Below are 111,435 nucleotides of genomic sequence, written 5' to 3'. Positions count from 1 at the left end.
AAGGCGAAGGACGCCGCCGACAAGGCCGGCTGGGCGCAGCCGCGCACCACCGGCTCGGCAGTGGCATCGGATGCCTTTTTCCCCTTTGCCGACGGGCTGATGGCCGCGGTCGAGGCGGGGGCGACGGCGGTGATCCAGCCCGGCGGCTCGATCCGCGACGACGAGGTGATCGCCGCCGCCGACGCGGCCGGGCTGGCGATGATCTTCACCGGGATGCGGCATTTCCGTCACTGACGGGGGGTGTTTTGTGCGCGCCTTGCGGCGCAGGGGCGGGGTTGTTTGTGCCGCGCCTCACGGCACGGGGGCGGCACCGGGGTTTTGTTTGCGGTGCGGCTCACGCCGCACGGGCGGCCCCGGCCCGCTCCCCCACCCGGCCTCCCATAGCGTATCCTGCCGTTGGGAGGCCGGGTGGGGGAGCGGGCCGGGGCCGTTCTTCCCGGTCAACCGCGCTCGAACATCCCGTTCAGCCCTTGGGCAGTCGCCGGGCAAACAGCAGCCGGTCGGCCTCGGTGAAGCCCTTGCGCCAGATCAGCCAGCCATAGCTGACCAAGATGGCGGGCACGCCGACCGCCAGTTCCAGCCATTCGGGCACCTGGGTGGCGACAAAGCCGATCACCGCCGCCGCCGCCACCGCCCAGACCAGCGCCCAGCGCCAGGGCGACACCGGAGCCGCGAGCAGCCGGGCGAGCAGCCGGGCTTTGAGCACCGCGCCGAGCCCGAGTGCGAGCGGCAGCGCCAGCGCCGGGCCGAGCGCCTGCAACGGCGCGGGCAGGCCGGCGGCGCGCGCGCCAAGGATGAAGGCAAAGCTCAGGCCCAGCTGCACGGCGATGGTCGCGACCGAAATCAGCATGTTGCGATGCCGCGCGACATAGACGAGCGCGGATTCGGCCACCACGCCGGTCGCGGCCACCACTTCGGCGATCATCAGGAACACCAGCGCACCGGTGCCGGCGACGAATTGCGGCCCGGCCAGGCCCATCACCGCCTCGCCGGGGATGGTGAGCGCGAGCGCGATTCCCGCCTGCGCGGCGATGATCCAGAAGCCGACCTGACGCACCTGCTGCGCCACCGCCGCGCGGTCGCCCTTTTGCAGATTCTGGGTGATGACCGGTCCCAGGATCGGGTCGAAACTGGTCTTGAGCTTTTGCGGCAGGGTGACGATCTGCTGCGCCACCCAATAGATGCCGACCACCCCCGGCGCAAAGAACAGCCCGAGGATCGCCCGGTCGACATTGCGCGTCGCCCATTCAATGGCATCGGCGGCCGCAAGCGGCGCGTTGCGGCGCGCGAGGCGGAACAGCTCGGCCGGGCGCGGCGACCAGCCGCGCGGCTGGCCATAGCTTTTGAGCATCGGCCACAGCGAGGCGAGCAGCGCGGCGAGCAGCGACAGCACATAGGCGATGATCAGCCCGTCGCGCGTCGAATAGAAATGCAGCGCAAAGGCGGCGATGCTGATCGTCCAGGGCTCGACGATCGCCCGTGCGCGCACCGTCGCGGCGACGTTCAGCTGATAGGCACAGGCAGCGAGCGCGACGTCTGACCAGGCGAGCGCGAAGATGGTGAGCGGCAGCAGCCCGTCCAGCCCGTTGAGCCGGCTGTTGGGAAACATCAGCTCGGGAAAGGCGATCAGCGCCCCCGCCGCCAGCGCCGATGCGCAGCCGGCGACCAGCATCCCGTCCCACACGACATGGGCATGCGGCCGGTCGGTCGCGGCAAGCTGCTGGGCAAGGCCGCGCTTCAGCCCCAGCGTCGCCAGCTGGGCGGCGAACTCGATCACCAGGATCGCATAGGCGAACCGCCCGAGTGCCTCGGGGCCGTAGAGCCGCCCGGCGATGAACAGGAACGGGATGCGCGCCAACAGGCGCAGCACGAAACCGAGCACATTGGTGCGCCCGCCCTTGGCAAGACTGGCCAGATCGCGGTCGGCGGCCGGGGCGGCGCTGTTTTTCATCCCCTCCCCTTATGCGGGCCGCCCGGCTTTTTCCACCGGCACGCAGGATCCGCGCGTGACCGCCAGGGCCGGTCTGCCACCAATCCGCGATCAGCGATGGTATTTCGCGTAGCTCAGATCGAAGCGATCGGCGTTCATCACCTTGATCCAGGCGGCGATGAAGTCGTGGACGAACTTCTCCTCATTGCCCGCCTCGGCATAGACCTCGGCCTGGGCGCGGAGCATCGAGTTTGCGCCGAACACCAGGTCGGTGCGCGTGGCCCGCCATTTTTCCGTGCCGGTCGCGCGGTCACGGCCGATATATTCCTCGTCCCTGCTGTCATCGACCGGCTGCCACACCGTGCCCATGTCGAGCAGATTGCGGAAAAAGTCCGGCGTCAGCACGCCGGCGCGGTCGGTTAGCACGCCGATCGCATTGCCGTGATGCGCATGGCGGCTGACCGCACCCAAAGCGCGCATCCCGCCCACCAGCACCGTCATTTCCGGGATCGACAGGCCAAGCAGATGCGCCCGGTCGATCAGCATCTCCTCGGTGCGGACCTGCGCCTTCGTCTTCAGATAATTGCGGAACCCGTCGGCAAAGGGCTCGAGCGGTTCAAAGCTCGCCGCGTCGGTCTCGGCCTGGGTCGCATCACCGCGCCCGCCCAGGAACGGCACGGTCACGTCATGCCCGGCATCGCGCGCCGCCTGTTCGACCGCGGCCGAACCGGCGAGCACGATCGCATCGGCCATGCTGAGTTCGCCGCGCTCGGCTGCGATGGCCTCAAGCACCGCGGCCAGTTCGTCCGGATCGTTGACCGCCCAGCCGCGCTGCGGTTCCAGACGTACCCGCGCGCCATTGGCGCCGCCGCGATGATCCGAGTTGCGATAGGTCGACGCCGACGCCCAGGCCGCCTTGACGAGCGCACTGACCGGCAGTCCGGATCCCAGGATCGCGGTCTTGAAGCGCGCCACTTCGGCGTCCGACGGCATCGTGCCCGCCGGCACCGGATCCTGCCAGATCAGCGTTTCGGCCGGCACGTCGGGCCCGAGATAGCGGATCTTCGGCCCCATATCGCGGTGGCACAGCTTGAACCATGCCCGCGCGAACGCATCGTCGAGCGCCGCCTGATCGTCCCGGAACCGCTCGGAGATCCGGCGATAGTCGGGGTCGAGCTTCAGCACCATGTCGGCGGTCGTCATCATCGTCGGCACACGCTTGCCCGGATCGCGCGCATCGGGGGCCAGGTCTTCCGGGTCGGGATTGATCGGCGTCCATTGCCACGCCCCCGCCGGCGACTGCACCAGCGCATAATCATATTTGAACAGCAGGCGGAAATAATCGCCGCCCCAGCGAATGGGGTTGTTCGACCAGCTGCCTTCGATGCCCGAGGTGGTGATGTGCCCTGCGGCAATCTCCTGCGCGTCGACCAGCCAGCCAAAGCCCATGCGGTGCAGATCTTCGCTCTCGGGTGCGCCGGCAAAGCTTTCGGCGGGCTTTGCGCCATGGGCCTTGCCAAAGGCATGGCCGCCGGCGGTGAGCGCCACGGTTTCCTCGTCATTCATCGCCATGCGCGCAAAGGTCTCGCGCATGTCGCGCGCCATGCCTTCGGGATCGTGCGGATTGCCCTGCGGCCCCTCCGGATTGACGTAGATGAGGCCCATCTGGATCGCCGCCAGCGGATTTTCGAGCGCGCGGCCCTCGGCAGGCTGGATGCGGGTGGCGACGCCCTCATTCACCCATTGGTCCTCGCTGCCCCAATAGACGCTTTCGGGCTCGAACACGTCCGCGCGGCCGCCGCCAAAGCCGAACACCGGCCCGCCCATGCTCTCGATCGCGACATTGCCGGCCAGGATGAACAGGTCCGCCCAACTGATGTGCCGGCCATATTTCTGCTTGATCGGCCACAACAGCCGGCGGGCCTTGTCGAGATTGCCATTGTCCGGCCAGGAGTTGAGCGGCGCGAAACGCTGCTGCCCCGAATTCGCGCCGCCGCGGCCGTCGCCGGTGCGGTAGGTACCGGCCGCGTGCCAGGCCATGCGGATGAAAAACGGCCCGTAATGGCCGTAATCGGCCGGCCACCACGGCTGGCTGTCGGTCATCAGTGCGACCAGATCGGCCTTGAGCGCGCGATGATCGAGCCGGGTGAAGGCCTCGGCATAATCAAACCCCTCGCCATAGGGGTTGGCGCTCCGGCCCCGCTCGGTCAGGATTTCAAGCTGCAGCGCCTGCGGCCACCAGTCGCGGTTGGTGCGGCCAAGCAGGCTGCGCATCTGGCCACTGCCATGAACCGGACAGCCGCCGCCAATCTCTCCCGTCTTCGCGTCCATGCCGCATCTCCCTCCAAACAGGCAGGCATGGCGAGGTCCGCCAGCGCGGTGCCGAACAGACAATAGCCGATTGCCCGCGCCGTCACCAGCAATGACCCATGGCGTCACCAGAAGATGATCGGGAAACGGCAGGCATTCACGGCACCGGTGCCGGGGCCAGACGCGCTTGTGCGGGACATCACCTACTGACCGGGCGGTATCGGCGCGCAATATCTGCCCGGCCGTCCGGATACAGCCGGCAACCCGGCCCCGGAGAGGATCATGCCCGACCCCAAAGGATACACCATGATGGCGACCGATCTTGTCCCACGCCCGTCATCGCCCGTTCGCGCAGGGCCGATCTGGTGACCGCCCATGCGACCAAAGCGGCGCACACCATGAAAGCCGCCTCCGCGCTGGCCTTTGCGGCGATGATCATCCTGCCCCAGCACGCCGCGGCCGCCGACCGGTCGTTCGGGACGTGGAAAAACCCGCAGAACAGCGTCCATGTGCGCGCGCAGCCCTGCGGCCCGCACATGTGCGGAATCGTGGTCTGGGCAAGCGCCAAGGCAAAGGCGGATGCCCGCAAGGGCGGTACGGATCCGCTGATCGGATCACGCCTGTTCCGGGATTTCGAGCAGGAAAAGCCGGGCATCTGGCGCGGCACGGTGTTCGTGCCCGATATCGGCAGAAGCTTTTCGGGCACGATCAGCGTGATCGACGACAACACCCTGATCGGCAAAGGCTGCCTGGTCGGGCGCGTCGGCTGCCGGTCGCAGCAATGGACACGCTTGCGCGACTGAGGGCGTGTGCGCGGGCGGAAACGCTGGCACCGCCCCGGCGCATCAGGCGATGTCGGGCGCTGGCATCAGCGGCACCGGCAGCACCTCAAAGGCCGGCCGGGCAAAGAAATAGCCCTGGAACAGATCGATCCCCAGATCGGCAAGGCAGCGATACTCGGCCGCGGTCTCGATCCCTTCCGCGATCACGCGCACGCCAAGGCGCTGGCAGACAAGGACGATGCCGCTGACGATCGCCCGGCGTGTCCGGTCATGATCGATGCCGCGGATCAGCCCCATGTCGATCTTGATGAAATCGGGCTGAAAGTCTGCAAGCAGGTTCAGTCCCGCATAGCCCGCACCGAAATCGTCGATCGCGGTCCTGAAGCCCATTTCGCGATAGGCGCGCAGGATCATGCGGATGCGTTCGGGCTCGCGGATCTGCTGATCCTCGGTGAACTCGAAAATGATGTTTTCGGTCGGAAACCGTTCGCGCCGCGCCGTTTCCAGCGTCGTGCGGATGCACAGTTCGGGCCGGTAGATCGCATTGGGCATGAAGTTGATCGACACGAACGCGCCCTGATCGGCGACCCCCAGCCGCGCCGCCAGCTCGATCGCCCGCACGCGGCAACGCTGGTCAAAGGCATAGCGATTGGTCTCGTCGACCACCGCCAGTATCTCGCCCGCACCGGTGCCGACGGGGCCGCGCACCAGCGCCTCATAGGCAAAGACCCGGGCGCCGGCCGGCTCGATGATCGGCTGGAACGCCATGCTGAAATCGACCGGAAAGGACTGGCCGTCGCGGCAGCCGGCGCACCCGGCCGCGCGCGCCGGGGCGGCCGCCCCGCCGCCCTGGCCATCGGGGCCGAGCGCAAATGTGCCTCTGGCGTCCATATGCATCTCCATCCGCGCCCGGGCAGCCAGACGCGCCCTCCGGCTGCCTGCCGCGCTGATGGCTTACGGACGGTAAACGATACGCTCCGGCATCCCCCGTCCGGCAGACGCGCTAATGCGCAGCGCCCCAGCTCGGCCCATGCCCGATCTCGACCGCGAGCGGAACGCTGAGCGGCACCGCCGGTTCGGCGGCGCTTTCCATCACCCGGCGGATGACCGCCGATGCTGCCTCCACATCGCTTTCGGGCACCTCGAACACCAGCTCGTCATGCACCTGCAGCAGCATGCGCACGCCGCTCAGGCCGGCGGCGTCGAGCGCCGGCTGCATCCGCACCATCGCGCGCTTGATGATGTCGGCGCTCGTGCCCTGGATGGGCGCGTTGATCGCCGCGCGCTCCGATCCCTGGCGCTCGGCCTGGTTCTTCGACGACAGGCGCGGGAAATGCGTCTTCCGCCCGAACAGCGTCGTCGTATAGCCGCAGGCGCGCGCGCTGGTCAGCGTGTCGGCGATATAGCGGCTGATGCCGGGAAAACGATCGAAATAACGGTCGATCATCGCCTGCGCCTCGTCGGGCGTCACCCCCAGCCGCCCGGCCAGCCCCCAGCGCGAAATGCCGTAGAGGATGGCAAAGTTGATCGTCTTGGCCCGGCCGCGCGTGTCGCGGTCGACATGACCGAACAGCTCGGTCGCGGTCAGCGCATGAATGTCCTGCCCCTCGGCAAAGGCGGCCTTGAGCGCCGGCACATCGGCCATGTGCGCGGCCAACCGCAGCTCGATCTGGCTGTAATCGGCGGCCAGCAGCACATGACCCGGCTCGGCCACGAACGCCTCGCGGATCTGGCGGCCGACCTCGGTGCGGATCGGGATGTTCTGCAGATTGGGCTCGGTCGAGGACAGCCGCCCGGTCTGCGCCCCGGTCAGCGAATAGGAGGTGTGGACGCGCCCGTCCTCGGGGCTGATCGAGTCCTGCAGCGCATCGGTATAGGTCGATTTGAGCTTGGACAGCTGCCGCCAGTCGAGCACCCGGCGGGCGATTTCGACCCCGTCACCGGCCAGCCGCTCCAGCTCGGTCACATCGGTCGAATAGATGCCGGTCTTGCCGCGCCGCCCGCCCTTCAGGCCCATTTTTTCAAACAGGATCTCGCCCAGCTGCTTGGGGCTGCCGATCGCAAAGCTCTGCCCGGCCAGCGCGAACACATCCGCCTCGATCCCCGCGATCGACTGGGCGAAATCGCGCGACAGCGCGGCAAGGCGCGCACGATCGACCTTGATCCCCGCCCGCTCCATCGCCGCAATCACCGGCACCAACGGCCGGTCGACCATCTGATAGACGCGCGTCGCCGCCTCCGCCGCCAGCCGCGGGCTGAAGCGCCGCCACAGCCTGAGCGTGACATCGGCATCCTCGGCGGCATAGCGGGTCGCCGTCGCCAGATCGACCTGATGGAAGCCGAGCGCCTTTTTGCCGCTGCCGGTCACGTCCTTGAAGCTGATGCAGCGGTGCTGGAGATGCGTCTCGGCCAGCTCGTCCATGCCATGCCCGCCAAGCCCGGCATCGAGATCGAAGCTCATCAGGATGGTGTCGTCAAACGGCCGCACCGCGATCCCGTGGCGGGCGAGCACGACCATGTCGAACTTGAGATTGTGGCCGATCTTCATAACGCTGTCGTCGGCAAGCAGCGGCCGCAGCCGGTCGAGCGCATCGGCAAGCGGGATCTGGGCGGGAAAATCCGCGCCCAGCAGATCGCCGCCGCCATGGCCAAGGGGAATATAGCAGGCGCGGTTGGGGGCGAGCGCAAGGCTGACCCCGACCAGCCGGGCGTGAAACGCATCGCGGCTGTCGGTTTCGGTGTCGATGGCGACATGCCCCTGCGCGCGCGCCTCCGCGATCCAGCGGTCGAGCGCGGCGGGATCGAGCACGGTTTCATAGGCGCCGTGATCGCAGGGCGGATCATCGGGCAGCGCCGGGCTGACCCCGGACGGGGTGACCGCGTCGGTGACGCTTTCCAGCCGCGCCAGCAGCGAGCGAAAACCGTGATGCTCCAGAAACGCACGCAGCGGCCCCTCGGGAATGCCCTTGAGCGCCAGCGCGTCGAGCGGCTGGGCGAGCGCGGCATCGTCCTTCAGCCGCACCAGCTCGCGCGACAGGCGCGCGGCATCGGCATGTTCGATCAGATTGTCGCGCAGCCGCCCAGGCTTCATCCCCGGCGCGGCGGCGAGCACCGCCTCGACATCGCCATGCTCCTGGATCAGCTTGGCGGCGGTCTTGGGGCCGATGCCGGGGACGCCGGGGACATTGTCGACACTGTCGCCCATCAGCGCCAGCACCTCGCCCAGCTGGTGCGGGGGCACGCCGAATTTCTCCACCACATCGGCATCGCCCAGCCGGCGGTTGTTCATCGTGTCGAGCAGGTCGAGACCCGGCTGGATCAGCTGCATCAGATCCTTGTCGGACGACACGATGGTGACCGACCAGCCCTGAGCCAGCGCGGCGCGGGCATAGCTGGCGATCAGATCATCGGCCTCCAGCCCGGTTTCCTCGATACAGGGCAGCGAGAAAGCGCGCGTCGCCTCGCGGATCATCGGAAACTGCGGCACCAGATCCTCTGGCGGCGGCGGCCGGTTGGCCTTGTAGGCATCATACATGCCGTGGCGGAACGATTCGCCGCTCGCGTCGAGGATCACCGCCATGTGCGTCGGGCCGTCGGCCTTGTGGAGCGCGTCGGCGAGCTTCCACAGCATCGTGGTATAGCCATAGACGGCGCCCACCGGCTCGCCATGACGGTTGGTGAGCGGCGGCAGCCGGTGATAGGCGCGGAAGATGTAGCCGGAGCCGTCGACCAGATAGAGATGGGGCATGAAAAGGGGATAGCGCCGGCCGCCGATCCGCGCCAGCATGCGCGGAGCATCCCCGGCAGATGGGCGGGACGGCACGGATGATGGAGCAAGGCACCCAAGAGGCCCGGGCACTGTCGGAAGCTCTGCGCGAAAGCGAGGAGCGGCTGCGGCTGGTGCAGGCCGCCGGCGGGGTGGGCAGTGTCGATCTCGACCTGCGCACCGGCATGGTGTGGCGGTCGGACGAATATATCGCGCTGCACGGCATGCCGCCCGACACACCCCGCCGGCAGCGTTATTCGGCCAGCTGGCTCGACCGCGTGCATCCCGACGACCGCGAACAGGTGCGGGCCTGGCTGGCCGCGGACGCCGCTGCCCCGTGCGAGTTCGAGCATGAATACCGGATCGTTCGCCGCGACACCGGCGAAACGCGCTGGCTGGTCAGCCGGGGGCGGGTGACCGGCGATCCCGAGGGGCGGCCGCTGCGCGTGCTGTCGATGCAGACCGACATCACCGAGCGCAAACGGGCGGAACTCGACATCGCGTTCCGCGCCGATCTGTCGGATGCGCTGCGCCGGATCGGCGATCCGGTCGAGGTGCTGCGCACCGCCGCCGCGCGTATCGGCCGGCATCTGCGCGCCGACTATGCCTGTTTCGGGGAAATCGATCCCACCGCGCAATGGGCCGAGGTGCACGCCGCATGGGCGCGCGAGGAGACGCCGGACATGCTCGGCCGCTTCCCGCTCAGCGATTTCAGCCCGGAAATGGTCGCGCGGCTGACCGCGGGACAGGCGATCATGCTGGACGATATCGGCGACCGCACCGATGTGTCGACGCAGGTGCGCCTGCTTGGCGTGCGCGCGATCCTCGATGTGCCGATCGTCCGCGATGGCCGGCTGGTCGCGGTGCTGGCAATCTATCAGCGCCAGCCGCGCGCCTGGCAGCAGGCCGATGTCGACCTTGCCCTGCTGGTCGCGGAGCGCGCGCGCGAGGCGGTGGAGCGCGCCCAGGCCGAACGCGCGCTCAGCACCAGCGAGGAACGGATGCGGCTGGCGATCGCCGGCACCGGCATCGGCACGTTCGACATGGACCTGGCGACCGGGGCGATCATCTGGTCGGATACCGCGTTCCAGCTGCTCGGGCTGCCGGTCGCCCCGGACGGACGGGCGACGCTCGAGGGCTGGCTGGCGCGGCTGCACCCCGATGACATGATCAGCACGCCGACCCGGCTGGCCGAGGCGGCGATGCATCCCGGCCCGTGGGAAATCACCCACCGCATCGTCCGCGCCGACACGGGCGAGATCCGCTGGATGCAGGCGCTGGGCGTGATCATCGGCCCGGCGGACGGGGCGCGCTCGATCGGCGTCGTCATCGACGTGACCGAGCGCAAGCGCTCCGAACTGCGCCAGGCGTTCCAGCTCGGCCTGGCCGAAAAGCTGCGCACCGCGACCTCGACACGTGCGGCGACCGAGGCGATCGCCGCGATGATCGCCGGCGAGCTGGGCGTGGACAGCGCGGGCTTTCTGGAGATCGACATCGCCAGCCGCACCGCCTGGGTGATTGCCGGTCATGGCCGGGTGGCGGCCCGGCTGGCCCATCAGCCCTGGAGCTTTGCCGGGGCCGACGGCCCGTTGCGCGGCGTCGCGCGCGGCGAGCTGATGACCGGGCGGACCTTCGTGGTCGCCGATCTCGCCACCGATCCGCGCACCGCTGCCATCGCCCAGGGGGCGGAAAAGCTGATGGAGGCACGGGCGATGATCGTGGTGCCGCTGATGCGCGGGGCCTCGTCTCGACGGTCGTCTATGTGCAGTCGGCCCAGCCCCGCGCCTGGACGGCGGAGGAAATCGCGCTGGTCGAAGACGCCGCCGCCCGCACCTGGGAGGCGCTCGAGCGGCTGCGCGCCGAGGATGCCGTGCGCCGGGCGAACAGCGCGCTTGCCGATCAGGTGGCGGCGGCGGTCGCCGAGCGCGAGGCCGCGCTGCAGCAGCTCCACCAGCGCCAGAAGCTGGAGACGATCGGCCAGCTGACCGGGGGCATTGCCCATGATTTCAACAATCTGCTGACCCCGATCACCGGCGCGCTCGACCTGTTGCAGCGGCGGCTTGGCGAGGATCCCCGGCTTGGCCGGCTGATCGCCGGGGCGCTGCAATCGGCCGACCGCGCCCGCACCCTGATCCAGCGGCTGCTGGGCTTTGCCCGGCGCCAGCCGCTCAACCCGGTGCCGCTGGCGATCGGCCCGCTGGTCGAGAATATGCGCGACCTGCTGGCAAGTTCGATCGGCCCGACGATCCGGCTGACGGTCGACATTCCCCCCGATCTGCCGATGGCCCGCGCCGATCCCAACCAGCTTGAGCTGGCGATCCTCAACCTGTGCGTGAACGCCCGCGACGCCATGCCGGATGGCGGGCAGATCGCGATTGCGGCATCGGCTGCAGAGACCGCCGAAGCACCGGCCGAGCTGGGACTGGCACGGGGCCGCTATGTCCGGCTGTCGGTCAGCGACACCGGGATCGGCATGGACGAGGAAACCCGGCGGCGGGCGGTCGAGCCGTTTTTTTCAACCAAGACCAAGGACAAGGGCACGGGCCTGGGCCTGTCGATGGTCCATGGCCTGGCCGCACAGCTGGGCGGCGCGCTCGCCATCGCCAGCCAGCCGGGCGGGGGGACGTCGATCACGCTGTGGCTGCCGCTTGCCGCCGGCACCCGGCGACCGGCGGCGGCAGCCCCGCATGCGCGGCTGCAACCGGGGCGGGCGCTCAATGTGCTGCTGGTCGATGACGAGCCGCTGGTCAGGGCGAGCACCGCCGAGATGCTGGACGAGCTGGGCCACGGCGTTGCCCAGGCAGGCCATGCGCGCGAGGCGCTCGCCCTGATCGAGGAACAGCCGTTCGATCTGCTGATCACCGACTATATGATGCCCGATATCAACGGGTTGCAGCTTGCCGCGACCGCAGGCGCCAGCCGCCCCGACATGCCGGTGCTGATCGTCACCGGCTATATGGGGCTGCACGACCGCGAAGACCGTCCGCCGGTGCTGATCAAGCCCTTTACCCGTGACGAGCTGGAACGGGCGGTCACCCGCGCGGTGGGGCTGCGCGCGCTGACCTGACGGCAACCACCATGCGCCTGCCGCCGCGTCGGGCGGGGCCGGTCAGCCGGCCGCGCGCGCCCGCGCCATGAAATGGCGGCGGCACAGCGCGACATAGCGGTCATTGCCGCCAATCTCGGTCTGCGCACCGTCGATCACCGGCCGCCCGGCCGCGTCGATGCGCATGTTCATCGTCGCCTTGCGCCCGCATTCGCACACCGCCTTCAGCTCGATCAGCTCATCGGCAATGGCGAGCAGATGCGCGCTGCCCTCGAACAGCTCGGCGCGGAAATCGGTGCGCAGCCCATAAGCAAGCACCGGCACCCCCAGCTCATCGGCCACGGCGGCGAGCGCGAACACCTGCGCGCGGGTGAGGAACTGCGCCTCGTCGACCAGCACACAGGCCAGCCGCGCCTCGCCATGCCGCGCGGCGATCGCCGCATAGAGATCGGTGTCCGGCCCGAACACATGCGCTGGCGATTCCAGCCCGATGCGCGAGGTGATGACCCCCGGCCGGTAACGGTCATCGACCGCGGCGGTGAACAGCATCGTGTCCATGCCGCGTTCGCGGTAGTTGAAGCTTGCCTGCAGGAGCGTCGTCGATTTGCCGGCGTTCATCGACGCATAATAGAAATAGAGCTTAGCCAAGCGCCGCCTCCAGCCGCGCCTGCGCCTGTGCCGGGCCGATCAGCGGCAGCAGCGCCGCCATGTCCGGGCCATGATCCTGGCCGGTCAGCGCGCGCCTGAGCGGCAGGAACAGCGCCCGGCCGGTCCGCCCCGTCTCCGCCTTGAGCGCGGCGGTCAGGCCCGCCCAGGGCGCGCCCGCCCAGTCGAGTGCGGGGATCAGCGCCAGGGCGCGGCGCAGATAATCGGCATCGGCGGGATCGGCCGGGCAGGCGACCGGCCCGGTGACCACCGCCCACCAGCTGTCGGCATCGGCAAGCGTGTCGAGATTGGGGCGCACCGCCGCCCAGCCGCGCGCGTCCATGCCCGGGGGCAGCCGGTCCGCCACCTGTTCGAACGGCATCAGATGCAGGCACTGGGCGTTCAGGCGGGCGAGTTCGGTTTCATCGAACCGCGCCGGCGCGCGACCAAAGCCCGCCAGATCGAACCGCGCGATCAGCGGCGCAAGCGTCGCGACCGGCTCGACCGGCAGGCTGGTGCCGATCCGCGCCAGCTTGGCGGCCAGCGCGACCGGTTCGATCCCGGCGGCGCGGAAATGATCGGCATCCGCCGATCCCAGCCGCTTGGACAGCTTGCCCTCGCCGCCCACCAGCAGCGCCTCATGCGCAAAGGCGGGCGGGGCCGCGCCCAGCGCCTCAAACATCTGCACCTGCACGGCGGTGTTCGACACATGGTCTTCGCCGCGCACGACATGGGTGATGCCCAGGTCGATATCGTCGATCACCGAGGGCAGCAGATAGAGCCAGCTGCCATCGGCGCGGCGAATGACCGGATCGCTGATCCGTGCCGGATCGAAACGCTGGGGCCCGCGAATGAGATCGTCCCAGACGATCGGCCGGTCATGATCGAGCCGGAAGCGCCAGTGCGGCCGCACCCCTTGCGCCTCCAGCCCGGCGCGCGCCGCAGCATCAAGCGCGAGCGCCGCCCGGTCATAGACCGGCGGCAGCCCGCGGCCGAGCTGGATCTTGCGCTTTAGCTCAAGCTCCTCGGGCGTCTCGTAACAGGGATAGACGCGCCCCTGTTCGACCAGCGCGGCAAAGCGCGCCTCATAGAGCGCGGTGCGCGCCGACTGGCGCACCTCGCCTTCGCGGTCGAGGCCCAGCCAGTCCAGATCCTGCCGGATCGCGTCGACAAAGGCCTCGGTCGAGCGCGCGGCATCGGTATCATCGATGCGCAGCCAGAACCGCCCGCCATGGCGCCGTGCATAAAGCCAGTTGTGCAGCGCGGTGCGCAGATTGCCGACATGCAGCCGCCCGGTCGGCGACGGCGCGAAACGCGTGACGGTCATCGTTCGCTCCGGAAGCCATGGGTGATCGGATAGCGCCGGTCGCGGCCGAAATTGCGCGTGCCGAGCTTGACCCCCGGCGGGGCCTGGCGGCGCTTGTATTCGGCGACATGGAGCAGCCGTTCGATCCGCGCGACCATCGCCGGATCAAAGCCACGCGCCGCGACCTCGGCGACCGACAGCTCTTCTTCCACCAGAGCGTGCAGCACCTGATCGAGCACGTCATATTCGGGCAGGCTGTCGGCATCCTTCTGGTTGTCGCGCAGCTCGGCCGAGGGCGGCTTGGTGATCACCCGTTCGGGCATCACCGGCCCCGCCGGCCCGAGCGCAAGCGCCGGGCGGTTGGCGTTGCGCCAGCGCGACAGCGCGAACACCGTCGTCTTGTAAGCGTCCTTCAGCACCGAATAGCCGCCGGCCATGTCGCCATAGATGGTCGCATAGCCGACCGACATCTCGCTCTTGTTGCCGGTGGTCAGCAGCATATGGCCATGCTTGTTGCTGAGCGCCATCAGCGTGACGCCGCGCACCCGCGACTGGAGATTTTCCTCGGTCAGATCCGGCCCGCGCCCGGCGAACAGCGGGGCCAGCATCTCCTCGAACGCGGTGACGGCGGGCATGATGCCGACCGTGTCGAGCCGGACGCCCAGCAGCCGCGCGCATTCGGCGGCATCCTCGAGCGATTCGGCGCTGGTGAAGCGCGACGGCAGCATCACGCACCACACCCGCTCCGCCCCCAGCGCATCGACCGCGACCGCCGCCGACAGGGCGCTGTCGATCCCGCCCGACAGGCCAAGCACGACGCCGGGAAAGCGGTTGGCGTTCACATAGTCGCGCAGCGCCACGACCATCGCCTGATAGACATCGGCGGGATAGGGATCGAGCGGCGCGCGCTCACCCGGCGTGCAGCGCCAGCCCGCCTCGCCGCGCGTCCAGCGGGTGACGACCAGCGCCTCGGCAAAGGCCGGCAGCTGATGGGCGAGCGTGCCGTCGCCGTTCATCACGAACGACGCGCCGTCGAACACCAGCTCGTCCTGCCCGCCGATGCGGTTGACGAACATGAGCGGCAGCCCGGTTTCGCCCACGCGCCGTGCCGCCACCTCGCGCACCCGGCGGTCGTCCTTGCCGATTTCATAGGGGCTGCCATGGGGCGACAGGATGATGTCGGCCCCCGCCGCCGCCAGATGCGCGCAGACGCCGGGAAACCAGATATCCTCGCAGATGGCGACGCCCAGCTTCAGCCCGCGAAACGCGATCGGCGTCGGCAGCGGGCCGGGGGAGAACCAGCGTTTTTCATCGAAAGTGCCGTAGTTGGGCAGTTCATGCTTGGCGGTCACCGCCGCCACCCGCCCCTGATCGAGCAGGGCGATGACGTTGAACAGCTGGCCATGCTCCATCCGCACCGATCCGACGAGCATCGCCGGCCCCGGCGTCGCGGTCAGCGCGGCCAGCCGCTGCAGCTCCGCCTCGGCGCGGGCGATGAGCGCCGGCTTCATCACCAGATCCTCGGGCGGATAGCCGATCAGCTGGAGTTCGGGGAAAATGATCAGGTCGGCATCGCCGGCCCGCGCGCGGGCGGCGCGCATCGCTTCGGCATTGGCGGCAAGATCACCCACCTGCTGGCCGGTCTGGCAGATCGCGATGGCAAGGCTGTCGGTCATGCCCCGCGTCTAGGCCGGGCAGCCGCGCGCCGCAACGCAAGGCTGTGGGCACGGCTTGGGGCACGGCTTTGGCAGGCATCGGCCGCGCTGCGGGGCTTTGCGTTCCGGGCCGGGCGGCTCTAAGGGCTCGGCGACAGGTTCATGACAGTGGTTGGGGCGAAGGCGATGAAACTTCTTTCGGGCAATGCGAACCATCCGCTGGCCCAGGCGATCGCGCAATATCTGGAAATGCCGCTGACCGAGGCGAGCGTGCGCCGCTTTGCCGACGAGGAAGTGTTCGTCGAAATCCACGAAAATGTCCGCGGCGAGGATGTGTTCGTGATCCAGCCGACCGGCTTTCCGGCCAATGACAATCTGATGGAGCTGCTGATCTGCATCGACGCGCTGAAGCGCGCCTCGGCCAAGCGGATCACGGCGGTCGTCCCCTATTTCGGCTATGCCCGGCAGGACCGGAAGCCCGGGCCGCGCACGCCGATTTCGGCCAAGCTGGTGGCCAATCTGATCACCGTCGCCGGCGCCAGCCGGGTGCTGTCGGTCGATCTCCATGCCGGGCAGATCCAGGGCTTTTTCGACATCCCGACCGACAATCTCTATGCCGCCCCGGTGATGTCGGCGGACATTCTGGCGCGCTGGCCGGCGGAAAATCTGATGGTCGTGTCGCCCGACGTCGGCGGCGTGGTGCGCGCCCGTGCGCTGGCCAAGCGGCTGAACAATGCGCCGCTCGCCATCGTCGACAAGCGCCGCGAGCGTCCCGGCGAGTCCGAGGTGATGAACATCATCGGTGACGTGACCGGCCGGTTCTGCATCCTGGTCGACGACATTGTCGATTCGGCGGGCACGCTGTGCAACGCCGCCGCCGCGCTGCGTGAAGCCGGCGCGCAGGACGTGGTCGCCTATGTCAGCCACGGCGTGCTGTCGGGCGGCGCGGTGGCGCGCGTCGACGCCTCGGCGCTGACCGAGCTGGTGATCACCGATTCGATCGCCCCGCCCGAAGCCGTGCAGCAGGCAAAGCGCATCCGCACCCTCACCATCGCGCCGCTGCTCGCCGAGGCGATCAAGCGCATCGCCGATGAAAGCTCGGTCTCGTCGCTGTTCGACTGAACGGGGTGTTGGTTGCGCGGCTGATTTGTTGCGCGCCTTCCGGCGCGGGGCGGCGTGTTCGTGCTGCGCCTCACGGCGGAGGGGCGGCACCGGCCCACTCCCCACCCGGCCTCCCAACGGCAGTATCATATGGGTGGCCGGGTGGGGGAGCGGGCCGGTGCCGTTCTTCCCAGCTAACAACACCCGGTGCCGTTCTTCCCAAACAAACAACACCCGGCGCCGCTCTTCCCGTCACCCGGCTCCCGCGATCGCACGCCAGCTGGCGGCGATCTCGCCGATCGCCCCGGCGGTCGCGCGCAGCAGCGCGGCGTCATTGTCGACGCTTGCCTGCATGATCTCCGCCCGCGCGCCGCGATAGAAGCGCGACAGCGTCTGCGCGACCTCGCCGCCGCGGGTGAAATCCAGCCCGGCCTCGAGCGCGAACAGCAGCGCCAGCGCCTTGGTGATGCGCGCGCTCTTGGCGGCATAGTCGCGCATCGCGATCGCCCGTTCGGCGAGCCTCAGGCACATCAGCGCCTCGTCATAGAGCAGGCCGACCAGCTGATGGCGATCCGCCCCGCCGACGCGGCTGGCGAGATCGACCTGGCGATAGGTTTCGATCGGATCGCGCGCGAGGCGCGAGGCATAGCTCATCGATCAGCCGTCCAGCTCTTGATCTGCTGGTCAAGGAAGCTCTGCGTCGCACGGTAGGCGGACACGCGCGCATCCATGCCGGCAAACTGCCGCGTCAGCCGCGTGCGCAGCTGATCGGCCTCGCGCGTCAGCTCGCTCTGTTCCTCGGACAGCTGGCGCGAGAGGCGCTGAAATCCGGCCTCGCTGGCGGCAATGCCGCCGCCACGCCGCGTCAGGTCCGACGAGATCTGGCGCAGTTCACGCCCCAGCCCGACGGTCAGCATGCGCTCCACCGCCGCCGGAGTGTCCGCGAGCACGCGCTGCAGCCGCGCCGGATCGAGCGTCAGCGTGCCGTCGCGGCCGGTGGCGACGCCGAGTTCACCCAGCGTCAGCGGTTCGCCGGGCGCGGCGGCCGGGTTGATCGGCCGGTTGGTCAGCCCGCCCAGCTGCGCCATGAAGGCGCGCCCCCCGGCATCGCCCGACAGCACGCCGGCGACCGGATCGGTATCCGCACGGGCGATGTTGATCAGCTCGTTATAGGTGGCGACGATGTCGGCGACCGCCTGGGCAAGGCCTGCGGTCTGCGGTGCCGTCGTCACCGCGACCGCCCGGCCGGGATCGGCGCGGACGAGATCGAGGCGGATGCCCGGCACCAGATCGGTGATGCTGTTGCCCGGGCGGCGAACGGCGACGCCGTCGACCGCGACCACGCTGTCCGCCGCCTTGCGCGTCACCGCCATCGCGGCAGCGCCCGGGGCAAAGGCAAAGGCGCCCAGCCCCGGCGCAGCCGGATCCTCGGCGGCCGTGATCGTGAACCCCTGTTCGACCCCGGTTGGTCCCTTGATCGACAGGCGCGCGCCATCAGCATCGCTGATCACGCTGGCGGTCAGCCCGGCGCGCGCGGCGTTGATCGCGCTCGCCAGCCCCTGCAAACTGTCATTGCCCTCGCCGATCGTCACCGTGACCGGCGTGCTGCCGGGCCGGGGGGCAAGGCCGTTCGGCACATCGCCCGCCCAGTCGACCGTGCCCAGGCTGATCGTCAGCTGCCCGCGCCCGACCGGAGCCGCGCGGCCGGGCAGCAGCGGCGATGTCACCACCTGCGCGGCGGCCAGCTGGCGCACCTCGACCTCGGCCGACAGGCCGGCGACATTGGCACCCGGCAGGCGGCCGACGCCGAGCACGGCGGGATCGGCGCTGGCCGGCTGGGTCGACAGGCTGCCGCTGTCGACAAGGCTGGTGAGCGCGGTTGAAAAGCCCGACAGGCCGCTGCGCAGCCGGCTGAGCGCGGAGATCTGCGCGGTCAGCTTTTCCTGGCGCGTGCCGATTTCGCGCGTGCGGTTGGCAAACTGGGCATCGACCAGCTGGCCGACCAGCGCCTTGGTGTCGATGCCGGCCCCTTGGCCAAGTGCCTGGGTGATGGAGGTCATGGGTCGCGATCCTTTGCCTTCAAGATCGGCCGTGCGCGGCAAAGCTTAAGCGGGTGGGCGCGTTATCCGCGCCGCTGGGGCACGCCATGTTCGTCGAACAGCGCGGTGTCGGGCACCAGCACCGCCGGCTGGCCGCCGCCCGCGCGCAGATTGACGCCGAACACAAAGGCAAGAACGGTCGCGACCGCGACATACAGATCGTCGCGGATCTGCTGCCCCTCGCGGCTGGTGAAATAGACGGCGCGGGCAAGCGCGGGATATTCGAGCACCGGCTTGTCCAGCTCGCGCGCCAGTTCGCGGATGGCGAGCGCCTTCGCCCCCGGCCCTTGGCGACGACCACCGGCACCTCGTCCTCCCCGCGTTCGTAACGCAGCGCGACCGAGAAATGGGTCGGGTTGGTGAGCACGACATGCGCGCCCGCCACCGCGCCGCGCATCCCGCCCTTCAGGATCTCGCGCTGGCGCTGGCGCAGCGCGGCCTTGAGCTCGGGCGCGCCCTCGCTTTCCTTGTGCTCGTCCTTCACCTCCTGCCGGGTCATGCGCAGCCGGCTGCGCAGCCGGATCGCCTGGATCGGCACGTCGATCGCGGCGATCACCGCCAGCCCCCGGCCATCGCCAGCAACAGGGTGACGAAACTGCCGCCAAGCGCCGCGACCGCCGGGCCGACCGCCGCCGCCGGCAGGCCGAGCGCCAGCCCCTTCATGCCGATGAGCATCCATGCGCCGATCCCGCCCAGCAGCGCGACCTTCATCAGCCCCTTGCCCAGTTCGATCAGACCCTGGGTGCCGAACATCCGCTTGAGGCCCGCCGCCGGATCGATGCGCGACGCCTTGAACCCCATCAGCGCGGGGTTGAAGCGCGCGCCGCCCAGCCCCGCCTGCGCGAGGATCGCCGTCACCATGGTGAGCGCGAACAGCCCGGCGAGCGACGGGGCAAGGATCATCAGCGCCGCGCGCAGCGGCCGCCACGGCGCGAAATCCACGATATCGCCCCGGCCAAAGGCCAGCGAGTCGCGCAGCACCAGCTTCAGCGCCTCGATGAGCGCCGGCCCCGCCAGCGCCAGCCAGGCGACACCGCCCAGCACCACCGCCGCCGTCGCCAGCTCGCGGCTGCGCAGCACCTCGCCCTTGTCGGCGGCGTCGCGCTGTCTTTTGGGGGTTGGGGCTTCGGTCTTTTCGCCCGCCGTCTCCGCGCTCATCGGCCGAGCACCAATGAACTCGCCGCCGCCAGCCCTCGCGGACGATCAGGCCCATCTGCTCGCCCATCGCGGGAAAGGCGATGGCGAGCGCGACCAGCCCGGTCGCCAGGCTCGCCGGCAGGCCGACCGCGAACAGGTTGAGCGCCGGGGCCGAGCGGGACAGCATGCCGACGATGATGTTGAGGCAAAGCAGCGTGAAGCCGACGGGCAGCGCCAGCAGCAGCCCGGCGGCAAAGGCATGGCCGCCGAACAGCGCGATGTCGCGCAGCTGGGCGGGCTTCAGCCACGCATCGCCGGGCGGCAGCACGCCATAGCTGCGCACGACCAGATCGACGAGCAGCAGATGCCCGTCGAGCGCGAGGAACAGGAGCGTCATCACGATGGTCAGGAACTGGCCGAGCGCGGGGCTTGAGGTGCCGGCCTGCGGATCGACCGAGGTCGCAAAGCTGAGGCCCATCGCCCCGCCCAGCGCTTCGCTGGCGACCAGCGGCCCGGCAAAGGCGATCTGGAGCACGAAGCCGAGCGCCAGCCCGACCAGCGCCTCCTGCGCGACCTGAAGCATGGTCAGCGCCGAAAACACCGCCGCAGGTGCCGCAACCGGCGCATGGCCGGTCACCAGCACGGCGATCGCGCCGGCAAGGATGATCCGCACCGGCAGCGGCACCGCGACCGCGCCGAACACCGGCGCGGCGACAAAGGCCGCGCCCACGCGCACCATCACGAACAGCAGCGAAAACAGCGCCGGTTCGACCATCGGCAGGCCGAGGCCCAGCATGTCAGCGCACCAGCTCGGGAATGCGTTCGAAGATCGACACGGTGAAATCGCCGATCAGGCCGAGGATCAGCCCGCCGAAGATCGCGATCGACAGGCCGACGACCACCAGCTTGGGCACGAACGACAATGTCGCCTCGTTGATCGAGGTCGCCGCCTGCACCATGCCGAGCAGCAGCCCGGCGAGCAGCGCGGGGACGAGGATCGGCGCGGCGGCCAGCGCCAGCACCCACATCGCCTCGCGCCCGACCGCGATGAAATAGGACGCGTCCATCAGCCGCCCCCGCTTATCCGACGAAACTGTTGGCAAGCGACCCCATGGTCAGCGCCCAGCCATCGACGAGCACGAACAGCAGCAGCTTGAACGGCAGCGAGATGATCGTCGGCGACAGCATCATCATGCCAAGCGCCATCAGCACGCTGGCGACCACCAGATCGATGATCAGAAACGGCAGGAAAATCAGAAAACCGATCTGGAAGGCGGTCTTCAGCTCCGACGTCACGAACGCCGGCAGCGCGATCGAGAAGGGAATGTCGGTGGGCCGCGCGAACGGACCCTTTTTGGCAAGGGTCGAGAACATCTGCAGGTCCTTGACCCGCGTCTGCTTGATCATGAAGCCGTGCATGACATCGCCCGACCGGCGGATCAGCTCGGATGCCTGGATGCGCCCGGCGGCATAGGGTTCGACCGCCTCGGCATTCACCCGCGACAGCACCGGCGACATGACGAACAGGGTGAGGAACAGCGACAGGCCGATCAGCACCTGATTGGGCGGCGTCTGCTGAAGGCCGAGCGCCTGGCGCAGGATCGACAGCACGATGATGATGCGGGTGAAGCTGGTCATCATCAGCAGCAGCGACGGCAGCACCGTCAGCAGCGACATGATGATCAGGATCTGAAGCGACAGCGACAGCGGCGCTTCGCCGCCCGTGTCCGCCCGGCCCCGGCTGCTGCCGATATCGGCGAGCGCGCGGTCAAGCGCCTCGGGCGCGCCGGGGCGCGCCGAGGCCGCAACGGGCGCGGGAGCCGCAGGCGCAGATGCAGCAGATGGAGCCACCGGCTGGGCGACCGCCGGGGCCGCGACGGTCAGCGCCGGTGCGCCAAGCAGCAGCAGGGCGGCAAACAGCGCCGCCGGACGCCGACGCGCGCCCTCAGCCATGATCGCCCCCCAGCGCCGGCGCGCGACCGGCCCCCTCTGGGCCAGCCACCTTGTTCACCAGGGTGACGCCGCCGCGCCCGACCGACACCAGCAGCCTTTCCCCCTCGAAATCGATGACCGCAAGCCTCAGCCCCGGTGCGATCATCATCGTTTCCCTGACCATGATCATCCGCGTGCCCGGCAGGCCCGGCAGCCGCGTTTCCAGCTTGCGCCAGGCCCACAGGCACAGCACCAGCAGGCCGCAGACCAGAGGCAGCAGCAGCGCCAGCTTGAGCAGATAGGTGCCGATCACAGGGCGGCACCCCCTGCCAGCCCGGCGGCCGCCGGATCGGCAAGTTCGGCGATGCGGATGCCGAACCGGTCGCCGACCGTCACCACCTCGCCCCGGCCGATCAGCGTGCCGTTGACGCGGATGTCGAGCAGCTCATTGGCATGGCGATCAAGCTCGACCACGCTCGCCTCGCCGAGCGCGAGCAGCTCGCGCAGCTTGAGCCTGGCCCCGCCCACCTCGACCGACAGGCGCACATCCACATCCTGCAACAGCCGCAGATTGGCGGCCACGGCACCATCGACCGGCAGGCCCGCACGGTTCATATCGTTCATGGCTGATCCTCATGGGCAAGGTGTTGATCGGCAGGGTCTTGGCAATCGGGGTTTTGCAGGCGGCTGAGGCGGACGGCGGCACGGCCATTGGCCGCGCCCACCGCGCCGCGCGCGAACAGGCTGTCGGCGACCAGCACCGGAATGTCCGGCCCGAAGCTGATCGGGATCACGTCGCCGGGCCTCAGCGTCAGCAGCCGGGACAGCGGCACCACCGGCTCGGCCAGCACGGTGCGCACCGGCAGCGGCACATCCATCACCACGCGCGCCAGCCGGCCCAGCCAGGCCGGATCGGCGGCGGGGCGCGCGCGGCCGCCGCGCGACGACAACAGGCCGGCAACCGGCTTCAGCGCGGCGACCGGATAGATCAGGTCGAGCGCGACCGGCCGGGCCGCGCCGATGGTGAGCACGAAACGGGCAACAAGCACGCGTTCGTCCGGCTCGATCGCGGCGAGAATGGCGGGATTGGCCTCTGGCCGCCCGGCGGTAAAATCGATCGCGGCGATGTCCGCCCAGGCGGTGCGCAGCTGGCCGGCAATATCGCCCGCCAGCCGCGCGGCCATCGCCTCGGCCGCCGGGCTGAACTCTGCCGGGGGCGTGGCGGGCACCGCGCCGGGGCCGCCGAAATACAGATCAACGAGCTGGCTGACAAAGCCGCCCTCCAGCATCAGCACCAGGTCGCCGTCGAGCGGCGGCATCGCAATCGGCACCGCACAGGCCAGCCCGCCGCCGCGCGCGTCGCGATAGGCGTCGAACCGCGCATTCGCGACCGGTTCGGCCTCGATCCGCACGGTGCGGCGCAGCATCGGCTCGAACAGGCCGCGCAGGCCGCGCGCCAGCCGCTGATTGACCCGCGCCAGCGCCGCCAGATCGCCCGGCGGACGCTGCCCGGCCCCGGCCAGCGTTTCGGCATGCGCGGCCCGGGCGCGGGCTTTTTCGGCAAAGGCGGGGTTTTCAACCATCTAGATGGTTACTGAACGATAAAATTAGTAAAATAGACGTTACCAACGCCGCCAAAGCCTTCCTTTTCCTTAAGCGTGGCGTTGATCGCGCGGGCAAGGCGCTGCTGCAGATCCTTCTTGCCGGCGGCGGTGAACACCTGTTCCCCGTCGGTCTCGCCCAGCGTCAGCAGCACGGCCGAGCGCACGGCCATTTCATGGGTCTTCAGATTGTCGATCACCCGCTGGTCGTAATTGGTCGCGACCGCCAGGCCGACCTGGATCAGATGGGCGCTGTCTTTCAGGTTGGAGGTGAACTCGCGCTCCATCTGGAAATAGGTCGATTCATATTTGGGCGCGCCGGGGGCCGGGGCCGTCTCGGCCGGGGTCTCGGCATCGGCGCGCATGCCCTTGGGCACCAGCTGCGGCCCGGCGGGCGCGGCGACATCGCCCGGCTTGCCGCCGACCAGCCCCGAGGTCATCAGAAACACGGTCGCCCCCGCGCCCGTGCCGGCAAGCAGGATCACACCGCCGATCAGCAGCAGCGGCGAACGGCGTTTGGGGGCGGGCGGCGGGGCGGCACTGGCCATGGCGGTTCAGATCCCTTTTTGTCTGCAGAGATGTTCTGGGGAGCGTGGAAATCAGGCGATGCGCTCGGCACGCGCGGCTGCCGGTGCGTGCGCCAGTGCCGATGCGGATTGCCGGTCGGCATCGCCGCGCCGCACGGGCGGCGGTTCCTGCGCGGGCTGGCGCTGGCCTGACTGGCCGGACTGGCCGCCCGACAGCGCGGCATCTATGCTCGCCTGAGCAAGCCTCAGCCCGCGCGCCTCGGCCAGTTCGTGGAGCCGGGGCTGCGCCTCGGCCAGCAGCGCGCGCGCCTGCGGATTGTCCGCCGCCAGTTCGACATGCACGCCGTCGCCGCGCTCGACGATGCGGATATCGACCGCGCCCAGCGCATCGGGCAGCAGCCGGATCCGCGCCGCGCGGGCGCCGCCCTCGGCCTGGGTTTCGGCAATCTGGGCGATCATCGACTGCATCCAGTCATTCCGCGCGGTGTCGACCGGCGGTTCGGGCGGGCGGGCCGGGGACGGGCCTTGCGCGGGCGCAGACGGCGGCAGCGATGGCTGGAGCGGCGCGGCGGATGGCGGCGGTGACGCGGCTGCATCGGCAACCGCCACCACCGCGCCATCGCCCGTCGCGCCCGGCCTGGCGGGATCGGGCAGGACAGCGAGCGGCGCGGCGGCGGCTTGCCCGGCGGCGCGCAGCGCGCGGCCCGACAGCAGCGCGCCGCCCATGCGCTCGGCAGCGGCCGAACCAGGGCGCGCATCCGCCGCCGGGGCGGCAGCCATAGCGGGAGCGGCAGGCGTCACCGCGCCGATCCCGCCCGGCCCCGGAGCCGGCGGCTGAGCGGCGATGACCGGCGCAGCGGCAGCCGGTGCCGACGGGCCGGCCGATACCGGGCCGGGGACGCCAGCATCGCCAGCCAAGGCCAGCGGCGACGGCAAGGCGGCGACAGACGGGGGCGGCAGGGGCGGCACCGGTGGCTGCACGGACGGCAGCTTGATGCCGGGCATCTGCAGCATCAGCGGCAGGGCCAGCGGGTCGAGCGTCATCACCCGTCCGCGCAGGCGCGCCGCCGGGCCGCCCGCCTCTCCCCCTTCGCCGCCCATTTCGCCATCTGCGCCCGGCAACGGGGGAAAAGGCGGCACGAAGGCCGGCAGCACCGGCAGATCACCCAGCGCACAGCCCGGCCCAGCGGCAGTATCCTGCCGCCCACCCAGCCCAGCGGCAGGATCCTGCCGCCCGCCCGGCAAATCCTGGCCGGCCGGTGCCGGCAGCGATGCCAGTTCGATGCCGCCGATCAGCTCCGCAAAGCCCTGCGCGCCGCCTGCCTCCCCAGCCGTCGCCGACGGGGTCGGATTGGGCGGCAGGGCGGGTGCGGACGGCAATGCCGGCGGACCAAGGGAAATGCTGTTCATCGGCGCGTCTGTCCCGGTGGCTCGTGTCAGCCGTTTTTTAGCAAGGTCCGTGCCAGACGCGGGGCATGGGGCAGTTGTTCGAGCGCGCGGGCCGCAGCGGCATCGCGCTCGGCCTGCGCGCGGGCGAGCAGCTTTTCGACCGCCTGACGGTCGCGTGCCGCTGCCTCGGCGGCGGCCCGCGCGGCGTCATGCGCGGCGCGGGTCGCGGCCATGCGCCGGCCGGCCTCGATCCGGCCATCGGCCAGCCGGCCGCGATAGACAGCCGCCGCACCCAGGCCCAGCCCCCGGCCAGGCCGGGCTGCGGCCCGACTTCCCGGTGCAGCGCATCCAGCCGGGCGGCGAGATCGGCGGCGGCGCGTTCCTGATCGGCGGCGCGCAGCTGGTCGGCGCGGGCCAGATCGCGCGCGACCGTGCGGACGCGCAGCATCCGGGCCAGCCGCCGGGGGTCTCGCGCCATCAGGGCGTGCCGAACACGCCGACCAGCTCGGCGACCGCATCGTCAAGGCCGACACGGGCATCGGCATCCTGCGCCAGATAGTCGAGGATCGCCGGGTGATGGGCGAGCGCGGCGTCGATCGCCGGGTCCGCGCCGCTGCGATAGGCACCCATCAGGATCAGCTCGCGATTTTCCTCGTAAGTGGCGAGATGGCGGCGCAGCGCGCGCGCCGCCGCCAGATGGGCAGGTTCGGCAATGTCGGCCATCACCCGGCTGACCGAGGGGCCAAGGTCGATCGCCGGATAGACGCCGCGTTCGGCAAGCGCGCGCGACAGCACGATATGCCCGTCAAGGATCGCGCGCGCGCTGTCGACCACCGGATCCTGCCCGTCATCGCCATCGGCGAGCACCGTGTAGATGGCCGTGATCGCCCCCGGGCCATGGGCATCGGCACCGGCGCGCTCGATCAGGCCCGGCAGCATCGCGATGGCGGACGGCGGATAGCCGCGCGCCGACGCCGGCTCGCCCAGCGCAAGGCCGATTTCGCGCCCGGCATGGGCGACGCGCGTCAGGCTGTCGATGATCAGCAGCACGTTCAGCCCCTCGGCGCGATAGGCTTCGGCAATCGCGGTCGCGCGCATCGCGCCGCGGATGCGCAGCACCGGCGAATGATTGGCGGGCACCGCGACCACCACCGCGCGCGCGCGCGCTGCGCCGGCAAGCTTGGTTTCCAGAAAATCGCTGACCTCGCGGCTGCGCTCGCCGATCAGGCCGACAACGACGACATCGGCCTCGACCGCGCGCACGATCATGCCGAGCAGCACCGATTTGCCGACGCCCGATCCCGCCATGATGCCGACCCGCTGGCCGCGCCCGATGGTCAGCAGGCCGTTGATCGCCCGCACGCCGACATCGAGCGGGCGGGTGACGCGGGCGCGGTCGAGCGGGTTCTGCATCCGCCCGGCAAGCGGCCAGCACGCATCGGAGCGGATCGGGCCAAGCCCGTCGATCGGCTGGCCGGTGCCGTCGATCACCCGGCCGAGCAGCGCGCGGCCGACCTGGGCCGCGCCCGGCGGGCCGAGCGGCCTGACCGGCGCGCCGGGCAGCAATGCCGCCGGGCCGCCAAGGTTCATCAGCAGCAGATGCCCGGCGCGAAAACCGATCACCTCGGCCTCGACCATGCCCGCCCCGTCGCCGATGCGGCAGATGGTGCCGACCGGGAGCGCAAGGCCGCGCGCCTCCATCAGCAACCCGTCATAGGCGACCAGCCGCCCGATCCGGTCGGGCGCGAGCGCGAGATCGAGCCCGAGCGCATCCAGACAGGCATCGGCATGGGCCTGAAGGCTCATGCCGCGCCGCCTGCCGGTGCGGGACCAAGGGGAACGGCATCGAGCGCGGCGTGCAGGCGCGCCAGCCACTGATCCGGCCCGTCCATGATTTCGCCGTCGCGCGTTTCGATGACAAACGCCCCGCGCGCCAGCGCGGCATCGCCGGTCACGGCCAGCCCGTGGGGCAGATGATCGCCGATCGCGACGGCATCTTCGGGGTTGAGGCGCAGCCCTGCCGGGGCCGTGCGGTCGACGATCAGCGCCGCCGCCGCCGCGATCCGTGCCGCCGTCAGTTCGGCGGGCGGCACCGCCTCCCCCACGATCTGGGCGGTGAGATGCAGGACGGTCGCCCGCAGCCGTTCGGCAAGCCGGGCGTGCTGAAGCGTCGCCATCGCGGCCAGCCGGTCAGCAATCGCGGTCAACGCCGCGCCGGTCGCCCCGGCTTCGGCGGCTTCGGCGCGCCCGGCTGCCAGCCCGGCGGCATAGGCCTCGGCCCGGATCGCCTCGTTATCGCACGCGGCGGGCGGCGGGGCCGGTGACGGATCGGCCGGGCGCGGGCCAAACCGGCCATCGCCCATCGGGTCGAACGGGTCCCAGCCGGCGGTCGGCCGCGCGCCGGGCGCTGCCGGGCGGAAATGGCGCGGCGCGGGGGACGGATCGGCGGCGGCGGGCGGCGCGGCCTCGGCGGGCATGCCCAGACCGGCGGCAAAGCCGCCATGCATCGCGGCCATCGCCGCGCCCAGCGCCCCGGCATCGACGGCGCGGGCGCGCGCGAAGCGGTCAGACATAATCGTCGGACTGGTTGCCGAGGCGGATCGTGCCTTCCTTGGCAAGGCGGCGGGCGGTGGCCAGCATCTGGCGCTGCGCGTCGAGCACATCGCTCAGCCGCACCTGGCCGCGCGCGTCGATCTCGTCGCGCACCGTGTCGGCGGCGCGCTGCGACATGGCGGCCAGGAAGATCGCGCGCGCATCCTCGTCCGCGCCGCGCAGCGCGAGCACCAGCACATCGCTGTCGACCGCGCGCATCAGCGTGCCGAGGCTCTTCGGGTCAAGATCGAGCAGATGTTCAAACACGAACATCTCCTCCTCGATCCGCCGCGCGGTCTCGCGGTCGATCTTGGCTATGCGCGGCATCACCCGCTGTTCGACCCCGGCGCGCGCCTTGTTCATGATCGCCGCCGCCTCGCGCGTGCCGCCAAGCGGCAGGCCCGGCGCGCCAAGGCCCGGCCGCCGCGCCAGCAGATCGCGCAGCATGGCAAGCGCATCGGGCGAAATCGGGCCGAGCGTCGCGATCCGGTGCAGCACATCGGGCTGCATCGGATCGGGCAGATGCTCGATCACCTGCGCGGCCACCGCGGGATCGACATTGGCAAGCAGCACGGCTGCCACCTGCGGATGCTCGTCGCGCAGCAGCGCGGCCATGTCCTCCGGCTCCAGCCAGTCGAGCATCTCGATCGCGCAGGCCTCCTCACGCGGGGTGATGCGCGACAGCACGGTATCGGCGCGTTCGGGGCCGAGCGCCTTGGTCATCATCGTTTCGATCTGCGGGCGCGGATCGAAACCGATCGCCGAACAGCTGCGGGCGCGGGCGACGAAATCGTCGAGCACGGCGGCGACCTGGGGTTCGGCGACATCGGCAACGGCGAACATCGCCTTGCCGAGCCGGCGGACCTCGTCGGGATCGAGCTTTTTCAGGATCGCGGCGGCTTCCTCGTCACCGACAAGCATCATCAGCACGGCGGCCTTTTCGACGCCGGAAAAACCGCGCGGTGCGGCGCTGGACAAACTCTGGGTCATGCCTCGGCCTTCTGGTCGGAACGGATCATGTCGCGCACGGCAAGGGCCGCGCGCTGCGGATTTTCGCGGGTGAAGTCGCGCACCAGCCGGACCTTGTCCTCATAGCCGGCGGCATGGTCGATCCGCGCCAGATCGGCCGCCGGATCGGTCGGCACCGGTGCGGGGAGCGCCGCCTCGGGCGCGCGGCGCGGGCGCTGCATCAGCCGGATGAGCGGGCGCACGCCGAGCAGCAGCACCAGCAGCGCGACGATCAGCGCCGTGCCCTGGCGGGCGACGACCGGGAACCAGCCGGCCTCCCAGAACGGCGTGCCCGCCGCATCGGCCGGCCCGGCAAAGCGGCGCGACATGACCGCCACCTGATCGCGGCGGCCGGCATCATAGCCGACGGCGGCACGGACAAGATCGGTCAGCTGGCGCAGCTCCTGCGCGCTGCGCGGACGGCCGCTTTCGGGATCGCGCAGCACGACCGCGACCGACAGCCGGCGGATCGCGCCGGGCGCGGCGCGCGTCACCGACACCTCGCGGTCCAGTTCATAGGAGCGGGCGAACTGATCGGTCTGCTTGACGGCGGGCGCGACGGGCGTAGCAGGCGGCGGGGCCGTGCCGGCGGTCGGCTGGGGCTGGGCCCCGGCACGGACTTCGGATGCCGGCGGCGGCGTGTTCGACAGCGCACCGGGGATGCCGGCGGCGACCGGCGGCTCGGCCTGATTGCCGGTCCACTGCCCCTGTTCGGCGCGCAGCGCGCCTTGCTTGCCATAGGCTTCGCGCGTCGCCTGGGTTTCCGACAGATCGACCTCGGCCTGCACCTCGGCGGTGAAATTGCCCGCGCCGACCAGCGGGGTGAGCAGCTGGGCGATCTGGGCGCGGTATTTGTTCTCGACCTGGCGCTGGAACTCCAGCCGCTCGTCGGTCGCGGCCAGCGCCGCCCCGGCGGGCTTGGACAGCAAGGTCCCCGCGCCATCGACGATGGTCACCGCCTCGGGCTTCATCCCCGGCACGGACGAGGCGACGAGATTGATGATCGAGCGCACCTGCGCATCGGCCAGCGCGCGGCCGGCGGCCAGCCGGACGATCACCGAGGCCGAAGGCTGGGCGCTGTCGCGGACGAACACGCTCGCCTCGGGCATCGCCAGATGGACGCGGGCATCGGTCACGCCCTCGATCTCGCGGATCGAGCGCGCCAGTTCGGTCTCGCGCGCCTGGCGCAGCCTTTCGCCCTCGACCGCGCGGCTGACGCCCATCGGCAGCTGGTCGAGCAGCGCATAGCCGCCCGGATCCGCCTTGGGCAGATTCTGCGCGGCCAGCAGCATCCGCGCCCTGTAATAATCATCCTCGGCCACGGTCAGCGTGCCCGTGGCGGGATCGATGCGGTGGGCGATACCCGATTGTTCGAGCGCCTCGACCGCCGCCGCCTTGTCGGCATCGGCAAGGCCCGAAAACAGCGTCTTTTGCGGCGGCGCGGCCATCAGCGCCCAGGCCAGTGCCGCCGAGCCGATCAGCCCGGCCAGCCCGATGGCGGGCGCGCTGCGGCGGACGGCGGGCTGCGCCCAGAGTTCGCGCAGCGCGGCGACCGGCGGCAGGCGGCGGCCGGAAAGCCGTGCGGTCGTGGACGGCGGCGCGGACGGATCGGCCGGCCCCGGTTCGGGCGGCGACGCGGCGGCAAGAGCGGTCGTGACCATGGCTTAGACCGGCATGCTCATAATGTCCTTGTATGCGGACAGGATCTTGTTGCGGGCCTGGAGCGTCGCCTCGAAGGCGAGCGAGGCTTTCTGGCGGCTGAGCATCACCTGCGCGACGTCGACCGTCTCGCCGCGCTCATAGGCTTCGCTGGCCGCCGACGCCGCCGACTGGGCGCGGTTGACCGACTGGAGCGCGGCCTCGAGCGTGCCGGCAAAGCCCTGAGGCGCGGGGGCGGGCGGCGCGCCGATGCCGCCGGCGACCGGGGCTGCGGCCCCGCCGGTTGCACGTTGCAGCGCGGCGTTGCGTTCAAGGATCTGCGCGCGGATCGCCATCACCCGGTCCGCCCCGCTCAGGCCCGCGACGCTCATGCCCAGGCGCTCCGCCGGGTGGCGACGGCTTCGCCCGCCTCACGCATCCGCGCGAGCCGGTAGCGCAGCGTGCGCTCCGAAATCCCCAGCCGGCGCGCCGTCTCGACCCGGTTGCCGTTGCACTGGGCAAGCGCGTCGCGGATCGCCTGCACCTCGTGCAGCCGCACGATGTTGCCCAGCGTCGGATCGGCGGGGGCGGGCGCGCTGTCCATCACCGCCGCCGGTGCCGGGCGCGCCGACGGATCGAACACGATATCGGCCGCCGCAATCCGGTCGCCCGCCGACAGCAGCAGCGCGCGCTGGACGACATTTTCCAGTTCGCGGACATTGCCCGGCCAGTCATGCCGGGCAAGCGCGGCCAGCGCCGCCGCATCGGGCCAGGGCAAAGCGGGCCGCTGGCCGGCATGGCGCAGGATCATCGTCGCGGTCAGCGCCGCCACGTCCTGCGGCCGCGCGGACAGGGCAAGGGTCGCGAGCGGAAACACGCTCAGCCGGTAATAAAGGTCGGCGCGGAAGCGCCCGGCGGCCACTTCGGCCGGCAGATCGCGGTTCGCACAGGCGATGACGCGGACATCGACCGGCTCGGCCGCGGTCGCGCCCAGCGGCACCACCTCGCGCTCCTGCAGCACGCGCAGCAGCTTGGCCTGCAGGCCGATCGGCATTTCGGCGATCTCGTCGAGCAGCAGCGTGCCGCCATCGGCGGCGCGGAAAAAGCCCTGCGCCGGGGCGCTTGCACCCGTGAACGCGCCCTTCACATGACCGAACAGCAGCGCTTCGAGCATCGCTTCGGGCAGGGCCGCGCAGTTGACGGCGATGAACGGCCCGGCGGCGCGCGGCGAGCTGTTGTGGATGTGGCGGGCGATCACCTCCTTGCCGGTCCCGGTCGGGCCGTTGACCAGCACGGTGATGTCGCTGGCCGCCACCCGTTCGGCGAGCGCGCACAGGGCAAGGCTGCCGGGATCGGCGGCCGCCGGCGCATCGCCCGCCAGCAGCGCGGCGGCGAGATGCCGGGCGAAATCCTGATCCTCCGCGCCATAGCCGAGCCGGGCGGGCGCACCGTCGCGCGCCGGCACCAGCACGCGGTCGGCCCCGTTCATCAGGATCAGCGTCGTGCGCGGGGCGGGCGGTGCCTCACCCTCGGCGATCACGAAGCGGTCGCCGGCGCGCGGCCGGTCGCCCGCATAAGGCCGCACGTCCCGGCCCAGCCCCTTCAGCCAGGACAGGAGCTGCGGGTGCTGCCGCATCGCCTTGTCGGTGTGGAAGATGGTTCCCATCGTCTCGGCCCCCTTGTTCGAGGACCGGTATCCAAAAATGAGGTAAAACAGTCGTTAACGCTGATTTTTGTTCTACGCGCGCGCGTAGAGGCCTTTCGGCGGTGGCGCGCGGGGCGGCGCGAAAAATCCGCTAAAGCCCGGACGACATGAGCCGTTTTCTGGGGTGGCTGCTCTGGCTTCGCTGTCGTTCCTGCGACGAGGAAGCGCGGCCAGACCACAGACGGAGACCGGACATGACTGTGATTTCGACCAACTCGGCGGCGCTCAGGGCGCAGAACGGCTCGCGCACCGCCCAGCTTTCGCTGCAGACCGCGATGGAGCGGCTGTCGACCGGCAAGCGCATCAACAGCGCGCGCGACGACGCCGCCGGCCTCGCCATCGCCAGCTCGATGACCTCGCAGATCCGCGGCATGAGCCAGGCGATCCGCAACGCCAATGACGGCATCTCGCTCGCCCAGACCGCCGAAGGCGCGCTGACCGAGGTGACCAACATGCTGCAGCGCATCCGCGAACTGGCCGTGCAGTCGGCCTCGGGCACCTATAGCGACGCTGACCGCGCGAACCTGCAGACCGAAGTCGCCGAACTGGGCGCGCAGATCGACGACATCATCGAAAACACGACCTTCAACGACGTGACCCTGTTCGGCACCAACGACGTCGAGGTCGATATCCAGACCGGTGCCGATGACGGCCAGACGGTGACGCTCACCATCACCGGGCTTGACCTGTCGGACGCGACCGGCGCCGATATCTCCGACGCCGCCGACGCCTCGACCGCGCTTGGCGACGTCGATGCCGCGCTCGATGCGGTCAACACCACCCGCGCGTCGCTGGGCGCCGGACAGAGCCGCCTGCAGTCGGTGGTCAACAACCTGACCAACAACATCAACAATCTGTCGGATGCGCGCAGCCGCATCGAGGACACCGACTTCTCGGTCGAGACGACGAACCTCGCCAAGGCCCAGATCCTGAGCCAGGCGGCGACCGCGATGCTCGCCCAGGCCAATCAGAGCGCCTCGGGCGTGCTGAACCTGCTGCGTTAAGGCGCAGTCGGGAGTTACGTTTGTGTTCGCGTTTGAGTTCGCGTTCGAGTTTGCGTTCGTAACCGTTGCGTAGCGGACAAAACCCGCCCCCGGCGCCCCCAACGCGCCGGGGGCTTTTGCATGGCCGGCCCGCGCCACCGGCAGCGGCCACCGGATCGGGGCGCGTCGATGATGCAAAAAGATGCGGCCCGCGATCAGGAGACCGGGGCCGCAGGAGATCGAAGGAGACGGCTGCGGCTCAGCCGGTCTGGCGGGCGAGCGCGTGCCTCAGCTTCTGGTGGGCGGCCTTTTTGATCTGGCAGATCCGCGCCGCGCCGACGCCCAGCACCTGGCCGATTTCCTCCAGATTCAGCTCCTCGACATAATAAAGCTGGATCACCTGCGCCTCGCGCTCCGACAGGGTTGCGATCGCGGCGGTCAGCGCGCGGTGCAGATCCTCCTGCTCCAGCGTGGCGAACGGATCGGGCTCGTCGCTCATGAACCACGGGCTGTCATCGGAATAGACGCCGTCGATCGGCTCCATCCGCACCGGCCGCGCGTCGAGATAGTCGGTGCGCAGCCGGTCGCGCGTCACGCCCAGCCGCTCGGCCAGCTCGGCCTCGGTCGCCGGGCGGCCATGCGCGGCGGCAAGCGCCGCCTCCGCCTCGGCCAGCGCCCGCCGCCGGCGCATCGCGCCCCGGGTCAGCGTCGCCTGGCGGCGCAGCGCATCGATCATCGCGCCGCGGATGCGGGTCGCGAGATACTGGGCGAAGGTCACCTGGCCGCGATCCTCGAAGCTCGCGGCGGCCTCGACCAGCGCGACAAGGCCGGTCTGGATCAGATCCTCGACCTCGACCGCATTCGACACCGAACCATGGACATGCCAGGCGATGCGGCGAACCAGCGGCATATGCGCGCGGATCATCGCCTCGCTGCCGGCGGGCTGGCCGGGACGGTCATAGACAAGCGGCATCATGGGGGCAGTGGCCATATCGGATCCTCAGGCCGCGAGTTGCTGGGGGGCGCCGATCACGGCGACGACTTCGACCGGCTTGTCGTCCGGCACTTCGAGAAAACTCATCACCGGCGTGTCCGGCAGGGCGGTCCTGACCAGCTTGCGCAGCGCGATGCGAATGCCCGGCTGCACGATCAGCGCGAACGGCCGCGCCTCGGCGATCAGCGGCTCGGCCGCCTGATGCAGCGAATCGAGGATGCGCCGGCCAAGCTCGGGATCGATCATGTGGCGGCGGGCGGGGTCGGACCGCACTGCCTGCCCCAGGATCGCTTCCAGCCCGGCCTCGAGCGTCATCACGCGCAGCGGCTCGCGCGGGGCGCACAGCTTCTGGATGATCAGCGGGCCGAGATCGGGGCGGATCGCCTCCGCCAGCTCCTCGGCGTCGAGCGTGCGCTGCGCGGCAACCGCAATCGCAGCGCCGATGCGCCGGAACTCGCGGATCGGGATGTTTTCCGCCAGCAGCGCGCGCAGCACCTGGGTCAGCACGGTGAGCGGCACCGGATTGGGCGACAGCGAGGCGACCAGCTGCGCCGCCTGTTCCTTCAGCCGGTCGAGCAGGCTCTGCACCTCGTCGGGGCCGAGCAGATCGGCGGCATGGCTGCCAAGCAGATGGTTGAGATGGGTGGCGATGACCGTGCCGCTGTCGACGACCATATAGCCCTGCGCGGTCGCCGCATCGGCATCGGCCGCCGCGATCCAGGTCGCATCAAGGCCGAAGGTCGGATCGCGCGCCGCCCGCCCGCGCAGGCGGCCGACCGCCTGCCCGGTATCGAGCGCCAGCATCTCGTCGGGCGCGACCTCGTCCTCGCCGACGACGACGCCGTTCACCAGCACGCGGTAGCGATAGGGCGCGAGGCCGATATTGTCGCGCACCCTGACCTGCGGCACGACAAAGCCCAGTTCCTTCGACAGCTGACGCCTGACGCCGGTGATCCGCGCCATCAGCGGCGCGCCCGCGCGTTCATCGACCATCGGCACCAGCCCATAACCGATCTCAAGATTGACCTGCATCGCATCGGCGACTTCGGACCAATCGATGCGGCTGATGTCGCCCGGCTCTTCGGCAAGCGGGGGCGGCGCGGCATCGGCGCGGGCCTGCGCACGGGCGAGCGCCCAGGCGGCAAGCCCGGCAATCGCCGCCGCCGGCAGCAGCAGCAGCCCCGGCATGCCCGGCAGCAGGCCGAGCAGGGCGAGGATCGCCGCCACCGGCGCCCAGGTGCGCGGGCTGGCGAACTGGCTACCGATCTGGCCGGCCAGATCATGGGCAGAGGCGACGCGGGTGACGATCGCCGCCGCCGCGATCGACAGCAGCAGCGCCGGGATCTGCGCGACCAGCGCGTCGCCGACCGCCAGCAGCAGATAGGCCCGCGCCGCAGCACCGATGCCCAGCCCATGGCTTGCGACCCCGATCACCAGCCCGCCCAGCACGTTGACGCCAAGGATCAGCAGCGCGGCGATCGCATCGCCCTTCACGAACTTGGACGAACCGTCCATCGACCCGTAGAAATCGGCCTCGGTCGCCACTTCGGCGCGGCGGGCCTTGGCTTCGTCGGGGGTGATCAGCCCGGCATTGAGATCGGCATCGATCGCCATCTGCTTGCCCGGCAGCGCATCGAGGGTGAAGCGCGCCGACACTTCCGACACGCGCCCGGCCCCTTGGTGATCACCACCATGTTGATGATGACCAGAATGGCGAAGACCAAGAGGCCGACGACATAATCGCCGCCGATCAGGAAGCTGCCAAACGCCTCGATCACATGGCCGGCGGCGGCATTGCCTTCATGGCCATGGACAAGCACGACGCGGGTCGAGGCGACGTTGAGCGCCAGCCGGAACAGGGTGGCGAGCAACAGCACGGTCGGAAAGCTCGAGAAGTCGAGCGGCTTTTCCGCGTTGAGCGCGACCATCAGCACCGCGACCGAAATCATGATGTTGAGGATGAAGAACAGGTCGAGCAGCGCCGCCGGGATCGGCACGACCATCAGCAGGACGAGCAGCAGGATGCCCGCCGGCAGCGCGGCGACCCGGCCGGCGCGACCGGCCATGGCCGGGTTCATCGTCAGGCTGGCCATGATCTCAGCCCCCATGCCGGCAAGCATCAGATAGGCGAGCCGCGCGGTTTCGGGCCGGGGGCGCAGCAGATTGTCCTGCGCTCGCCCGCGCGCCAGCAGATCATCAAGCGTGGTGCGCCCGTCGGTTTCCGCGCCCGGGACGGCAACCGCCTGCGCGAATGCGGGTGCCGCGGGGGCGGCAAGGTCCGGCAACGCTTTGCCGCCCCGGCAAGCCGCGCGCCGCGTTCCAGCCGTTCGGCGAAGCGGCCATGGATTTCGGCCACCGAACGTGCCCGGCCATCGGGCGCGAAGAACACATTGCGATTGGCGGCAGCGGCGGCGGGGAACATCCGCGCTGCCGGCTGGCCGGGATCGCTGTCGAGCGCGGCGATGAAGCGGCGCGCGCCGCCCAGGCCAAGGAAATGGGCCATGTACAGGTCGGCCGACCCCATGTTGCGCCCGAACCGCGCCTCAAGCTCGGCCTTGTTGTCGGCGGCATGTTCGGCGGCCATCAGCGCGGCGGTGCGCGGATCGCGGCGCAGGTCGAGGATCGCGCGGCGCAGCGCGGGATCGGCGACATTGAAGCGGCCGCCCGGCCCCTCGGTGATCGCCGCCGCCGCCCAGCCAAGGCCATGGGCGGCACCGTGGCGATGGACGATGCCCAGCCAGCTCTGGTCGATGAACTGATACAGCCCTCGGCGCTGCTGGTCGCTGCGCGCGCATCGGGACGCATCGCCGATTCGACCTGCGCCTGGCCGAGCAGATAGGAGAAATCCATGCCGGTCCGCGCTGCCGCCACCGCAATGGCGGAATGGACCCCGCCGGGCCGATCCTGAACGCTGAAGCTGGCGATCGTCATGCACGCATCCCGTTGATTCGGGATCGGTTCAGCAAAGATCGTGCCAGAAACCGTCGTGCTGGTCGGGGACGGCGCGGCGGCCCCTCAAGCCCCCGGATCGCCGCACCGCCCCCGTGGCACCGCCCCGGTCGCGCACAGCGGCTGCGCGCCCGGAGCGGCGACCCGTCCTCCTCCCCGCGGGCGACCGGGGGAGGAAGTTCCGCTTACGCTGCTGCGCGCGGCGTGTAGGCAACCGGCGCGGTGCCGGTCAGCGCCTCGAGCCGCTGGCGCACATTGGCGCTCATCAGATTGACATAGACGCGCGCCAGCTCGTTGAGGCGCATCGCCTCTTCGGCCAGCGCCCGCTCCTCGGTCGACAGCGGATTGTCCTGGCCCGAGGCGAGAAGGGCGATCCGCTGTTCCTTGATGTCGGTCGCCTCGGCAAGCGCCACGATGTCGAACGCTTTGAGCGCCGCAAGCTCGGCGTTCAGCGACGTGATGACCTGGCCGAGCGCTTCAATCCTGCTCATCGGGTTTCGCCCAAAGCATCTTTGCCGCGATCAGCCGGTCGGCGATCCTGGCAGGCGTGATCGGAAAGCGGCCCTCTTCGAGCGCGCGGCGAATCTCGGCGACCCGGTCGGCATCGACGGGCGGCCGGGCCGCCATCTCGCGTGCGGCGCGGCGCGTGTCGACCGGCGCATCGGCCCGGCCGGCGGACGCCCGCTCCGCCCGCACCGGAGGTGCCGCCCCCGGATCTGGCTGACCCCCTGAATCTGGCTGACCGGCGCAGGGCCGGACTTGATGCTGATCGGATCCACCACCCCTGCCTCCTTCGCCGCGGTTTTCGGTCCTGAGGCTGAATACGGCCGGATCGGACGGGGCTTTAACGGCGTAACAGAGTTTTCTGGGCAAAGTTTTCTGGCGGGCGGGGCGCTCAGCGCGGCGGCAGCATCGCCCGGCCGGGGGCGACAGCAATGGCCTGAACGGGCGTGCGCGCGCCCTCGACCTTCACCGCAACCCGTGCGCCGGGCGCCGCATCGGCCATGGCAACCGCCTCTGCCGACACCGAAAATCCCGGCTGTTCGCTGGCCAGCGTCACCGGGTCGCCGCGCCGGATCACCGGTTCGGCGACGCGCGGCACCGGCGATGCGGCGGGACCGGCCGCCGTCCCATTCGCTGCCGCCTGCCGGACGGCGACGAAGATCCGCCAGCCGCCGGCTTCCGGGCAGCGGATGACGATCGCATCGTGCGCGGGGGTGCGCCAGGCGAATTCGGGGCTGGACGGGCAGCTTTGCAACCGCAGCCGCCGGTCGATGGGGGCGACCGGCCCGCCCGCCTCGCCCAGCCGGGCACCGGCGAAGATTTCGGCGGCACGGTCGAGCACCGCCAGATCGGTGATGGCCGGCGCGGACGGCGCGGCCAGGACAGTCAGCAGCAGGGACAGCATCGGCAAACTCCTTGATCGCAACGGGCAGCGGCGGCGACGCCGACAGGGCCGGTCATGGGTCGTAGGATATGGCAAGGGCGACATGCCCCGCGCCCGGTTCCACCGTCGCGGCAAGGCGCAGCCGTGCCCGGTCGACCGGCAGTGCGCGGGCAGCGGCTTCGGCACGGGCGGCGGCCAGCGCCAGCCCCTCGGCCGGGGTGGCATGGCCGGTCACGACGATATGGCTGCGCGGGTCGGCGGCGGCCTGCCGCGCCCATTCAGCGAGCGCCGCCGATGCCGCGCGCGGCAGGCGGGCATAACCCGACGCAAAACCGTCGATGCGGTTCGCGGCCACCGCCAGCCGGGGGGCATCGGTGCCGCCAAAGGCATCGCGAATGCCGGCGGCAATGGCGGCACGGCGTGGCGCGGGATCGCGCGCGCTTGCCTGAATGAGCACGAAAAAGCCGAGCAGCAGCAGCGACAGATCGGCAAGCGTGACCAGCCAGAGCGGCCGCGCGCGCGGCGTCCAAAGGGCGTCAGGGGTCATGCGGCCACATCCCGGCGGGTGGATGGCAGCTCGCGCGCGGCAAAGGCGCGCAGCGGCGCGACCAGCTGCGCCCGCCCGGCGGCCTCCGCCTCGGACAGGCGGGCCAGCCGCGCGGCCAGCGGCGCGGCAACCAGATTGGCGATCAGCGCGCCGTAAAGCGTCGCCAGCAGCGCAACCGCCATGGCCGGGCCGATGGCGGCGGGATCGTCCATCCGGCGGAACAGCGCGACCAGGCCGAACAGCGTGCCGATCATCCCCATTGCCGGCGCGGCCTCGGCGGCGGCCAGCCACCAGCCTATCGCGATCCGGTGCCGGGCACGGCGCGCGGCCTGCCGGTCCTCGGCCAGTGCCGCGACCCGATCGGGGGTGGCCCCGGCGGCGATGGCAGCAATGGCGGCGGCGATATCGGGATCGGCAGGCGCGAGCCGGTCGATCGCCAGCACCCCCGGTCGCGCGCCACCCGCTCCGCCTGGGCAAGCTGCGCGCGCACCGCGGCGGCGTCGAACCCCGGCCGCACCAGCCGCCCCAGCGCGGCAAAGGCGCGCAGCGTGTCGCTGAGCGGCCCGCGCAGCAGCGTCGCGATCAGCGTGCCGCCCAGCACAAGGCCCAGCGCAATCGGATCGAACAGGAAGGACATGCCGGTCATGGCCGGCGGCAAAGCAAGCCCCGGGCCAGATCGGCGAACCGGCAGCCGGTGCGCGACAGCCCCCTGCCGGCCAATCGCGCTGCACGCGCGGGCAAGCTGCCCCGAACAGGGCGAACAGGCGCGCGATTGCCGGACGGGCGGCAAGATGCTGCCGCCCGCTTGCCGGAACGGGCGTCCGGCGGTGGAGAAGGTGGGAACGGGGCGGGAGCGCACCCCACCTGTGCCGCTGCCTGAGCCGCTGCCTGTGCCGCCGGCCCCACCCTGCGCCACCTCTCAATATAGGCGATTTGGCACGGCTTTTGCTGACCCACCGCTGAAAATCCGCGTGGCGACGTGCGCCAGGCCGGTTTCGGAGGAGCCATTATGGCAATGGGCAATGATCTGTTCGGCGTGCATGGCACCGCGCTCGCCCTGCGTTCGCAGCGGCTCGGCCTGCTCGCCTCCAACATCGCCAACGCCTCGACCCCTGGTTACAAGGCGAAGGATCTGGATTTCGGCGCGGCGCTTGCCGCCGCAGGCAAGGGCGGCCTCGCCCCGGCCAGGCCGGGGAAGCGGCCACCCGCTACCGCGTGCCGGTGCAGCCCTCGCTCGACGGCAACACCGTTGAGCTGAATACCGAACAGACGCTGTTTGCCGAAAACGCCGTCGCCTATCAGACGACCCTGTCGTTCCTGAACGGGCGCATCCAGACGCTCACCCGCGCGCTCCGGGGCGAATGACGATGACCGGGCCGCGCAGCATCTTCGACGTCGCCGGGCGCGCCATGTCGGCGCAGCTCGTGCGCATGAACACCACCGCGTCGAACCTGGCCAATGCCGGCGGCGTCGCCGGCAGCGAGGCCGGCGCCTACCGGTCGATCAAGCCGGTGTTCCGCACCAGCTATGACCAGGCCAGCGGGCTGGCGACCGTCGACGTCCAGCAGGTCGTCACCGCCGGCCCCGCCCCCACCCGCCGCCACGATCCGAGCCACCCGCTCGCCAATGCCGATGGCGATGTGTTCGACGCCGCCGTCGATGAAACCAGAGAGCTGGTCGACATGATGGAAACCGCCCGCAATTATCAGAACAATGTCGAGGTGCTGCAGACGGCGAAGTCGCTGATCCTCGACACGCTGAAGCTTGGCCGGTGACGGCGATGACCAGCGTGCAGACCTTTGACCAGACGCTCGGCCAGCTCGGCATCCGGCGCAGCGGCATTGCCGGCGCGCCCGAGGTCAGGACCGAGCTTGAGGCGAACAGCCTGGGCCAGGACGCGTTCCTGAAGCTGCTGACCGAACAGCTGCGCAACCAGGATCCGTTCGAACCGGTCAAGAACGAGAACATGGTCGCCCAGATGGCGCAGTTTTCAAGCGTCGCCGGCATTTCGGACATGAACGCGACGCTGCGGGCGATGTCGGGCCGGCTGGAAGCCGCCGGTTCGGCCCAGGCCATCGCCTATGTCGGCAAGACCGTGCTTGTCGAAGGCGACACCGCCTTTGCGCGCACCGACGGCACGCTCGACGCCGTGCTGCCGCTGGCTGAAAGCGCCGAGGATGCGACGGTGATGATCACCGACCAGAACGGCACGCTGTTGAAGACGATCAGCCTTGGCGCGCAGCGGCCCGGCGAGGTCGCGATCGGCTGGGACGGGCGCACCGACAGCGGCGCGCCCGCCGGCCCCGGCCCGTTCCGCATCACCGCCAGCGTCCTGCGCGGCGGGGCGCGCGTGGCGGCCCCGGTCAATGTCTGGGCGCCCGTCACCTCGATCAGCATGACCGGCACCCAGCCCATGCTCAACCTTGCCGGGCTTGGCCAGCGGCCGCTCACCGCCGTCCGCCAGGTCGCCTGACACCCCCGCCTTCCGCGTTTTTCACAGGAGCCACCCATGTCCTTCTACACCTCGCTGTCCGGCCTGCAGGGCGCCCAGACCGAGCTGTCGGCCATCTCGCACAATCTGGCCAATGTCGGCACCAACGGCTTCAAACGCAGCCGGGTCGAGTTTGGCGACGTGATCGCCTCGACCGCGACCAAGAGCCCGACCCAGATGATCGGCTCCGGCTCCTATGTGAAAGGCGTGCGCCAGCAATTCGCGCAGGGCGGGCTGCAGCAGTCCGGCTCCGCGCTCGACCTTGCGGTGTCGGGCGAGGGGTTTTTCGTCGTGAAGCCCAATCCCAACACCAGCGAGGTCGCCTTCACCCGCAACGGCGCGTTTTCGGTGTCGGCCGACCGGTTCGTCGTCGATGCGCAGGGCGCATCGGTGCAGGTCTATCCGGTCGATGGCAGCGGCACCGTGGTGTCGACCGGGCTGGATTCGACCGTGTCGCTGCGCCTGCCGCAGACCAACGGCACGCCGCGCCAGACCACCGAGGCGCGGGTGTCGGTCAACCTGTCGGCCAACTCGCCGGTGCCGTCCGCCGATCCGCGCTGGACGGCGGCCAGCCCCTATGCGTTCAGCCGCTTCGATCCCGACACCTATAACTTCTCCGCATCGACGGTGATCTATGATTCGGTCGGCAATCCGATGACGCTGACCAATTACTATGTCCGCGAAACCTCGCCGGGCGGGGCGGCGCCGACCAGCCAGTGGCGCGTCTACAGCTTTGTTGGCGACCAGCAGCTGTCGGCCGATCCGGCCCAGCCCAGCCCGCCCAGCCGCTGACGCTCAGCTTCGATGCCAATGGCAATCTGCTGACCCCCGCCGGGCCGACCAACTTTGCGACCTTCCAGCCGGTCGGTGCCGCGCCGCAGGACATGGTGATCGATTTTTCGGTCGCGACCACCCAGCGCCCCTCGGCCTCGACGATCGTCGCCCAGACGCAGAATGGCGAACCGATCGGCCAGCTCGAAGGCGTGACCGTGGATGCCAACGGGCTGGTCCGCGCCAGTTTCTCGAACGGCGCGGTCGAACCGCTCGGCAAGATGGTGATGGCGCGCTTCGCCAATCCGCAGGGGCTGCGCCAGCTGGGCAACAGCTATTGGTCGGCCTCGGGCCTGTCGGGGGAGCCGGATGTCGGCGAGGCCGGCCAGGGCGGGTTCGGCAGCCTGCTTGCCGGCGCGATCGAACGGTCGAATGTCGATATCACCGAGGAACTGGTCGGCCTGATCGCCGCCCAGCGCAACTTCCAGGCGAACGCCAAGGCGATCGATACCGCCTCGAACCTCGCCCAGACGATAATCAACATCCGCAACTGACGGGCCTGAGAAAGGACGCGGCCGATGGACCGGCTAGTCTACACCGCCTATTCGGGCCTGCGCGGCCGGATGGCCGCCCAGGCGGCGATCGCCAACAACATGGCGAACGCGACGACGACCGGCTTTCGCGCCGACAAGGTGCAGTTCGAACAGCTGACGCTGGCGGGCGCGGGCCTGGCGTCGCGCGCGCCGACCTCCGAAGAGGTGATCGACGCCGACCGGCGGCCGGGCGCGGTGGTGCAGACCGGGCGCGCGCTCGACATTGCCGTGTCGGGCGAGGCGTGGCTGGCCGTGCAGGCCGCCGATGGCAGCGAGGCCTATAGCCGGCGCGGCGACCTGACGATCGCCCCTCGGGCGCGCTCCAGAATGGCGAGGGCATGGTGGTGATGGGCAGCAACGGCCCGATCACCCTGCCCCCCGCCGCGCGCGTGTCGATCGCGGCCGACGGCACGGTGCTGATCGTGCCGCCCGGCGGCGAGGGCCAGCCGCCCCAGCCGGTCGACCGCCTGAAGCTGGTCGATCCGCGCGGCAGCGAGACGGTCAAGGGGCTGGACAATCTGCTGCACGTCAAGGGCGGCGGCACCCTGCCCCAGGATCTCGACGCGACGCTGATCGCCGGATCGCTTGAACAGTCGAACGTCAACCTGACCGACACGCTCGTGCAGATGATCGAGAACCAGCGCGCCTATGAGGTGCAGGCCAAGCTGCTGTCGAGCGCACGCGACATGGACGAAAGCGGCGCATCGCTGATGCGCCTGCCGCAATAAGGATCCCCCGGCATGACCAGCCCCGCCATGCACATCGCCCGTACGGGCCTCGACGCGCAGAACGAACGGATGCGCGTGATTTCGAACAACCTCGCCAATGTGAACACGACCGGGTTCAAGCGCGACCGCGCCCAGTTCGCCTCGCTTGCCTATCAGGTGGTGACACAGACCGGCGCGCCCTCGACCAGCGAGACCCGCTATGCGGTCGGCCTCAACCTTGGCACCGGCGTGCGCATCCAGGGCACGGCGCGGATCGAGACGCAGGGGGCGCTGGCGACGACCGGCAATGCGCTCGATCTCGCGCTCGACGGCGACGGCTATTTCCAGGTGGCGATGCCCGGCGGACAGATCGCCTATACCCGCGCCGGCAACCTGGCGCGGTCCGCCGAGGGCATATTGGTCACCGCCGAAGGCTATGCGGTGCAGCCGGCGATCACCATTCCCGAAGGGGCGGGATCGATCACCATCGGCGTCGACGGGACCGTATCGGCGCAGCTGCCCGGCCAGACCCAGGTCCAGCAGCTCGGCCAGATCCAGGTCGCGATCTTTCCCAACCCCGCCGGTCTGCAGCCGATGGGCGACAATTACCTGCTCGAAACCGCGGGCAGCGGGGCCGCCAATATCGGCGTCGCCGGGCAGCTTGGCCGCGGCACGATCCGCCAGGGGACGCTTGAGGGATCGAACGTCAATGTCGTCGAGGAGCTGGTCGACATGATCGAGACCCAGCGCGCCTATGAGGTCAACTCCAAGATGATCTCGGCCGCCGACCAGATGCTGCAATATGTCAACCAGAACCTCTGACATGCGCCGCCGCACCCCCCGCGCCGCCGTGCTGGTCACCGGGCTGCACCTGGCCGGGCTGCTGGCCGCGACCGTGCCGGCCCTGCCGGCATCGGCGGGCGGGCTGCCCTTTGGCCTTGGACGCAAGGGGCCGCCGGTCGATTATGCCGCCACGCCGCCCCTGCCCGCCGCACCGCCCGCCAATGGCGCGATCTTCCAGGCCGCCAACGGCTATGCCGGGCTGCACGAAGGCCCGCGCGCCCGCGCGGTCGGCGACATGCTGACCATCCTGCTCGTTGAACGCACGGTCGCGCAAAAGGCGGTCGAATCGCGCAGCGGCCGCGACGGGTCGCTGGGGCTGACCCCGCCGGCCTCCGGCCCGCTCGCGCTGTTCGCACCCGGCGAAGCGCGGGCCAGCGGCACCCAGGCGTTCGAGGGCCAGGGCAGCGCCGGCCAGTCCAACAGCCTGTTCGGCGATGTGAGCGTGACCGTGGCCGAAGTCTATCGCAACGGCACGATGCGCGTGCGCGGGCAGAAGCTGATGACGCTCAACCGCGGCGAGGAATGGGTGCAGATCGAAGGCATTGTCCGCGTGGCCGACATCGATCTCGACAACCGCGTGCTGTCCAGCCGCGTCGCCGATGCGCGCATCACCTATGCCGGGCGCGGCGACCTGCAGCGCCAGAGCCGGCCGGGATGGCTGCAACGTTTCTTCTCGCTGGTGAGCCCGTTCTGATGCGCCTCGTCCATCTCGTCCTGATCGCCATCGCCGCGTTCGCCGGCATCGTGGCGGCACCGCTCCGCGCCGAACGGATCAAGGATCTGGGCGGCTTTCAGGGGGTGCGCCCGAACCAGCTGGTCGGGTACGGCATCGTCGTCGGCCTGGCCGGCACGGGCGACGACAATCTGGAGTTCACCGTCCAGTCGATGAAGGGCGTCGCCGCCCGGTTCGGCCTCAACCTGCCGCCCCAGCTCAACCCCGCGCTCAAAAATGCGGCGGCGGTGATGATCACCGCCGAACTGCCGGCCTTTGCCAAGCCCGGGCAGCGCATCGACGTGACCGTGTCGGCGATCGGGCGTGCGAAATCGCTCCTCGGCGGGTCGCTGCTGATGGCGCCGCTGCTGGGTGCGGACGGGCAGATCTATGCGATGGCGCAGGGGTCGCTCGCGGTCGGCGGGCTGGGCGTGCAGGGCAATGACGGTTCGCGGGTGACAGTCAACGTCCCCTCCTCCGGCCGCATCCCTGACGGGGCGACGGTCGAGCGCGCGGTCGATACCGGCTTTGCGAGCGCCCCCGAGTTGGTGTTCAACCTGACCAAGGCCGATTTCACCACCTCCGAACGGGTGGCGCGGGCGATCAACGACCGGCTGGGCGCGGGCACCGCGCGCACCGTCGATGGCGTGTCGGTCGCGATCCGCGCGCCGCTGGGCGAGGATGTGCGCACCGCGCTGATGAGCGAGGTCGAGAATCTGACCGTGGTCGCCGCCGAACCGCGCGCGCGGGTGATCGTCAATGCGCGCACCGGCACCGTCGTCATCAACGCCGCGGTGCGCGTCGGCCCGGCGGCGGTCACCCATGGCCGGCTGACGGTCCGGATCGACGAAGCGCCGCGCATCGTGCAGCCCGAACCCTTTTCGCAGGGGCAGACCGCGCTTGAACCGTCGAGCAACGTGCAGGTGGCCGAGGACCGCAACCCGATGTTCCTGCTCGATCCCGGCCCCCGGCTGTCGGACATTGTGAAGGCGGTCAACGGCATCGGCGCGTCGCCCGCCGATCTGGTCGCGATCCTTGAAGCGCTGAAGGAAGCCGGCGCGCTCAAGGCGGAACTGATCGTGCTGTGACCGGCCTGGCCCCCCTTCCGTCCCCGCCGATCACGGGCGGCGCGACCCCGGCCGACGGCTCGCGGCTGGCGACGCGCGCCAATCTCGACCAGGCGGCCGCCCGGTTCGAGGCGCTGTTCATCGGCATGATGCTCAAGTCCGCGCGCGCGGCGAGCCTCGGCGACGGGCTGCTCGACAGCGAGGCGATGACTCAATTTCGCGACATGCAGGACGTTCATATGGCCGAGACCATGGCGAACCGCATGCCGATCGGCATCGGCCGCGCGCTCGCCGATTTTCTGGCGCAGCGCCGGCCCGATCTGGCCGAAAATGCCGGCGGTGACGGGGCGGGCGGGAAGGAGACGGGCGGATGAGCGACCTGCTGTCGATCGGCGCAAGCGGCGTGCGCGCCTATCAGGCCGCGCTCGACGTGACGGGTCAGAACATCGCCAATGCGGCGACCCCGGGCTATGCCCGGCGCGGCGTCCGGCTGAACGAAATCGGCGCGGGTCCGGGCCGGCAGCTGCTGTCGACCGCTACCCAGACCGGCAGCGGCGTGATCGTCGGCGGCATCACCCGGTCGGCCGATGCCTATCGGGCCGAGGCGGTGCGGACCGGCAGCAGCGAGGCCCGGCGCACCGATGCCGGCATTGCCTGGCTGGAGCGGATCGAACGGACGCTCAGCAACGCCGATATCGGCGGCGCGCTGACCCGCTTCTTCACCGCCGCCGAGGGCATCGCCGCCGATCCGACCGCGACCGCGCCGCGCACCGCGCTGATCGAGGCGGCGCGCGGCATCGCTTCGGCGATGGGGCTGGCCGAAACCGGGCTGGCCGCCGCCGCCGCCGACCTTGCCGACACCGCGGGGGCCGCGATTGCGGAGCTGGACGGGCTGGCCGCGGGCCTTGCCGGCACCAATGCCGGGCTGGCACGGGTGCGCGCCGGCAGCGCCGAACAGGCGCGGCTGATGGACGAACGCGACCGGCTGCTCGACCGGATGGCCGAACTCGGGTCGCTGCATGTGACGCTCGACGACCGGGGCGCGGCGACCGTGCGGATCAATCACGCGACCGGCCCGGTGCTCGTCACCGGCGCGGCGGCGGCGCGGCTGACCGGCGCGGTCAACGCCTCGGGCGATCTGGCGATCACGCTGCAGGGCAGCGGCGATCCCGAAGCCGTGCAGTTCCGCGCCGGGATGCTCGGCGGGCTGGGCGATGCCGGACTGCGCATCGCCGACCAGCGGGCCGCGATCACCGCGATGGCCGAACGGCTCAAGACCGATGTCAACCGCGTGCAGGCCGAGGGGCTGGGGCTGGACGGCCAGCCGGGGCGGAGCTGTTTTCGATCAGCGCGGGGCTGCTGACCGTCACCGCCATCACCCCGCGCCAGATTGCGGCGGCGCGGCCATGGACGATTGGTGCGGACAGCGGCAATGCCGGCACGGCCAGCCTGTCGGCCAGCGGTGCGGGATCGGGCCCTGCCGTCCACATCCGGATCACCGGCGGCACGCTGACCGCGCTCGACCCGGCAACCGGCACGGCGATGGCCAGCGCGCCTTATGTCGCCGGCCAGCCGGTGAGCCTTGCCGGCCTGTCGCTGACCGTGACCGGCACGCCGCGCGACGGCGACAGCTTTACCGTCACCGCGACGGGGCCGGGCAGCCGCGACAATGGCAATCTGGCCGGCTTTGCCGCGCTGCGCCGCACCGCCGGCCATGAACGCACCGCCGAGGAGATGGTGAGCGCCAATGCCGCCACGCTGGCCGCGCGGCGCGACATGGCGGCGGCGCAGCGCGCGATCCTCGACGGCGCGGTCGCCGCGCGCGACGCGGTGTCGGGCGTCAATCTCGATGCCGAGGCGGTCGAGCTGATCCGCTTCCAGCAAGCCTATCAGGCGTCGAGCCGCATCATCCAGGTCTCGCGCGACATTTTCCAGTCGCTGCTCGAGGCGGTCTGAGGGAGACGAGCATGCAGATCGGCACCGCCCAGCTGTTCGACCGGGGCAGCCGCCAGCTTGCCGCCCTGTCCACGGGCGCGGCGCGGCTGCAGGAGCAGATCGCGACCGGCAAGCGCATCCAGACCCCGTCCGACGACCCGGTGGCCGCCGCGCGGCTCGCCCGGCTGGCGCGCACCGATGCGGACGATGCCCGCTATCTCGACAATGTCAGCCTTGCCGGCAGCCTGCTCGGCCAGGCCGATGCGGCCCTCGCCTCGGTGCAGACCCAGGTTCAGCGCGCGCGCGAACTGGCGACCGGGGCCGCCAACGGCACGCTCTCCGCGCAGGACCGCGCGGCCATCGCCGCCGAACTGCGCGCGATCCGCGACGATCTGTTCCGGCTGGCGAACAGCAGCGACGCGCGCGGCACGCCGCTGTTCGCGGGATCGGCGGGCGGCCCGGCCTTTACCCAAGGTGCAGATGGCCGCATCGCTTATGCCGGCACGGGCGAACCGCCCGCCATTCCCATCGCCCCCGGCCAGACGATCGCGACCGGGGATGCCGGCGACCGGGTGTTCGGCAACATCATGGCGGGCGGGCAGGTGACCGACCTGTTCGCGGTCATCGACGATCTTGCCGCCGCGCTCGCCCCGGCGGGGGCGGCACCGCCGCCGATCTGCGCGCCCGCATCGACGCCGGGCTTGAGGGGCTGGGCGCGGCCGACCGGCAGATTGCCGGCGCGCGCGCATCGGTCGGCGCGCGCGGTGCCCGCGCCGAGCTGGAGCGCGAGCGGCTGACCCGCGCGCGGATCGACACGGACGTGCTGCGCGGGACGCTTGAAGGCGTGGATGTGCAGGCGGCGATCATCGACCTGCAAAAGACGATGGTGACGCTGCAGGCCGCCCAGGCGAGCTTCACCCGGCTCTCCCAGCTCAGCCTGTTCGATCTGCTGCGGTGAGGTGATTTTGTTTGTGGTGCGGCGCGGGGCTTTTTTGGTGCCGCGCCTCCCGGCGCGGGGGCGGCACCGGCCCGCTCCCCCACCCGGCCTCCCATAGCGTAACCTGCCGTTGGGAGGCCGGGTGGGGGAGCGGGCCGGTGCCGTTCTTCCTAATCGACAAACTCCCGGTGCCGCCGTCAGGCGCACCATCCTTCCCCTCCCGCCGCACCATTGCTTTAGGCTCTGATTAACCACCATTTTTCCTCAAGCCCCCGGCCGGTCGGCCGTTTGATCTGCCGGGGTCCGCACGGGGCGGCACCCCAGCGTGTGGAGGCGAAGAACCGATGATCCCGGCAATCGGCCTGGTGGTGCTGCTCGTCATGGTGTTCGGCGGTTTTGCGATCACCGGCGGGGCGCTCGGCCCGGTGCTGCACGCGCTGCCGCACGAAATGCTGATCATCGGCGGGGCCGCGGTGGGCGCGCTGATCATCGGCAATTCGATCAAGGATCTGAAGGCGCTCGGCATCGGCATCGCGCAGGTGTTTCGCGGCCCGACCTATGCCAAGGGCGATTTTCTCGACGTCATCTTCCTTGTCTCGCGGCTGATGCGGCTGCTGCGCACCGAAGGGCCGGTGGCGCTCGAGCCGCATGTCGAGGATCCGAAATCGAGCGCGATCTTCGCCGAATATCCCCGGTTGCTGAAGGACGAGGCGCTCGTCCATCTGATCGCCGACACGTTGCGGCTGGTCGTCGTCTCGTCGGGCACGCTCGACGTCCATGCGGTCGAGGATGTGGTCGACAATGCGATCCGCACCCATCACCATCAGGTCATGCAGCCGGTGACTGCGCTGCAATCGCTGTCCGATGCGCTGCCGGCACTCGGCATCGTCGCGGCGGTGCTGGGCGTGGTCAAGACGATGGGTTCGATCGACCAGCCGCCGGCGATCCTGGGCGGCATGATCGGATCGGCGCTTGTCGGCACCTTTCTGGGCGTGCTGCTCGCCTATGGCATTGTCGGCCCGCTCGCCAACCGGCTGCGCCAGCTGGTCGAGGCCGACACTGCCATCTACCAGACCGTCAAGCAGATCATCATCGCCTCGCTCCACGGCCATCCGCAGCCGCTGGTGATCGAAGCCGCGCGTTCGGGCATCAAGCACGAGCTGCAGCCGAGCTTTGCCGAGGTGTTCGACGGGCTGAGGGGCCGCTGAGGCGATGGCCGCGCGCCGCCTCATCCCCCCGCCCGCCGGCTCGAACGAGCCGCCGCGCATCATCGTCCGCAAGGTGATGGCCGAGGCGCATGACGGCCATCATGGCGGCGCGTGGAAGGTCGCCTATGCCGATTTCGTGACCGCGATGATGGCGTTTTTCCTGCTGCTCTGGCTGCTGGGCGCGACGACCGAAAAGCAGCGCAAGGCGCTTGCCGATTATTTCGCGCCGACTTTGGTCGAGACGCGGCAGAACAGCGCCGGATCGAACGGGCTGCTCGGCGGATCGTCGCTGGTCGACAAGGACAATTATCCGCACCGCGCCGCCCAGACCGGCACGCGCGCGATGACGGTGCCGCTGTCGGCGGCAGGCGGCGACCGCGAAGGGACGGGCGACAAGGGGTCGCTGCGCGCCGATGCGGCCTCGGCGATCCGGGCGGAGGACCAGAAGAACTTCACCCGCCTGCGCGAACAGCTGGCGCTCCGGCTGACCGGCGATCCCCGGTTCGCGCGGGTCAGGCGCAACATCCGCTTCGTGCCGACGCGCGACGGGCTGCGCGTCGACCTGATCGACAATGCCGATTATTCGATGTTCGCGCTCGGCACGACGGCGCTCAACCGCGAGGCGGCCGAACTGGTCGACACGGTCGCCCGCGCGGTCGCCCCGCTTGGCAACCGGATCACCATCCGCGGCCATACCGACAGCCTGGCCTATGGCGATCCGCGGCTGATGAACAACTGGATGCTGTCATCGGGCCGGGCCGAGGCGACCCGCCGCCGGCTGGCGCTGGGCGGCGTCACCGAAACGCGCTTTTCGCGCATCGAGGGGGTGGCGGACCGCGAACCCTATGTCACCGCCCGGCCGGGCGACCCGCGCAACCGGCGCGTGTCGGTGACGTTGCTTTACCGGGGCGGGTGAGGTGTTATCATGTGCTGCGCCTTCCGGCGCTGGGGCGGCACCGGGTTTACTGTGCTGCGCCTCGCGGCGCGGGGGCGGCACCGGCCCGCTCCCCCACCCGGCCTCCCAACGGCAGTATATTGTGGGAGGCCGGGTGGGGGAGCGGGCCGGTGCCGTTCTTCCCAATCAACAGACTCCCGGTCCCGCGCCACCAACCGACATCTCCCACCCGATTCCCCTGCGCGTGAAACCGCTCTAGGGGCGGGACGATGCGCCGCTTCGTCCTGTCGATCCTGCTCATGGCCTTTGGCACCGGCGGCAATAGCGGCGAGGCACCCCGCCCCCTGCTCCACGCGGGCGCGCGGATCACCGCGACGCCGGTGAGGCTCGACCCCGCCGATCCGCGCCGCACCCGGATCGGCCCGCTCACCTTTCTGGGCGGCTGGCAGCTGACCAGCACGGACCGCGCCTTTGGCGGCTGGTCGGCGATGATCGGGCGTGCCGGGCGGCTGCTGCTGGTCAGCGATGGCGGCGGCGTGTTCGGGCTGGCGGCGGCGGGCGGGCGGCTGGCCGATGCGCGGGTCGGCGATCTGCCGGCGGGGCCGGGCAGCGGCTATCTGAAGGCCGAACGCGATTCGGAGGCGATGGCCGTCGATCCCGCCACCGGCACGATCTGGGTGGCGTTCGAGCAGCAGCACGGCATCTGGCGCTATGCCCCCGGCCCCGGCGGCGGGCCGGGGCAGGCGACGGGCATGGTGCCGATCCGGCCGCGCCGGCCCTGGCCGGAAAATGGCGGCGTGGAGGCGATGACGCGGCTCGCCGACGGGCGCTTCCTGCTGTTTGCCGAAGGCGGGCTGACCCAATCGGGCGGGCGCGATGCGCTGCTTTATCCCGGCGATCCGGTGACGGGCGTGCCGCCGCTCGGCTTTTCCTATCGCCCCGCGCCCGGCCACCGGGTGACGGACGTCGCCCAGCTGCCCGATGGCCGCATCCTGATTCTCGAACGGCGGGTGAGCTGGCCGATGACGGCCCTGATCGCCATCGCCGATCCGGCGACGATTCGCGCGGGCGGGACGCTCAGGTCACGGGTAATCGCCCGGCTGGCACCGCCGCTGATCAGCGACAATTACGAGGCGCTCGCCATCACGCGCGAAGGAGATTCGACCATCCTCTGGGTCGCGAGCGACGACAATCATCTGCCCGTCCAGCGCAGCCTGTTGCTGCGCTTCCGCTGGGACGCAGGCGCGCGCTGACACCAGCACAAAACGCCGGCCGGGCGCGTGCCCGGCCGGCGACGTGACAATATTCAGTGCTGCGGCGCAGACGGCGCGGCTCAGGCCGCGGCCTGAACCTTCTTCAGCTCGCGCTTCAGCTTGCGGGCGGTCGGCCCGAGCTTGTCTTCGCTGGTCTTGATCAGCCAGTTGTCGAGACCGCCGACATGCTCGACCGAACGCAGGCCATGCGTCGAGACACGCAGCTTCACGCTGCGGCCAAGGGCGTCGGAGATCAGCGTGACATTCTGCAGATTCGGCAGGAACGTCCGCTTGGTCTTGTTGTTGGCGTGGGAGACATTGTGGCCCACCTGCCGGCCCTTGCCGGTCAGCTCGCAAATGCGCGACATGTGATCTTCATCCTGGAACGGGTTGCCCGGAAAGCGGCGCGCATAAACCCATCCCCGCCCGGCGTCAACCGCGCCACGGCGCAATGCCGGCATGGGGACGGGCACGGGGATCAGCGAAGATCGGCCGGCGGACAGGATTTGACAGCCGCCCGCCGCCCCCGGCATGGCCCGGCCATGGCCTTTCCGATGCCCGAGCCGATGCGCCGTGCGCTTGCCGCCGCGCGTGCCGCGGCCGAGGCGGGCGAGGTGCCGGTGGGCGCCGTGATCACCCGGGCCGGCCAGGTGCTGGCCGAGGCGGGCAACGAAACCCGCCGCCGCGCCGATCCGACCGCTCATGCCGAAATCGTGGCGATTCGCGCGGCGGCGGCGCTGCTGGGGCCGAGCGGCTGGGGGACTGCGATCTGTGGGTGACGCTGGAGCCGTGCGCGATGTGCGCCGGGGCGATCGCCCATGCGCGAATCGCGCGGCTTTATTACGCAGCCGCCGATCCCAAGGGCGGCGGCGTCGATCATGGCGCGCGGGTGTTTGCCCAGCCCACCTGCCATCACCGGCCCGAAATCTATGCCGGAATCGGCGAGGGCGAGGCGGCGATGATGCTGCGCGACTTCTTCGCGCAGCGGCGGTAGTTTTTTTCGGCGTCCCGGCCTAGACCGGCGCGCAAGGAGCAGAACCGATGAACGCCACATCCATCGCCCGGCTGCGCTGGGATGATCCGCTGCTGATCGAGGATCAGCTGACCGAGGAAGAACGCGCGATCCGCGACATGGCCCATGGCTATGCGCAGGACCGGCTGATGCCGCGCGTGGTCGCGGCGTTCCGCGACGAGGCGACCGACCGCGCGATCTTTGCCGAAATGGGCGAGCTGGGCCTGCTCGGCGTCACCCTGCCGGAAGATTATGGCTGCGCGGGCGCATCCTATGTCGCCTATGGCCTGGTCGCGCGCGAGGTGGAGCGGGTCGATTCGGGCTATCGCTCGATGATGAGCGTGCAGAGCTCGCTGGTCATGTATCCGATCCATGCGTTCGGCAGCGAGGAACAGCGCCGCCGCTATCTGCCCCGGCTGGCGCGCGGCGAATATGTCGGCTGTTTCGGCCTGACCGAGCCGGATGCGGGCTCGGATCCCGGCGGCATGCGCACCCGCGCTGAAAAGATCGACGGCGGTTACCGGCTGACCGGGTCCAAGACCTGGATCTCGAACGCTCCCTTTGCCGATGTGTTCGTGATCTGGGCCAAGTCCGACGCCCATGGCGGTGCCATTCGCGGCTTTGTGCTCGAAAAGGGCATGGCCGGGCTGACCGCGCCCAAGATCGAGGGCAAGCTCAGCCTGCGCGCCTCGACCACCGGCATGGTGATGATGGACGGGGTCGAGGTTGGCGAGGATGCGCTGCTGCCCGGCGTCGAAGGGCTGAAGGGCCCGTTCAGCTGCCTCAACCGCGCGCGCTACGGCATTTCCTGGGGCGCGATGGGCGCGGCCGAGGACTGCTGGCACCGCGCCCGCACCTATACGCTGGAGCGCAAGCAATTCGGCCGGCCGCTCGCCGCCACCCAGCTCATCCAGAAAAAGCTTGCCGACATGCAGACCGAAATCGCGCTCGGCCTGCAGGCCAGCCTGCGCGTCGGGCGGCTGTTCGACGAAGGCCGGGTGGCGCCCGAGATGATCAGCCTCGTCAAGCGCAACAATTGCGGCAAGGCGCTCGATGTCGCGCGGATGGCGCGCGACATGCACGGCGGCAACGGCATCGCCGAGGAATATCATGTGATGCGTCACCTGATGAACCTTGAGACGGTCAACACCTATGAGGGCACGCACGACGTCCATGCGCTGATCCTGGGGCGCGCGCAGACGGGGCTGAATGCCTTTTTCTGACGCTGACGAACCGGCCGCCCCCACCGCACCCCGGCCGCTCGCCGGGGTGAAGGTGCTCGAACTGGCGCGCATCCTGGCCGGTCCCTGGGCCGGCCAGATGCTCGCCGATCTGGGCGCAGACGTGATCAAGGTGGAGCGGCGCGGCGCGGGCGACGACACGCGCGGCTGGGGCCCGCCCTTCGTCACCGGCGCGGACGGCGCGCCGCTGTCGGCCGCCTATTTCCATGCCTGCAACCGCGGCAAAAGGTCGATCACCGCCGATTTCGACGACCCCGCCGATCGCGCGCGGCTGGCCGAGCTGGCGGCGGGCGCGGATGTCGTCATCGAGAATTTCAAGACCGGCGGACTGGTCCGCTACGGCCTTGATGCGGCAACGCTGACCGCCGCGCATCCCCGGCTGATCTATTGCTCGATCACCGGCTTCGGCCAGACCGGGCCTTATGCCGCGCGGCCGGGCTATGACTATCTGATCCAGGCGATGGGCGGGCTGATGAGCATCACCGGCGAGCCGGGGCGCGAGCCGCAGCGCGTCGGCGTCGCGGTCGTCGACCTGTTCACCGGCACCTATGCGGCAAGCGCGATCCTGGCCGCGCTCCACCGCCGCCACGACACCGGGCGCGGCGCGGTGATCGACATGGCGCTGTTCGACGTGCAGGCGGCGATGCTCGCCAATCAGGCGATGAACCATCTGGTCGGCGGCGAGGTGCCGGGGCTGATGGGCAATGCCCATCCCAATGTCGCCCCCTATCAGCCCTTTCCGACGCAGGACGGGCATGTGATCGTCGCGGTCGGCAATGACGGGCAATTTGCGCGCTTCGTGCGCGTGATCGGGCTGCCCGAGCTGGCCGATGATCCCGATTTCACCACCAATGCCGGGCGGATCGCCGGGCGCGCGCGGCTGGTGCCGCTGATCGCCGCGGCGACGGCGCGGATGACGCGCGCGGCGCTGCTCGCCGCCATGGCCGAGGCGGGGGTGCCCGGCGGCCCGATCAACGACATCGCCCAGGCGCTCGCCGATCCGCAGGCGGTGGCGCGCGGGCTGGTGCGCCCGCTTGCCGCGCCGCATGTCGCAGGCGGCACCCTGCCCCAGGTGCGCGGACCGATGGTGATCGACGGCGAAGCGATGATGGCCGACGCCGCGCCGCCGATGCTAGGCGCGGACGACGCCGACTGGCGCTGGCGCTAGAACCGGTTCATGCCGGGCGGGGTGGGGTCAGCCCCGCCGCCGCATCAGCCCTTCCTGCGTGACGCTGGCGATCAGCCGCCCGTCGCGCGCGAAGATCTTGCCCCGGTTGAAGCCGCGTCCGCGCCCGCCCCAGGGGCTGTCCATCGCATAGAGCAGCCAGTCATCGACGCGCACATCGTCATGGAACCACAGCGCATGATCGAGGCTGGCCGTCTGCACGCCCGGCTGCACCCAGCTGAGCCCATGCGGGCGCATGCCGGTGCCGAGGAGCATCATGTCGGATGCCCAGGCGAGCATCGCCCGGTGCATGTCCGGCCCGCCCTTGACCGGCGCCTGGGCGCGGAACCAGACATTCTGCACCGGCGGATGCGCCTCGCCCTCCAGCGGGGTCCAGGGGCTGGCATGGCGGATGTCGAACGGCCGCGGCCGGGTGAAGAAATCGCGCAGCCGCTCAGGCACCTGATCGGCGACCTTGAGACGCAGCTCCGCCTCCGGGGTCAGCGTCTCGGGCGGCGGCACGTCGGGCATCGCGTCCTGATGCGACAGCCCCTCCTCGCGCTTCTGGAACGAGGCCGCCATGTTCAGGATCGGCTCGCCCTTCTGGAAAGCGATGATCCGCCGGGTCGAAAAGCTGCCGCCGTCATAGTCGCGGTTGACGCGCAGGATGATCGGCAGTTCCTCGTCGCCGGGCCGCATGAAATAGGCATGCAGCGAATGCGGCACGCGGTCGGGATCGACCGCCTGCACACCGGCCATCAGCGCCTGGGCGATCACCTGACCGCCAAACACCCGGCCGCGCCCTTCGGGCTGGCGCCGGCCGCGATACAGATCGCGGTCCAGCTCCTCGACGGTCAGCAGGTCTTCCAGCTGGGCGATCATGCCGCTGGGATCGGTCGCGCGTTTCTCGTCCATCAATAGCCGCCCATCCGCGCCAGGCTGTCTGCCGCCCAATTGGCGTCGCCAAACGCCTCGGCCAGCACCCGGGCGCGCTTCATGAAAAAGCCGATGTCATATTCATCGGTCATGCCGATGCCGCCATGCATCTGCACGCCTTCCTGCACGGCAAGCGTGGTGGCAAGCCCGGTCATCGCCTTGGCGACCAGCGCCGCGCGCTCGGCCCCGGCATCGCCGGCGTCGAGCAGCTGCTGCGCCTTGAGCACGGCGGCGCGCGCCACCTCCATCTCGCAGTAAAGATGCGCGGCACGGTGCTGCAGCGCCTGGAAGCTGCCGATCGGCACGCCGAACTGCTTGCGGTCTTTCAGATAGGCGGTGGTCATGTCCATCGCGCCGCCGCCGACGCCGAGCAGCTCGGCCGAAGCGGCCGTGCGGGTGGCCGACAGCAGCGCCGACAGCACGGCCCAGCCCTGGCCGACCTCGCCGATCACCTGATCGGCGGTCAGCTCGACCCGGTCGAACTCGAGCGTCGCGGCCAGGCTGGCATCGGCCAGCCGTTCGGGCCGCGCCGACAGGCCGGCAGCCCCCTTATCGAGCGCGAACAGCGTGATGCCGTCGCGCGTGCCCGGCTGCCCTTCGGTACGCGCGGCCACGATGATCAGATCGGCGACATGGCCGTGCGTCACGAACCGCTTGGTGCCCGACAGCGCAAAGCCGTTGCCCGCCCGCACGGCGGTGAGCGCAATCTGTTCGGGCCGGTGCTTGGCCGATTCGTCGATGGCGAGCGCCGCCACCGCCTCACCCTGCGCGATGCGCCCGAACCAGTGCGAGCGCAGCCCCTGACCGGCATGGCGCAGCGCCGTCACCGCGCCCACCGCCGTCGACAGAAAGGGCGACGGCGTCAGGTTGCGGCCAATCTCCTCCAGCACCACGCCCGCCTCGACATGGCCGAGGCCCAGCCCGCCATCGGCTTCCGGGATCAGGATCGCGGCAAAGCCCATTTCGGCAAATTGTTTCCAGAGTGTCGGCGAAAAGCCGACCGGATCGGCGGCATCGCGCAGCCCCCGCAGATGCGCGACCGGCGCGGTGTCGCCCACGAACTGCCGCGCGCTGTCGCGCAGCATCGTCTGTTCTTCGGTCAGGAAAAGCGGCATCGCAGTCAGGCTCCGGGCAGGTTGAGGATGTGCTTGGCGACGATGTTGAGCTGGATCTCGCTCGTCCCGCCTTCGATCGAGTTGGCCTTGGTGCGCAGCCAGGCGCGCGCCTTGGCACCGCCATGGCTGGCCTCGCTCTCCCATTCGAGCGCGTCGGCCCCGCCCGCGGCCATCACCAGTTCGTACCGCGCCTTGTTCAGCTCGGTCCCGTAATATTTCATCATCGAGGGCTGGGCCGGATGGGCGCGGCCATGCTTCAGCTCGTCAATGAAGCGTTCCGACATCGCGCGGAAGGCGCGCTCGCGCACCTCGAACAGCGCGATCTGCGCGCGCAGCAGCGGATCGGCCAGCCGGCCATCGGCCTCGACGCCCGCCGCGCGCTTGGCCTCCTCGGCCAGCGCCGCCGGGCCGCCCGAGCCAAGCCCGCCGCCGCCCAGCCCCATGCCCGAGATCATCTCGCGCTCATGGCCGAGCAGATATTTGGCGACGTCCCAGCCCTTGTTGACCTGATGGACGAGCTGGTCCTTGGGCACCTTCACATTGTCGAAGAACGTTTCGCAGAACGGCGAATAGCCCGAAATCAGCAGGATCGGCTTGGTCGACACGCCCGGGCTGTCCATGTCGAACAGCAGGAAGCTGATGCCGCCCTGCTTGGCCTCGCGGCTGGTGCGCACGAGGCAGAAGATCCAGTCTGCCTTGTCGGCATAGGAGGTCCACACCTTCTGGCCGCTGACGACGAAATGATCGCCCCTGTCCTCGGCCCAGGTCTGCAGCCCGGCCAGATCCGACCCGGCATTGGGTTCCGAATAGCCCTGGCACCAGCGGATCTCGCCACGCGCGATTTCGGGCAGGAAGCGCAGCTTCTGCGCCTCATTGCCATATTTGAGCAGCGCCGGGCCGAGCATCGAGATGCCGAAGCTCTGCAGCGGGCTGCGGCATTTCAGCCGCGCCATTTCCTCGCGCAGGATCTTGGTCTGTTCGGGGCTGAGCCCGCCGCCCCCATAGGCGACCGGCCAGTCCGGCACCGTCCAGCCGCGCGCGGCCATGCGGTCGAGCCACAGCCGCTGGTCGGGCGTCAGCTTCGCCTTGCGCCCGCCCCAGACGACATCGTCTTCGGACGCGATGGGCTGACGCATCGCCGGCGGGCAGTTTTCCTCCAGCCAGGCGCGCGTTTCGGCGCGGAAGGTGTCGAGATCGGTCATGCGGATGCTCCGGATCGGGTGAGGGCGGAATAGATGAGGGCCCTGAGCTCGCGGCGCACGGGCCAGCTGCTCGACGGGCTGAGCTGGGTCATGAAGATGAAGATCAGCCGTTCGACGGGATCGATATGAAAGGCGGTCGAAAACATCCCGCCCCAGTAGAACTCGCCCGCCGAACCGGGCACCAGCGTCGGCGCGGGGTTGATCGTGACCGCAAAGCCGAGGCCGAAACCGACCCCGGCATTGGTCGCTTCGGAAAACAGCGACCGCGACATGCCGGCCAGATCGCCGCCGCCGGGCAGATGGTTCATCGTCATCAGGGCGACGGTCTTGGGCGACAGGATGCGCACGCCGTCAAGCGCGCCGCCATCCAGCAGCATCCGGCAGAACCGGTGATAATCGGCCGCGGTCGACACCAGCCCGCCGCCGCCCGAAAACTGGCGCGGCGCGCGCGCCCAGGCGCTTTCCTCCGCCCGGTCATGCAGCGTGACGCCCTTTTCGGGGTGCAGGGTGTAGCAATCGGCCAGCCGGTCGATCCGGTCGGCCGGCACTTGGAAAAATGTGTCGGCCATGCCCAGCGGGCCGAAGATGCGTTCGGCGAAAAAGGCATCGAGCCGCTGGCCCGACAGCCGTTCGATCACCAGCCCCAGAATGTCGGTCGCGACCGAATAGCACCACGCCTCGCCGGGCGAGAATTCGAGCGGGATGCCGGCAAGCGTCGCGGCCACCCCGTCCAGATCATGCGGCCCCCACCAGCCCTCGATCCGGGTCTGGCGATAGGCGGCGTCGATGTTGCTGCGGTTCTGAAAGCTGTAGGTCAGGCCGGCGGTGTGGCGCAGCAGGTCGATCATCCGCATCGGCGTGGCCGGCGGCCGGGTGACGAAGGGCACGCCCGCGCCACCGCCCTGATAGACGCCCAGATCGCGCCATTCCGGGATCACATTGTGCACCGGATCGTCCAGCATCACCCGGCCTTCCTCGACCAGCATCATGAACGCGACCGAGGTGACAGGCTTGGTCATCGAGGCGATGCGGAACAGCGTATCGGGCTGCATCGGCCGGCCATCGTCGCGCATCGTTCCGGCGCACGAAAAATGGACGGGCACCCCGTCGCGGCTGACCAGCAGCTGCGTGCCCTTGAACCGGCCGGTTTCCAGATAGCGTTCGGCAAGGAACGCATCGATCCGCTTCAGCCGGTCGGGATCGAATCCGTGGGTGCGCGCATCCGCGACCTGCATTGCATACCCTCCGATTTTTTTGCCGGGCTTATCGCCTTGAGCCGGGTCCAAATCAACAATATCCCGCGGAAAAGCGAGGGTTTCAAAGCCCCGGCGACAAAGGAGAGAGTGGGTGAGCGAGGCGAACGCTACGGCATGGCCGGTGATGTCGCTGGACCAGGTGCAGGCGCTGCTGTGCGCCCCCGGCCAGCGATTCGAGATCGAGGAGCGCGTGATTCGCGGCGTGACCACCCGGGTGTGGAAGCATGCGCCCGAAAATCTGCGCCTGCTCGTCCAGTTCGCACGCGGCCATGGCGGGCGGCTGGCGACCATCCACGAGGATGAACGCGTCACCTTCGAGGCGCAGCACCGGGCGATCGCGGCGCTGGCGGCGGCGCTCGCCGCGCGCGGCGTGGGCAAGGGCGACCGGGTGGCGATCTGCATGCGCAACCTGCCCGAATGGGTGGTCGCGTTCTTCGCAGTGGTCAGCCTGGGCGCGATCGCGGTGCCGCTCAACGCCTGGTGGACCGGGGCCGAACTGGCCTATGGGCTGGCGGATTCCGAGGCGCGGCTGCTGGTCGCCGATGCCGAACGCTGGCAGCGGATCGCGCCGCACCGGGCCGAGCTGGCGGGGCTGGAGACGGTGCTGGTCGCGCGTGCCGATGCCGCCCCAGCCGGCACCGAGCGGCTTGAGGATCTGATCGGCACGCCCGGCGACTGGGCGGGGCTGGCCGACACGCCGCTGCCCGACACGCCGGTTGCAGCCGATGACGATGCGACGATCTTCTACACCAGCGGGACGACCGGCCACCCCAAGGGGGCGCTTGGCACCCACCGCAACCTCGTCACCAACATCTTTTCGGGTGCCTATGCGGGCGCGCGCAGTTTCCTGCGCCGGGGCGAGGCGCCACCCGAACCGGCCCCCAAGGTCGGGCTGCTGGTCATTCCGCTGTTCCATGTCACCGCCTGTTCGGCCTCGCTGATGGGGGCGATGGCGGCCGGCAACACGACGATCTTCATGCGCCGCTGGGACGCGCTGGAGGCGATGCGGATCATCGAGCGCGAACGCGTCAATGTGACGGGCGGCGTGCCGACCATCGCCTGGCAGCTGATCGAACATCCGGAGCGCGGGCGGTTCGACCTGTCGAGCCTTGAGGCGATCTCCTATGGCGGCGCGCCGTCCGCGCCCGAGCTGGTGCGGCGCATTTTCGAGGAATTCGGCGCGCTGCCCGGCAATGGCTGGGGAATGACCGAGACGATGGCGACCGTGACCAGCCACATCGCCGAGGATTATCTGCACCGCCCCGACAGCGCCGGGCCGCCGGTGCCGGTCGCCGAGCTGCAGATCCGGGGTGCGGACGGCATCACCGTGCTGCCGCCGGGCGAGATTGGCGAGCTGTGGGCAAAGGGGCCGCAGATCGTCAAAGCCTATTGGCGCAAGCCCGAGGCGACGGCGGAGACCTTTGTCGATGGCTGGGTGCGCACCGGCGACCTTGCCCGGCTGGACGAGGAAGGCTTTCTGTTCATCGTCGACCGCGCCAAGGACATCATCATCCGCGGCGGCGAGAACATCTATTCGATCGAGGTCGAAAACGCCCTCTACGAGCATCCGGCGGTCACCGATGCTGCGCTGGTCGGCATCCCGCACCGCACGCTGGGCGAGGAGCCGGCGGCGGTCGTCCACCTCGCCCCCGGCACCAGCGCCGGCGAGGCCGAGCTGCAGGACTGGGTGCGCGCCCGGCTGGCGCCGTTCAAGGTGCCGGTCAGGATCGTGTTTTCAGGCGAAACGCTGCCGCGCAACGCCAATGGCAAGATCCTGAAACGCCACCTGAAGGCCCTGTTCGCCTGAAAACACGGTGCGCCCGGCCGGCCCGGCCATCCGGGCCGGCGGGCAGATCAGCCCGCCGCGATGCCCTTGCCCGGCCGGTCGAGTGCGCGGCTGCCCCAGATCAGCCAGCGCCCGACCGACAGGCGATAGCAGTCGCTGTCGCCGATCGCGCCGCTCGCGCCATTCGTATCACCGCGCGGATGCCGCACCGCGCCCTGCCCACGTCCGAACATTGCCAGCCCCCGGTCATTTGCCCCGGCCGCGCCATGCCGGCTGGCGATGACAGGGTGATGACGCGGGCCAGGGCCGGGCGGGGCTAAGCGGGAAACGATCAGCGCGGCAGCAGGAACGGCGCGAAGCGGGTGAGAAACGCCAGCCGCTTCGCCGTGCGGCCGACAACGACATGCCGGCGCTTGCCCGTCGCCGCCGCCCACACCGCCTCGGCCACGCGCTCGACGGGGGTGAACTCCAGCCCCATTGCCCTCACCGTTTCCCGACCGCTGCGGTTGGATCCGGCGGCGACCGCATCGAGGAGCGGCGTGTCGATGAAGCTTGGCATCACCGTGCGCACCCTGATGCCGTGCGCCGCCCCCCATTCGGCGTCGAGCGCATCGGTCAGGCCGCGCACCGCGAATTTGGTCGCCGCATAGACGGACATGCGCGGCGCGGCGAACAGCCCGGCTGCCGAACAGGTGTTGATCAGGCACGCGCCGGGCGTCGCCTTCAGATGCGGCAGCCCGGCTTCGGCGCCATAGATGACGCCGCGCAGATTGACGTCGACAACAAGGTCGCGGTCAGCGTCGCTCATCAGTTCGAACGGCCCGCCATTGCCGACCCCGGCATTGTTGAACAGCAGGTCGAGCCGACCGCCGCTGAGCGCAACAAAAGCCTCCAGCGCCGCGCGCCATTGGTCGCGGTCGCGCACGTCGAGCGGATGGGCGCTCATCGCCGCGCCGCCGGCAAGCGCGATGGTTTCGGCCATGCCCGCCGCGTTCACATCGCCCAGCCCGACACGCCAGCCGCGCGCGGCGAACAGCGCCGCCGTCGCCCGGCCGATGCCGGAGCCGCCGCCCGTGATGAAGATCGCCCGCTGCATCCCTTTTTCTCCCCGCCGGCCGCCCTTGGTGGCGGTCCGGTCAGGGTCCGGGCTAGAGCATTTTCAAGCCGGGTGGAATCGCACGGCAGCTCGGAAAATGCGGCAAACCAAAGACCCGGAGCGGGGCTGGGGGGCGGCAGGCAAGCCCGGGCGCGCCCCAGCCCCGCTCCGCTTGCGCCATCAGGCCGGGATCGCGGTGCCGGCTTCGGCCAATTCCCCGTCCGGGCGGCGGCGCACCGCCTTGCCGGTGTGCGGATCGACGACGACCAGATTGACCCAGCCCTTGCCGAACAGCTTTTGCAGGATCGGGTGAGCAGCGATGATCCGTTCGACCCGGTCGACCGGCGCATGCACGACGGTCAGCAGCCGCTGCGGCACATGATAGGGCACGCCGTCATCGCCGAACAGCGACTGGCGGGGCAGGCCGACGCGCAGGTCGCCGCCATTGCCCTGCACGACGCCGATGCCGCCCATGACATTGTGGACCGTCTTGTCGCCCGCCCCCCAGCGTTCATTGTCGAGGGTGGAGAACAGATACTGGCAGTTGATCCACTGCGCGACGACCATCGGCGCGGTCATGATCAGCGCCAGCGCGGACTCGTCGTCGTCGCTGCGCCAGTCATAGCTGTGCAGAAAGGCGCGGCCGCCCAGATCGATCTCGCGGGTCAGCGCGCGCGGGCCGATGATGAAGGCGGCATTGCGCGCCAGCCCCCATTCGGGCCGCACCTCGCCCCAATGGGCGGCGGCGGCGAACAGCGCGTCACCCTGGGTGCCGAGCGCGGGGGCGCGGACGGCGCGGTTGGCAGCCCCCGCCCGCTTCAGCGCGGCGGCAAAGGCCGCCGCCTCCGCCCGGTGGGTTTCGGGCAGCGCATCCAGATCGAACAGCGCGACCTCGTCGGTCGTGGTATTGTGTTCGCCGGCGATGAACAGCGTGTCGTCGGGGATCGCCTCGCCATCGCTGGCAAGGGCGGCGCGGACGTCGGCGTCGTTCAGCACCGCCGCCATCGCCCGCGCATTGACGCCGCCGGCATGGCCGCCACAGGCACCGCAGTCGAGCGCCGCCTTATAGGGGTTGTTGACCGCCTCGCCGCCATGGCCGGCGAGCAGCACCAGCCGCGCGGTGCGGCGGGGCATGCCGGTATAGGCGAAAAAGCCGCGCGCCGCGCCGATCCGCGCCTCGAGCGGCAGGCCCGTGCCCATCGGGTCGGTGGCAAGCACCGGGGCGAGCGCGCCGGCATCCTTGCGGCCAAGCCGCCGGGCGAGGCCGGGGGCAAGCGTGCGCGCCACCGCGATCAGCGCGGCGAACGGCCCCATCGCCTCGGCGGTCGAAAAGCTGGTCGCCGCCCCGGACTTGAGGCTTGAGATCAGCTCGCGGGTCGCGCCGGCGCGCCGCTCGGCCCCGTGCGCCGCCTCGCCTGCCGCCCCGGCAGGGGCAAGGTTCAGGTCATAAGCGGGCTGCAGCAGCACCGGCAGCAGCTTGCGGCGATGGCCGCAGGGCGGGCGCGCGGCGATCGGCAGGCCGAAAAACCCGGCATAGCCATAGGTTTCATAATCGCCCTCGGCCTCGACCGCGCGGCGGAACGGTTCCGACCGCACATCGATGCAGAACACCAGCTGCGCGGCGGGGCGCGTGTCGCCCGTCGGCAGCGTCGCGGCGGCGCGCTCGATCGCCGGCACCAGCCGGGCGCGATAGCCCTGTTCGGCCGCTTCCAGCCAGATCAGCCCCAGCGCTGCGTCGTCCATCGCGGCAATGTCGTGGATCTGGCGCGCGCCGGGCAGCGGCAGGCCGGTCACCTGGTCCGGGGTCAGCGCGAAATGCGCCGCCAGCCCGGCGATGATGCCCGGCACCGGATCCGCGACCGGGGCGCGGCCTTCTTCCGGCCATTCGCGCAGCGCGCAGGCGCGTTCGACCAGCAGCCACAGCGCCAGATAATCGGCCATGCCGGCGGGCGCGCCACGCGCCACATCGGGATCGGCCTGTTCGGTGCGCCAGCGGATATGCCCGGCCCAGCCCGGCAGCCGCGCGATCAGCGTGCGCAGCAGCGCCAGCCGGTTGTCGCCTTCCAGACCGAGCGCGATCAGGCTCTGTTCGATCGCGGCGAGCGGATCGGCGAGCGCCGAATCGATGATCGCCTGCGATTCCGAACCGCCGAAGCGGATGAAATCGGGGTCCTTCGCCACCAGCCGCAGCACGGCGGGATACAGGCCCATCGCCCGGTGCGGCATCGGCAGCGCGGCGACCGACTGGTCGAAGAACGCGCCGCACCATTTGGCGATGAAGGCGCGCGCATAGCCAAGCATCTCGATCCCGATCCGCTCGGTCGGTGCGATGATGTGCGGCCGTTCGGCGGGGCGGGCAAAGGCAGCGAAGCGGCGCGCGACCGCATCGCTGAGCGCGGCATCGGGAACGCGGCTCCCCAGCCCGCGCAGCCGCGCCATCAGCAGGTCAAACCGGCTGACATCGACGCCGACCAGCGCAAACGCCTGATCGAGACCGCCGAGCGCGGCGATCGCGGCATCGCGCAGCGCGGCTTCATCGACCATCTCGCGCGCCAGCAGCGCCCGCCACTGGTCGGCGGCCAGGGTCGGCCGGGCGCCGAACAGCGCCGCGCCCTGTTCGACCGCGCGGGCAAAGGGCAGGTCCTCGAACCCGGCGAGCGGGTTGACGGCGATCGCGCTTTCAAGCGGCCAGACCGGGGGCACGGCGGCCGCCGCCTCGGCAACCAGCCGGGCGATGGCGGCGTGGGCGGTGTCGCTGCGGTCAAGGGTGATGTTGGTGGCCATTGTCTGTCGTCCCTCAGCGGATCAACGCCGGTCCGCCGGTGTTGAGCATGCGGATGTACAAGGTGGTGGGCAGCGGCAGGCGCGCGGCCTGCCACGCCCAGGCGGCAATGAAGGGCAGCATCACGGCCAGCTGCAGACCAAGCGGCGGCAGCGCGCGCGCCGCCGGCAGGCCCGGCAGCGCCTCGACCAGATGGACGCCGCCCAGATAGGCGGCGACCAGCCCGGTCGACACGAGCGCGAGCATCGCCTGCGCGCCGATCCGGCCGGGGGCGCGCAGCAGCCCGGCAAAGCTGGCGAGCGCGGTCAGCAGCGCGAACAGCAGCGGCAGCGGCAGGGTCGCGGTCAGGCCGCGGCCGATCACCACTGCAGCGAGAGCCGCAGCGGCGATGGTGACAATGGCGGTATCGGCAACCGACAGCGGCGCCAGCTGGCTCGGCCGGGCGCGGCCGATGGTCGACCCCGCACCCAGGAACAGCCACGCCTTGAACAGGCCGTGCGCGATCAGATGCCACAGGGCGGCCGCATAGGCGCCGAGCCCGCAGGTCATGATCATGAAGCTCATCTGGGCAAGCGTCGATCCGCCGAGCGCACGCTTGACGTCGGGGCGGACGATCATGACGCCGGTGCCGAACAGCGCGCCGAGCGCCCCGATGGCAATCGCCGCCCATTGCACGACCGGCGCGGCATCAAGCAGCGGCGCGAAGCGGATGAGCAGGAAACCGCCGGCATTGACCAGCCCGGCATGCATCAGCGCGGAAACCGGCGTGGGCGCGGTCATCGACCCCATCAGCCATTTGTGGAACGGCGGCACCGCAGACCGCGCCATCGCCGCGACCAGCAGCAGCGCGGCCAGCGCCGCCTGCACACCTGCGGGCAGGCCGGGCACCGCCGCCAGCGCGCGGTCGAGCGACAGGCCGCCGGCGAACAGGCCGAGGATCGCGAGCGCGACGACCAGCGCGGCATCGCCCCAGGCAAAGGCGATGAGCGCGCGGCGACGCGCGGCCCCGGCCTCGACCCAGCCCGGCACATGGCCGATCAGCGCGGCGAGCAGCCAGCCGCTCGCCAGCCAGGCGAGCGCCAGGCTCAGCAGATCGCGGGCCGAGACGAAGATCAGCACCGAGGCGATCAGCAGGCCGATGCGGAAGACATAGAGATGCAGCCGGGGATCAGCCTTCATGTGCCGGCGCGAAAACCCGATCACGATCGCCCCGACGAACAGGGTGAGCACGGTGATCGCAAAGGCCAGCCAGTCGAGCGCGATCATCCCCGTGCCCGCCGCCAGCCCGAGGCCGGTTGCTGTCGCCATGCCGGCCCACAGCGCCCAGCCCATCACCGTCAGCGCCGGACGCCCCGCCGCCGGGCGCAGCAGCGCGCCCAGACCGGCCAGCAATGGCAGAAGCGAAATGGGAAGCAGCCAATTCATTACCATCTCCAATCTGACACCGGTTGTGCGCTGATGAACGCCATTTTGGAAACGAATAGATATTATCGGATGCATTGACACAGGGAATGTTTATCGGTTAAACGGATTCCATGAGCATTCGCAATCTCGATCTGGACCTGCTCCGGACCTTCGTCACCATCGCCGACACGGGCGGCTTCACCCGCGCCGGCGATCAGCTCGGCCGCACCCAGTCGGCGATCAGCCTGCAGGTGAAGCGGCTGGAGGAAATGCTCGGGCGCGCAGTGCTCGAGCGCTCGTCACGCACGCTCAGGATGACCGTCGACGGGGAAAAGCTGCTCAGCCATGCGCGCCAGCTTCTCCGCCTCAATGACGAGGCGCTCGCCGATCTGCTCGAACCCGATGTCGCGGGGCTGGTCCGGCTGGGCGTGCCGGAGGATTTCGCCACCGTGCATCTGCCGGTGGTCCTTGCCGCCTTCACCGAGGCGCATCCGCTCGTCGAGCTGGAGGTGACCTGCGATCTGACCCTCAATCTGCTCGAGCGGTTCCGCTCCGGCGATTTCGATCTGGTGCTGGTCAAGCGCGAACCGGCGACGCCGCTGCGCGGCGTGCGGGTGTGGCGCGAACCGCTGGTCTGGGTGGGCCGCGAGCGCACGACGCTGACCGACGAGCAGGCGGTGCCGCTGATCGTGTCGCCCCAGCCCTGCGTCTATCGCAAGCGCGCGATCGAGGCGCTGGAGGAAGCCGGTCGGCGCTGGCGCATCGCCTATACCTCGACCAGCCTCACCGGCGCGCAGGCGGCGGTGAAGGCAGGGCTGGGCGTCACCGTGCTGCCGCGCGAAATGGTGCCGACGCCGCTCCATGCACTGGGTCGCGATTCGGGGCTGCCGCCGCTCGACGAAACCGAAATCGCGCTGATCGAGGCGGCGGTGCCGTCGCCGACCGCGCGGCTGTTCGCCGAACATGTGATCCACGCGCTGGAGCGCCAGTCCGGCGAGGGCTGACGGAGGCGCGGCACCGGGGGTGTTGTTTATGGTGCGGCTGGCGCCGCACGGGCGGCACCGGCCCGCACCCCCACCCGGCCTCCCATAGCGTATCCTGCCGTTGGGAGGCCGGGTGGGGGTGCGGACCGGTGCCGCGACCAGACAAAGACGCACCCTTGCACCGCGAGGCGCGCGCGGAACACGCCCCGGCCCCGTCGCTCCCCCACCGGCTCCGGTCTTTCCGGGAGATTCCCCTTCCCCCGAAACCGCTCTATGCGCGTGCTCAAGGGAGGGCGAAGGCCTTGGGCGAAACGCATGATTTCGACGTTGTGATCCTGGGTTCGGGCGCTGCCGGGCTGACCGCGGCGCTCAACCTGGCCGACCGGTTCCGGGTGGTGGTGCTGGCCAAGGCCGGGCTGTCCGAAGGCTCGACCGCCTGGGCGCAAGGCGGCATCGCCGCCGTGCTCGACGAAGGCGACACGTTCGAAAAACATATCGAGGACACGATGATCGCGGGCGCGGGCCTCAATGACCGCGCGACCGTGGAGTTCGTGGTCGAAAACGCACCCGCCGCAATCGCCCGGCTGGCCGCACTCGGCGTGCCGTTCAACGAGGACGGCATGGGCTGGCACCTGACCCGCGAAGGCGGGCACAGCCATCGCCGCATCGTCCATGTCGATGATGCGACCGGCTGGGCCGTGCAGCAGGCGCTCGAACGCGCCGCCCATGCCCATCCCAACATCACGCTGGTGCCCGACCGGGTGTGCATCGATCTGGTCACCAGCCGGCACGGCCAGCGTTATTCGGGCGACGGCCATGTCTGGGGCGTCTATGCGATCAACCGCCAGACCGGGCGGGTCGAGCTGTTCACCGGCCGGGCGACGATCCTCGCCACCGGCGGGGCAGGCCGCACCTATCTCTATTCGACCGCGCCGCGCGGTGCGACCGGTGACGGCATCGCGATGGCGTGGCGCGCGGGCTGCCGCATCTCCAATATGGAGTTCATGCAGTTCCACCCGACCTGCCTCTACAATCTCGACGTCAAAAACTTCCTGATCACCGAGGCGGTGCGCGGCGAAGGCGGCATCCTGAAGCTGCCGACCGACGGCCACCGCTTCATGCCCGATTTCGATCCCCGCGCCGAACTGGCGCCGCGCGACATCGTCGCGCGCGCGATCGACCATGAGATCAAGCGGCTGGGCCTCGATTATGTCCATCTGGACATCAGCCACCAGCCGCCCGCGTTCGTGACCAGCCATTTCCCGACCATCCATGCCAAGCTGCTGGGGCTGGGCATCGACATCACCCGCGCGCCGATCCCGGTCGTGCCCGCGCAGCATTACACCTGTGGCGGGGTGATGGTGGACCGGGACGGGCGCACCGACCTGCCGGGCCTTTATGCGGCGGGCGAGGTCACCCAGTCGGGCCTGCACGGGGCGAACCGGCTGGCGTCGAACTCGCTGCTTGAATGTTTCGTGTTCGGCGCGGCGGCCGCCGCCCATATCGCGGCCCATTGGGACGATCTGCCCGCGCCGCCGCCGATCCGCCCGTGGGACGAAAGCCGCGTGTCGGATTCGGACGAAGAGGTCGTCGTCCAGCATAACTGGCGCGAGATCCGCCGCTTCATGTGGGATTTTGTCGGCATCGTGCGCACCACCAAGCGGCTGGAACGCGCCCAGCACCGGATCGCGCTGCTGCGCCGCGAGGTCGCCGATTATTACGGCAATTTTCGCGTGACCCCGGATCTGGTCGAGCTGCGCAATCTGGTCGAGGTCAGCGACCTGATCGTGCGCTCCGCCCTCGCCCGCAAGGAAAGCCGGGGGCTGCATTACACGCTCGATTATCCCGACACGCTGCCGGTGGCCGCCGACACGATCCTCGCGCCCTGACGCCCCTGTTCAGCGGGCCAGAAAGGCGCGCACCTCGGCGGCGAACCGGGCCGGCTGATCGAGCATCACCATATGCCCGCTCGGCCCGACGGGGATGATCCGGGCACCGGGCGCGGCGCGATAGGCGGTGCGATAGGCCGTCCTGACCGATGCCGCCGCCGCAGCATCGGCGGGCACCGCATGAACGATGGTGAGCGGCGCCGTGATGCGCGGCAAAAGCGGCGTCAGGTCGAGCGCCGCCAGCTCTCCGGTCGCGCGCGCCACGACATCGGGATCGCTGCCGTTCAGCCCCGCCCGTCCGCCGCCCAGATCGGTGACCAGCCCGGCCAGCGCCTGCCGCCCGTCGGGGCTGGCCTGCATCAGCTGCACCAGCCCGCGCGCGACCGGCCCCAGGCCGGGATCGATGCCCAGCGCGCGTGCCGGGGCCGGAACGATATCGACCGCCATCACCCGGCCGACCAGCGCCGGATGGCGGGCCGCCAGCATCAGCGCCAGCAGCCCGCCCATCGAATGGCCGATCACCGCCGGCGCGCGCAGCCGCGCGGCCCGGGCATGGCCGGCAAGTTCGGCCACCAGCCCGTCGAGCACCGGCCCGCGCGCATTGCCGCCCGCCGGCAACCCGGCAAAGCCCGCGACATGGACCAGATGGATGCGGTGGCCGGGCAGGGCGCGCACCAGCCCGGCCCAGACCGCCGGGCCGCTGGTCAGGCCGGGAATCAGGATCAGATCGGGACCGGTGCCGATCGTGCGGACATTGAGGCGCGGCTGGGCGCGGGATGCCGCGCGCGCAGGCACCGCCGGGAGCGGCCCGGCGGCGAGCGCGCCCAGGGCAGCGAATCCGGCATGCAGCAGCTGGCGGCGGTTCATCCCCGGCCGCGTGCCGCCACCGCGCTGAACCCGCGCTGACCGGCCAGCCAGCGCCCGGCCCAGCGCCGCGCCGGCTGCTCGACCAGATGATGGGCGATCGCGGCCACCGCGACGACGGCGGCAAGCATCGCCAGCGTCACCGCATCGGCCGCCCAGCCGGGCAGGACCAGCATCTGCGCGCCGGTGGCATCGGTTGCCGTCCAGCGCCCGCCGCCGATCAGATCCAGCAGGTCGTACACCCGCCCCTGCACCAGCGGATGGACCATGTAGATGCCGTAGGACAGCACACCCAGCCGGACGAAGCCCGGGTGCGTCAGCAGCGCGCTCACCCGGCCCTGCCCGCGCGCAAACACCAGGATCACCGGCACGAACACAAGCGGCGCGGCCAGCGTCAGCGGCCCCGCCCCGGCATGAATGACGAAGGCGGCGGCCAGCATGGTCACCGCAATCTCCGCCCCCGTGCCCCCCAGCCGCCAGCGGCCAAAGCCCATCCGCGCAAGCACCCCCAGCCCGAAGCCCGCCATCCCCCGGAACAGCCCGAAATCATTGCTGCTGTTGAGCCAGTGCGGTGCCGCGCGCGCGACGACCGCCAGCCCCGCCGCCGCCATCGCCGCAAACAGCCAGGGCGTGGCCCGGCCGCCGCGCGCGCAGATCAGCGCGAACAACAGGTAACACCACCATTCGGCTGCGATGCTCCATGACGGCAGGCTCCAGTGATTGGGGGCCGCGCCCGCACTGTGCAGCAGCGCCAGCGCCTCGACAAACTGGCCGGCGCTGCGCGGCGGCGCGAGCGTCTGGCCCGCCGCCAGCATTGCGGCCAGATAGGCGAACAGCACCACGGCATGCAGCGGATAGATGCGCGCCAGCCGCAGGGCGAGAAACCGGCCGATGCTGTCGCCCGCCGCCAGCCGCGCCGCATGGCCATGGGCGAGCACAAAGCCGCTGAGCACGAAGAACAGATCGACGAACAGCCAGCCATTGCGGACGATGGCGAGCGTGCCGAGCAAACCGGGCCCATGAAAATGGAACAGCACCACCAAAAGCGCGCTCAGCCCCCTCAGGCTGTCGAGCGCGGTGAATCTGATCCCGTCCGCACACCCCGTTCTCATGCCGCGCTTTTGCGGCACAATTCCCGGGTCATGCAATGGGATCGGGCAAGCGGATGGATCCGGATCGGTTGTGCCTGTCGTGGTGGGCGCGCCTTTGCCCCCCTTGCCGCGCGCGGGGCGGCGGGCCACAGCTTTCCCCATGAGCAACAGTCCCGTCGCCGCCCCTTCCCACGCCGCCGCCACAGCCGTCACCGACGCTGATCTGCGCCTTGCCCATCTGCTGGCCGATGCCGCGGGCGCGGCGATCCGGCCGCTGTTCCGCACCGCCTGCGCGGCGGAAAGCAAGGCCGATGCCTCGCCCGTCACCCAGGCCGATCGCGCCGCCGAACAGGCGATCCGCGCGCTGCTGGCCACGCATCGCCCCGGTGACGGCGTGGTGGGCGAGGAATATGGCGCCGACCGGCCCGATGCCGCGCGTGTCTGGGTGATCGACCCGATCGACGGCACCCGCGCCTTCATTTCGGGCCGCCCGATCTTTGGCACGCTGATCGCGCTCATCGAACAGGGCCGCCCGGTGCTGGGCGTGATCGACCAGCCGGTGACCGGCGAACGCTGGATCGGCGCGCATGGCCATCCGACGCTGTTCAACGGCCAGCCCGCGCGCACCCGGCCCTGCCCGACGCTTGACCGCGCGCTGTTCGCGACCACCGCCCCCTGGCTGTGCAGCGCGTTCGACCGGGTGCGCGCGGCCAGCGGCGACACGGTGCTGGGCGGGGACTGTTACAATTACGGGCTGGTCGCGTCCGGCCATGTCGATCTGGTGGTCGAGGACGGGCTGAAGCTGCACGATTTTGCCGCACTCGTGCCGGTGATCGAGGGTGCGGGCGGCCGGGTGACCGACTGGGCCGGCCGCCCGCTCGACGGGGCGAGCCGGGGGGATGTGCTGGCGGTCGGCGACGCCGCGCTGCTCGACCAGCTGGTGCCGCTGCTCGAAGCGGTGCAGCCGGGCTGAGCGGGCGGGCGGATGCGCGCCTTTGCCGATCTGCTCGAGCGGCTGGTCTATACCCGCTCGCGCAACGCCAAGCTGCGCATCCTTGGCGACTATCTGCGCACCACGCCCGATCCGGACCGGGGCTGGGCGATGGCGGCGCTGACCGGCGATCTCGACCTGCCGGCGATCAAGCCGGCGATGATCCGCGCGCTGATCATGGAACGGGTCGATCCGGTGCTGTTCGCGCTCAGCCGCGACTATGTCGGCGATACGGCGGAAACCGTCGCCCTGCTCTGGCCGCGCCCGCCGGTCGCGCCCGATTCGGTCGATCTGTCGCTCGGCACCGTCGTCGAACGGCTCGGCAGCGCCAGCCGGGCTGAGGCCCCCGCGCTGCTCGCCGGGCTGCTCGACCGGCTGGAGCCGGGCGAGCGGTTCGCGCTCCTGAAAATGGCGACCGGCGCGCTGCGCATCGGCGTGACCGCGCGGCTCGCCAAAACCGCGCTGGCCGAGGCGTTCGGGCTCGATCTCGACCGGGTCGAGGAGTTGTGGCACGGCCTTGCCCCGCCCTATGCGGCGCTGTTCGCCTGGGGCGAGGGCGCGGCCCCCGCGCCCGCCATGCAGGACATGCCGCTGTTCCGTCCGTTCATGCTCGCCCATCCGCTGGAGGACGGGCGGGTGGACATGGCAGATTACGCCGCCGAATGGAAATGGGACGGCATCCGCGTGCAGATCGTCCATGCCGGGGGCGAGACGCGGCTCTACAGCCGCGCGGGCGACGACATCACCCGCGCCTTTCCCGACATCGCCGCCGCCTTTTCCCAGCCCGGTGCGCTCGACGGCGAGCTGATGATCCGCGGGGCAGGCGGGGCGGAGGCGCTGAACGTGCAGGGCGGGGAGGCGCAGGGCGGCGCGGCGGCAAGCTTCAACGCGCTGCAGCAGCGGCTGAACCGCAAGACGGTCAGCGCCAGAATGCTGAGCGACTATCCGGCCTTTGTCCGGCTGTACGACATCCTGTTCGACGGCGACGAGGATCTGCGGCCGCTGCCCTGGACGGCGCGGCGGGTGCGGCTGGCGCAGCTGGCGGCGCGGCTGCCGGCGACACGCTTCGACCTGTCGGCCCTGATCGAGGCGGATGATTTCACCACGCTCGAGGCGATCCGCGCCGGCGCGCGCGATGCCGCGATCGAAGGGGTGATGCTCAAGCGCCGCGACAGCGCCTATGTCGGCGGCCGCAGGGTCGGGCTGTGGTACAAATGGAAACGCGATCCGCTGACCGCCGATTGCGTGCTGATGTATGCGCAGCGCGGCAGCGGCCGGCGGTCGTCCTTCTATTCCGACTATACGTTCGGCTGCTGGACCGAGGCTGGCGAGCTGGTGCCGGTCGGCAAGGCCTATTCGGGCATCACCGACCAGGAACTGCGCTGGCTCGACCGCTGGGTGCGCGGCCATACGACCGGCCGGTTCGGCCCGGTGCGCGAGGTCGAAAAGACGCTGGTGCTCGAAATCGCATTCGATTCGATCCATGCCTCGACCCGGCACAAATCGGGGCTGGCGATGCGCTTTCCCCGCATCGCCCGCATCCGCCAGGACAAGCCGGCGGCAGAGGCCGACCGGGTCGCAACGCTTGGCCGCCTGATCGCCTAAAGCGGCCGGGGCTTGAAAACGCTCTAACGGCGATCTGGCGGCAGCGTGGTCAGGCCATGGCTGTGAAATGGTCGAGCGCCGGCAAATGCATCCGGATCATCGCTTCCGCCAGGCCGTGCCCGGCCCCATGACCGGCATCACCAGCCGTGTCGGCATGACGCGCAACCGGCGATCCGGACAGGATGTCGTCAAGCGCGGGCAGCACGGCGCCGGGTGTGACGACCACTGCCGCCGCCTTGCCGGTGGTCACGCTGGTGCCGGTGTCGAGCGCCGATGACGTCTGCGCGGGCGACGGGCTTGGAGTCGGCGCGAGGTCGAGCAGATCGGCCTCCTTCACGAACGACAGGCCCCGGATGCGCCCCAAATGCCGCTGGATCGAGTTGCCGAGCTTGCGACCGACGGCCAGCGCCTCGGATGCGCTCGGCGATGGCGATGGCGTGGGTGCCGGCGCAGGCGCAGGCGCAGGAGCAGGAGCCGGCGTCGGGCTCGGCGTCGGATCCGGGGCAGGCGCGGGAGCGGGAGCCGGCGCAGGGGCCGGACTCGGCGTCGGTGCCGGCGTCGGGCTCGGCGTGGGATCCGGGGCAGGCGCCGGGGCCGGGCTCGGCGTCGGCGCAGGAGCGGGAGCCGGCGTCGGATCCGGGGCAGGCGAAGGAGCCGGCGCGGGGGCCGGGCTCGGCGTCGGTGCAGGCGTCGGGCTCGGCGTGGGATCCGGGGCAGGTGCCGGGGATGGCGCGGGGGCCGGAGCCGGAGCCGGAGCCGGAGCCGGAGCCGGAGCCGGAGCCGGGGCCGGGGCCGGGGCCGGGGCCGGGGCCGGGGCCGGGGCCGGGGCCGGGGCCGGGGCCGGGCCGGGGCGGTGACCGGCTGGAAGCCATAGCCGTCAACGACAAAGTCATCGACCAGCGCAACCGCACCGCCGTTCAGATTGCGCATCCGCGACGCCTGCGACGGATCGTCGAGGAAGACGATATTGTCGCGCGTCACGACGTTGGTGACCGAGCCGAGAATGATCTGGTCGGTCACGTTGCGCTCGATCACGACGTCATCGGCGACGTCGACGCGGATCCACAGCCGCTTGGAGTCGGTGGTCGGCGACACGATCGTGTTGTTGGCGATGCGCAGGCCGACAACGCCCTCGACCGAAATGCCTTCCCACTGATCGGCCGAGTAGATCAGGTTGTTTTCGATCGTGATGTTGGTGTGCGGGATGCCGCCGACCTCGTCACGGATGAAAAAGCCCTGGGTGCCCGTGCCCGGTCCCTGCAGCACGATATTGTCGCGGATGACGATGTTGTTCGACCCGCGCGTCTGGCCGTTGGTCCAGAACTGGATCGCATCGGGATGGTCGCCGGGATTGGGCGTGAAATTGGAATAGCGATTGCCCTGAATCAGCACATTGTCGACCGCCGCGAAATCGCCGCCGTCGCTGCGGATGCGGGTGATCTCGTTGAACTTGACCTCGATATCGGATGTGCGTTCAAAGATGAACGCGCGGACAAGCTCTTCGAAGCGCGAGTTCTGGATCTTGACGTTCGACGAGCTGTCGACGAGCAGACCCCACATGTCGTTGAGGGGTTATCATCAAGCGAGCCATGCATGAAGATGTTGTTGAACGTGATGTTCGACGAACCGGTCATGTAGGCAAGCTGAGTCCACTCGGCCTCGGAATCGAGCTTGGCGCGGCCGATCTCGATCCCGTCGAAGGTCAGGTTGCTGACATTGGCAATCGTGAAGCCGGTAAAGTCTGCGCCCCATGCCACGTCGGACTTCAGCGTCACATTCGACGCGAAGTTCCTGTTGGAGATAACGACATTGCCATAGTTTCCGGCAGCAAGAACGATCGTTTCGCCGCCGACTGCATTGGCGAGCGCTGCGGAAAGCTGGGCCGAGTTCGCAACCTGGATAACCGCCATCTGGACCCCCGGGGGTGGCGGAACACGACAATCGTGTCCGCGATCTCGGGGATCACTTTATGTAGGGCGGCTTATGCGGCAGTTTCGGTGGGTGGTTAAGACCCACTCACCCATGATTGTGCGGCGGCCCCCGGCGGACGCCGCCGGCCGGGCCCGCCGACTCAATAGGCGGTGCGCTGGAGCAGCAGCGTCGCGGCCGTGCGGGCCATGATGTAAAGGTCGAGAAACACCGACCAATTCTCGATATAATAGAGGTCGCACTCAAGCCGCTTGAGCAGCTTTTCCTCGGTGTCGGTCTCGCCGCGCCAGCCGAGCACCTGCGCCCAGCCGGTCATGCCGGGCTTGACCTTGTGCCGCGCGGCATAGTGCGAGACCACGTCGGAAAAGACGCGGTCGCCGGCCTTGGTCGACGGCGCATGCGGGCGCGGGCCGACCAGCGACATTTCGCCGCGCAGCACGTTGAACAGCTGCGGCAGCTCGTCGATGCTCGTCCGCCGGATGAAACGGCCGACCCGGGTGATACGGTCGTCCTGCTTGCGCGCCTGGGTGATGCCGTCGGCCTCGCAGCGCTCGGCCCGCATCGACCGGAACTTCCAGATCTTGAACCGGCGGTTGTTGAACCCTTCGCGGTCCTGGAGGAAAAACACCGGGCCGGGGCTGTCGAGCTTGATCGCAAGGATGACGACCAGGAACAGCGGCGACAACAGGATCAGCGCCAGCGTGCCGATCACCAGATCCTCGATGCGCTTGATGACCTGATCGAGGCCCGAGATCGGGCGCTCGAACAGCGTCATCACCGGCAGGTCGCCGAGCAGTACGACCGGGCGCTGCGAAAAGGCGAAGGTGGCCAGATCGGGCGCGAGGCGGATGCGGACCGGGGTGATCGCCAGCTCCGCGACCACTTCCTGCAGCCGCCGTTCCGCCGACCAGGGCAAGGCGACGATCACCTGATCGACCTCGCCGCGCCGGATATGGGCGATCAGATCAGTGAGCGCGCCATGCATCGGCAGGCCGACTTCGCGCGGGGGCAGACGCTCGGGCATGCGATCGTCGAAAAAGCCGACCAGATCGATGGTCAGCTTGTCATTGCCCAGAATATATTTGGCCAGCCGGTCGCCCTGAGACCCGGCGCCGAAAATGGCGACCCGGTGGTTGAGCACCCCGCGCTGTTTCAGCCGGCGCAGCCAGATCGTGCCAAGGCCGCGGGTGACGATCAGCGCGCCGCCGCCGCCCAGAAACCAGGTCAGCGCCCAGCCGCGCGAGAAATCCTCCGACACCTTGAGCATGAAGCCCATGGTCATCAGGAACATGCTGGTCGCGATCCAGGCGGTGACGACCCGGGTCCAGCCCTGGCGGACGGAGAAGCGCGCATCGATGTCATAGGCACCGGCGACTTCCGACAGCCCGGCATAGAGCAGCGCGCCGATGAGCGCGGCATTGCCATAGGAATCGACCATCGACGGCGGCACGAAATCGAGCGCGAGCGCCGTGGCGGCGAAGCAGGCGCAGGCGACGACGACCAGTTCGGCGACACGCAGCAGCAGCGTCACGATGTCGAGCATCACCGGCGAGCGCGTCTGGGTGTCCCCCAGCTCGAAGGGCTGGAGCTGCGGCGGGATCGGCGTCCCGCCAGGCTCAGCCGTGCCAGGCGATAGCGGCTGCAGCATCAGGCCTTCCCTCCGGCGAGTGCCCGCGCCTTGTCGGTGGTGATCAGCGCCGCGCGCGCCGCCGGGGCCATCGCCCCGATCAGATCGGCCGCGAAGCGACGGTTGTTGGCGAAGGCCTGTGTCGGATCGCCGCCCACGGTCGAGATGCGCACGAGAACGCCGTCGGGGATCTTGCCCTGAAAGGCGGTCTGCAGCTTCATCTGCCGCTGTTCGGCGTTGGACGTCGGCAGATATTCGCCGATCCGTGTCCAGTAGCTGACATATTCGTCGCGGCCCGGCGAGTTGGCGATCAGGTTGCGCCCGGGCACGGCGACGCCCGAGCCGATCGGGAAGGATGCGGGCGCATCGCCGCTGATCGCAAAGCCGAAGGCCGGATAGCAGACCTCGGGCCGGTGCAGCTGCAGCGTGTCGCTCTGCGTGTCGCCATAGGCGATCAGCAACATGACGATGCTGTTGTCGGGGCCGATATAGAGACGGCCGACCGACTGGCTGTAGAGCTTCGCCGCGAGGCTGTTCTCGCTGGTCGGCGTCACCAGCCCCTCGGCCTGGCGGTAGCGCCACGGGCCGAAGCTGCGCGGCACCACATCCTCCAGCTTGCGCGGCCCGAGCAGCGACATGCGTTCGCGCGGGCGCATCGCCTCGGCGGCGCCCGCGGCGGCCAGACAGCCCAGCCCGACCAGCAGATCACGGCGGTCGATCATCGTGCGCCTCCCGAAAGCAGCTTGCGCACCGGGCTCATCACGCTGTCGACCAGGAAAATGCCGATCAGGGCGGTGGCGAACATCACCAGCCCCGCCGTCGAATGCAGAAAGCCCTGCGCGGCCGCATTGCCGAAATGATAGGTGATCAGCACCAGAATGATCACCCGCACCAGATTGGCAAGCAGCGCCACCGGCACGATCCACAGCATCAGGAACAGCGCATAACGCCAGGACGCATTGTGCGAGATATAGATGTAGAACAGGCTGATCGCGGTCAGGCTGATCAGCGAGTTCAGCCCGGCGCACGCATCCTCGACCAGCAGCTGATACTGGGCGACATAAAGGGTCACCCCCTCGCGCACGATCGGATAGCCGGCATGGGTCAGCAGCCAGGTGGCGCTGACCGAGACATAGGATTTGAGCGGACCGGTGATCGAATCGATCACCCAGCCCGGGATCGGCACGACGAACAGCAGATAGACGAGCGGGAACCACATCCGCCGCGCCGCCTCCAGCCCGAAAAAGCCGTAGAACAGCCCGAGCAGGACGCCGCCCAGCGCCAGCACCTCGATCGCCAGAAAATCAAACGCCCGGCCAAAGGCATAGACGGCAAGTGCAGGCACGATCAGCGCGGCCATGCCGGCGGCGCTGCCGGGCCGGCGGATCGCGCGCAGCTCGGCCCAGCGGCGGGCGAACAGCCAGATGCCGGTCGCCAGCACGATCGGCCCATGCACGCCGGTCTCGCCGGTCCAGCTGTCGCGCGCCACGGCAACCATCGTCGGCACGAGCAGCGCGAGCACGCCGATCACCAGCGGCCAGTGCTGGCGCAGCAGCGCCGCCAGGCCGGGTGCGGGCCGCAGGGCTTGGGTCGACATGTCCATCAGAAGTCGTTCAGCACCGCGCCCACGACCACCGACTTGTCGGCGCGAAGCTGCTTGGCCAGCGTCTTCATGTCGTTGACATAGGTTTCATGCTTGCGCGCGACCAGCAGGCTGAAGCCCGCCATGGTTGCGACGCGCTGCCCGTCCGAACACAGATTGGCCGGCGCGGTGTCGAAGATCGTCAGTTCATATTCGCGCAGCAGCTGGTCGACCAGCCCGCGAAAGCGTGCGCCCGACAGCAGCTCCTGCGGATTGTCGGCAGGATCACCGGCACCCACAACGGCCAGATCGGGCATCAGCGCGGTGTCGACCACGTCGGGCAGCGCCAGCCGGTCACTGGCAAGGTAATCAGCGAGGCCCGGCATGTCGATCGGCAGGCCGCACAGATCGGCCAGCACCGGATCGCGCAGATTGGCATCGACCAGCACCGTGCGGATGCCCGCCTGGGCAGCGGCGACCGCCAGATTGAGCGCGATATAGCTGCACCCGCTGCCAGCGGCCGGCGAACAGATGGCGAGCGCGCGCCGCCCCTCGCGCAGATGCTGCGCGACCAGCCGGGTGCGCAGGCCGCGGATCGATTCGGCCTCGAGCGACTGGGGATCGGTGATCATCACCGATTCGATCGCCGGCGGCAGATCCGGATCGGGGCGGCCGAGCGTGCGCCCGCCACCGGGCGCGCCCATGTCGTGCAGCGCGAGTTTCATGCTCATGGTCAGCCCTCCGCCAAGGCGCGCCGGCGGTCGGCGCCCTTGCGATCGATGAAGTTGATCAGCCGCGCCGCCAGCCCGTCGGTCGCGCGCCGCGATCCGACAATGGCGAGCACCGGCACACCCGATGCATATTCCAGATCCTCATCGCTGCGCACGCGCCGCGCGAGCAGCTCGACGAGCAGCGCGAGCAGGATGCCGAGGACAAGGCCGAGCGCGACCGACCCGCCCATGATCAGCGGCTTGTTCGGCCAGGCCGGCTTGGCCGGCAGGCTGGTGTTGCCGAGCGGCTCCATGTTGCTGACGCTGAGCTTGGCCTGGCCGGCCAGTTCCTCGGCACGGGCAGCCAGCTTCACATAGGCCTCGCGGCGGACCAGGATGTCCTGCTGCATCTGGTTGAGCTTGTCGATCTTGTCGGCCTGGGCAAGCACGCGGGCCTTTTGCGTCTGATAGCTGGCCTCGATCTCGGCGCGGCTGGTGCCGCCGATCATGCCGCCGCCGCCGCGTGCGGCCTCGGCCTCGAGCGATTCCTTCTGCCGCAGCAGCGCCTGATAGGTCGGATGGTTGGGCCCGAGCGTCTGCTGCGCCTGGGCGATCTGCTGCTTCAGCCCTTCAAGCTGCATGCGTGCCGGCGACGGCGGGGCGGCCATCTGCGCGGCGACCGGCGCGGTGCTCTGCGCCGACAGAGCGGCGAGCTTGGCGCTTTCCAGATCGACATCGCCCGCCTGCAGGACGATGCCGTTTTCCTTGGCATAGGCGGTGCGCGCCTCTTCCGCCTCGCGCAGCTGGGCGAGCGCATTGCGCGCCTGCTCGGCATAGGTGGCGGCGCCGCGCTGGGCGTTGTTCTGGCGCGAATCGCGGTTCTGCTGGAGGAACGCCTCGCGGATCGCCTCGGCAATGCGCTGCGACGACACCGGATCGGCACCGCGGTAGCGGATCTCGATGATGTTCGACGTCTCGGCAAACCGCGCCTCGGTCTGGTCGATAATCTGTTCGGCCAGCCATTCGCGGATGTCGCCGCCCGGCGCGCCGGCGGCGTCGAACCGCGCCTGCACCGCCGGATCGGCGGCCCAGCCGAGCTTGTCGACCACCGGGCCGATGGTCTGGATGTCGGTGATCAGCTTGAGCTGGGTGGCGATGTAATTGCCGACCGCATTGGTCGCCAGCAGCTGGCCGGTCATCGGATCGGGCCGGGTGAGGTCGAACAGCACCCGGTTCTTCGCCTCGAAGCGCGGGGGCAGCAGGAAAGCCGCCGCCGTCGCCGTGAAGAAGCAGGCGATCAGCGTCGCCCAGATGATCGACCGCCGCGCGGCCAGCATGCGCAGGAACTGGATCAGGCTCATCGCCGCCGCTTCCCTTAAAAAGTCCGTTCGCCGACGACGACAACGTCGCCCGCGCGGATCACATCGTCGAGCTTGACCTTCAGCTCCTCGCCGTCGCGGAACAGCTTGATCTTGCCGGTCGAGCCGGACACGCCCAGCCCGCCGCCCCGCGCCAGCGCCTTGCGCACCGTCATCGGGCCGGCGCCCTTGATCGGATAGACGCCCGGCGCGTTGACCTGGCCGTAGATGTAGAACAGCTCGGCCGCCGGCACATAGATCTTGTCGCCCGCGCGCACGACCGGATCATCGTCGAGCGACCCCTTGGCGAGCTTTTCGAACGGCAGCTTCATCTCCTCGCCGGTCGCGCGGCGCAGGATGACGAAATCGGCACCGCTTTCGCGCAGCCCGCCCGCACGGGCGATGACTTCGGACACGCGGTAATCACGGTCGACCGGCTGCAGCCCCGACTGGCCGACCTCGCCGAGCACGACGACATAGCGGCTGGCAAAGGACACGATTTCGATCTGCACGACCGGCTTGGCGTAATAACCGCCGGCGCGCAGCTTGTCGGTGACGAGCGCGCCGAGGCTCAGCCCGGTCTGGCCGGACACGGTGATCTCGCCGATAAAGGGCAGCTGGATCGTGCCGTTGGCGCGCACCCGCGCCCGCGTCGTGAACTCGGGCTGGCCGAGCACCGACACCTCGACGACATCATCGGGGCCGAGCACATAGCCCGCCTGCAGATCCTTTTCGGCCTTTTCCGCGCTGGCGGCGGCCGGCGGCGGGGCGACCCCGGGAGGGATCTGGGCGGCAAGCGGCGCGGCCAGCAGGGCCGCGAACGCCGTCAGGGATGTGTGCACGCTGTTCATATCGCCTCGTTCCGGTGATCGGGTGTCACAGCAACAGGCTGATGCCTGCGGTGACGACACTGCTCTTGAAGTTGAAGATCGGGTTGTTCGAATCGCGCCGTTCCTGGACAAAGCCGGTCGTCAGCGTCAGCCGGCGCGTCAGATCATAGCTCAGCCCGATATTCCCGGTGATGACCTCGTCCTCCGGCAGCAGCAGGAACCCAGGCAGCCCCCCCAGCTGCGGCCCGGCGCGGAAATCGCGCTTCTGGTAGGACGACCCGAAGTTCATCCGCAGGCGCGGATTGAACTGGTATGTGCCAGTCAAACCATAAAGATCGGTTATCGAATAGCTTGCCGCGACGAAGTTCTGCACCTCGACATTGCGCGACGCGGTCAGGTTGACGGTGAAATCGTCATTGGGCCTGAGGTCGATCGCCGCGCGATAGGACACGCCGCGGAAATCGGGGGTGTCATCGAGCCGCGGATTGACCCAGGTATAGCCAAGCGCGATCGTGCCGGTGATGCGGCGGCCGATCTGGCGTTCAAAGCTGATGCCGGCGCTGTAATTCTCGACACCGTCGCGCACCAGGCCGGTCGGCGTCAGGAAACGCCGCTCGGGAAAGGCGCTGGTCGTGTAGGTGCCGTAGATCGACAGCACGCCGAAGGTCGGCCGCTGATAGCCGATCGAGGCGTTGAAGCTGTCGCTGTTGGTGTTGAGCGGACGGAACAGATCCGAGCTGTTGCGGCTCTCGTCATGGCGATAGCCAAAGCTCTGCGTCAGCCCGACCTGGCCGCCGCAGCTGGCCTGAACGTCGATCGAGCGGCGCTCGTCGGTGTTGGGCACGGCGAGCGTGGCAAAGACATCGGTAAAGTCGCTCTGCTGGCGGACATAGCCGCCCGTCACCGTCGCCGAGCAGCGCTGGCCGGCGCGCAGCTGCGCCCCGCCCGACAGCGCGATGCGTTCGCGGTCCAGCCGGCTGTTGCGGCGGTAGAAATCATAGCCGACATTGCCGTTGAGGAACACGGTCTGCCGCCCGACCGGCAGCGCGATGATCGCATCGACGGACGGCGTCACGCGCACATCGTCACGCGCCAGCCCGCCCAGATCAAAGCCCTGGCCGACCCGGTAGACGTTGGTGTCGTAAATGAGCTGCGCGCTCGGCCGGATCTCGACCCGCCGCTCATTCGGCCCGGCCGGTCCCTGGCCGCCCCCCATTCCGCCCCCATTCCGGGCGTCTGCGCAGCCGCGGCGCTGGCGGTGCCGGCAAGCAGCAGGCCGAGGCCATAGGCGATTTTCCCATAGCGAATAGTCAACGTCTCTGCCCCTTTTTGTCGCATCCGGCCCGTCCGGCGGCCAGCCTTGCGGCGGCACACCCCGTGGCGGGCGGCGTTTTCCCTGATGCCATGATTCGACGGCACTGGTTAGCGCATCCTTTACGAACTCTCAGCATTTTACGGCTTCGGCCCCGGCGCCTGTAACGCTTTTACCATCATTCAGGCGATAGGGACGGTTTTGTCTTGGGCGCAGAACAATGGTAGCGGTCCTGGCGCACTGGCGAAAAGGGCAAGCATGCAAACACCTTATGACTGGATCACGGTGGCCATCTTTGCCGGGCTGATCGTGATATTCCTGCAACGTTCGGTCGGGGAAGGCGAACCGCAGGATTCGATCCTCAGCTATCTGCCGCCCTCGGTCGGTTGCGCGGTGGCCAATTATGTCGGCAATGAAGGTTATGACCTGTTCGCGGTGATCGGGATCGTCGCGGTGCTGGCCTATAGCTATTTCGTGCTGAAGCCGTTCCAGCGCCAGGGCTGACCGGCCCCTTGGCGACGGATCATCGATCAAGCGAGGCGCAGGCTCTATGTTGCGTTTTCTGAGCAGGATTTTCTGGCCCTTTGGCCGCCGCACGGCCGCGCCGCCGGCCAATGCGCGGCCGGACCTGGAGGCGCTGCGCGAACGCAGGCGCGCGCGCGCCGAGGCGATGCGGGCGCAGGCCCCGGCAGAGGACAGCTCGGCCGGCGCGGCCGACACGGCGAGCTTTCCCAGCTTCCGGTCCTCGGCGATCGAGCGTGGCGGGCGCGGCGATGCGTCGCGGCTGTCGCGGGCGCGCACGACGCTGCGCGATGTCTTCACCCCGGCCCAGCCGGTCACCGAGCGCAGCCGGTTCGCCGGGCGTCTGGGCGTGCTGGCGCGGCTGATCGAGATTCTCGAGGAACAGCGCAGCCATGTCGTCATTTATGGCGAGCGCGGGATCGGCAAGACCTCGCTGGTCCATATCCTGGCCGAAATCGCGCGGGATTCGCGTTATCTGGTCATCTACGCCTCGTGCGGCGCCTATTCGAGCTTTGAAGACATTTTCCGCGCGGTGCTGCAGGACATCCCCCAGCTTTATCTGCGCGATGTCGATCCGAGCGCGATTTCGGGCATGGGCAATGGCAGCCTGGCGGACCGGCTGCCCGACAGTTTCGACGCGCGGCAGCTGGGCGAGCTGTGCGCCCAGATCACCGGCACGCGGGTGATCATCATCCTCGACGAATATGACCGCGCCGAAAGCGACCAGTTCCGCCTGTCGGTCGCCGAGCTGATCAAGAATCTGTCCGACCGCGCGGCGCGGGTGCAGCTGGTGCTCGCCGGTGTCGCGTCCAACCTGCAGGAACTGGTCGGCTATATCCCCTCCATTCGCCGCAACGTCATCGGCCTGCCGATGCCGCGCCTGTCGTCGGAGGAGGTGCGCGCGCTGCTCAAGATCGGCGAGGATGCCGCCGGCGTCAGCTTTGCCCCCGGCGCTGCCGCGGCGATCGAGGCGCTGTCCAACGGCTCGCCCTATCTGGTGCGGCTGATCAGCCACCATGCCTCGATGCTCGCGCTCGACGGCGACCGGCTGGCGATCGACGAGGCCGATGTCTGGGCCGCGCTCGACAAGATCGTCGATGAAAGCGCCGGGCGCATCGATCCGCGCCTGATCGCGGCGGTCGCGCCCTATCTGGCGGGAGCCGACGCCCCGCTGGTCAGCGCTGCGGCACGGGCGGCGAGCACGCCCGACGGCTGGTTCGCGCCCGAGGATGCGCTGTCGCTGATCACCCCCGAACGCAAGGACGCGCTCGCCGAACTGCTCGGCGCGCTTGCCGCAGCAGGGGTGATCGAACACAGCGCCGAGGCCGGCCGCTACCGCTTCCGCGAGGAACCGCTGCCCACTTATCTGTGGATGCGCACCGCCCGCGATGCGCACCGCGCCGAACGGGTCAGCGCGCCGCTTCCCAGCCGGTCAGCCGCTCTCTGAGATAATCGATCAGCGCTGCGGGATCGGTCGTCGCCATCACCGGCGGCCGGTCGCGCAGCCGGTCGATACAGTCGCCCAGCTCGCCGGCTTCCAGCGCGACCTCGATCATCCCGCGGCCCTTGAAGGCGGCGGTGATTTCTTCCTGATGATCGTCATAATGCTCGCCCAGGCTGAACCGGCGCGGCATCGCGACCGTGCGGCAGCCGGCGCGCAGCGCGGTGATCAGCGACCCCGTGCCGCCATGGCAGACGACGAACGCCGCCTCGGCCAGCAGCTCCTGCACCCGCCCGAACGGCAGGTCGCGGTGCACCTCGATACCCTCGGGCAGCACCGCCGGCATCGGCGTGTCGCCGACCTGCAGCACGACGCGTTCGGGCAGCCGCCCGCTCGCCTTGAGCGCGATCACCGCCTCGACCAGCCGGGGAAACCCCAGCGTCGCGCCGACCGTCGCGAACAGCACCGGCTGCTTGGCCGGCGGCGTGCCGTCGAGCATGCGCAGCGGATCGAACACCCGCGCATCGGGCCACAGCCGGCCGAGCGCGGCCGACTGGACGATCACCTCATTGGCAAAGGGCTTGATGCCGCGCGCGAACTTGGACGGCGCGTCGAACCGGGCGAATGAATCGATCAGCACCAGCCGCGCGCCCGCAAGCCGCGCCATCAGCGCGGTGCCGTACATCGCGCCCGCGCCGGTGGTGATGACGACATCGGGGCGTTCCTCGCGCACGATGCGCGCCGACTGGGCCATGTTGCGCAGCATGCCGCGCAGCATCACGCCCTTGCGGCCGATCCGCGCCTGGCCGAGCGCATAATGGTCGACAAAGCGCACCCGGTGGCTGTCGGCCAGGCTGCGGCCGAGCGCGGTATCCTCGGTCACGAACACATGCGGCCAGTCGCGCCACACCGGTTCGAGGTCGAGCAGCTGGCGGACATGCCCGCCGCCCGAGGCCGCGAGACACAATTTCAGCCTGTTGTCGGTCATGTTCAGCCCCCTTTCGCACCGCCCTTACCGGCCGTTCGCCACTGCCGATAGCCGGCGAGCCTTAACGTTCTTTTCGTTTTGCTCGTTTTAACCCTCACGCCTATATCCGTCTCGGGATGGGACGGATGCGCCGCGCTGAAACGGGGCGTCTCGCAGGGAGGTGATATGAAGAAACTGTATATGGGCGTGCTTCTTGTCGGCACGGCGCTGGTCGCCGGCTGCGGCAAGGGGAATGACGCCCAGCTCGAAAAGGGGCAGGTGGTCGCGACCGTCGGTGGCAAGGACGTGACGATCCACGAACTCAATGCCGAACTGCAGGGCGTGCAGCTGCCGGCCGGGGCCGACCGCAAGCAGACCGAGCAGGCGGTTCTGCAACAGGTCGTCCAGCGCAAGATCCTGGCCGATATCGCGCGCGAGCGCGGGCTGGACAAGACGCCGATGTTCCTGATCCAGCAGAAGCGCGCCGAGGAAACGCTGCTCGCCCAGCTGCTCCAGCGCCAGCTTGCCTCGTCGGTCAAGCAGCCGACCGCGCAGGAGGTGCAGACCTTCATCGCGCAGAACCCCGACCTGTTCGCCGAACGCAAGATCTTCAACATCGACCAGATCCAGTTCGAAACGCCCAAGGATCCGCGCGCCCTTCTCGCCTATCAGCCGTTCAAGACGATGGCCGAGGTCGAGGCGCAGCTGAAGAAGGACGGGCTGCGCTATCGCCGCGCGCCCGCCGTGCTCGACGTCGCGACCGCGAATCCGGAACTGGTGCAGCGGGTGCTGAAGCTGCCGGCCGGCGAAATCTTCATCATCCCGGGCGGCGGCGCGGTGATCGCCAACCAGATCATCGGCCAGCGGGTCGAACCGCTCGCCGGCGATCAGGCGAACCAGCTGGCGACCAGCCTGATCCAGCAGCGCAAATTCGCCGATCTGACGAAGCGCGACCTTGAACCCAAGGTCAAGAAGGCGCGGGACGAGGTGAAGTATCAGGGCGGCTATGCCCCGCCCAAGCCGGCGGGTGCGCCGGCCGCCGCACCGGCTGCCAAATAATCCCGGCCCGGCCGGGCGCGCACATGCGCCCGGCCGGCCGTTCTTGCCCAGCCATGGGCTTTTCGTCGGAGCAACGGGCCGATGGCCGATTTCGTCCATGTGGTCATGACGCGGTTCAACCTGGCAACGCCGGGACGCGAGGCCAGTTTCCGCACCCAGCCCGACTGGCTGGCCACCCGTTTCGACCTGTTCGAGCGCTATTGCCTGCCGGGCATGGCCGCGCAGACCGAACAGGATTTCGCGTGGATGATCTTCTTCGACGATCAGACGCCACAGGCGTTCAAGGACCGGATCGAAGAGCTGCGCCGCATCCGGCCGTTCATCCCCTTCTACACGCCGCTGTTTCCCGGCGATGGCTGGCGCGACGCGGTGTTCGCGCGCATCGAGGCGCGGCCACCCGCGCTGCTGACCACCAATCTCGACAATGACGATTCGCTGGCCGTCGATTTCGTCGCCCGGCTGCAGGCGGCGGCGCGCGCCCATCTGGGCGGCCCGGCCTGTGCGCTCAACTTCACCAACGGGTTCGTGCTGAGCGGGGAGCGGCTTTACGCCCATGCCCACCGGTCGAACGCCTTCACCAACCTGCTGGAACCGTTCGACACCACGGCGCGCACCGCCCCGGCGATCCCGCACATGGAACTGGCGCGGCATCTGCCCGTGCATCAGCTGGACGGGCCGGGGGCCTGGCTGCAGGTCGTGCATGGCGGCAATGTGTCGAACAAGATCCGCGGCCGGCGCATTTCCTGCGCCGAGGCCAATGGCCGGTTCGCGCCCGCCGCCATCGCGCAGATGCGCGATCCGGGGATGGCCGAGACCGTGGCCGAGCGGCTGGTGGGCGAACCGCTGCGCCAGGCGCGCGACGGCGCGATCGCCCTTGCCCGCCGGCTGCGCGGCCGCTGACGGGGATTGCGATGACCGACCATGGCGAGGACGCGCCCGATCTGTCCATATTGATGGTCAGCTGGAACACGCGCGAGATGACGCTGGCGGCGATCCGGTCCGTCTATGCCGAAACGCGCGACACACGCTTTGAGGTGATCCTGGTCGACAATGGCTCGGCCGACGGCACGGTCGATGCGGTGCGCGCGGCGTTTCCGCAGGTGCGGCTGCTGGCCGAGCGCGAGAATCACGGCTTTGCCAAGGGCAACAACATCGCCGCCCGCGCGGCGACCGGACGGCTGCTGCTGCTGCTCAACACCGACACATTGGTGCGCGACCGCGCGATCGACCGGCTGATGGCCTTTGCCGCCGCGCGGCCCGAGGCGCGCATCTGGGGCGGGCGGACGCTGTTTGGCGACGGGCGGCTCAACCCCAGCTCGGCCTGGAACCGCATCACCGCTTGGAGCGCCTTCTGCCTTGCCGTTGGCCTGACGACGCTCAACCCGCGCAGCCCGCGCCTCAACCCCGAACAGGTGGCGCTGTGGGGCGACGGACAGGAGCGCGCGGTCGATATCGTGTCGGGCTGCTTCTTCCTCGTCGAACGGAGCCTGTGGGAGCAGCTGGACGGGTTCGACACGACCTTTTTCATGTATGGCGAGGAAGCCGATTTCTGCGGCCGCGCCCGGCGCGCGGGCGCGCGCCCGCGCGTGACGCCAGAGGCGGAGATCGTGCATTTCGGCGGCGGCAGCGCGGTGCGGCCGACCAACACGCTCGTCTATCTGTTCGGCGCGCGCATCGGGCTGGCGCTGCGCCATCTGCCGCCGGCAAGCGCGCGGATCGCGCGGGCGATGACGATCTTCCAGGCATGGTGGCGGGCGCTACTCTACGGGCTGGCGGCGCGGCTGTCGCCCGGCCGCCGCGACGCGGCAAGCCAGTGGCGCGAAATGTGGCGTCGCCGCGCGGAATGGCGCGACGGCCCGGTGCGCGCGGCGCTCTGACCGCAGCACCGGCTGGCGAAAACTCAGTTGCCGTAAAGCGTGCGGGCGGCGGCGCGCCACATCAGCTTGCCGCGCCCGGCATCGGCGCGCGCCCGCGCTTCGAGCGCGCGCGGCGAGCCGATCGCGCTGAGGCCGAGCGCCAGCGCGCCGAACCCCGCCGCCTGCACCAGCCCGATCCCCATCCAGGGCAAGGCCCGCGCCCAGCCGGCCAGCCCGCCGCCACGATGGTTGAAGATCACCCGCTGCTGGCCATGGGCGAATTTGCGCGCCCGGACATAATCGAGCGTCATCCGCCCCGGCGGCACGATTTCGTCGACCAGCCCCTCGCGGTTCCAGATCAGCCGCACCCCGCGCGCCATCAGCCCGCGAATCATCCAGATGTCCTCGCCACCGCTCTGGTTGAAACGCAGGTCGAACGGCTCGGGGTCGGGAAAGCAGACCGCACGGTCGAACATCGCATTGCCGGTTCCGAGATAGGCCCAGCTGGCGGTGATGTCGGCACCGGTATCCGCATCGATCTCGCGGCTGAACAGCCCGGCCAGCATCCGCTCCAGCCCCGGCGGCGGCGGCGCGACGAAGCGCGGCGTGATGCGCCCGAAACAGGCGGTGGTGCCGGCGCGCGCCAGCGCGGCGAACGCGGCCAGCCAGCCCGGGCTCGGCACCTCGTCATCGTCGATGAACAGCACATGGCCGCCCCGCGCCTCGGCGACGCCGCGGTTGCGGGCATGGACGACGCCCGGCCGCGGTTCATGCACATAGCGCAGCCAGCCGTAACGCGCGGCGGTGTCGGCGGCGCTGCCCGCCGGATCATTGTCGATGACCAGCGCCTCGACCTCGGCCATCATCTGCGGCGCCAGCGCATCGAGCAGGCCGGACAGCATGTCCGCACGCCGATAGGTCGGGATCACGATCGAGATCAGCATAGGCGCTTTCGATTGGCTTAGCCGGCCGTTAAAGGAAGCTGTGCGAGGCGTCGAGCCTTGATCGGGGGTTGAACCATGTGCGGAGTTGCCGGCCTTACCACCAACGCCGGGCGCGACGCGGCCGGGCAGATGATCGACGCGATGACCCGCGCGATCGCCCATCGCGGCCCGGACGGGCGCAGTTTCGAACTGCTGGAGGGCGAGGGCGGTCGCACGGTGGCGCTCGGCCATGTCCGGCTGGCGATCATCGACCTTGCAACCGGGGATCAGCCCTTCCGCTCGGCCTGCGGGCGCTACACTCTGGTGTTCAACGGCGAGATCTATAACTATCTGGAAATCCGCGCCGAGCTTGAGGCTGCCGGCGTCGCCTTCCGCACCCGGTCGGACACCGAAGTGCTGCTGGAGGCATGGATCCGCTGGGGCGCGGCGGCGCTCGACCGCTTCCGGGGCATGTTCGCCTTTGCGATCTGGGATGCCGAGGCGCGCAGCCTGTTCCTCGCCCGCGACCCGTTCGGCAAGAAGCCGCTGCTCTATTTCATCAACGGCGGCGACCTGATCTTCGCCTCGGAGTTTGCAAGCCTTGCCGCGCATCCGGCCTTTGCCGCCGACATCGATGAACAGGCGCTCGCCCGCTACCTGATCTGGAAATATGCGCCGGGCCATGACACGCTGGTCAAGGGTGTGTCGCAGCTGCCGCCCGGCCATTATGCCGTCTGGCAGGGCGGCCAGCTGACCGCCGAGCGTTATTTCAGCCCGCCTCTGCCGCTGCCGGCGGCCGAACGCCGTCCGCTCGATGCGGCGGCGATCCGCGATTTCCGCGCCGAACTGGAAGATGCGGTGCGGCTGCGCATGCGGTCCGACGTGCCGCTGGGCGCGTTCCTGTCGGGCGGGCTCGATTCCTCGGCGATCGTGGCGCTCATGGCGGGCATGTCGCCACATCCGGTCAAGACCTTCTCGATCGGCTTCAAGGCCGACGGCTTTTCCGAACTCTGGGCCGCCCGTCAGGTCGCCGAGCGGTTCGGCACCGAACATCATGAGCTGGAGATCGAGCCCGATCATTTCCTCGACAGCCTGGCCGACGTCACCTGGCACCGGGGCGCGCCGCTGTCGGAAATGGCCGATGTGCCGCTTTATTATCTGAGCCATCTGGCCGCGCGGCATGTGAAGGTGGTGATGTCCGGCGAAGGCTCGGACGAGCTGCTGGCCGGCTATCCCAAGCATTGGGGCGATTTGTACCTCGCCCGCTATCAGGCGGTCGCGCCCGCGGCGCTCGATCCGCTGCTGCTCGACCTGCCCCGGCGGCTGCTGCCCTACAGCAAGCGCCGCGCGGCGATCCTGCTGCGCGCCGGGCGCGAGCGCGATTTCGTCGATCGCCAGGCGGCGTGGTTCGGGCTGATGCCGCATGCCGAGGCGGCGGCGCTCGCCCCGGCGCTGTTCGCCGGCTACCGCCCGTTCGAATGGGCGGAGGATCCGGGCGCGGGCGTCGGCCCGCTGCACCGGGCACTATATTTCGACAAGACGGTGTGGTTGCCGGGCACGTTGCTGGAGCGCGGCGACCGGATGACGATGGCGGCGTCGATCGAGGGGCGGATGCCGTTCATGGATCGCAAGCTCGCCGCCTTTGTCGCCACGCTTGGCGACGATGCGTTCCTGAATGGCCGCAGCGGCAAGACGATCCTGCGGCGCGCGATGCAGGCCGATCTGCCGCCCGACATCCTGTCGCGGCCCAAATCGGGCTTCCGCGTGCCGGTTGCCGAATGGCTGCGCGGGCGGCTGCGCGACTATGCCGAGGACATGCTGCTCAGCCCGCAGTCGCGCTTTGGCGGCTTTGCCGACCGCACCCGGCTGAAGGCGATGCTGGACGAGCATGTGAGCGGCCGGCGCAACCGGGAAAAGGAGCTGTGGTCGATCCTGTCGCTCGAGGTATTCCTGCGCGAACTGGAAAATCGCTCGGGCCGGACGCCGCGCGCGCTCGCTGCCTGACATAGCCCGGACCTGATGGTACCCGGGATCGGACGATCAGGCCGGGGCCGGCGCTGATTCGGCGTCCTGCCTCTTCGCCTTGAACGCGATCGCGCTCGCCAGCCCCAGCATCATGTAGACGAGCGGCGCATTGTCGTCCTGCGCGAACACCAGCCGCACGACCAGATAGGCAACGAGCGCCGCGCAGACCGGCATTGCGATGTCGATCTCCCGCCCGCGCGGCCTGAGCGAAATCCTGAGCATGGTTGCGACCGCCAGCCCGAAAATGCCGAGGAACAGGCAGAATCCGATCACGCCATAATCGAGCAGCAGCGTGACGATATAGGTATCGACGGTCACCTGCCCGCCCGGCGTGCGGAAGCCCAGCACCTCGCCGCTCTGCCCGGTTCCATAGCCGATCGGGTTGCGCAGCACGAGCGGCCAGGTGCCGTCCAGCTGTTCCCAGCGCGCCTGATCGCTGAACCCGGTCGATCCGCCGCCGATGGTGCGGAACCGGATCGCATCGACGGTGAACATCGCCACCCCGAACGCCAGCGCCAGCGCCGGAATGGCAAAGGCAAGCGCGGGGCCGAGCACGTCCGACTTGTCGGACCGCCAGCGGCGATACGCCCAGATGCAGCCCCAGACCATATGCGCCGCGAGCCAGCCGACAATGCCCAGCCGCGACCGGGTGAGGATGATGATGACCAGCAGCAGCACATTGATGCCGGCATAAAGCAACTTCGCGCCCAGCCCCGGGCGTTCGGCGATCTTCTGCAGCACGAACGGCGTCACCAGCGCCAGATATTCGGCCAGCGCGAGCGAGACGGTGTAGGTGCCGGTGACGCGGTAGGCGCCCTCGCGGAAATCGCCCGACAGCGTGCGCTGCACCGATTCGTCGGTCACCGCGAGGAAGGACGGGATGTGGCGCGCCCACAGAATCTGTTCGTTATAGGCCTCGGCCAGCCCCATCGCGCCCAGCACCAGCGCCATGCCGATCAGGTAATTGCCGAACTTCGCCGCCCGCCCGTCGCGCGCGCAGACCCAGGCGGCGGCATAAAAGGCACCGAACCACAGCACGAGATTGTTGAGGAAGATGTTGAGCGACCCGAAGGGCGCGCGGCTGGGCACGATGGTGACGATCTGGACGATGATGAAGGCCGCCATCATCTTCCACAGCCCCGGCATGCCGTTGAGCGCGGCCGCCAGTTCGGCGCGGAACCGGGCCGACACCGACAGGCAGATGAGCAGGATCAGCGCCATCGGGAACGCCGCCAGCCGGCGCAGCGACAGCCAGGGCAGGCCGGGCAGCTGGACAGCCAGATAGATCGGCCACAGCACGATGATGACCATATAGGCGAAGAACAGCCGTTCGAGCAGCCGGTCGGGCGCGCGCCCCTGGTCGGGCAGCGCCCAGATCACCACCAGTGCCAGCATGACGACCGGGATCGCCATATAGACCATGAACGACGGCGGAAACACCGCGAACACAAAGCCATAGACAAAGCCGAGCATCAGGCAGGCGAGGATGAACGCGCCGCGCGCCGCCGCCCGGCGCGCCGGCGCGCGCATCGGCAGGAACGGCGGCAGCACCTGCTGCGGCGGCATGAACCAGCTTTGCACCCGGGACGCGAGCGACATTCAGCGCCCCCCATTGCGCGACCGGCCGCAGGCTCCGCCGCCGGGGCGGGCGGACGATAGCCGCGCCCGGGGATGAGCAGGCGTTCCGCCTCGGGCCGCGCGCCGGGCTTCAGCCCGCCCAGCCGGCGCACCAGCGCCCGATCCTCGATCAGCACGCTGTTGTCGCGCACGACATGCGGCCCGCCGGCGGCCGGACCGACATAGCGCACGGTGACATTGCCGGTGACCGTGGCGCGGCCGACATTTTCAAGCCGGATCCACGCCTGTTTCTGCCGGTCGAGCGGGGACAGCACGCTGTTGCCGCTGACCTCGACATCTGCGGCCCCCTCGACCGAAATGCCTTCCCACTGATCCTCGGTGTAGATCAGATTGTTGCGGATGACGAGGTTGCGATACGGATAGCGCTTCTGCTCGTCGCGGATGAAAATGCCCTGCGGGCCGACGCCATCGCCCTGCATGATGACATTGTCCTCGATCAGAATGTCCGACGATCCGCGCTGCTGGCCATTTGTCCAGAACTGGATGGCGTCGGGGTGATCGTCCGCGCGCGGCATGAAATCGCGGTAGCTGTTGCCGCGCACCACCACCCGGTCGACCGCGGCGAAATCGCCGGCATCGCTGCGGATCAGGCGAAAGCTGTTGCCGATCACCGCAATGTCGCTGCTGCGATCGAAGATATAGGCGCGCATCAGCTCTTCGAAGCGCGAACCGGCAATCTCGATGCCGCTGCTGCCGACGACATACAGGCCCCAGGCGTCATTGGCGGGCGTGCCGTCGCGCGAACCGTGGAAGAAAATCCGGTCGAACCGCACCGCCCGGCTGTCGGTGACGGTGCTCAGCTGGGTGAAATCCGGCTCGCCGGGCGCGAGCGCGCGGCCGATGTCGAGCTGGCGGAACACGAGATTGGCCGAGGCGCTGACCGCGACCCCGTTGAGTCGCGCCGGCCGCGCGGCATCGCGCGACTGAAGCGTGACCGCCGCCGGAAAGACGCGGCCGGCAATCGCAATCTGGCCATAGGCACCCGGGGCAAGCCGCAGCGTCTCACCCCCGCGCGCGGCGGCAAGCGCTGCCACCAGCGCCGCCCGGTCGGCAATGTCGATCACCCGCGCCCCGGCCGCCGGCGCGCCTGCCGATGCGGCTCCGGCCCCGGCCAGCCCCGCCATGGCGGCAAGCGCCAGCATCCCGGCCGCGACGATCCTGCCCTCAAACCCCATTTTTTCGTCCCTGCCCGCCGCTGAGCGGCACCGCGCTATCGCAATGCCGGCAAGAAAGCAGTTTGTTTTTAAGGTTCGGTGAGCAAGGAGACAATCAAGCGCATATTCCGGCTGCCGCACATCCAGGGCGGCGATATGGATGGCGGCGGGACAGACGGGGGCAATATGAGCGGAGCCGACATGACCATGGCCGACGAGACCGTGACCGAGGATCTGACCTATTTTCAGAAGGTGCGGCGCGAGATCGAGCCGCTGCTGCCCGCCGCCCCGGCCCGGATCCTCGAAATCGGCTGCGGCGCGGGGGCGACGCTTGCCTGGCTCAAGCAGCGCTGGCCGCAGGCGGAAACCTTTGGGGTGGAGGGGCATCGCCCGCTCGAACCGCTGCTGCGCACGCGGCTCGACAATGTGCTGATCCATGATCTGGAACAGCCCTTGCCCGATCTGGGGAAGTTCGACCTGATCCTCGCGCTCGACGTGCTCGAACATCTGCGCGATCCCTGGGCAGTGCTGGGCACGCTGCGCCAGACGGTGCTCGCGCCCGGCGGCGTCGTCATCGTGTCGGTGCCCAATGTCGCCCATTACAGCGTCACCGTCCCGCTCGCCTTTGGCGGGCGGTTCACCTATGCCGAGGACGGGCTGCTTGATCGCACCCATCTGCGCTTTTTCGATGAAGACGGCGCGCGGGGCCTGATGGCGGCGGCCGGGCTGACGGTGACCGACGGCGTCGCGACCGGCTTTGCCGGGCTGCGCCAGACGCTCGCGCAGAAACTCAGCTTCGGGCTCCTGCAGCGCTACATCACCATGCAGTTCGTGATGCGCGGCGAGGCCGGGGGCAGCCCGATGCGCCGCTGGCGGATCTTCTGAGGTTTCGCCCCGGGGGGTGTTTATGTGCCGCGCCTTGTGGCGCGGGGGGCGGCACCGGCCCGCTCCCCCACCCGGCCACCCATATGATACTGCCGTTGGGTGGCCGGGTGGGGGAGCGGGCCGGTGCCGTTCTTCCCAATCAACAAACCCCCGGTGCCGCTCTTCCCAGTCTAAAAACTCTCCGCCTCAGATACGGCCAGCCTCTGCCGCATCCAGAAACGCCGCAATATCGCGGTCGAGCATCATCGGCACGGCGCGTGCCACCCGCTCGGCCGGCCAGTCCCACCAGCGGAGCGCGAGCAGCCGGGCGATGGTCGCGTCGTCGAAACGCTTGCGCACCACAACCCCCGGATTGCCGGCGACGATGGCGTAAGGCGGCACGTCGCGCGTGACGAGCGCGCGCGCGCCGACCACCGCGCCGTCGCCGATGGTGACGCCGGACAGGATCATCGCCTCGCGCCCCAGCCACACATCATTGCCGATCACGACATCGCCCTTGGTGCGCGGATGGCCGGGAATGGCGGCAAAGCGCGGATCCTTGGCGGGAAAGGGATAGGTGGTCACCCAGTCCGGCCGGTGTTCGCCGCCCAGCAGCACCTGCACCCCGGCCGCCACCGAGCAATAGGCCCCCATGCGCAGCCGCGCATCGCCCGGATAGGCGGGCAACTGCAGATCGCCATAGCTGAACGGGCCGATCTGCTGATCGGGATAGCGTTCGGCCAGCAGGTCGGGCGGCAGATTGGCACCGACCAGACGGTGCTTGATCGCGCGCAACAGGCGGTAGAGCTTGGTTTCGGGCATGATCTCTCGGGTGCTGGCCGGGCCGTTGGTCCCGCTATAGCGGGATGGCCGGGCGGGGGGAATCGAAACGCGGGCATGGCTGCCACGGGCGCGATCGGTCATCGTCGCGCTAGGCGTTCGGGTGGGCGCGCCAGCTCGATCAGGCCCAGCCGCAGGGCCAGCCGCTCCGGCCCGATCGCGATGGGTTCGGCCATGCAGTCGGTGCCGCCGCGCGCAAGACGCAGCCGGTACTGGCCGAACCGTACCCGCTCGAAGCTGAAAAAGCCGTCAAACTCGGTCCGCAGCCGGTGGACGGCCACGCCGTGCCGGTCGACCAGCTCCACCTCCTCGCCCGCCAGCGGCCGCCCGGCGCGCGCCAGCACGCCGTCGATCGTCGCCGTGCGCACAATGCCCAGCTCGACCGGCGTCACCAGCCCGGCGCGGGGCACGGCGGCGACCCCGGCATCGCCGGGCGCGTCGAACGGATCGGTCAGCCGCGCCGGATCGAGCGCCACCTGCACCGGGACGGCGGGGTCCAGCCCCTCGATCAGCCAGGGGCCGGGCGAATCGGCGCGGCTGGACGCGCCGGCGGGCGCTTCGGCGGGTGCACCATCCACGACAAGGCCGCCCAGCGGCGCGGGCGGCTCGCCGGGCTGGCGCAGGCCATCGCCGTTCAGATCGAAAAAGGCGCTGACCGCCAGCGCGCCGCTGGTCGCGCGGCTGCCCGAGCGGAAGCGGCCGAACCGGCCGGCACCGCCGGGGCCGAAGCTGAACTGCGCGGCCAGGCCGAGCGAAAAGCTGCCCCGGCTGTTGGCCTGGGCGTTGAAGCTGGCGGCGAACAGCCCGAAATCGCGCGTGTAATTCGCCCCCGCAAAGCCCGCGCGCTCGCGCCCGGCATAGCCGGTGGTCAGCTGCAGCTCATCGGCCGGGCCGATGGCCAGATTGGCGGTGGCAAGCGCGCTCACCAGTTCCGGGCGCGGGCGCACCGCCCATTCCATCTCGCCGCGCAGCCGCACCCGGCCCGTCCGGCCATTGACCAGCAGCCCCATCACCGCCTCGTCGCGCGCCGGCCCGCCGCGCGGCGCCGCGCGCCGCCAGCCGAGCGTGGCGCTGGCCGCGATGCGCCCGGCGATCAGCGACACGCGGCCGCGCGCCTCGGTCAGCCGTTCGGCGCGCGACAGGGTGGTGCGCAGATCAAAGCGCAGCGGCAGCACCAGCCCGGCCACCCTGACCGGCCGGTCGATGCCGATCGCGGTCACCGACCGCGCCGATGGATCGAGCCGCTCGCTGGTCAGCCCGCGGTTGCGGATCGCCTCCACTGAAATGTTGGTCCGCGCCAGATCGCCGATCACATTGACGCGCAGCGCCCGGCCGCCGTCGCGCGCGGCGGCCAGATTGACCTCGCCCAGCAGCCGCATGACCCCTGCGCGCAGCCCGGCCTCGACATAGCTCTGGGTGCCGGTCCGGACCGGCGCGCGGTGCACGGCCAGCGCCAGCGCCGTGCCATGGCCCAGCCCCTGTTCGACCGCGATGCCGCCGCGCCAGCCGGGCGGGGCGAGCGCGCGGTCGGGCCGCGCGCGCCAGCCGATCAGGTCGCGCCGGTCCTCGACCAGCACCGCCGACCACCAGCGTTCGCCCGCCCCGGCACCTGCGCGCCGATGTTGAGCGTGCGGCGCTGGCGGCGCACCTGACCCTGGGGGCCATATTGGACCAGTTCGAAATCATTGAGGCCGAGGCGCAGCTCGACATCGCGAAACTCGTAACGCCCGCTGGCTGCGCCGGTTTCGCTGCGCAGCAGCTCGCCATTGCGATAGAGTTCGACATCCCAGCCGACCGGCATGGGGCCGGCGAAATCGATCAGGTCGCGCCGCGCATTGAGGCCGAGTGGCCGGTTCGACAGGGCAATGCCCCGGCCCGGCGTCGCCTGCACGGTCAGCGGCGTCGACGGGCTCACGACATCGCCCAGCTCGATCTGGGTCGCGCGCAGCGGGCCGAGCAGCCGCCCGGCCGGATCGGCGCGGAACAGCCTGAGCCTGAGCGCCTGGGGCATCGCCTTCTGGTCCGAAATCAGCCGCATGTCGGCGGACATGCGCGCCACCTCGCCGGCGGCGAACAGTTCATACCGGCTTTGCCAGCCCATGCGCCCGGGCGCAGGGCGGTCGGCGGTGAAGCTGATATTGGCGTCGATCGCCGGCGTCCGCCACAGCCGGTAAGGCAGGGCGACCTGCCGTGCGGGGACAGCCGGGCCGGACGCGGTGGCGCGCAGCCGCTCCGCCCGCGCGGAGCGCTTGAGCGCCGCCTCGATCGGCAAACGGCCGGTCGTGCGCACGCCGATCACCGCCCCGGGCAGATCGACATCGAAGGCAAGGTCCAGCCAGCGTTCCAGATCGGCGGCGCGCACGCACCAGCCGCCGGGCGCATCCCAGATGGTGCGCGGATCGAGCCGCGCGGTGCCGCCGGCCAGCTGCACCGCGCCGGCCACGCGGTCGATGCGGATGCGGCGGCTTTCCTCGAACGCCCAGCCATCGACACTCTGGCCGTCGGCGGCGAATGTCAGCGCAATCTTCAGCCCGTCGATCAGATCGGGCAGGTTCAGGCACAATCCGGCAGCGGTGTCATATGCGCGCACGCCGCCACCCAGTTGCAGGCCTTGAATGCGCAGGTCGAACAGCAGCGCATCATCGGGGTCGACCGCCTGGGCAGGGGCTGCCGCCCGCACGGGAACCGCCGCGCCCGCAAGCGCGCAGGCGAGCAGGGCCGCGCACAGCCACAGGGCCGCGCGGCGCACCCGCCACAGCGCCGTTCGTGCCATCGGGGGCCTCGCCGCGCGGCCGCCGGATCCGTTACCTGACCGCCACCTCGCTGGTCGCGCCGCGCCCGGCCGGATCGGTTTCGGTGAAACGCACGGTCAGCCCCTGAACACCGGCCACCCGCTCGCGCAGGACCGGGATACGCACCTGGCGCGCGGCGATTTCGGGATAGGCGGACACGCCCTTGATCGTCGCCACCGGTTCCTTGCGGCCCGGTGCCAGCACGTCGAGCGTGCCATAGACCGACCGGTCGCCGCTGCGCGCCAGATCGACGGTGATCGCCGGATCGGCCCCGGGCTGGAGCCGCGCGGAGACCAGCCGCGCCGCACCGTCGACGGTGCCGATGCGCACGATCACCGGAATGGCCACACCGTAGATCGGCGTCAGCCGGATCGCCATGCCGGCATCGCCGCCCGGCGCGGGCGTTTCGGCGGCGGCATCGGGCGCGTCCGGAACCGCGCGGAACAGCAGATGCGCGCGATATTCGCCGGGCGCGAGATCGGGCGGCGGGCGCACGCCGATGCGGATCGTCTGCGACTGTTGCGGGGCGAGCGTGATGCGGCGCGGCGCATGGTTGATCATCTCGACCGCTGCGGTTTCCGCCGGCAGCGCCTGCCCGTCGGGCACCGCATGGATCTGGCCGGATGCGTCCATCCGCTTGACGACCAGCGAGATGCGGTAGGTGGTGGTGGCGGTGCCGGCATTGCTGACGATCACTTCGCCCCCCGACGCGCCCGACAGGACGAGCCGCGTCGGCGCGACGAGCAGATCGCCCTGGGCATTGGCAGGCGCGGACATGACGACAAGGCCGGCCGCGAGCGCAAGCGCCCCGGCCAAAAGGCGGGAAAACATGGGCGAATCCCTTTGGATTTGATCGTGTCGGATTGAGCAGGGTCGGCGTCCGGGCCGGTTGGCCCGGGCGGCGTCATTGATAATTGACGGACACCGAATATTGGCCGGAATAGACGCCGGGGGCTGGTTCGCCCCCACCGTCAGCACGCCGGCGATGCGCAGCTGGCCCTTGCCCTCGGCAAGCACCAGGCTCTGCACCGACGCCTGCAAAGCGACCACCATGGTGTCGGCGCCGTTCGACAGCTGGATGTTCGGGCTGTCGATGGCGACCACCACCGTCTCGCCGGCCGCACCCATGATCGTGAAGCCGCCGGGGCTGACCGCGCCCAGACATTGCAGGCCGCTGCCGCAGGCGCGGCTGCCATCGGCGGCAATGGCGACCGTCCCGGCGCTGCCGCCGGTCACGATCCTGCCGAAATCAAGGTCGCTGGTCTTGGTGACGCTGATCGCCTGCACGATGCGGACGCTCGCCGTCCCGGTCGCGGACTGCGCCCATGCGCCGGTCGCCGGCCACAGGCCGACAAAGGCCGCGGCCATGACGGCCGCGGCACGAGTTGAAACAAGCATGTTTAGACACCCCAACTGCCTAAAGCGGCCATGTTCTGGAGCGACGGGGCCGCGTGACTTGCCCCGTGCTGCGCCGCTGCGTCGGAGATACATCCGATATGGTTAGCATCCCGCTAACCGAAACGGGAGCGTTACAAATAATCGACGGTGATCAGATATTCGCCGCGATAGTCGCCCGGCGCCTGGCGCGCGCCGAGGCTGAGCGTGCCGCCCAGCCCGACACGGTTGCGCCGGTTGCCCGGCTGCAGGGTCAGGGTTTCGGCCGCGAGCACCGGCCGCACGCGGATCGCGTCGCCCTGCGCATTGACGAGCGTGGCAGGCGTCACGGCGATCGAGACCAGATAGGATTCCGCGCCGGTGATGGCGATTTCGCCGGGGCTGGCATTGCCGATGCACCGCATCGCCGGGCAGCTCAGCCCGCCCCTGGCGACAGGGTGACGACCAAAGGCTCGGCGCTGGCGATGATCGCGCCGAAGCTGAGTTCGCGGGCCGGCTCGACCCGGGCGGCGACAAACGCCCCCGGAGCCATCCGGTCGCGCGCGTCGGGCACAGGCTGGGCGGAAAGGGGCGCAGCGCCGCAGGCAAGCGCGGCAATCAGCGCACGGATCGGGATCGGGATCAGGGCAGGCGGGTGGCGCACCCGCACTTTATCGCCGGAAAATGGTGAACGCCGCGCTAAGCACGCGCGGGCGCGCCGGACCGGGCGCTGAAGATCCACCCGGCCTGAAATACGCTTGGGGCCGGGCGCCGCATCCGGCACCCGGCCCCAGCTGCCGCCGTCAGGCGGGGTAATACAAAGGTTCGCTGATGCGAACCCATGCACCTCCCGCCCCGCCTCCCCGCCCGGCCACCAATGATACCATCAGGCTATGGTGGTCGGGCGGGGAGGCGGGGTGGGAGGTCTGCGCCGCGCTTCGCGCGACCCGGGCTTACTGATAGTTGACCGACACCGAATACTGGCCGGTATAGGTGCCCTGCGCCTGGAACGCGCCGACGTTGAGCACGCCCGCAACGCGGAAGCTGCCCGCGCCGCCGGTCAGCGTCAGCGACGAGGCCGAGGCGGTCAGCGCGACGCTCATCGTATCCGACGCGCCATTGGCCAGCGTGATGGTCGGGTTGTCGAGCACGACCGAGACCGATTCGCCGGCCGAGCCGAGCACGTTGAACGCGCCCGCGGTGGTGGTGCCATAGCAGGTCAGGCCGGTGCCGCAGGTGCGGGTGCCGTCCTGCGCGACCGCAACGGTCGAGGCGGTGTTCGAGGCGGTGATCTTGCCGAAGTTGAGATCGGCGGTCTTGGTCACGGAAAGCGCCTGCAGCACGGTCACGGTCGCATCGCCGGTCGCGGACTGGGCAAAGGCGGGCGCGCTCGTCAGCGTGCCGGCAGCGGCGACCCCGGCGAACGCCAGAGCCTTGAGAATCATGGTCTTCATTTGGATGACACCCCCAATGCGTCATGCCGGTCCCCACGACCGGCCATCCCTGGGTAGGATCAAGGTATCGATCTGCGGTTAGCGCGCTTGGTTAAGACAGCCCATACCATGAAAGGGCCGCACGCCCGGTCGGGGCCCGCCAGCCTGCGCGCTTTCAGGCCGGCCCCGCCTGGTCCGGGGACACTTAGTCCGGCGAGGGGCCGGTCATCGCCTCGGGCCGCACCAGCCGGTCGAACGTCGCGGCATCGACCAGCCCGAGCGCCAGGCCCGCATCACGCAGGCTGAGGCCGCTGGCATGGGCATGTTTGGCGATCGCGGCGGCATTGTCATAGCCGATCGCAGGCGCAAGCGCGGTCACCAGCATCAGCGAGCGGTCGACCAGTTCGGCGATCCGCGCCCGCTCCGGCCTCAGCCCGACAAGCGCCCGCCGGGTAAAGCTGTCGACCCCGGTGGCGAGCAGCGTGATCGAGCGCAAGACATTCGCGCCGATCAGCGGCTTGAACACATTCAGTTCAAGATGCCCCTGCAACCCGCCGATCGTGGCCGCAACATGATTGCCCATCACCTGCGCCGCGACCATGGTGAGCATTTCCGCCTGGGTCGGGTTGACCTTGCCGGGCATGATCGAGCTGCCCGGTTCATTGGCCGGCAGCGCCAGTTCGCCCAGCCCGGCGCGCGGCCCCGAGCCGAGCAGACGGATATCGTTGGCGATCTTGGTCAGCGCGACGGCGAGCACGTTGAGCGCCCCCGACAGTTCGACCAAACTGTCGTGCGCGGCCAGTTCGGCGAACAGATTGGGCGCGGCAGCGAACGGCAGGCCGGTGAGCGCCGCCAGCTCGGCCGCCACGGCATCGGCAAAGCCCGGCGGGGCGTTCAGCCCGGTGCCGACCGCCGTGCCGCCCTGCGCGAGCAGATGCAGCCTGGGCCTGACCGATTCGAGGCGCGCGGCCGCCGCCTCGACCTGGGCGCGATAGCCGGAAAACTCCTGCCCCAGCGTCAGCGGCGTCGCATCCTGCAAATGGGTGCGGCCGATTTTGACGATATCGTCCCAGTCACGGGCATGGCCGTCCAGCACGGCTGCCATCCGCGTCAGCGCGGGCAGCAGATCGCCCGCCAGCGCGCGCGCGGCGGCGACATGCATGGCGGCGGGAAAGCTGTCGTTCGAGGACTGGCTGCGGTTGACATGGTCATTGGGGTGAACCGGCACCTTGCCGCCGCGCGTGCCGGCCAGCCGTTCATTGGCGATCCCGGCGATCACCTCGTTCACGTTCATGTTGGTCTGGGTGCCGGACCCGGTCTGCCAGATGACCAGCGGGAACTGGTCGTCGAACCGCCCGGCCGCCACATCGGCCGCCGCGGCCTCGATGGCATCGGCCAGATCCGGCGCAAGCCCGTGGCGGCGATTGACCCGCGCCGCCGCCTGTTTGACCAGCGCGAGCGCGTGAACAATGCCGATGGGCATCCGCTCGGCCGGGCCGAAGGGGAAATTGGCGATGGACCGTGCCGTCTGCGCGCCCCAATAGGCGCTGGCCGGCACCTCGACCGGGCCAAGGCTGTCGGTTTCAATCCGGATGGTCATCGCGCCTCCCGACCTGCGGCCCGCATGGCCGGGTGCCACCTGCCCCGGCTTATTTCTTGCGGCCGAAATCCACGGTCACGACATTCGACCCGTCTTCGGACGTGACGATGCCGGGCACATCATTTTCGGCATCGTCATGCTCGGGCGCGCCGGTGTCGCCCTGGGCCTGGAACTGCAAGGCGAAGTTCACCGCCGGATCGACGAACCCGGTGACCGCGGCGAAGGGAATGACCAGCCGGGCGGGAATCTGGTTGAAGCTCAAACCAACCTCGAACCGTTCCTCGAACACCTTCAGGTCCCAGAATTTGTTCTGAAGGACGATGGTCATCTCGTCCGGAAAGCGCTCGGTCAGGTGCTTGGGCAGATCGACCCCGGGGGCCGAGGTCTTGAACGTGATGTAGAAATGATGGTCGCCGGGCAGCCCGCCCGAGCGTTCCACCTCGCCCAGCACGCGCCCGACGACCGCGCGCAGGGCTTCCTGCACGATTTCGTCATAGGGAATCAGGCTGTCCGGCAAAGCATCGGTCATGCGCCGAATCGTGGACTTTGGCGGGCGGGCGGTCAAGACGCGTTGCATCCGCAACGGCAAGCGCGCATAGGCGCGGGCACGATGAGGCAGGCGACGATCACCCGCAACACCAGCGAAACCCGCATCGCGGTGTCGGTCAATCTGGACGGGACGGGCGAATACCGGGTGGCGACCGGGATCGGCTTTCTCGACCATATGCTCGAACAGCTGGCGCGCCATTCGCTGATCGACCTCGACGTCGCGGTCGAGGGCGATCTGCATATCGACCAGCATCACACGACCGAGGATTGCGCGCTGGCCATCGGCGAGGCGATCAGCCGCGCGCTCGGCGAACGCCGCGGCATCATGCGCTACGGCCATGCCTATGCGCCGATGGACGAGGCGCTGACCCGCGCGGCGATCGACATTTCGGGCCGGCCCTATCTGGTGTGGAAGCTCGATTTCACCCAGACCAAGCTGGGCGAATGGGACACCGAGCTGGTCGAACACTGGTTCCACAGCTTTGCGCAGACCGCGGGGCTGACCCTGCATGTCGAAAACCTTTATGGCCGCAACAACCATCATCTGGTCGAAAGCGCGTTCAAGGCGCTCGCCCGGGCGCTGCGCCAGGCGGTGACCATCGATCCGCGCAAGGCCGGGGACATTCCCTCGACCAAAGGGACGCTCGGTGGCTGAGACGGTCGCGCTGGTCGATTATGGCGCGGGCAACGTCCATTCGGTGCTGAATGCGCTCAGGGCAGCGGGGGCCGGGACGGTCGAACTGACCGCCGATCCGGACCGGCTGCGGCGCGCCGACCGCATCGTGCTGCCCGGCGTCGGCGCATTTGCGGCGGCGATGCGCGCGCTTGCGGCCGCACCCGGGCTGATCGACGCGCTCGACGCGCGGGTGCGCGGCCAGGGCATCCCGTTTCTGGGCATCTGTGTCGGCATGCAGCTGATGGCGACGACCGGCGAGGAACATGGCCGGACGGCGGGGCTGGGCTGGCTGGACGGCGTCGTCCGCGCGGTGCCGGCACAGGGCGTGAAGGTGCCCCATATGGGGTGGAACGATGTGACGCCGACCGCCGCTCACCCGCTGCTGCCCGCCGGCGAGGCCTATTTCCTGCACAGCTTTGCCTATCACGGCGAGGATGTGCTTGCGGTGACCGACCATGGCGGTCCGGTCACCGCCGCAATCGGGCGCGACAACATGGTCGGCGTCCAGTTCCATCCCGAAAAGAGCCAGCGCTACGGCCTGGCGCTGCTCCAGTCCTTTCTTGCGTGGCGTCCATGATCATTTTTCCCGCAATCGACCTCAAAGCCGGCCAGGTCGTCCGCCTTGCCGAAGGCGACATGGCCCGGGCGACCGTCTATTCGGACGATCCCGCCGCCCAGGCGGCGGCCTTTGGCGCGCAGGGGGCCGAATGGCTCCACATCGTCGATCTTGACGGCGCCTTTGCCGGCGAAAGCGTGAACGGCCAGGTGGTGCGGCGGATCGTCACCGGCTTTTCGGGCTGCATCCAGCTGGGCGGCGGCATCCGCACGCGCGCGGCGATCGAACGCTGGTTCGATTATGGCGTGGTGCGCGCGGTGATCGGCACGGCGGCGCTCACCGATCCCGATCTGGTGCGCGGCGCGGCGCGCGATTTTCCCGGCAAGATCGTCGTCGCCGTCGATGCGCGCGACGGCATGGTCGCCACCCAGGGCTGGGCCGATGTGTCGGACGTGCCGGTGATCGATCTGGCGCGGCGGTTCGAGGATGCGGGCGTCGCCGCGCTGCTGTTCACCGATATCGGCCGCGACGGGCTGCTCAAGGGCGTCAATGTCGAGGCGACGGTCGCGCTGGCCGAGGCGGTGTCGCTGCCGGTGATCGCGAGCGGCGGGGTTGCGGGGATCGAGGATGTCCGCGCGCTGCGCGGCAAGCCGGGGATCGAAGGCGTAATCTGCGGCCGGGCGATCTATGACGGCCGGCTGGACCTTGCCGCCGCGCTCACCGAGGCGCGGGCGTGATCATGGCCGGGCGGAAGCCGGGCCGGGACAGGCTGGGCCGGAACAGGTTGGGCCGATGAGCGTCAGGCTGCGCGTCATCCCCTGTCTGGACGTGGCCGGCGGCCGCGTGGTCAAGGGTGTCCAGTTCGTCGATCTGGTCGATGCCGGCGATCCGGTCGAACAGGCGCGCGCCTATGACGCCGCCGGTGCCGACGAGCTGTGTTTCCTCGACATCACCGCCAGCCACGAGGCGCGGGGGACGATGATCGACGTCGTGCGCCGCACGGCGGAGGTGTGTTTCATGCCGCTGACCGTCGGCGGCGGCGTGCGCAGCGTCGAGGATGCGCGCGCGCTGCTGCTCGCCGGGGCGGACAAGGTGGCGGTCAACTCCGCCGCCGTCGCGCGGCCGGAGCTGTGCGCGGAGCTGGCCGACCGGTTCGGCAGCCAGTGCGTCGTCGCCTCGGTCGACGCGCGGCGCGTGGACGGGGGCTGGGAGGTGTTCACCCATGGCGGGCGGCGGCCGACCGGCATCGACGCGATCGAACATGCCCACCGGCTGGCGGCGCTGGGCGCGGGCGAGCTGCTGGTCACGTCGATGGACCGCGACGGGACGCAGGGCGGCTATGATCTGGGCCTGGTGCGCGCCATCGCCGATTCGGTCGATGTGCCGGTGATCGCCAGCGGCGGCGTCGGCACGCTCGACGATCTGGTCGCCGGCGCGCGCGACGGCCATGCGAGCGCGGTGCTTGCCGCCTCGATCTTCCATTTCGGGCGGCACAGCATTGCCGAAGCGCATGCCGCGCTTGCCGCCGCCGGCTTTGCCGTGCGCCGGCACGACAGCGCCGCCTGAGGGTTTCGCCTGCGCGCCTGACGGCGCGGGGGTGGCGTATTTGCGGTGCGGCTTGCGCCGCACGGGGCGGCACCGGCCCGCACCCCCACCCGGCCTCCCATAGCGTAACCTGCCGTTGGGAGGCCGGGTGGGGGTGCGGGCCGGTGCCGTTCTTCCCAAACCAACACCTCCCGCTGCCGCGACGACCACGAACACCCCTGTCGGTCAGGCTGACACAGCGGGGGAGCCTTTCGACAGCGCTAACCTCGGCAGCGCGCCGGAGGCCGGGCTTAACCGAATCTGGCAGGGTTCTTGCGTAACTGTCCTGCCGAGGAGGTTCTGATCATGTCTGGTCTGCGACTGATGGGGAATATGGCGATGGCCGGCGTCATCATTCTGGCCGGGCCGTCGGCTTATGGCGAGCTGGCGCGGATGTTTCCGGCGCTGCGCCGCCTGTCGCTGCCGGCGATGCCCGATCTGGGCGCGCCGCACTGGGTGATGCTCGGCATGGCGGCGATCGGGCTGCTGCTGCTCGTCAAGGGCGGGGGATCGCAGCACCGCGCTTGACCGGGGCGGGCGCGCGCGCGACAGGCGGGTCATGGACCTGACCGCGCTCGAAGCCCTTGTCCGCGCCCGGCGCGATGCCGATCCCGACCAGTCCTATGTCGCGCGGCTGCGCGCGCGCGGCATCAGGCGGATTGCCCAGAAGGTCGGCGAGGAGGCGGTCGAAACCGCGATCGCAGCGGCGAGCGGCGACCGCGACGGCATGGTCGGCGAAGTCGCGGACCTGATTTTCCATCTCGCGGTGCTGCTTGACGCGCACGACCTGTCATTCAGCCAGGTGATGGACGAACTGGCCCGGCGCGAAGGCGTATCTGGGCTGGATGAAAAGGCGGCGCGCCGTTCATGAAGCCGAAAGCGCCGATGGTGCGTTATGCATGCGTAACGCCGCGCCGCACCGGCTGCGGGCTTCAAAATGGCGCGTGATCGGGAGCGACGCATGATCGGCAAGGTGATCGGGGCATTGGTGGGCCGGGAAATCGACCGGCGCGACGGCAAGGGCGGCCTGAAGGGCGCGGTGATCGGCGCGGTCGCGGTCAGCGCGCTGCGCCGCATGGGGCCGCTCGGTCTGGTGCTCGGCGGGGCCTATGTCGCCAAAAAGGCGCTCGACCGGCGGCGCGACACGCCCAAGGCGTGACCAGCGGGCCCGGCTGAGCCGAAGCGGGACGGCGGCACCCGCCGCCTGAGGCCGGGCCGGCATTGACGGCGGCGCATGGCCGCGCCACTAGCAGGGCCGTGTTCCGCCCCGCCCCATCCCCCACGCCCCGCGCCGATGATCCGCACAAATTCAAGCGGCGCGGCCTGTTGCTGATCCTGTCGTCGCCCAGCGGTGCCGGCAAATCGACGATCTCGCGCAAGCTGCTTGCCGCCGACGCCAATCTGGAAATGTCGGTGTCGGTGACGACGCGGCCGATCCGCCCTGGCGAGGTCGACGGGCGCGATTATCATTTCGTCGATCTGGCGCGGTTCAAGGACATGGTCGCGGCCGGCGAGTTCCTCGAATGGGCGCACGTCTTCGGCCAGCGTTACGGCACGCCGCGCGCGCCCGTGGAGGCCATGCTCGCCCAGGGCCGCGACGTGCTGTTCGATATCGACTGGCAGGGCGCGCAGCAGCTTTACCAGCTTGCCGGTGCCGATGTCGTGCGCGTGTTCATCCTGCCGCCGTCGATGGACGAGCTGGAACGCCGGCTGCGCGGGCGCGGCACCGACAGCGACGAGGTGATCGACGCGCGGATGAGCCGCGCCGCCGCCGAAATCGGCCATTGGGACGGCTATGACTATGTGCTCGTCAACGACGATGCCGAGGCCTGTTTCCAGAAGGTGCAGACGATCCTCAACGCCGAACGGCTGAAGCGCAGCCGCCAGGGCGGGCTGATCGGCTTTGTCCGCAACCTGACCCGCGCCAAGGATTGACCCCCGCCCCCGGCGGGCGCAGCCTCCCTGCCCGGAAGACTGGTCCCGGCAACCGGATCGGCGCGCTCAGCGTTGATCGCGCTGCCGGCCAGCGTTGCGGGAGGGGGAAGATGATCAGAATGGTGACGGGCGGTCTGCTGGGCGGACTGGTGCTGTTTGTGATCGGCGGGCTGTTCTGGGGATCGCCGCTGACCGCGCTTGCCTTTTCGCGCGGCGATGAAGCGCGGATGGCAGAGCTGCAGTCGCTGATGGCGGCGACGCTCGGCCCCGGCGGCACCGGCACCTATCTGGTCCCCGATCCGGCGACGCCGCAGGGCACCAGCCTGTATGGGCAAGGCCCGGTGGCGACGGTGATCTTCAACAGCGGCGGCTTTCCGGTGATGGATTCGGCATCGCTGGTTGCCGGGCTGGTGCTGGCGCTCGGCACCGGGCTGATGGTGGCGGTGGCGCTCGCTGCACTGCCGGTCCGGGGCTTTGCCGCGCTGTGGCGCACCGGGCTGGTGGTGACGGCGGCGGTGTGCGCGTGGATCCATCTCGGCCTGCCGGTGTTCATGCACGGGGCCTGGGGCTATGCGATCTATGCGCTGGTCGCGGACCTGGCGGGCTTTGCCGCCGCCACCGCGGTCATCGCCTGGATGCTCAGCCGGTCCGGCGCGTCATCCGCGCAGTAGCGTGAGGAACCGCACCGCCGCATCCCAGTCGGCGCGGCGCGCGGCGCGGGCGGCAAGCGCAAGATCGTCCGCGCCCCATTGTTCTTCCTGCCACAGCTCGTCGAGCATCACCGCATCCCAGAGCGCATCGGCACCGGCCGCGCCCTCGATCAGCGCCAGCGCCGCGATCAGCGACCCGCCGATGGTGACGACCGGGGACAGGCCGGCGAGCATGAACGGATCGAGCGCCGCGACCGCCGCACCCAGCCGGGTGACGCTTGCCTCTGGCTGGGGGCGGTGCATCACGCCTTCGACCAATGTGACCGTGACGTCATAGCGCCGCTCCGCCCAGCCGATCAGCGGATCCCACGCCGCCTGCTGGCGCGCGACCAGCGGCTCCGGATGGCCGGCGCGATAGGCGAGCAGATCGGTTTCGGCATAGCGCGCAAGGCCGGCGGCAAAGCGCGCGGGATCGGGCGTGACGATATCGATCGCCGCATTGGCCAGCCCGGTGAGCGGCATGGCGCGCGGATCGACCATCTCACCCACCGCCTGCCATTCGTCCGCAAGCGCTGCCGCCAGCGCGGGCTGCGGCACGGCCAGCGGCGCGCGACCGGGGGTGCGCACCGGCCGCCCGTCGAGCCGCACCTCGCCCCCACCGCCTCGGCATTGGACCAGAAACGCTTCACGGCTCCCCGCTCCGCCAGCGCCGGGCGAGCAGCCGGGGCAGCAGCGCAAACCCGAACGCGCCCGCCAGCACCAGCACGATGCCGGCCAAACGCGGCACCGC

At 69.9% G+C, this 111,435-nt stretch carries 110 protein-coding genes and 7 pseudogenes (2 of these 117 only partly in view); 48 read left to right on the top strand and 69 right to left on the bottom strand.

Going from position 1 to position 111,435, the window contains the following annotated elements; translation table 11 throughout:
- Positions 1–234 carry the end of a bifunctional phosphoribosylaminoimidazolecarboxamide formyltransferase/IMP cyclohydrolase gene (gene purH, locus GVO57_RS04250; RefSeq protein WP_160592119.1) on the top strand. Its footprint begins 1,338 nt before the window's first position, so the window shows 234 of its 1,572 coding nt (coding positions 1,339–1,572); its start codon lies beyond the left edge, outside the window; the stop codon is at positions 232–234.
- Between the two features lie 229 nt (positions 235–463).
- Here purH and GVO57_RS04245 read toward each other — a convergent pair whose 3' ends face one another.
- Entirely contained in the window at positions 464–1,951 is a 1,488-nt protein-coding gene (locus GVO57_RS04245) for a lipopolysaccharide biosynthesis protein (protein WP_160592118.1), read from the bottom strand.
- A 90-nt stretch (positions 1,952–2,041) separates the two neighbouring features.
- Complete coding sequence (katG, locus tag GVO57_RS04240) at positions 2,042–4,261, bottom strand: catalase/peroxidase HPI (protein ID WP_160592117.1); 2,220 nt, start codon at positions 4,259–4,261, stop codon at positions 2,042–2,044.
- 377 nt (positions 4,262–4,638) lie between these two features.
- Between katG and GVO57_RS04235 the strand changes: the two genes are divergently transcribed.
- The gene (locus GVO57_RS04235; protein WP_160592116.1) at positions 4,639–5,043 is read left to right on the top strand and encodes a DUF2147 domain-containing protein; all 405 of its coding nucleotides are present in this window, start codon (positions 4,639–4,641) and stop codon (positions 5,041–5,043) included.
- Between the two features lie 42 nt (positions 5,044–5,085).
- On the opposite strand, the gene GVO57_RS04230 is transcribed toward GVO57_RS04235, so the two are convergent.
- Both GVO57_RS04230 and polA read right to left on the bottom strand, forming a co-directional pair.
- A complete protein-coding gene (locus GVO57_RS04230; protein WP_160592115.1) occupies positions 5,086–5,913 on the bottom strand; it encodes an EAL domain-containing protein in 828 nt (275 codons plus the stop codon).
- A gap of 112 nt (positions 5,914–6,025) precedes the next feature.
- A complete protein-coding gene (gene polA / locus GVO57_RS04225) occupies positions 6,026–8,770 on the bottom strand; it encodes a DNA polymerase I (protein ID WP_160593815.1) in 2,745 nt (914 codons plus the stop codon).
- Positions 8,771–8,847: 77 nt separating this feature from the next.
- Here polA and GVO57_RS04220 point away from each other — a divergent pair, with 77 nt between their 5' ends.
- Together GVO57_RS04220 and GVO57_RS14820 are read left to right on the top strand one after the other, a co-directional pair.
- A complete protein-coding gene (locus tag GVO57_RS04220) occupies positions 8,848–10,773 on the top strand; it encodes a PAS domain-containing protein (RefSeq protein WP_233281468.1) in 1,926 nt (641 codons plus the stop codon).
- Positions 10,659–11,855 carry an ATP-binding protein gene (locus tag GVO57_RS14820; RefSeq protein ID WP_327785555.1) on the top strand — a complete coding sequence of 399 codons (1,197 nt, stop codon included), beginning with the start codon at positions 10,659–10,661 and terminating at the stop codon, positions 11,853–11,855. Before GVO57_RS04220 ends, GVO57_RS14820 begins: the two co-directional genes overlap by 115 nt.
- A gap of 42 nt (positions 11,856–11,897) precedes the next feature.
- On the opposite strand, the gene GVO57_RS04210 is transcribed toward GVO57_RS14820, so the two are convergent.
- The 3 genes from GVO57_RS04210 to GVO57_RS04200 are packed head-to-tail and all read right to left on the bottom strand — an operon-like array spanning position 11,898 to position 15,461.
- Complete coding sequence (locus tag GVO57_RS04210; protein WP_160592112.1) at positions 11,898–12,482, bottom strand: thymidine kinase; 585 nt, start codon at positions 12,480–12,482, stop codon at positions 11,898–11,900.
- On the bottom strand, positions 12,475–13,806 hold the full coding sequence (gene gltX, locus GVO57_RS04205; protein WP_160592111.1) for a glutamate--tRNA ligase: 1,332 nt from the start codon (positions 13,804–13,806) through the stop codon (positions 12,475–12,477). Before gltX ends, GVO57_RS04210 begins: the two co-directional genes overlap by 8 nt.
- A complete protein-coding gene (locus GVO57_RS04200; RefSeq protein WP_160592110.1) occupies positions 13,803–15,461 on the bottom strand; it encodes an NAD+ synthase in 1,659 nt (552 codons plus the stop codon). The genes gltX and GVO57_RS04200 overlap by 4 nt, the downstream gene beginning before the upstream one ends.
- 165 nt (positions 15,462–15,626) lie before the next feature.
- Here GVO57_RS04200 and GVO57_RS04195 point away from each other — a divergent pair, with 165 nt between their 5' ends.
- Positions 15,627–16,562, top strand: a complete 936-nt coding sequence (locus tag GVO57_RS04195; RefSeq protein WP_160592109.1) for a ribose-phosphate pyrophosphokinase — start codon at positions 15,627–15,629, stop codon at positions 16,560–16,562.
- A gap of 231 nt (positions 16,563–16,793) precedes the next feature.
- On the opposite strand, the gene fliS is transcribed toward GVO57_RS04195, so the two are convergent.
- The 18 genes and pseudogenes from fliS to GVO57_RS04105 form a co-directional block, all read right to left on the bottom strand.
- The gene (fliS, locus tag GVO57_RS04190) at positions 16,794–17,195 is read right to left on the bottom strand and encodes a flagellar export chaperone FliS (protein WP_160592108.1); all 402 of its coding nucleotides are present in this window, start codon (positions 17,193–17,195) and stop codon (positions 16,794–16,796) included.
- Positions 17,192–18,601 carry a flagellar filament capping protein FliD gene (gene fliD, locus GVO57_RS04185; RefSeq protein WP_160592107.1) on the bottom strand — a complete coding sequence of 470 codons (1,410 nt, stop codon included), beginning with the start codon at positions 18,599–18,601 and terminating at the stop codon, positions 17,192–17,194. The genes fliS and fliD overlap by 4 nt, the downstream gene beginning before the upstream one ends.
- Positions 18,602–18,663: 62 nt before the next feature.
- A pseudogene (locus GVO57_RS15570) lies at positions 18,664–19,798 on the bottom strand (EscU/YscU/HrcU family type III secretion system export apparatus switch protein).
- 91 nt (positions 19,799–19,889) lie between these two features.
- Positions 19,890–20,516: pseudogene (gene fliR / locus GVO57_RS04175) on the bottom strand (flagellar biosynthetic protein FliR); the annotation flags it as partial.
- A gap of 58 nt (positions 20,517–20,574) precedes the next feature.
- Positions 20,575–20,844, bottom strand: a complete 270-nt coding sequence (gene fliQ, locus GVO57_RS04170) for a flagellar biosynthesis protein FliQ (RefSeq protein WP_160592106.1) — start codon at positions 20,842–20,844, stop codon at positions 20,575–20,577.
- Positions 20,845–20,857: 13 nt separating this feature from the next.
- On the bottom strand, positions 20,858–21,730 hold the full coding sequence (gene fliP, locus GVO57_RS04165) for a flagellar type III secretion system pore protein FliP (RefSeq protein ID WP_160592105.1): 873 nt from the start codon (positions 21,728–21,730) through the stop codon (positions 20,858–20,860).
- Entirely contained in the window at positions 21,723–22,022 is a 300-nt protein-coding gene (locus GVO57_RS04160) for a flagellar biosynthetic protein FliO (protein WP_160592104.1), read from the bottom strand. Before GVO57_RS04160 ends, fliP begins: the two co-directional genes overlap by 8 nt.
- Positions 22,019–22,333: a flagellar motor switch protein FliN gene (fliN, locus tag GVO57_RS04155; protein ID WP_160592103.1), complete on the bottom strand. Its 315-nt coding sequence runs from the start codon at positions 22,331–22,333 to the stop codon at positions 22,019–22,021. Before fliN ends, GVO57_RS04160 begins: the two co-directional genes overlap by 4 nt.
- The gene (locus tag GVO57_RS04150; protein WP_160592102.1) at positions 22,330–23,292 is read right to left on the bottom strand and encodes a flagellar motor switch protein FliM; all 963 of its coding nucleotides are present in this window, start codon (positions 23,290–23,292) and stop codon (positions 22,330–22,332) included. Before GVO57_RS04150 ends, fliN begins: the two co-directional genes overlap by 4 nt.
- Before the next feature lie 8 nt (positions 23,293–23,300).
- Positions 23,301–23,858 carry a flagellar basal body-associated FliL family protein gene (locus tag GVO57_RS04145; RefSeq protein WP_160592101.1) on the bottom strand — a complete coding sequence of 186 codons (558 nt, stop codon included), beginning with the start codon at positions 23,856–23,858 and terminating at the stop codon, positions 23,301–23,303.
- Positions 23,859–23,909: 51 nt separating this feature from the next.
- Positions 23,910–25,247 carry a flagellar hook-length control protein FliK gene (locus tag GVO57_RS04140; RefSeq protein ID WP_160592100.1) on the bottom strand — a complete coding sequence of 446 codons (1,338 nt, stop codon included), beginning with the start codon at positions 25,245–25,247 and terminating at the stop codon, positions 23,910–23,912.
- A gap of 37 nt (positions 25,248–25,284) precedes the next feature.
- Positions 25,285–25,704 (bottom strand): hypothetical protein, encoded by a 420-nt coding sequence (locus GVO57_RS04135; protein ID WP_160592099.1) that lies wholly within the window; start codon positions 25,702–25,704, stop codon positions 25,285–25,287.
- A complete protein-coding gene (locus GVO57_RS04130) occupies positions 25,704–27,032 on the bottom strand; it encodes a FliI/YscN family ATPase (protein ID WP_160592097.1) in 1,329 nt (442 codons plus the stop codon). The genes GVO57_RS04135 and GVO57_RS04130 overlap by 1 nt, the downstream gene beginning before the upstream one ends.
- A complete protein-coding gene (locus tag GVO57_RS04125) occupies positions 27,029–27,799 on the bottom strand; it encodes a FliH/SctL family protein (RefSeq protein WP_160592095.1) in 771 nt (256 codons plus the stop codon). The genes GVO57_RS04130 and GVO57_RS04125 overlap by 4 nt, the downstream gene beginning before the upstream one ends.
- A complete protein-coding gene (fliG, locus tag GVO57_RS04120; protein ID WP_160592093.1) occupies positions 27,792–28,808 on the bottom strand; it encodes a flagellar motor switch protein FliG in 1,017 nt (338 codons plus the stop codon). The genes GVO57_RS04125 and fliG overlap by 8 nt, the downstream gene beginning before the upstream one ends.
- A complete protein-coding gene (gene fliF / locus GVO57_RS04115) occupies positions 28,805–30,487 on the bottom strand; it encodes a flagellar basal-body MS-ring/collar protein FliF (protein WP_160592091.1) in 1,683 nt (560 codons plus the stop codon). Before fliF ends, fliG begins: the two co-directional genes overlap by 4 nt.
- A gap of 3 nt (positions 30,488–30,490) precedes the next feature.
- Positions 30,491–30,856: a flagellar hook-basal body complex protein FliE gene (gene fliE, locus GVO57_RS04110; protein WP_160592089.1), complete on the bottom strand. Its 366-nt coding sequence runs from the start codon at positions 30,854–30,856 to the stop codon at positions 30,491–30,493.
- Entirely contained in the window at positions 30,853–32,130 is a 1,278-nt protein-coding gene (locus tag GVO57_RS04105; protein ID WP_201752687.1) for a sigma-54 interaction domain-containing protein, read from the bottom strand. The genes fliE and GVO57_RS04105 overlap by 4 nt, the downstream gene beginning before the upstream one ends.
- Before the next feature lie 233 nt (positions 32,131–32,363).
- Between GVO57_RS04105 and GVO57_RS04100 the strand changes: the two genes are divergently transcribed.
- Positions 32,364–33,173 (top strand): flagellin N-terminal helical domain-containing protein, encoded by an 810-nt coding sequence (locus GVO57_RS04100; RefSeq protein WP_160592087.1) that lies wholly within the window; start codon positions 32,364–32,366, stop codon positions 33,171–33,173.
- A 238-nt stretch (positions 33,174–33,411) separates the two neighbouring features.
- Here the strand turns inward: GVO57_RS04100 and GVO57_RS04095 are convergent, their stop codons facing one another.
- From GVO57_RS04095 to GVO57_RS14810, 9 genes and pseudogenes are all read right to left on the bottom strand, one after another.
- Positions 33,412–34,143 (bottom strand): sigma-70 family RNA polymerase sigma factor, encoded by a 732-nt coding sequence (locus GVO57_RS04095; RefSeq protein ID WP_160592084.1) that lies wholly within the window; start codon positions 34,141–34,143, stop codon positions 33,412–33,414.
- Positions 34,144–34,152: 9 nt separating this feature from the next.
- Positions 34,153–36,239: pseudogene (flhA, locus tag GVO57_RS04090) on the bottom strand (flagellar biosynthesis protein FlhA).
- Between the two features lie 26 nt (positions 36,240–36,265).
- Positions 36,266–37,081, bottom strand: a complete 816-nt coding sequence (locus tag GVO57_RS04085; RefSeq protein WP_160592082.1) for a hypothetical protein — start codon at positions 37,079–37,081, stop codon at positions 36,266–36,268.
- Between the two features lie 199 nt (positions 37,082–37,280).
- Entirely contained in the window at positions 37,281–37,586 is a 306-nt protein-coding gene (locus tag GVO57_RS04080) for a flagellar protein FlgN (RefSeq protein ID WP_160592080.1), read from the bottom strand.
- On the bottom strand, positions 37,573–37,791 hold the full coding sequence (flgM, locus tag GVO57_RS04075; protein WP_160592078.1) for a flagellar biosynthesis anti-sigma factor FlgM: 219 nt from the start codon (positions 37,789–37,791) through the stop codon (positions 37,573–37,575). Before flgM ends, GVO57_RS04080 begins: the two co-directional genes overlap by 14 nt.
- A 199-nt stretch (positions 37,792–37,990) precedes the next feature.
- Positions 37,991–38,503 carry a flagella basal body P-ring formation protein FlgA gene (locus GVO57_RS04070; protein WP_160592075.1) on the bottom strand — a complete coding sequence of 171 codons (513 nt, stop codon included), beginning with the start codon at positions 38,501–38,503 and terminating at the stop codon, positions 37,991–37,993.
- 52 nt (positions 38,504–38,555) lie between these two features.
- Positions 38,556–39,029, bottom strand: a complete 474-nt coding sequence (locus tag GVO57_RS04065) for a flagellar motor protein MotB (protein WP_160592074.1) — start codon at positions 39,027–39,029, stop codon at positions 38,556–38,558.
- Positions 39,026–39,376, bottom strand: coding sequence for a MotA/TolQ/ExbB proton channel family protein (locus tag GVO57_RS14815; protein ID WP_233281532.1), 351 nt, complete (start codon positions 39,374–39,376; stop codon positions 39,026–39,028). Before GVO57_RS14815 ends, GVO57_RS04065 begins: the two co-directional genes overlap by 4 nt.
- Positions 39,325–39,675, bottom strand: coding sequence for a MotA/TolQ/ExbB proton channel family protein (locus GVO57_RS14810; protein WP_233281467.1), 351 nt, complete (start codon positions 39,673–39,675; stop codon positions 39,325–39,327). The genes GVO57_RS14815 and GVO57_RS14810 overlap by 52 nt, the downstream gene beginning before the upstream one ends.
- Before the next feature lie 363 nt (positions 39,676–40,038).
- Between GVO57_RS14810 and flgB the strand changes: the two are divergent.
- The 17 genes and pseudogenes from flgB to GVO57_RS03980 all read left to right on the top strand — a co-directional run bounded on the left by flgB (position 40,039) and on the right by GVO57_RS03980 (position 52,441).
- Positions 40,039–40,394, top strand: a pseudogene (gene flgB, locus GVO57_RS04055) (flagellar basal body rod protein FlgB).
- A 2-nt stretch (positions 40,395–40,396) separates the two neighbouring features.
- Positions 40,397–40,804 carry a flagellar basal body rod protein FlgC gene (flgC, locus tag GVO57_RS04050; RefSeq protein ID WP_407695708.1) on the top strand — a complete coding sequence of 136 codons (408 nt, stop codon included), beginning with the start codon at positions 40,397–40,399 and terminating at the stop codon, positions 40,802–40,804.
- Between the two features lie 5 nt (positions 40,805–40,809).
- Positions 40,810–41,502, top strand: coding sequence for a flagellar hook assembly protein FlgD (locus GVO57_RS04045; protein ID WP_160592070.1), 693 nt, complete (start codon positions 40,810–40,812; stop codon positions 41,500–41,502).
- A 36-nt stretch (positions 41,503–41,538) separates the two neighbouring features.
- A pseudogene (locus GVO57_RS14805) lies at positions 41,539–42,725 on the top strand (flagellar hook-basal body complex protein); the annotation flags it as partial.
- Positions 42,711–42,845: a flagellar basal body rod C-terminal domain-containing protein gene (locus GVO57_RS15565; RefSeq protein WP_407695721.1), complete on the top strand. Its 135-nt coding sequence runs from the start codon at positions 42,711–42,713 to the stop codon at positions 42,843–42,845. The pseudogene GVO57_RS14805 and the gene GVO57_RS15565, both read left to right, overlap by 15 nt.
- Before the next feature lie 24 nt (positions 42,846–42,869).
- A pseudogene (locus GVO57_RS04035) lies at positions 42,870–43,612 on the top strand (flagellar basal body rod protein FlgF).
- 12 nt (positions 43,613–43,624) lie between these two features.
- Positions 43,625–44,413: a flagellar basal-body rod protein FlgG gene (flgG, locus tag GVO57_RS04030; RefSeq protein WP_160592068.1), complete on the top strand. Its 789-nt coding sequence runs from the start codon at positions 43,625–43,627 to the stop codon at positions 44,411–44,413.
- Between the two features lies 1 nt (position 44,414).
- Positions 44,415–45,128 carry a flagellar basal body L-ring protein FlgH gene (locus GVO57_RS04025; RefSeq protein WP_201752686.1) on the top strand — a complete coding sequence of 238 codons (714 nt, stop codon included), beginning with the start codon at positions 44,415–44,417 and terminating at the stop codon, positions 45,126–45,128.
- On the top strand, positions 45,128–46,234 hold the full coding sequence (locus GVO57_RS04020) for a flagellar basal body P-ring protein FlgI (protein WP_160592064.1): 1,107 nt from the start codon (positions 45,128–45,130) through the stop codon (positions 46,232–46,234). Before GVO57_RS04025 ends, GVO57_RS04020 begins: the two co-directional genes overlap by 1 nt.
- Entirely contained in the window at positions 46,231–46,587 is a 357-nt protein-coding gene (locus tag GVO57_RS14795; RefSeq protein ID WP_233281464.1) for a rod-binding protein, read from the top strand. Before GVO57_RS04020 ends, GVO57_RS14795 begins: the two co-directional genes overlap by 4 nt.
- Positions 46,584–47,576: a FlgK family flagellar hook-associated protein gene (locus tag GVO57_RS04010; RefSeq protein WP_160592062.1), complete on the top strand. Its 993-nt coding sequence runs from the start codon at positions 46,584–46,586 to the stop codon at positions 47,574–47,576. The genes GVO57_RS14795 and GVO57_RS04010 overlap by 4 nt, the downstream gene beginning before the upstream one ends.
- 179 nt (positions 47,577–47,755) lie before the next feature.
- The gene (locus GVO57_RS04005; protein WP_160592060.1) at positions 47,756–48,169 is read left to right on the top strand and encodes a flagellar basal body rod C-terminal domain-containing protein; all 414 of its coding nucleotides are present in this window, start codon (positions 47,756–47,758) and stop codon (positions 48,167–48,169) included.
- 11 nt (positions 48,170–48,180) lie between these two features.
- Positions 48,181–48,945, top strand: coding sequence for a flagellar hook-associated protein FlgL (gene flgL / locus GVO57_RS04000; protein ID WP_160592058.1), 765 nt, complete (start codon positions 48,181–48,183; stop codon positions 48,943–48,945).
- A gap of 23 nt (positions 48,946–48,968) precedes the next feature.
- Positions 48,969–49,106, top strand: coding sequence for a hypothetical protein (locus GVO57_RS15355; protein ID WP_201752685.1), 138 nt, complete (start codon positions 48,969–48,971; stop codon positions 49,104–49,106).
- Between the two features lie 323 nt (positions 49,107–49,429).
- Positions 49,430–50,293, top strand: a complete 864-nt coding sequence (gene motA, locus GVO57_RS03990; protein WP_160592056.1) for a flagellar motor stator protein MotA — start codon at positions 49,430–49,432, stop codon at positions 50,291–50,293.
- 4 nt (positions 50,294–50,297) lie between these two features.
- Positions 50,298–51,209, top strand: coding sequence for a flagellar motor protein MotB (locus GVO57_RS03985; RefSeq protein ID WP_160592054.1), 912 nt, complete (start codon positions 50,298–50,300; stop codon positions 51,207–51,209).
- Positions 51,210–51,457: 248 nt separating this feature from the next.
- On the top strand, positions 51,458–52,441 hold the full coding sequence (locus GVO57_RS03980) for an esterase-like activity of phytase family protein (RefSeq protein WP_160592052.1): 984 nt from the start codon (positions 51,458–51,460) through the stop codon (positions 52,439–52,441).
- Positions 52,442–52,521: 80 nt separating this feature from the next.
- On the opposite strand, the gene rpmB is transcribed toward GVO57_RS03980, so the two are convergent.
- A complete protein-coding gene (gene rpmB, locus GVO57_RS03975) occupies positions 52,522–52,809 on the bottom strand; it encodes a 50S ribosomal protein L28 (RefSeq protein ID WP_160593811.1) in 288 nt (95 codons plus the stop codon).
- Positions 52,810–53,007: 198 nt separating this feature from the next.
- Here rpmB and GVO57_RS03970 point away from each other — a divergent pair.
- The 3 genes and pseudogenes from GVO57_RS03970 (at position 53,008) to GVO57_RS03960 (ending at position 55,862) form a co-directional block, all read left to right on the top strand.
- Positions 53,008–53,435, top strand: a pseudogene (locus tag GVO57_RS03970) (nucleoside deaminase).
- Positions 53,436–53,482: 47 nt separating this feature from the next.
- Positions 53,483–54,676: an acyl-CoA dehydrogenase gene (locus GVO57_RS03965; RefSeq protein ID WP_160592050.1), complete on the top strand. Its 1,194-nt coding sequence runs from the start codon at positions 53,483–53,485 to the stop codon at positions 54,674–54,676.
- The gene (locus GVO57_RS03960) at positions 54,663–55,862 is read left to right on the top strand and encodes a CaiB/BaiF CoA transferase family protein (protein WP_160592048.1); all 1,200 of its coding nucleotides are present in this window, start codon (positions 54,663–54,665) and stop codon (positions 55,860–55,862) included. The genes GVO57_RS03965 and GVO57_RS03960 overlap by 14 nt, the downstream gene beginning before the upstream one ends.
- A 27-nt stretch (positions 55,863–55,889) precedes the next feature.
- On the opposite strand, the gene GVO57_RS03955 is transcribed toward GVO57_RS03960, so the two are convergent.
- The 4 genes from GVO57_RS03955 to GVO57_RS03940 are packed head-to-tail and all read right to left on the bottom strand — an operon-like array spanning position 55,890 to position 60,347.
- Positions 55,890–56,774 carry an acyl-CoA thioesterase gene (locus tag GVO57_RS03955; protein ID WP_160592046.1) on the bottom strand — a complete coding sequence of 295 codons (885 nt, stop codon included), beginning with the start codon at positions 56,772–56,774 and terminating at the stop codon, positions 55,890–55,892.
- A complete protein-coding gene (locus GVO57_RS03950; RefSeq protein WP_160592044.1) occupies positions 56,774–57,910 on the bottom strand; it encodes an acyl-CoA dehydrogenase family protein in 1,137 nt (378 codons plus the stop codon). The genes GVO57_RS03955 and GVO57_RS03950 overlap by 1 nt, the downstream gene beginning before the upstream one ends.
- Positions 57,911–57,915: 5 nt before the next feature.
- On the bottom strand, positions 57,916–59,112 hold the full coding sequence (locus GVO57_RS03945) for an acyl-CoA dehydrogenase family protein (RefSeq protein WP_160592042.1): 1,197 nt from the start codon (positions 59,110–59,112) through the stop codon (positions 57,916–57,918).
- On the bottom strand, positions 59,109–60,347 hold the full coding sequence (locus tag GVO57_RS03940; protein ID WP_160592040.1) for a serine hydrolase domain-containing protein: 1,239 nt from the start codon (positions 60,345–60,347) through the stop codon (positions 59,109–59,111). Before GVO57_RS03940 ends, GVO57_RS03945 begins: the two co-directional genes overlap by 4 nt.
- Positions 60,348–60,492: 145 nt before the next feature.
- On the opposite strand from GVO57_RS03940, the gene GVO57_RS03935 reads away from it, so the two are divergent.
- Complete coding sequence (locus tag GVO57_RS03935; RefSeq protein WP_160593810.1) at positions 60,493–62,175, top strand: class I adenylate-forming enzyme family protein; 1,683 nt, start codon at positions 60,493–60,495, stop codon at positions 62,173–62,175.
- 47 nt (positions 62,176–62,222) lie between these two features.
- On the opposite strand, the gene GVO57_RS03930 is transcribed toward GVO57_RS03935, so the two are convergent.
- The 4 genes from GVO57_RS03930 to GVO57_RS03915 form a co-directional block, all read right to left on the bottom strand.
- Positions 62,223–62,387 (bottom strand): hypothetical protein, encoded by a 165-nt coding sequence (locus tag GVO57_RS03930; RefSeq protein ID WP_160592038.1) that lies wholly within the window; start codon positions 62,385–62,387, stop codon positions 62,223–62,225.
- A gap of 98 nt (positions 62,388–62,485) precedes the next feature.
- Positions 62,486–63,250, bottom strand: coding sequence for an SDR family oxidoreductase (locus tag GVO57_RS03925; RefSeq protein ID WP_160592036.1), 765 nt, complete (start codon positions 63,248–63,250; stop codon positions 62,486–62,488).
- Between the two features lie 180 nt (positions 63,251–63,430).
- Positions 63,431–66,034, bottom strand: coding sequence for a DUF2309 domain-containing protein (locus GVO57_RS03920; RefSeq protein WP_160592034.1), 2,604 nt, complete (start codon positions 66,032–66,034; stop codon positions 63,431–63,433).
- A 13-nt stretch (positions 66,035–66,047) separates the two neighbouring features.
- Positions 66,048–67,457 (bottom strand): proton-conducting transporter transmembrane domain-containing protein, encoded by a 1,410-nt coding sequence (locus GVO57_RS03915; protein WP_160592032.1) that lies wholly within the window; start codon positions 67,455–67,457, stop codon positions 66,048–66,050.
- Positions 67,458–67,567: 110 nt separating this feature from the next.
- Here GVO57_RS03915 and GVO57_RS03910 point away from each other — a divergent pair, with 110 nt between their 5' ends.
- Together GVO57_RS03910 and nadB are read left to right on the top strand one after the other, a co-directional pair.
- Positions 67,568–68,440, top strand: coding sequence for a LysR substrate-binding domain-containing protein (locus tag GVO57_RS03910; RefSeq protein ID WP_160592030.1), 873 nt, complete (start codon positions 67,568–67,570; stop codon positions 68,438–68,440).
- Between the two features lie 281 nt (positions 68,441–68,721).
- Positions 68,722–70,308 carry an L-aspartate oxidase gene (gene nadB, locus GVO57_RS03905; protein WP_160592028.1) on the top strand — a complete coding sequence of 529 codons (1,587 nt, stop codon included), beginning with the start codon at positions 68,722–68,724 and terminating at the stop codon, positions 70,306–70,308.
- A 9-nt stretch (positions 70,309–70,317) separates the two neighbouring features.
- Here the strand turns inward: nadB and GVO57_RS03900 are convergent, their stop codons facing one another.
- Together GVO57_RS03900 and GVO57_RS03895 are read right to left on the bottom strand one after the other, a co-directional pair.
- Complete coding sequence (locus GVO57_RS03900) at positions 70,318–71,175, bottom strand: alpha/beta fold hydrolase (protein ID WP_160592026.1); 858 nt, start codon at positions 71,173–71,175, stop codon at positions 70,318–70,320.
- On the bottom strand, positions 71,172–72,284 hold the full coding sequence (locus GVO57_RS03895; RefSeq protein ID WP_160592024.1) for an acyltransferase family protein: 1,113 nt from the start codon (positions 72,282–72,284) through the stop codon (positions 71,172–71,174). The genes GVO57_RS03900 and GVO57_RS03895 overlap by 4 nt, the downstream gene beginning before the upstream one ends.
- A gap of 139 nt (positions 72,285–72,423) precedes the next feature.
- On the opposite strand from GVO57_RS03895, the gene hisN reads away from it, so the two are divergent.
- Together hisN and GVO57_RS03885 are read left to right on the top strand one after the other, a co-directional pair.
- Entirely contained in the window at positions 72,424–73,236 is an 813-nt protein-coding gene (hisN, locus tag GVO57_RS03890; protein WP_160592022.1) for a histidinol-phosphatase, read from the top strand.
- A 12-nt stretch (positions 73,237–73,248) separates the two neighbouring features.
- The gene (locus GVO57_RS03885) at positions 73,249–74,859 is read left to right on the top strand and encodes a cisplatin damage response ATP-dependent DNA ligase (protein WP_160592020.1); all 1,611 of its coding nucleotides are present in this window, start codon (positions 73,249–73,251) and stop codon (positions 74,857–74,859) included.
- 49 nt (positions 74,860–74,908) lie between these two features.
- On the opposite strand, the gene GVO57_RS03880 is transcribed toward GVO57_RS03885, so the two are convergent.
- Both GVO57_RS03880 and GVO57_RS03875 read right to left on the bottom strand, forming a co-directional pair.
- The gene (locus tag GVO57_RS03880) at positions 74,909–75,196 is read right to left on the bottom strand and encodes a hypothetical protein (RefSeq protein ID WP_233281463.1); all 288 of its coding nucleotides are present in this window, start codon (positions 75,194–75,196) and stop codon (positions 74,909–74,911) included.
- On the bottom strand, positions 75,193–76,419 hold the full coding sequence (locus tag GVO57_RS03875) for a right-handed parallel beta-helix repeat-containing protein (protein WP_160592016.1): 1,227 nt from the start codon (positions 76,417–76,419) through the stop codon (positions 75,193–75,195). Before GVO57_RS03875 ends, GVO57_RS03880 begins: the two co-directional genes overlap by 4 nt.
- 29 nt (positions 76,420–76,448) lie before the next feature.
- Here GVO57_RS03875 and GVO57_RS03870 point away from each other — a divergent pair, with 29 nt between their 5' ends.
- Positions 76,449–76,868, top strand: a complete 420-nt coding sequence (locus GVO57_RS03870) for a hypothetical protein (RefSeq protein WP_160592014.1) — start codon at positions 76,449–76,451, stop codon at positions 76,866–76,868.
- Positions 76,869–76,930: 62 nt separating this feature from the next.
- On the opposite strand, the gene GVO57_RS03865 is transcribed toward GVO57_RS03870, so the two are convergent.
- From GVO57_RS03865 to GVO57_RS03835, 7 genes are read right to left on the bottom strand one after another with little or no spacing between them, the layout of a single operon-like run.
- Positions 76,931–78,436 (bottom strand): undecaprenyl-phosphate glucose phosphotransferase, encoded by a 1,506-nt coding sequence (locus GVO57_RS03865; protein ID WP_160592012.1) that lies wholly within the window; start codon positions 78,434–78,436, stop codon positions 76,931–76,933.
- Entirely contained in the window at positions 78,436–79,137 is a 702-nt protein-coding gene (epsI, locus tag GVO57_RS03860; RefSeq protein WP_160592010.1) for an exosortase-associated protein EpsI, V-type, read from the bottom strand. Before epsI ends, GVO57_RS03865 begins: the two co-directional genes overlap by 1 nt.
- Positions 79,134–80,012: an exosortase V gene (xrtV, locus tag GVO57_RS03855; RefSeq protein WP_160592008.1), complete on the bottom strand. Its 879-nt coding sequence runs from the start codon at positions 80,010–80,012 to the stop codon at positions 79,134–79,136. Before xrtV ends, epsI begins: the two co-directional genes overlap by 4 nt.
- Before the next feature lie 5 nt (positions 80,013–80,017).
- Entirely contained in the window at positions 80,018–80,728 is a 711-nt protein-coding gene (locus GVO57_RS03850) for a CpsD/CapB family tyrosine-protein kinase (RefSeq protein ID WP_160592006.1), read from the bottom strand.
- A 2-nt stretch (positions 80,729–80,730) separates the two neighbouring features.
- On the bottom strand, positions 80,731–82,068 hold the full coding sequence (locus GVO57_RS03845; protein WP_160592004.1) for a GNVR domain-containing protein: 1,338 nt from the start codon (positions 82,066–82,068) through the stop codon (positions 80,731–80,733).
- Between the two features lie 14 nt (positions 82,069–82,082).
- A complete protein-coding gene (locus tag GVO57_RS03840; RefSeq protein WP_233281462.1) occupies positions 82,083–82,907 on the bottom strand; it encodes a polysaccharide biosynthesis/export family protein in 825 nt (274 codons plus the stop codon).
- Between the two features lie 34 nt (positions 82,908–82,941).
- The gene (locus tag GVO57_RS03835; RefSeq protein WP_160592000.1) at positions 82,942–84,111 is read right to left on the bottom strand and encodes an outer membrane beta-barrel protein; all 1,170 of its coding nucleotides are present in this window, start codon (positions 84,109–84,111) and stop codon (positions 82,942–82,944) included.
- Between the two features lie 354 nt (positions 84,112–84,465).
- Here GVO57_RS03835 and GVO57_RS03830 point away from each other — a divergent pair, with 354 nt between their 5' ends.
- Both GVO57_RS03830 and GVO57_RS03825 read left to right on the top strand, forming a co-directional pair.
- Positions 84,466–84,711 carry an XrtV sorting system accessory protein gene (locus GVO57_RS03830; RefSeq protein WP_160591999.1) on the top strand — a complete coding sequence of 82 codons (246 nt, stop codon included), beginning with the start codon at positions 84,466–84,468 and terminating at the stop codon, positions 84,709–84,711.
- 46 nt (positions 84,712–84,757) lie between these two features.
- Positions 84,758–86,176, top strand: a complete 1,419-nt coding sequence (locus GVO57_RS03825; RefSeq protein ID WP_233281461.1) for an ATP-binding protein — start codon at positions 84,758–84,760, stop codon at positions 86,174–86,176.
- Here the strand turns inward: GVO57_RS03825 and welK are convergent.
- On the bottom strand, positions 86,139–87,158 hold the full coding sequence (gene welK / locus GVO57_RS03820; RefSeq protein WP_160591997.1) for a beta-1,4-glucuronosyltransferase WelK: 1,020 nt from the start codon (positions 87,156–87,158) through the stop codon (positions 86,139–86,141). The genes GVO57_RS03825 and welK overlap by 38 nt on opposite strands.
- A 165-nt stretch (positions 87,159–87,323) precedes the next feature.
- On the opposite strand from welK, the gene GVO57_RS03815 reads away from it, so the two are divergent.
- The 3 genes from GVO57_RS03815 to GVO57_RS03805 all read left to right on the top strand — a co-directional run bounded on the left by GVO57_RS03815 (position 87,324) and on the right by GVO57_RS03805 (position 90,073).
- Positions 87,324–88,196 carry a peptidyl-prolyl cis-trans isomerase, EpsD family gene (locus tag GVO57_RS03815; RefSeq protein WP_160591995.1) on the top strand — a complete coding sequence of 291 codons (873 nt, stop codon included), beginning with the start codon at positions 87,324–87,326 and terminating at the stop codon, positions 88,194–88,196.
- Positions 88,197–88,277: 81 nt separating this feature from the next.
- On the top strand, positions 88,278–89,096 hold the full coding sequence (locus tag GVO57_RS03810) for a glycosyltransferase (RefSeq protein ID WP_160591993.1): 819 nt from the start codon (positions 88,278–88,280) through the stop codon (positions 89,094–89,096).
- 11 nt (positions 89,097–89,107) lie between these two features.
- The gene (locus GVO57_RS03805; RefSeq protein WP_160591991.1) at positions 89,108–90,073 is read left to right on the top strand and encodes a glycosyltransferase family 2 protein; all 966 of its coding nucleotides are present in this window, start codon (positions 89,108–89,110) and stop codon (positions 90,071–90,073) included.
- Positions 90,074–90,096: 23 nt separating this feature from the next.
- Here GVO57_RS03805 and GVO57_RS03800 read toward each other — a convergent pair whose 3' ends face one another.
- Complete coding sequence (locus GVO57_RS03800; protein ID WP_160591989.1) at positions 90,097–90,996, bottom strand: glycosyltransferase; 900 nt, start codon at positions 90,994–90,996, stop codon at positions 90,097–90,099.
- Between the two features lie 129 nt (positions 90,997–91,125).
- On the opposite strand from GVO57_RS03800, the gene asnB reads away from it, so the two are divergent.
- Positions 91,126–92,979: an asparagine synthase (glutamine-hydrolyzing) gene (gene asnB, locus GVO57_RS03795; protein ID WP_233281460.1), complete on the top strand. Its 1,854-nt coding sequence runs from the start codon at positions 91,126–91,128 to the stop codon at positions 92,977–92,979.
- 36 nt (positions 92,980–93,015) lie between these two features.
- Here the strand turns inward: asnB and GVO57_RS14785 are convergent, their stop codons facing one another.
- Complete coding sequence (locus tag GVO57_RS14785; protein WP_233281530.1) at positions 93,016–93,930, bottom strand: O-antigen ligase family protein; 915 nt, start codon at positions 93,928–93,930, stop codon at positions 93,016–93,018.
- A 542-nt stretch (positions 93,931–94,472) separates the two neighbouring features.
- Complete coding sequence (locus tag GVO57_RS14780) at positions 94,473–95,813, bottom strand: right-handed parallel beta-helix repeat-containing protein (protein ID WP_160591983.1); 1,341 nt, start codon at positions 95,811–95,813, stop codon at positions 94,473–94,475.
- 78 nt (positions 95,814–95,891) lie between these two features.
- Here GVO57_RS14780 and GVO57_RS03780 point away from each other — a divergent pair, with 78 nt between their 5' ends.
- Positions 95,892–96,677, top strand: a complete 786-nt coding sequence (locus GVO57_RS03780) for a class I SAM-dependent methyltransferase (RefSeq protein ID WP_201752684.1) — start codon at positions 95,892–95,894, stop codon at positions 96,675–96,677.
- Positions 96,678–96,863: 186 nt separating this feature from the next.
- Here GVO57_RS03780 and GVO57_RS15350 read toward each other — a convergent pair whose 3' ends face one another.
- The 9 genes from GVO57_RS15350 to GVO57_RS03730 all read right to left on the bottom strand — a co-directional run bounded on the left by GVO57_RS15350 (position 96,864) and on the right by GVO57_RS03730 (position 105,224).
- Positions 96,864–97,478 (bottom strand): CatB-related O-acetyltransferase, encoded by a 615-nt coding sequence (locus GVO57_RS15350; RefSeq protein ID WP_160591981.1) that lies wholly within the window; start codon positions 97,476–97,478, stop codon positions 96,864–96,866.
- A 98-nt stretch (positions 97,479–97,576) separates the two neighbouring features.
- A complete protein-coding gene (locus GVO57_RS03770) occupies positions 97,577–99,073 on the bottom strand; it encodes a carboxypeptidase-like regulatory domain-containing protein (RefSeq protein ID WP_160591979.1) in 1,497 nt (498 codons plus the stop codon).
- Entirely contained in the window at positions 99,046–100,269 is a 1,224-nt protein-coding gene (locus GVO57_RS03765; protein ID WP_160591977.1) for a hypothetical protein, read from the bottom strand. Before GVO57_RS03765 ends, GVO57_RS03770 begins: the two co-directional genes overlap by 28 nt.
- A 31-nt stretch (positions 100,270–100,300) precedes the next feature.
- A complete protein-coding gene (locus tag GVO57_RS14770; RefSeq protein ID WP_233281459.1) occupies positions 100,301–101,656 on the bottom strand; it encodes a DUF4402 domain-containing protein in 1,356 nt (451 codons plus the stop codon).
- Between the two features lie 161 nt (positions 101,657–101,817).
- Positions 101,818–102,087: a DUF4402 domain-containing protein gene (locus tag GVO57_RS03750; RefSeq protein ID WP_160591973.1), complete on the bottom strand. Its 270-nt coding sequence runs from the start codon at positions 102,085–102,087 to the stop codon at positions 101,818–101,820.
- A gap of 11 nt (positions 102,088–102,098) precedes the next feature.
- Entirely contained in the window at positions 102,099–102,332 is a 234-nt protein-coding gene (locus GVO57_RS03745) for a hypothetical protein (protein ID WP_160591971.1), read from the bottom strand.
- A gap of 283 nt (positions 102,333–102,615) precedes the next feature.
- Entirely contained in the window at positions 102,616–103,116 is a 501-nt protein-coding gene (locus GVO57_RS03740) for a DUF4402 domain-containing protein (protein WP_160591969.1), read from the bottom strand.
- Between the two features lie 184 nt (positions 103,117–103,300).
- Positions 103,301–104,695, bottom strand: coding sequence for a class II fumarate hydratase (gene fumC, locus GVO57_RS03735; protein WP_160591967.1), 1,395 nt, complete (start codon positions 104,693–104,695; stop codon positions 103,301–103,303).
- Positions 104,696–104,744: 49 nt separating this feature from the next.
- On the bottom strand, positions 104,745–105,224 hold the full coding sequence (locus tag GVO57_RS03730; protein WP_160591965.1) for an SspB family protein: 480 nt from the start codon (positions 105,222–105,224) through the stop codon (positions 104,745–104,747).
- An 81-nt stretch (positions 105,225–105,305) separates the two neighbouring features.
- On the opposite strand from GVO57_RS03730, the gene hisB reads away from it, so the two are divergent.
- The 9 genes from hisB (at position 105,306) to GVO57_RS03685 (ending at position 110,666) form a co-directional block, all read left to right on the top strand.
- The gene (hisB, locus tag GVO57_RS03725) at positions 105,306–105,899 is read left to right on the top strand and encodes an imidazoleglycerol-phosphate dehydratase HisB (RefSeq protein WP_160591963.1); all 594 of its coding nucleotides are present in this window, start codon (positions 105,306–105,308) and stop codon (positions 105,897–105,899) included.
- On the top strand, positions 105,892–106,497 hold the full coding sequence (gene hisH, locus GVO57_RS03720) for an imidazole glycerol phosphate synthase subunit HisH (protein ID WP_160591961.1): 606 nt from the start codon (positions 105,892–105,894) through the stop codon (positions 106,495–106,497). Before hisB ends, hisH begins: the two co-directional genes overlap by 8 nt.
- Complete coding sequence (hisA, locus tag GVO57_RS03715; RefSeq protein ID WP_160591959.1) at positions 106,494–107,213, top strand: 1-(5-phosphoribosyl)-5-[(5-phosphoribosylamino)methylideneamino]imidazole-4-carboxamide isomerase; 720 nt, start codon at positions 106,494–106,496, stop codon at positions 107,211–107,213. The genes hisH and hisA overlap by 4 nt, the downstream gene beginning before the upstream one ends.
- Before the next feature lie 55 nt (positions 107,214–107,268).
- On the top strand, positions 107,269–108,042 hold the full coding sequence (gene hisF, locus GVO57_RS03710) for an imidazole glycerol phosphate synthase subunit HisF (protein WP_160591957.1): 774 nt from the start codon (positions 107,269–107,271) through the stop codon (positions 108,040–108,042).
- Between the two features lie 324 nt (positions 108,043–108,366).
- Complete coding sequence (locus GVO57_RS03705) at positions 108,367–108,588, top strand: hypothetical protein (protein ID WP_160591955.1); 222 nt, start codon at positions 108,367–108,369, stop codon at positions 108,586–108,588.
- Positions 108,589–108,619: 31 nt separating this feature from the next.
- A complete protein-coding gene (locus tag GVO57_RS03700) occupies positions 108,620–108,931 on the top strand; it encodes a phosphoribosyl-ATP diphosphatase (protein WP_160591953.1) in 312 nt (103 codons plus the stop codon).
- A 90-nt stretch (positions 108,932–109,021) separates the two neighbouring features.
- A complete protein-coding gene (locus GVO57_RS03695) occupies positions 109,022–109,219 on the top strand; it encodes a hypothetical protein (RefSeq protein ID WP_160591951.1) in 198 nt (65 codons plus the stop codon).
- A 98-nt stretch (positions 109,220–109,317) separates the two neighbouring features.
- On the top strand, positions 109,318–109,995 hold the full coding sequence (gmk, locus tag GVO57_RS03690; RefSeq protein ID WP_160591949.1) for a guanylate kinase: 678 nt from the start codon (positions 109,318–109,320) through the stop codon (positions 109,993–109,995).
- A gap of 110 nt (positions 109,996–110,105) precedes the next feature.
- The gene (locus GVO57_RS03685; RefSeq protein WP_160591947.1) at positions 110,106–110,666 is read left to right on the top strand and encodes a hypothetical protein; all 561 of its coding nucleotides are present in this window, start codon (positions 110,106–110,108) and stop codon (positions 110,664–110,666) included.
- On the opposite strand, the gene GVO57_RS03680 is transcribed toward GVO57_RS03685, so the two are convergent.
- A complete protein-coding gene (locus GVO57_RS03680; protein ID WP_160591945.1) occupies positions 110,652–111,293 on the bottom strand; it encodes an ATP12 family chaperone protein in 642 nt (213 codons plus the stop codon). The two genes, GVO57_RS03685 and GVO57_RS03680, sit on opposite strands and share 15 nt — an antisense overlap.
- Before the next feature lie 37 nt (positions 111,294–111,330).
- On the bottom strand, positions 111,331–111,435 hold the 3' portion of the coding sequence (locus tag GVO57_RS03675; RefSeq protein WP_160591943.1) for a hypothetical protein. Its footprint extends 75 nt past the window's final position; the window shows 105 of its 180 coding nt (coding positions 76–180); its start codon lies beyond the right edge, outside the window; the stop codon is at positions 111,331–111,333.

The organism is Sphingomonas changnyeongensis (assembly GCF_009913435.1).
Classification (GTDB): domain Bacteria; phylum Pseudomonadota; class Alphaproteobacteria; order Sphingomonadales; family Sphingomonadaceae; genus Sphingomonas_B; species Sphingomonas_B changnyeongensis.
The sequence above is the reverse complement of the archived record's forward strand: the minus strand, read 5'-3'. Positions and strand labels throughout refer to the sequence as shown.

Excerpts from the sequence above, each read along its gene's own strand:
- GVO57_RS15350 (WP_160591981.1), bottom strand. The coding sequence starts at position 97,478 with ATGCCCGAAACCAAGCTCTACCGCCTGTTGCGCGCGATCAAGCACCGT.
- fliN (WP_160592103.1), bottom strand. The coding sequence starts at position 22,333 with ATGAACGATATGAACCGTGCGGGCCTGCCGGTCGATGGTGCCGTGGCC.
- GVO57_RS03935 (WP_160593810.1), top strand. The coding sequence starts at position 60,493 with ATGTCGCTGGACCAGGTGCAGGCGCTGCTGTGCGCCCCCGGCCAGCGA.
- fliP (WP_160592105.1), bottom strand. The coding sequence starts at position 21,730 with ATGGCTGAGGGCGCGCGTCGGCGTCCGGCGGCGCTGTTTGCCGCCCTG.
- flgC (WP_407695708.1), top strand. The coding sequence starts at position 40,397 with ATGACCGGGCCGCGCAGCATCTTCGACGTCGCCGGGCGCGCCATGTCG.
- GVO57_RS03950 (WP_160592044.1), bottom strand. The coding sequence starts at position 57,910 with ATGCCGCTTTTCCTGACCGAAGAACAGACGATGCTGCGCGACAGCGCG.
- epsI (WP_160592010.1), bottom strand. The coding sequence starts at position 79,137 with ATGATCGACCGCCGTGATCTGCTGGTCGGGCTGGGCTGTCTGGCCGCC.
- hisA (WP_160591959.1), top strand. The coding sequence starts at position 106,494 with ATGATCATTTTTCCCGCAATCGACCTCAAAGCCGGCCAGGTCGTCCGC.
- GVO57_RS03965 (WP_160592050.1), top strand. The coding sequence starts at position 53,483 with ATGAACGCCACATCCATCGCCCGGCTGCGCTGGGATGATCCGCTGCTG.
- GVO57_RS03980 (WP_160592052.1), top strand. The coding sequence starts at position 51,458 with ATGCGCCGCTTCGTCCTGTCGATCCTGCTCATGGCCTTTGGCACCGGC.
- GVO57_RS03815 (WP_160591995.1), top strand. The coding sequence starts at position 87,324 with ATGAAGAAACTGTATATGGGCGTGCTTCTTGTCGGCACGGCGCTGGTC.
- fliF (WP_160592091.1), bottom strand. The coding sequence starts at position 30,487 with ATGGTCACGACCGCTCTTGCCGCCGCGTCGCCGCCCGAACCGGGGCCG.
- xrtV (WP_160592008.1), bottom strand. The coding sequence starts at position 80,012 with ATGTCGACCCAAGCCCTGCGGCCCGCACCCGGCCTGGCGGCGCTGCTG.
- GVO57_RS03695 (WP_160591951.1), top strand. The coding sequence starts at position 109,022 with ATGATCGGCAAGGTGATCGGGGCATTGGTGGGCCGGGAAATCGACCGG.
- GVO57_RS03835 (WP_160592000.1), bottom strand. The coding sequence starts at position 84,111 with ATGGGGGGCGGCCAGGGACCGGCCGGGCCGAATGAGCGGCGGGTCGAG.
- GVO57_RS03705 (WP_160591955.1), top strand. The coding sequence starts at position 108,367 with ATGTCTGGTCTGCGACTGATGGGGAATATGGCGATGGCCGGCGTCATC.
- GVO57_RS03740 (WP_160591969.1), bottom strand. The coding sequence starts at position 103,116 with ATGAAGACCATGATTCTCAAGGCTCTGGCGTTCGCCGGGGTCGCCGCT.
- GVO57_RS04045 (WP_160592070.1), top strand. The coding sequence starts at position 40,810 with ATGACCAGCGTGCAGACCTTTGACCAGACGCTCGGCCAGCTCGGCATC.
- GVO57_RS04130 (WP_160592097.1), bottom strand. The coding sequence starts at position 27,032 with ATGAGCCTTCAGGCCCATGCCGATGCCTGTCTGGATGCGCTCGGGCTC.
- GVO57_RS14785 (WP_233281530.1), bottom strand. The coding sequence starts at position 93,930 with ATGGGGCTGGCCGAGGCCTATAACGAACAGATTCTGTGGGCGCGCCAC.
- GVO57_RS14810 (WP_233281467.1), bottom strand. The coding sequence starts at position 39,675 with ATGACCGGCATGTCCTTCCTGTTCGATCCGATTGCGCTGGGCCTTGTG.
- GVO57_RS04005 (WP_160592060.1), top strand. The coding sequence starts at position 47,756 with ATGGCCAGCGCGCCTTATGTCGCCGGCCAGCCGGTGAGCCTTGCCGGC.
- GVO57_RS04245 (WP_160592118.1), bottom strand. The coding sequence starts at position 1,951 with ATGAAAAACAGCGCCGCCCCGGCCGCCGACCGCGATCTGGCCAGTCTT.
- GVO57_RS03845 (WP_160592004.1), bottom strand. The coding sequence starts at position 82,068 with ATGAGCCTGATCCAGTTCCTGCGCATGCTGGCCGCGCGGCGGTCGATC.
- GVO57_RS04145 (WP_160592101.1), bottom strand. The coding sequence starts at position 23,858 with ATGGCCAGTGCCGCCCCGCCGCCCGCCCCCAAACGCCGTTCGCCGCTG.
- GVO57_RS03850 (WP_160592006.1), bottom strand. The coding sequence starts at position 80,728 with ATGAGCATGAAACTCGCGCTGCACGACATGGGCGCGCCCGGTGGCGGG.
- welK (WP_160591997.1), bottom strand. The coding sequence starts at position 87,158 with ATGACCGACAACAGGCTGAAATTGTGTCTCGCGGCCTCGGGCGGCGGG.
- GVO57_RS04100 (WP_160592087.1), top strand. The coding sequence starts at position 32,364 with ATGACTGTGATTTCGACCAACTCGGCGGCGCTCAGGGCGCAGAACGGC.
- GVO57_RS03985 (WP_160592054.1), top strand. The coding sequence starts at position 50,298 with ATGGCCGCGCGCCGCCTCATCCCCCCGCCCGCCGGCTCGAACGAGCCG.
- GVO57_RS03930 (WP_160592038.1), bottom strand. The coding sequence starts at position 62,387 with ATGTTCGGACGTGGGCAGGGCGCGGTGCGGCATCCGCGCGGTGATACG.
- asnB (WP_233281460.1), top strand. The coding sequence starts at position 91,126 with ATGATCGACGCGATGACCCGCGCGATCGCCCATCGCGGCCCGGACGGG.
- GVO57_RS03960 (WP_160592048.1), top strand. The coding sequence starts at position 54,663 with ATGCCTTTTTCTGACGCTGACGAACCGGCCGCCCCCACCGCACCCCGG.
- GVO57_RS03895 (WP_160592024.1), bottom strand. The coding sequence starts at position 72,284 with ATGAGAACGGGGTGTGCGGACGGGATCAGATTCACCGCGCTCGACAGC.
- GVO57_RS04140 (WP_160592100.1), bottom strand. The coding sequence starts at position 25,247 with ATGAACAGCATTTCCCTTGGTCCGCCGGCATTGCCGTCCGCACCCGCC.
- GVO57_RS03885 (WP_160592020.1), top strand. The coding sequence starts at position 73,249 with ATGCGCGCCTTTGCCGATCTGCTCGAGCGGCTGGTCTATACCCGCTCG.
- hisF (WP_160591957.1), top strand. The coding sequence starts at position 107,269 with ATGAGCGTCAGGCTGCGCGTCATCCCCTGTCTGGACGTGGCCGGCGGC.
- fliE (WP_160592089.1), bottom strand. The coding sequence starts at position 30,856 with ATGAGCGTCGCGGGCCTGAGCGGGGCGGACCGGGTGATGGCGATCCGC.
- hisN (WP_160592022.1), top strand. The coding sequence starts at position 72,424 with ATGAGCAACAGTCCCGTCGCCGCCCCTTCCCACGCCGCCGCCACAGCC.
- GVO57_RS03900 (WP_160592026.1), bottom strand. The coding sequence starts at position 71,175 with ATGAACCGCCGCCAGCTGCTGCATGCCGGATTCGCTGCCCTGGGCGCG.
- GVO57_RS03865 (WP_160592012.1), bottom strand. The coding sequence starts at position 78,436 with ATGCTGCAGCCGCTATCGCCTGGCACGGCTGAGCCTGGCGGGACGCCG.
- GVO57_RS04230 (WP_160592115.1), bottom strand. The coding sequence starts at position 5,913 with ATGGACGCCAGAGGCACATTTGCGCTCGGCCCCGATGGCCAGGGCGGC.
- GVO57_RS14770 (WP_233281459.1), bottom strand. The coding sequence starts at position 101,656 with ATGGCCGCGGCCTTTGTCGGCCTGTGGCCGGCGACCGGCGCATGGGCG.
- flgL (WP_160592058.1), top strand. The coding sequence starts at position 48,181 with ATGCAGATCGGCACCGCCCAGCTGTTCGACCGGGGCAGCCGCCAGCTT.
- GVO57_RS03700 (WP_160591953.1), top strand. The coding sequence starts at position 108,620 with ATGGACCTGACCGCGCTCGAAGCCCTTGTCCGCGCCCGGCGCGATGCC.
- GVO57_RS03915 (WP_160592032.1), bottom strand. The coding sequence starts at position 67,457 with ATGAATTGGCTGCTTCCCATTTCGCTTCTGCCATTGCTGGCCGGTCTG.
- katG (WP_160592117.1), bottom strand. The coding sequence starts at position 4,261 with ATGGACGCGAAGACGGGAGAGATTGGCGGCGGCTGTCCGGTTCATGGC.
- GVO57_RS03750 (WP_160591973.1), bottom strand. The coding sequence starts at position 102,087 with ATGCGGTGCATCGGCAATGCCAGCCCCGGCGAAATCGCCATCACCGGC.
- flgG (WP_160592068.1), top strand. The coding sequence starts at position 43,625 with ATGACCAGCCCCGCCATGCACATCGCCCGTACGGGCCTCGACGCGCAG.
- GVO57_RS03805 (WP_160591991.1), top strand. The coding sequence starts at position 89,108 with ATGACCGACCATGGCGAGGACGCGCCCGATCTGTCCATATTGATGGTC.
- GVO57_RS03825 (WP_233281461.1), top strand. The coding sequence starts at position 84,758 with ATGTTGCGTTTTCTGAGCAGGATTTTCTGGCCCTTTGGCCGCCGCACG.
- rpmB (WP_160593811.1), bottom strand. The coding sequence starts at position 52,809 with ATGTCGCGCATTTGCGAGCTGACCGGCAAGGGCCGGCAGGTGGGCCAC.
- GVO57_RS04150 (WP_160592102.1), bottom strand. The coding sequence starts at position 23,292 with ATGGTTGAAAACCCCGCCTTTGCCGAAAAAGCCCGCGCCCGGGCCGCG.
- GVO57_RS03910 (WP_160592030.1), top strand. The coding sequence starts at position 67,568 with ATGAGCATTCGCAATCTCGATCTGGACCTGCTCCGGACCTTCGTCACC.
- GVO57_RS03830 (WP_160591999.1), top strand. The coding sequence starts at position 84,466 with ATGCAAACACCTTATGACTGGATCACGGTGGCCATCTTTGCCGGGCTG.
- GVO57_RS04095 (WP_160592084.1), bottom strand. The coding sequence starts at position 34,143 with ATGGCCACTGCCCCCATGATGCCGCTTGTCTATGACCGTCCCGGCCAG.
- GVO57_RS03875 (WP_160592016.1), bottom strand. The coding sequence starts at position 76,419 with ATGTGGGGTCTGCTCGTCGACAGCTCGTCGAACGTCAAGATCCAGAAC.
- GVO57_RS03920 (WP_160592034.1), bottom strand. The coding sequence starts at position 66,034 with ATGGCCACCAACATCACCCTTGACCGCAGCGACACCGCCCACGCCGCC.
- GVO57_RS04070 (WP_160592075.1), bottom strand. The coding sequence starts at position 38,503 with ATGCTGTCCCTGCTGCTGACTGTCCTGGCCGCGCCGTCCGCGCCGGCC.
- gltX (WP_160592111.1), bottom strand. The coding sequence starts at position 13,806 with ATGACCGTCACGCGTTTCGCGCCGTCGCCGACCGGGCGGCTGCATGTC.
- fliG (WP_160592093.1), bottom strand. The coding sequence starts at position 28,808 with ATGACCCAGAGTTTGTCCAGCGCCGCACCGCGCGGTTTTTCCGGCGTC.
- GVO57_RS04025 (WP_201752686.1), top strand. The coding sequence starts at position 44,415 with ATGCGCCGCCGCACCCCCCGCGCCGCCGTGCTGGTCACCGGGCTGCAC.
- hisB (WP_160591963.1), top strand. The coding sequence starts at position 105,306 with ATGAGGCAGGCGACGATCACCCGCAACACCAGCGAAACCCGCATCGCG.
- motA (WP_160592056.1), top strand. The coding sequence starts at position 49,430 with ATGATCCCGGCAATCGGCCTGGTGGTGCTGCTCGTCATGGTGTTCGGC.
- GVO57_RS03945 (WP_160592042.1), bottom strand. The coding sequence starts at position 59,112 with ATGACCGATCTCGACACCTTCCGCGCCGAAACGCGCGCCTGGCTGGAG.
- GVO57_RS04195 (WP_160592109.1), top strand. The coding sequence starts at position 15,627 with ATGAAACTTCTTTCGGGCAATGCGAACCATCCGCTGGCCCAGGCGATC.
- polA (WP_160593815.1), bottom strand. The coding sequence starts at position 8,770 with ATGCCCCATCTCTATCTGGTCGACGGCTCCGGCTACATCTTCCGCGCC.
- GVO57_RS03810 (WP_160591993.1), top strand. The coding sequence starts at position 88,278 with ATGGCCGATTTCGTCCATGTGGTCATGACGCGGTTCAACCTGGCAACG.
- GVO57_RS03870 (WP_160592014.1), top strand. The coding sequence starts at position 76,449 with ATGCATGAAGATGTTGTTGAACGTGATGTTCGACGAACCGGTCATGTA.
- GVO57_RS03800 (WP_160591989.1), bottom strand. The coding sequence starts at position 90,996 with ATGCTGATCTCGATCGTGATCCCGACCTATCGGCGTGCGGACATGCTG.
- GVO57_RS04010 (WP_160592062.1), top strand. The coding sequence starts at position 46,584 with ATGAGCGACCTGCTGTCGATCGGCGCAAGCGGCGTGCGCGCCTATCAG.
- GVO57_RS03765 (WP_160591977.1), bottom strand. The coding sequence starts at position 100,269 with ATGGCACGAACGGCGCTGTGGCGGGTGCGCCGCGCGGCCCTGTGGCTG.
- GVO57_RS04020 (WP_160592064.1), top strand. The coding sequence starts at position 45,128 with ATGCGCCTCGTCCATCTCGTCCTGATCGCCATCGCCGCGTTCGCCGGC.
- fliD (WP_160592107.1), bottom strand. The coding sequence starts at position 18,601 with ATGACCTCCATCACCCAGGCACTTGGCCAAGGGGCCGGCATCGACACC.
- GVO57_RS04235 (WP_160592116.1), top strand. The coding sequence starts at position 4,639 with ATGAAAGCCGCCTCCGCGCTGGCCTTTGCGGCGATGATCATCCTGCCC.
- fliS (WP_160592108.1), bottom strand. The coding sequence starts at position 17,195 with ATGAGCTATGCCTCGCGCCTCGCGCGCGATCCGATCGAAACCTATCGC.
- GVO57_RS03685 (WP_160591947.1), top strand. The coding sequence starts at position 110,106 with ATGATCAGAATGGTGACGGGCGGTCTGCTGGGCGGACTGGTGCTGTTT.
- fliQ (WP_160592106.1), bottom strand. The coding sequence starts at position 20,844 with ATGGACGCGTCCTATTTCATCGCGGTCGGGCGCGAGGCGATGTGGGTG.
- GVO57_RS03955 (WP_160592046.1), bottom strand. The coding sequence starts at position 56,774 with ATGGACGAGAAACGCGCGACCGATCCCAGCGGCATGATCGCCCAGCTG.
- GVO57_RS04200 (WP_160592110.1), bottom strand. The coding sequence starts at position 15,461 with ATGACCGACAGCCTTGCCATCGCGATCTGCCAGACCGGCCAGCAGGTG.
- GVO57_RS03925 (WP_160592036.1), bottom strand. The coding sequence starts at position 63,250 with ATGCAGCGGGCGATCTTCATCACGGGCGGCGGCTCCGGCATCGGCCGG.
- GVO57_RS03730 (WP_160591965.1), bottom strand. The coding sequence starts at position 105,224 with ATGACCGATGCTTTGCCGGACAGCCTGATTCCCTATGACGAAATCGTG.
- GVO57_RS04125 (WP_160592095.1), bottom strand. The coding sequence starts at position 27,799 with ATGTCTGACCGCTTCGCGCGCGCCCGCGCCGTCGATGCCGGGGCGCTG.
- GVO57_RS04135 (WP_160592099.1), bottom strand. The coding sequence starts at position 25,704 with ATGGCGCGAGACCCCCGGCGGCTGGCCCGGATGCTGCGCGTCCGCACG.
- GVO57_RS04220 (WP_233281468.1), top strand. The coding sequence starts at position 8,848 with ATGATGGAGCAAGGCACCCAAGAGGCCCGGGCACTGTCGGAAGCTCTG.
- GVO57_RS04080 (WP_160592080.1), bottom strand. The coding sequence starts at position 37,586 with ATGAGCAGGATTGAAGCGCTCGGCCAGGTCATCACGTCGCTGAACGCC.
- GVO57_RS03940 (WP_160592040.1), bottom strand. The coding sequence starts at position 60,347 with ATGCAGGTCGCGGATGCGCGCACCCACGGATTCGATCCCGACCGGCTG.
- GVO57_RS04065 (WP_160592074.1), bottom strand. The coding sequence starts at position 39,029 with ATGACCCCTGACGCCCTTTGGACGCCGCGCGCGCGGCCGCTCTGGCTG.
- GVO57_RS14780 (WP_160591983.1), bottom strand. The coding sequence starts at position 95,813 with ATGGGGTTTGAGGGCAGGATCGTCGCGGCCGGGATGCTGGCGCTTGCC.
- GVO57_RS04105 (WP_201752687.1), bottom strand. The coding sequence starts at position 32,130 with ATGGGAACCATCTTCCACACCGACAAGGCGATGCGGCAGCACCCGCAG.
- fumC (WP_160591967.1), bottom strand. The coding sequence starts at position 104,695 with ATGACCATCCGGATTGAAACCGACAGCCTTGGCCCGGTCGAGGTGCCG.